Origin of the sequence: Shinella yambaruensis (genome assembly GCF_022899355.1) — a bacterium.
Lineage (GTDB): Bacteria > Pseudomonadota > Alphaproteobacteria > Rhizobiales > Rhizobiaceae > Shinella > Shinella yambaruensis.
The window spans coordinates 56,671-168,345 of sequence record NZ_JALJCK010000010.1 but is presented as its reverse complement, the minus strand read 5'-3'; the positions used below and the strand labels follow the sequence as shown (position 1 = coordinate 168,345).

Sequence of the window (111,675 nt, the reverse complement as noted above, 5' to 3'; positions counted from 1 at the left end):
CAGGAGGTCCGGTTTGCGGGCGATCGCCCGGGCCAGCAGCGCGCGCTGGAACTCGCCGCCCGAAAGGTGCTGCACCTCGGCGCGGGCGAGATGGCGGATGCCGGTCGCGTCCAGCGCGGCGTCGATCTCCGCGCCCTTCAGCGGCGAGGTCAGCGTCATCAGCCGGTCGATGGTCAGCGGCATGGTCCAGTCGACCGACAGCTTCTGCGGCACGTAGCCGACCTTGAGGCCGGCCTTGCGCTCCACCCTGCCCTCGTCGGCCTTGAGCACGCCGATCGCCGTCTTGGCGGTCGTCGACTTGCCGGAACCGTTGGGGCCGATCAGCGTGACGATCTCGCCCGGCGCGATGGAGAATTCCACGCCGCGCACGAGCCAGCGGCCCTGTCGGCGAACGCCGACGCCCGCAAGCGAGACGAGCGGCTGGACGGTCTTGGTCGGGGTCTGCAGCATCATTTTTCCAAAAGCCTGTTGCGTCAGGGTATGGCACACGTTATAGCATAACGCAATTGATGTAATAACATTACATTGCCATTCAAGACGGAGATCCCCATGCAAAAGGCCGTTCGCGCCCTCCTCCTCACCACCGCGCTCCTTTCCGCCGACACCATCGCCGCGCGGGCCGAAACGCCGGACGTGGTCGTGTCGATCAAGCCGATCCATTCGCTCGTCGCTGCGATCATGCAGGGCGTCGGCGAGCCGGCCTTGATCGTCGAGGGCGGCGCCTCGCCGCACACCTATGCGCTGAAGCCGTCCAATGCCGCGGCGCTGCAGGATGCCGACGTCGTCTTCTGGGTGGGCCACGGCCTGGAAGCCTTCCTCGAAAAGCCGCTGGAAGCGCTCGGCGACAAGGCGACCGTCGTGGAGCTGGAGGACGCGCCCGGCCTCGAAAAGCTGCCCTTCCGCGAAGGCGGCCCGTTCGAGGCGCATGCGCATGAGGGCGAGGACGGCCATGATCACGCCCACGGCGAGGAAGGCCACGACCACGACAAGGAGGCCGAAGGCGACCATGCGGGCCATGCCGGCGAAGCCGGGCATGAAGGGCACGAACACGGCGCCTTCGACATGCATCTGTGGCTGAGCCCCGACAATGCCCGCGCCATCGCCGCTGAAGCCACCCGCGTCCTGTCGGAAAAGGATCCGGACAATGCCGACGCCTACAAGGCGAACCTCGCAGCCCTGACGGAAAAGCTCGGCACGCTCGACAAGGAGATCGCCGCGACCATCGCCCCCGTGAAGGACAAGCCCTTCATCGTCTTCCATGACGCCTACCAGTATTTCGAGCACCATTACGGCGTGAACACCGCCGGCTCCATCACCGTCAGCCCGGAAACCATGCCCGGCGCCGCACGCCTCACGGAAATCCGCGAGAAGGTGAAGACGCTCGGCGCGACCTGCGTCTTCGCCGAGCCGCAGTTCGAGCCCAAGCTGGTGAACGTCGTCATCGAGGGCACCGAAGCGAAATCCGGCACGCTCGACCCGGAAGCCGCGACGCTGGAGCCCGGCGCGGACCTTTATTTCACCCTGATGCGAAGCATCGCGACGTCGCTGCGCGATTGCCTCGGACAGGCAAGCTGAGCGGGCGATCACCTGTGGAGGAAACCATCGCCACACCCCCTTCTCCCCCGCGGGGAGAAGGTGCCGGCAGGCGGATGAGGGGGTGGCGAAGACACAAACGATCTCCATCCGAGCCCCGCTAACCGATCCGGAGCCTGCCCTCGGGCTCGCCTTTGGCGAGACCCGTGGGGGCCACCTTCTCCCCGCAGGGGGAAGGGCAAGCAGCAACGTCGAACTCCACAGGCGACCGCCCTGCCCCGGCCGGAGCGAGACGACGAAGAACCAGGCGGGAGCATCCCGCCTTTTTCAGCCTCACGAATGTAATGGTATAACATTAAAGGCAATCACATCATGGACAACCGCCTTCCCGTCACCGTGCTCTCCGGCTTCCTCGGCGCCGGCAAGACGACGCTGCTCAATCATGTGCTGAACAACCGCAGCGGCCTGCGCGTCGCCGTCATCGTCAACGACATGAGCGAGGTCAACATCGACGCCGCCCTCATCCGCGATGGCGGGGCGGACCTTTCGCGCACCGACGAACAGCTCGTGGAAATGACGAACGGCTGCATCTGCTGCACGCTGCGCGACGACCTCCTCGCCGAGGTCCGCCGGCTGGCGGAGATGAACCGATTCGACTACCTGCTGATCGAATCGAGCGGCATTTCCGAGCCGCTGCCCGTCGCCACCACCTTCGATTTCCGCGACGAGAACGGCCGGAGCCTTTCGGATGTCGCCCGGCTGGACACGATGGTGACCGTCGTCGACGCCGCCAACCTGCTGAAGGACTACGCGTCCGAGGACTTTCTCGCCGACCGCGGCGAGACGGTCGGCGAAGGCGATACGCGCACGCTGGTGGAGCTGCTCGTTGAGCAGATCGAGTTTTCCGATGTCGTCGTCATCAACAAGACCGGTGCGGCGAGCCCCGACGACCTGCGCGCCGCGCGCCAGATCGTCGGCAGCCTTAACAGCTCCGCCCGCATCATCGAAACGGATTTCGGCCGCGTCGACCTCACCGACATCCTCGGCACCGGCCGCTTCGATTTCGAGAAGGCGAGCGAGCACCCGCTCTGGTTCAAGGAACTGCACGGCTTCAGCGACCATGTGCCGGAGACCGAGGAATACGGCATCCGCGCCTTCGTCTACCGCGCGAGGAGGCCGTTCCATCCGGCCCGGTTCAAGGCCTTCCTCGACGAGAGCTGGCCCGGCGTCATCCGCGCCAAGGGCTTCTTCTGGCTCGCCACCCGGCCGCACCATGTCGGCGAACTGAGCCAGGCGGGCGCGCTGGTCAGGAGCGGCCGGCTCGGCCTGTGGTGGGCCGCCGTGCCGCGCCCGCATTGGCCACAAGACCCGGCGGCGGTCGAGGCCATCGCCCGCGTATCGGATCCCGTCTGGGGCGACCGGCGGCAGGAGCTCGTCTTCATCGGCGCGGACCCGATGGATGAAGCCGCGCTCCGCCGCCGGCTCGACACCTGTCTCGTCGAGGCGGACGCTTTCGAGCCGGCGCGCTGGACGAACCTGCCGGATCCCTTCCCGCTCTGGGTTCGCCAGGCGGGGTGAGAGGATGAGGAGGCCGCCCGGCCTTGCCGCCGGGCGAGCGATCCCGTCAGTCGAGTTCGGCGGACTTCTTCCAGAGGTTGATGTCCGCGCCCTGGCTGTAGGTGTCGATCGCCGCCAGCTCCTCCGCGGTAAAGTCCGGCTTCTCCAGCGCCTTGACGCAATCGACGATCTGCGCGGAGCGGCTGGCGCCGATCAGCGCGGAGGTGATGCGCCCGCCGCGCAGCACCCAGGCGATCGCCATCTGCGCCAGCGTCTGGCCGCGCCGCTCGGCGATCTCGTTCAGCTTGCGGATGTTGTCGATGATCTCGGGACGGATGAAATCCGTCTTGAGGAAGTGGTTCAGCGCCGCGCGGCTGTCGCCCGGAATGCCACTGAGATATTTCGCCGTCAGCATGCCCTGCGCCAGCGGCGAGAAGACGATGGAGCCGATGCCGAGCTCGTCCAGCGTATCGACGAGACCGTCCGTCTCGATCCAGCGGTTGAGCATGGAATAGCTCGGCTGGTGGATGATGCAGGGCGTGCCGAGGTCCTTCAGGATCGCCGCGGCCTCGCGGGTGCGCTGCGAATTGTAGGAGGAGATGCCGACATAGAGCGCGCGGCCGGAGCGCACGATATGGTCGAGCGCGCCGCAGGTCTCCTCCAGCGGCGTCTCCGGGTCGAAGCGGTGGGAATAGAAGATGTCGACATAGTCGAGGCCCATGCGCTTCAGGCTCTGGTCGCAGGAGGCGATCAGGTACTTGCGGCTGCCCCACTCGCCATAGGGACCCGGCCACATGTCGTAGCCGGCCTTCGACGAGATGATCAGCTCGTCGCGCAGATGGGCGAAATCCGTGCGCAGGATCTCGCCGAAGGCGGTTTCGGCCGTGCCGGGCGGCGGGCCGTAATTGTTGGCGAGGTCGAAATGGGTGATGCCGAGGTCGAAGGCCGTGCGGCACATGTCGACCTTGCGGTCATGCGGCGTGTCGTCGCCGAAATTGTGCCACAGCCCGAGCGAGATCGCCGGCAGCTTCAGGCCGGACCGTCCCAGCCGGTTATAGGTCATCGTGTCGTAACGGTTGTCCGCAGGCTGCCAGGCCATGATAAATTCCTTCGTTCTTTATGGGCGAGTCTCAATACCGCTCTCGCGCGCATCGCGACAAGAGGCATTCGCCCCTCGCCCCGCAAGCGGGGAGAGAGGACTTGCCCCACGAGCGGGTATTGCTCGGGGAAACCGGCGCGGCACATCCCCTTCTCCCCGCTTGCGGGGAGAAGGGGATCGGCAGGCCGGATGAGGGGCAGGCCGCAGGCGGTATCATCGCAAAAGCGCCCGCGCCTCCTCGATGCCCAGCGCCGCGGGCTGCGTGCAGGTCGTCACGATGTCGATCGCCCTGCCCTCCTCGGCCGAGCGTAGGATCGCGGTCAGGACGTCGATCGTGTGCAGCGACCGGTCGAGCGAGCAGCGATAGTCGCGGCCGGTCGTCACCGCCTCCATCATGTCGGCAAGGCCGATGCCGCGGTAGTTCGCCTGCAGGCCCCAGTCGAACTCATAGTTCTGCGCCGTCAGCGGATGGTCCCAGACCTCCACCGCCCTCGGCTCGCGATCCGTGCCGGCGACCTCCACCGCGCCGCCGAAGAAATTCGGGTCGGGCACGAAGACGGCGCCCTCGGTGCCATAGAGCTCCATGTTCTGGTGGCGGTGCGCCCAGACATCCCAGCTCGCCATCAGCGCGACCTGCGCGCCGCTGGCAAAGTCGAGGATGGCGTGGATGTTCGTCGCGACGGCCACCGGCACCCTCTCGCCGAGGCGCGGGCCGTTGCCGATGGTGCGCTCCTCATGTGCCCGGTTGGCGAGCGCCACGACGCGCCGCACCGGCCCGACGAGGTTGACGAGGTTGTTGACGTAATACGGCCCCATGTCGAGGATCGGCCCGCCGCCCGGCGCGAAGAAGAAGTCCGGGTTGGGATGCCAGCTCTCCATGCCCGGCCCCAGCACATGCGCGGTGCCGGACATGATCTTCCCGACCGTGCCGCTGTCGATGAGATGGCGCACGAACTGGTGCGCGCCGCCGAGATAGGTATCCGGCGCCGAACCGACCTTCAGCCCGCGCGCATCGGCGATGCGGCGCAGGTCCTCGCCCTGCTCCAGCGTCAGCACGAAGGGTTTTTCCGAATAGACGTGTTTCCCCGCCTCCAGCGCCCTTTTCGAGACCGGGTAGTGCGCCTCCGGCACCGTCAGGTTGACGACGACGTCGACGGCGGGATTGGCGAGCAGCGCGTCGATCTCCTGCGCTTCCACGTCGAACTCCTCCGAACGCGCCCTGGACGCGGCCGGGTTGATGTCGGCGCAGGCGACCAGCTTCAGGTTCCTGAAGGTCGGGATCAGCCTGAAATAGGCGCTCGATATGTTGCCGCAGCCGATGATGCCGACTCCGTATTCCTTGCTCATGATGGTCAGTCCTCAGAATGCCTTGATGGTCGCGATCGACCGCGTGGCGAGCCGCGCGATGTCCCTGGGATTGTCATGCTCGACGATGAAGTGCTGGACAGGCGAGCCGGCAAGCGCCTTGGCGAGATCGCCCCACGGCACCACGCCGTGGCCGACATCCGCCCAGCCGTCCTCCTCCGCGTTCTCGCCCTTCGGCGCGATGTCCTTGACGTGCACGGCGGTGATGCGGTCGCCGTATTTCCGGATCCAGGCGAAGGGATCGGCGCCGCCGCGGATGATCCAGGCGATATCCGCCTCCCAGGCAAGGTCCGGCCCGCCGGCAAAGAGATGGTCGAGCGGCACGGTGCCGTCGGGCAGCGCGAAGAACTCGAAGTCGTGGTTATGCCAGCCGAAGGTAAGGCCCGCCTTGCGGATCGGTTCGCCGGCCTTCTGCAGGCGCGCGCCGAGGGCGCGCCAGCCGGCGGCGTCCGCCGGGCGGTCCTCCGGCAGGAGATAGGGGCAGTAGACCGCCGCGATGCCGAGCGTGCGGCAGATGGCGAGCACCCGCTCCGGCTCCGCCTCCAGCATGTCGAGGCTGAAATGGGCGGTGGGCATGGTGAGGCCGTTGGTGTCGAGGTCGGCCTTCACCTGCTGGATCGCGGCATCGTCGAGCGAGGCATAAAGGGCGCCATAGCCCTCGACCTGCTTGTAGCCGGCATCTGCGAGAATCCGGAAAACCTCGGCAAACGGTTGGAAATTGCGGGCGCTGTAGAGCTGGAAGCTGACTGTCTGCATGAAAATTTCCTCGGGTTACTCGGATTGCGTCTGGCAGGAATGAAGATCGAGCCAATGGATTTTCGGAACCGCGCCGCGTTCGGCCGGGGTGAAGATCACCGTTTTCCGTTCGCCGGCCGTGAGGTCGAAGGCATTGTCCGACCAACGGCCGGCGACATCGGCCTCGAGCATGACATGGAGCGCAAGACCGCTGGCGCTGGCTGTGACGGCGACGGCGCCGTCCTCGCGCGGCGAAACGTCGAGGGTGAGGCCGGACGGTTCGAGTTCCAGCGCCTTGTAGGTGCCGTGCACATGGTGCCCCTCGCCGCGCATGCCGTTGGACGCCTCGAAGGACCAGAAGAGCAGCGTGTCCTCCGGCAGGTCGGCGGAAAGGACGGAGAACAGCATCTCCGCCCTGTCCGGCCCGCATCGGCCTTCGGCGCTGCGGTAGGGCCGGCGCTCGCCGGAAAGCGAGACGAGCCAGGTGTCGAGCTTCACCGCCACCGCCTCCGCCGTGTCGTTGACGACGGAAAAGCCGATGGTCTCGCCATCTCGCGAGGGGATCGCCGCCACGGCGACGGGCTGGAAGAAGCGGCGCGCCATGTAATGCATGGCCTTCCAGCTGCCGCCATGGTCGAGGCTCGACCAGGAGGCGACCGGCCAGGTGTCGTTGAGCTGCCAGTAGAGGGTGCCCATGCAATGGGGTTTCAGCGAGCGCCAGTAGTCGACGGCGGTGCGGATGGCGAGGCCCTGCTGGATCTGGCTGAGATAGACGAAGCTCTCGAAATCCTTCGGGAAGCGGAAATAGCGGAACATGGTGCCGGCGATGCGCTCGTTGCCGCCGGCATTCTTCTGGTGGCTCTCCATCACCGGCGAAGCGATGTTCATGTCCTTCGGCGCGGCAAAGGACCTCATGACGGGCATGGAGGTGTAGGACTGGAAGCCGAATTCGGAGCAGAAGCGCGGGCGGACGGTGCGGTAGTCGTCGAACGACTTGTTCTCGTGCCAGACGGACCAGTAGTGCATGTCGCCGGAGCCATCGGCATGCCAGGCATCGCCGAAATCGAGAGTGCCGGAGGCCGGGCTCGACGGCCACCAGACCGCGCCGGGCGCCGCCTTCCTCATCGCCAGCTCGATGGTGCGGTTGAGCCGGTCATAGGAGACGAGATAGCGGTCGCGGTTCTCGCGGCTCGCCTCGAACCAGGTCAGCGCGCCGACCAGTTCATTGTCGCCGCACCAGAGCACGATGGAGGGATGCGAGGCGAGCCGCTTGACCTGGTAATCGACTTCGGCGGCGACATTGTCGAGGAAATCGACGGTGGAGGGATAGAGATTGCAGGCGAACATGAAGTCCTGCCAGACCATCAGGCCGAGTTCGTCGCAGAAATCATAGAACCAGTCCGGCTCGTAGAAACCGCCGCCCCAGACGCGGATCATGTTCATGTTGGCTTCACTGGCCGATTGCAGGAGGTCGCGCACGCCGGCCGGCGTGATCCGGGAGGGCAGCGCGTCGGCGGGGATCCAGTTCGCGCCGCGGCAGAAAATCTCGCGGCCGTTGACCTTCAGGGCGAAGCGGCTTCCGGCCTCGTCCCCGTCGGTGGCCAGCTCGACCTGACGCAGGCCGATGCGTCGCACCACCGTCTCGCCGGGCGTCTCGACGCGGACGGCATAGATCGCCTGCTCGCCATGGCCCGCCGGCCACCAGAGGGCCGGCCTCTCGATGCGGAACATGTGGGTGAGCTGCGTCTCCCCGGCATTGACGCCGATATCGAGCCGGACCCGCTCCTCGCCGAGCGAAAAATGCACGGGCAGGATGCCGGGCGCTTCGGCATGGAAGGTGGCGGTGACGTAGAGATCGACCGCGCCGTCGGCATGGTGGAACTGCCGGGTCGTCACGTGCTCGATGCGGGCGACCTCCAGCCGGCGCAGGAAAATCGCGCCGTAGATGCCGAGCGGGGCGATCGCGATGTTCCAGTCCCAGCCGAAATGGCACTGGGGTTTGCGCAGCATGTTGCCGTTGGGGATCGGCGAATTGCCGGGGTGCCAGGGGATGAAGAAGGGCTGCGCCGCCTGCCGCGCGGCACCGGCGGCGATGCTGGAATGGATCAACACCCGCAAGACGTTCTCGCCGGCTTTCAGCGCCTCGGTGACGTCCGGCCGGTAGCGGCGGAAGCAATTGTCGGCATCGAGCACCAGCACGCCGTTGACATAGACGGAGGCGACGGTGTCGATGCTGCCTATGTCGAGATACCAGTCGCCCTCCAGCATTTCCGGCGTGACGTCGAAGGTCCGCTCGATCGCCCAGTCCTCCTGCGCCACCCATTGCACATCCCGTTCGTTGCGGCCGGCATAGGGATCGGGGATGAGGCCGGCGGAAAGAAGCGCGCTGTGCACGTCGCCGGGCACGGGCATCGGCGCGGTGTGGCCGGCGCCAGCGCCGGTGAGCGTCCAGGTTCCGGAAAGGTCGATCGCGGTGGTTTCGGTTTGTTGGATCATTCGCCTATCCCTGAAGCATGAATGCGGGGAAACACCCCCTTTGCCCTGCCGGGCATCTCCCCCTTGAGGGAAAGGCAATTGCAAATGAGGCAAGCCGGCGCTGAAATCCCCTTCTCCCCCGCGGGGAGAAGGTGGCCCGAAGGGCCGGATGAGGGGGTGGCTCGAACGGATCACTCACGCCTTCGACCTCCCCCTCATCCGCCTGCCGGCCCCTTCTCCCCGCGGGGGAGAAGGGGATGGAGTAGCCGTTTCCCTCCATAAGCGGTCGCCCTGCTTTCAAGAAAGGAAATTGGCAGGAGGGGAGAACATGACTTGGACTGCAACGCCTGCGATGGGCAAAACATTGCCCCATCCGATCTCCCCCCTTGAGGGGGAGATGGCCGGCAGGCCAGAGGGGGGTGGTCACGAATTCCAGCATGCTAGATCCGCTCCTCGGTCTCCGCATCGAACAGCGAGGCCAGCCCCATGTCGAAGGAAAGTTTTACCGCCGTGCCCGGTGCGAAGCGCCGCGCGCCGCCGACACGGACGGAAAGCGTATGGCCCGCATGTTTCAGCCAGAGCAGGTTGTCGGCGCCCATCGGTTCCTCGATATCGACGGTGGCCTGGTGGGTTTCGGCACCCTCCCCGTTGACCGACACATGCTCCGGCCGCACGCCGAGCACGACCTTGCGGCCGGGCCGGAGCGTCTCGGCCGCATCGTAGCCGTCGAGCGCGAAATCGACGCCGTTCGTCGTGAAAACCGGCCTGCCGTCCCGCCCGGCGATCTCGCCGCGCAGAAAATTCATCGACGGCGAGCCGATGAAGCCGGCGACGAACATGTTCCGCGGCGCGTTGTAGATCGTGTTCGGATCGGCAAGCTGCTGGATCACGCCGCTCTTCATGATGGCGATGCGGTCGGCGAGCGTCAGCGCCTCGATCTGGTCGTGGGTGACATAGATCATCGTGTTCCTCAGCGACTGGTGCAGCCGCTTGATCTCCACCCGCAGCTCCGAGCGCAATTTCGCATCGAGGTTGGACAGCGGCTCGTCGAAGAGGAAGACGTCGACGTCGCGCACCAGCGCCCTGCCGATCGCCACGCGCTGGCGCTGGCCGCCGGAAAGCTCGGAGGGCTTGCGCTTGAGCAGCGGGCCGATCTGCAGGATCTCGGTGGCGCGGGCGATGCGCTTGTCGATCTCCGGCCGCGGCATTTTCGCCACCTGCAGGCCGAAGGAGAGGTTCTTCTCCACCGTCATCTGCGGATAGAGCGCGTAGGACTGGAACACCATGCCGATGCCGCGGTCCTTCGGCTCTTCCCAGGTGACGTTCCTGTTCTTGATGAAGATCTGCCCGCCCGTCGGCTCCAGAAGGCCGGCGATGCAGTTGAGCAGCGTCGACTTCCCGCAGCCGGACGAGCCGAGGAGGACGAGAAACTCGCCGTCGCCGATGTCGAGGTTGAGGTTCTCCAGCACGTTGACCGCGCCGAAGCTGAGCGAAAGGTCCTTGATCGATACGGAATTCTGCATGGCTTACCCCTTCACGGCGCCGGCGGCGATGCCGCGGACGAAGAGGCGCCCGGACACGAAATAGACGATGAGCGGGACCGCGCCGGTGAGCAGCGTCGCGGCCATGTTGACATTGTACTCCTTCACCCCCTGGACGGAGTTGACGATGTTGTTGAGCTGCACGGTCATCGGATAGACCTCCGGCCGGGTGAAGACGACGCCGAACAGGAAGTCGTTCCAGATTCCGGTGATCTGCAGGATCATCGCGACGACGAAGATCGGCAGCGACATGGGCAGCATGATGCGCAAATAAATCTGCCAGAAGCCCGCCCCGTCGATGCGCGCCGCCTTGAACAGCTCCTCCGGCAGGGCGGAGAAATAGTTGCGGAAGAGCAGCGTCAGGATCGGCATGCCGAAGATCGTGTGCACGATGACGAGGCCGGTCAGCGTGCCGTAGATGCCCATTTCGCGCAGCACGATGACGATCGGGTAGATCATCACCTGATAGGGAATGAAGGCGCCGACGATGAGGATGGTGAAGAAGATGTCCGCGCCCCTGAACTTCCAGTTGGCCAGCGCATAGCCGTTGACCGAGGCGACGAGGATGGAGATCAGCGTCGAAGGCACGGTGATGCGCACGGAATTCCAGAAGCCGCGCGACAGGCCGTCGCAGTTGAGGCCCGTGCAGGCGCTGGCCCAGGCCTTCGCCCAGGGTTCGAAGGTGATTTCCAGCGGCGGCGAGAAGATGTTGCCGAGGCGGATTTCCGGCATGCCCTTCAGCGAGGTGACGATCATCACGTAGAGCGGCAGCAGGTAATAGAGCGCCGCCACGAGCAGCGTGCCGTAGAGCATGATGTTGCGGCCGGAAAGCGCGCGGCGGGGTTTGGCGCCCCAGGGTTCGGCCCCGGCCCTGGCGGTGGCAGCGGGGGCGGGAAGAGTAACGCTGTCAGACACGCTTGCGCCCTCCGAATTCGAGATAGGCCCAGGGGATGATGATGATGGCGACCGTGACGAGCATCATGGTGGAGGCGGCGAAACCCTGGCCGAGGTTCTGCGCCTGGAACATGTAGTCGTAGACATATTTCGCCGGCACTTCCGAGGCGATGCCCGGCCCGCCGCTCGTCTGCGCCACCACGAGGTCGTAGACCTTGACGATGCCGCTGGCGATGATGACGAGCGTGGTGATGAAGACGGGGCGCATCATCGGGATGACGATGAAGAGATAGGTCTTCCACATCGGGATGCCGTCGACGCGCGCGGCCTTCCAGATGTCCTCGTCGATGCCGCGCAGGCCCGCCAGCAGCAGGCACATGACGAGCCCGGTGCCCTGCCAGAGGCCGGCGATCAGGACGCCGTAGATGACGATGTCGGCATTGTAGAGCGGGTCGAAGGTGAAACTCGTCCAGCCGAGCGCGCGCACGACGGACTGCACGCCGAATTCCGGGTTCAGGATCCACTGCCAGACGAGGCCGGTGACGATGAAGGACAGCGCGAAAGGATAGAGGAAGATCGTGCGGAAGGTGTTTTCGAAGCGGATCTTCTGGTCCATCAGCGCCGCCAGCACGAAGCCCACCACCAGGCTGAAGACCAGTGTCAGCGCGCCGTAGATGGCGAGATTCTGGATCGAGACGATCCAGCGCGGCGCGTCCCACAGGCGCTCGTACTGGTCGAAGCCGACGAAGTTCGCCCGCGGCAGCAGCTTCGAATTGGTGAACGAATAGACGACGGTCCAGATCGTGCCGCCGAGAAAGATGACGACGGCGGTGAGCATCATGGGAATGGAGGCAATCTTGGAACTGAGATTGCGCAGCAGTCTACGGGGACGACCGGTGTGTGCCTGGCCCGTCATGGGTCACTTCCTCCTTGGTCTCGATCAGGGGCAGCGCCCGTGGGGCGCCGCCTGGCCGGCGGCGGACCGCCGGCCGATGCCTTCCCGGCAATTCCGCATGCAAGGCCGCCGCGCAGCCTTGCTGGAACTGCCCGCCTGATCAGTCCGCCGACGCGATGATGGCGGCGAAACGCTTCTGCGCGTCTTCCGGCGTCATCGAGGGATTGGCGAAGAATTCGGAGAAGAGATCCTCCTTCTGCTTCTGGCTGTCGGCCGAAAGCAGCTGGTCGGTGCCCTCGATCACATTGCCCTTGGCGAGGATGTCGAGCCCCTTCTTCATGCAGTCGTTCGCCGCGGCGAGGTCCACGTCGCCGCGCACGGGAAGCGAGCCCTTCTTGAGGTTGAAGGCGACCTGGGTGGCCGGCGCGAGCAGCGTGGAGGCCAGCACCTCCTGCGCCTTGGATTTCTCCTCGTCCGCCAGAACCGGGAAATAGAAGGCGTCGCCGCCCGTCGAGATGACCTCGTTCACGCCGAGGCCTGGAAGGCAGGTATAGTCCTTGCCCGCGACCTTGCCGGCGAGCGCGAACTCGCCCTGCGCCCAGTCGCCCATGATCTGGCCGCCGGCCTTGCCGGTGATCACCATGTTGGTCGCCTGGTTCCAGTCCTGCACGTTGGTGCCCCTGGACATGCGCCGCGCATCCTCGGCCGCCTTGAAGACCCTGGCCATGTCGGGGCCGGCCGCGACGTCGGCATCCTTGTCCTTGAATACCTTGTTGAACGTGTCCTTGCCGGCGATGGCCACCATCAGCACGTCGAAGGCGCCGGCCGCCTGCCAGGCCTGCCCGCCGACGGCGAGCGGCACGATGCCGGCCTTCTCCAGCGCCGGCGCGGCGGCGACGAACTCGTCCCAGTTCTTCGGCACGGGCACGCCCGCCGTTTCGAACGCGGCGTTCGACAGCCACAGCCATTGCCAGGAATGGATGTTGACCGGCGCGCAATAGATCTTGCCGTCGACCGTGCAGCTGTCGAGCAGGCTGGCCGGCTTGATGATCTCCTTCCAGTTCTCGCGCGTCGCCACGTCGGTGAGATCGCGCAGCAGGCCGGCCTCGACCAGCTCCTCCGCCTGGCGTCCATGGTTGAACTGCGTGGCGCCCATCGGGTCGCCGCCGGTCAGCCGGCTGACCATGATCGGACGGGCCGTGCTGCCGGCGCCGGCGATCGCGCCGTCGATCCACTTGTTGCCCGTGGCGTCGAACGCCTTTGCGAACTCGGCAACCGCCGCGGCCTCCCCGCCGGACGTCCACCAATGGGTCACCTCCAGGTCCGTCGCATAGGCGGCGGCGGACGGCAGGACCACGGTTGCCGCCAGCATGGCAGCCATAAAGCGCATTTTCATGAGTCTCCTCCCTCACTGAAACGTTGCAGTAAAACGTAACCCAATCGATTTAATCACGCAACCGGGTCCGGGCCAGAAATCCCGTTTTCCCCAGTACCGGGAGTTTTTGAGGAGGGAATACGCCCCATTGCGCAACGCGGAAAACCTCTCGGCTCTCTCAATAATAGTTTGTTATTATTGGACTAATTATTGGATCCGTTACGACCGTGGAGACCATGAGCCGGCGGCGGAACGCCTGGCGCTTTCGCAACGCAGCAGGCATTCCAGCGCCAGTGCAAAGGCGAGTCCGTGCATTTTTCACTCGACAAACGACCTGCATCGTTACAGTTTTGGAGCGAAGCCCATGAAGGAGTGGCGGCTCTGGTTAAAATATGTATAACCGACCGCTAATGCGAAGAGGTGGCAGGCAGGGGATGGACAAGACGATGAGCGAAGGCCCGGCGGCGGCGCTTCCGCATCCGAGCGAGCGGCCGACGCTGAAGACGATCGCCTTCATGACCGGCCTCGGCATTACCACGGTTTCGCGGGCGCTCAAGGATGCGCCGGACATCAGCGCCGAGACGAAGGAGCGCGTGCGCCTCGTCGCGCGCCAGATCGGCTACCAGCCGAACCGCGCGGGCGTGCGTCTTCGCACCGGCAAGACCAATGTCATCAGCCTGATCCTCAGCCTCGAGGAGGAGATCATGGGCCTGACGAGCCCCATGGTCGTCGGCATTTCGGAAGTCCTCGCCACGACGCAGTACCATCTCGTGGTGACGCCCTACCGCACGCAGGGCAACGCGCTGGACCCGGTGCGCTACGTGCTGGAGACGGGGGCGGCCGACGGCGTGATCATCTCGCGCACCGAGCCGAAGGACCCGCGCGTCGCGCTGATGATGGAACGCAACTTTCCCTTCGCCACGCACGGGCGCACGGAAATGGGCCTCACCCATCCCTATCACGATTTCGACAACGAGCGCTTCGCCTATGAGGCGGTGCGGAAGCTGGTGGAGCGCGGCCGCAGGCGGCTCATCCTGCTGCAGCCGCCGCCCTATCTCACCTTCTACCTGCACATGCGGGCGGGGTTCGAAAAGGGCATCCGCGATTTCGGCGCGATGGCCCTGCCCTTCAACCAGGTGAATCTCGACAACGGCCTCGTCGACATCCGCAGAGCCGCCGAGACCCTGTTCAGCGCGCCGGACGGGCCGGACGGCATCGTCTCGGGCAGCGGCGGCGGCGCGGTGGCGCTGATCGCCGCGCTGGAGGCGAAGGGCCGCAAGCTCGGCCACGACATCGACATGGTGTCGAAGGAGCCGCACATGTTCCTGCAATGGCTGCGGCCGGAGGTCGTGACCATGCGCGAGGACATCCGCCTAGCCGGCCGGGAACTCGCCAAAGCCGTCATCGGCCGCATCGAGGGAACGGCGGCCGCGGAGCTGCAAACGCTGAGCTACCCGATCCCGACGGACGACGCGTAGGCTCGCCCCTCACCTGCCTGCCGGCATCCTCTCCCCGCAGGCGGGGCGAGGAAGGCTGGGCGAACCGATTTCCTCCCTTCAGCAGAATGAAGGAAAACGGTTCGGCACCCTCTTCTCCCCGCCTGCGGGGAGAAGGTCCCGGCAGGGGGATGAGGGGCAGATCCATGACATCGAAAGCAAACGGCCCGGTCTTGGACCGGGCCGTCTGTTGTCGTCAGGCGTTGAGGCCGGAGCCCCACGGGCCATGATGGCTGTCGGCGCCGTCGACGCGGTCGAAGCCGTGGGCGCCGAAGAAGTCGCGCTGGGCCTGGATGACGTTGGCCGTGCCGCGGGCGCGGCGGTAGCTGTCGAAATAGCCGAGCGCCGAGGCGAGCGCCGGGACCGGCAGGCCATGCAGCGCGGCCGCGGCGACGACGCGGCGCAGCGCGCCGTCGGTTTCCTTGACCATGGCGGCAAAGGCCGGGGTGACGATGAGGTTCGCCGCATCCGGCGCCTTGGTGAAGGCGCTCGTGATCTCGTCGAGGAACTGCGAGCGGATGATGCAGCCGGCGCGCCAGATCTTGGCGATGGTCGGCATCGGCAGGTTCCAGCCATACTCCTTCGAGGCGGCGGACATCACCGCGAAGCCTTGCGCATAGGCGCCGATCTTGCCGGCGAGCAGCGCGCTTTCGAGGTCCTTGATGAAGGCAGCCTTGTCGGTGACCTCAAGCGCCGGCACATCCGGCAGGCCGAGGATCTTTTCGGCGGCTTCGCGCTCCGTCTTGAACGAGGAGATCGAGCGGGCGGCGACGGCGGCCTCGATGCCGGTCGCCGGCACGCCCATGTTCTGCGCCTCGATGGCGGACCATTTTCCCGTGCCCTTCTGGCCGGCCTTGTCGAGGATCATGTCGACGATCGGGTTACCGCTGATCGGGTCCCTGGCGGCAAGCACCTTCTCGGTGATCTCGATGAGGTAGGATTCCAGGCGACCCTTGTTCCATTCGCCGAAGACGGCGCCGATCTCGGCGGCGCTCATCTTCAGGCCGTCGCGCAGGATGCCGTAGATCTCGGCGATCATCTGCATGTCGGCATATTCGATGCCGTTGTGGATGGTCTTGACGAAGTGGCCGGCGCCGTTCTCGCCGAGCCAGGCGACGCAGGGCTCGTCCTTGTACTTGGCGGCGATCGAGGTCAGCACCTTCTCGACGCGCTTCCACGAATCCTCCGTGCCGCCGACCATGATGGAGGGGCCGTGACGCGCGCCTTCCTCACCGCCGGAAACGCCCATGCCGATGAAGGTGAGGCCGCTGTCCTTCAGCGCATCGAAGCGGCGCATCGTGTCGCGGAAGTTCGCGTTGCCGGCATCGATCATGATGTCGTTCCGTTCGAGATAGGGGCGCAGCAGATCCATCTGCTGGTCGACCGCGGCGCCGGCCTGGATCATGATGATGATCGGCCGCGGCGGGCGGATGGCGGCGACGAACTCTTCGATCGTCTCGCAGGGCACGATCTGGCCCTGGAGCGCGCCGGCCTCCTCGTAGAACTCCTTCGTGCGCGCCACCGTGCGATTGAAGACCGCGATCTTGTTGCCTTTTTCGGCAATGTTGAGCGCAAGGTTGGACCCCATCACGCCGAGACCGATGAGACCGATTTCCGCCTGTGCCACGTTCATACCTCCGTAGGATGGCGCGGCGTGGGATGCTTCCGGACCCATGCCGGAAACGCCGCGCAGAAAGAGAGTGAGGAGCTCCGCTCCAGCGGTGGTGTTTTGGCATTCAAATCGATTTACGACAAGGGATTGTTTGGCTTCGGCGGGATTTTCACTGCCACTTGCATGGTTTCTATGACCCCATATCGGCGCGCCGTCAGCGCTGCGGCTTGTCGTCGCCATCATCGAGGACGCGCCAGGCGGCGCCCTCGACATCGTCATACTGCCCGCTCTTCAAAGACCAGAGGAAGGCGGCGAGCCCGAGCCCGCCGAGGAAGAGCGCGATGGGGATGAGGAAGATCAGCGTGTTCATGCCGCGCGCACCAGGGAAGCAAGCGGGCGGGCCTCGTCCGCCGCCCGCACGGCGAAGGCCGGTATCTGCCCGCGCAGGCGCAGCGAGTTCACCACGACGATGATCGACGACGTCGACATGGCGATGGCGGCGATCAGCGGCGTCGCGTGGCCGAGGATGGCGATCGGCACGGCGATGACATTGTAGCCGATGGCGAGCGCGAAATTCTGCCGGATGAGGCGGCCGGCACGGCAGGCGGTCTCGTGCGCGAAGGGCACGGCCTCCAGGCTCTCGTGCAGGAAGACGAAGTCCGCCGCCTGCCGGCCGACATCCGCCGCCGTCGCCGGGGCGATGGAGACGTGGGCGGCGGCGAGCGCGGGGGCATCGTTGATGCCGTCGCCGACCATCAGCACGCGGTGGCCGGCGGCCGCCCGTTCGGCGACCGCTTCCGTCTTTTCCCGGGGCGACAGCGCCGCGCGCCAGCGGGGAATGCCGAGCAGGCCGGCAATGCGGGCGACGGCCGGAGCACGGTCGCCGGAGAGGATCGCCATCGCGATATGCGCGCGCTTCAGCGTGGCGACGGCCTCCCCTGCGCCGGTCCGCAGGGCATCCTCGAAACGGAAGGTTTCCAGCACCTTGCCATTGCGCGAGAGCACGACCTCGGAAAGCCCGTGTTCCTCCCCGCCGGCCGCGGCGCCGCCGCCGGCGAAGGCGCGGTTGCCGAGGCGATAGAGGCCCTGGGGCGTCTCGGCCTGAAGGCCGCCGCCGGCCACTTCCGTCACGCTTTCGACAAGCGGCATCGGCCCCGGCCAGGCGCCCGCCAGCGCCATTGACAGCGGATGGCGCGAATGGGCGGCGAGCGCCGCGGCAAGCGCGAGATGGGTGCGGTTGGGCCTTTCCCGGTCGACGAGGCGCGGCTTGCCGAGCGTCAGGGTACCGGTCTTGTCGAAGACCGCGGTGTCGATTTCGGCAAGGCGCTCCATGGCCGAGCCGTCCTTGACCATCACGCCGCCGGCAAACAGGCGCCCCGCGGCCACCACCTGCACCACCGGCACCGCAAGGCCGAGCGCGCAGGGGCAGGTGATGATCAGCACCGCGATGGCGACGAGCATGGCATGCTTCCAGTCGCCGTCGTAAAAACCCCAGCCGAGGAAGGAGGCGAGCGCCAGCAGGTGCACGGCCGGCGAATAGATCTGCGCGGCGCGGTCGGCGATGCGGCGATAGCGGGCCCTTCCCCCTTCGGCGGCCTCCATGAGGCCGATGACCTCCGACAGGAACGAATCACGCGCCGTGGCGACGGCCTCGACGGTGAGCGAACCGGTGAGGTTCATCGCGCCCGCTTCCAGCCGCGTGCCCGGCCCGGCGGCGAAGGGATCGCTCTCGCCGTTGACGATCGAGCGGTCGATGTCGCTTGCGCCCGAAAGCACGCGGCAATCGACCGGGATGCGCTCGCCGGCGGCGATGGAAAGGTGTTCGCCGACGGCGATCTCCTCGACGGGCCGGTAGTCGCGGCTGCCGTCCGGCCGGATGACCATCGCCCCGCGCGGCGAAAGGCGGGCAAGGCCGGTGATGGCCGAGCGGGCGCGGTCGCGCATGACGTGGTCGAGCGTGCGGCCGATGAGCAGGAAGAAGAGCAGGCTCACCGTGGCGTCGAACCAGGCGTGCTCGGCGCTGTGCAGCGTCTCCCAGAGCGAGACGACATAGGAGAGCGTGATGGCGAGCGCGATGGGCACGTCCATGTTGGTGCGGCCGTGGCGCAGCGCATTCCAGGCCGACTGGTAGAAGAAGCGCCCGGCATAGATCAGCGTCGGGCCGGCGATCAGCGCGGAGATCCAGTGGAAGAGGTCGCGCGTCGCGGCCTCGGCACCCGACCAGACGGAGACCGAGAGCAGCATGATGTTCGTCGCCGCGAAGCCCGAGACGGCGACGGCGCGGATCAGCTGGTTGCGCAGCCGGTCGTCGCCTTCCGCCGCCAGCGAGAAGAGATGCGTGTCATAGCCCGTGGCGCGGATGGCGGCGGCGATCTCCTGCGGATCGGTGCGCCGGCCCGCGACCTCCTCCTTCCAGACCACCGAAACGCGGCGGGTGGAGAGGTTGACGCGCGCGCGCTCCACGGCCGGCAGCGCGTTCAGCGCGCCCTCGACGGTGGTGATGCAGGTGCCGCAATAGACGCCCGGCACGCTGAGGTCGCTCTGACGCAGGCCCTCGCCGACCGGGCGGCTCGCCAGCATCAGCTCCTCCGAGGAGGGCAGCGCCGCGCGCTGCGCCTCGACGGCGCCTTCCGTGCCGGGTGCGCAGCAGCTCATTTCGACCCTCCCGCAACGACGGTGCGCACGGTCTGGTGGAAGACCTTCTCGCCGTCCCGCTTCGTGCTGATATCGACGACCCACTGGCCGGCCGGCACCGCCTGCTCGGCCACGAATAGCCCCTCGCCCGCCGGTTCGAGTGCGACCGTGAAATCCTTGCGCTCGTCGACGGGCCGCTTGAAGACCGCCGAGACGTCGTCGGCGACAAGGGGAGCGCCCCTCGCATCGGTGACGCGGTAGGCGATGCGGCCTTCCGTCACGGTGAGGTCGCCCTCGATGCCGCTGGCCGCGAGCGCCCGCGCCTCCGCCACCTTGCCGTTGAACTGCTGGCTGGCAACATAGGTGTTGGGCACGACGAGGCCGCTCCAGCTGTTCGAGGCATTCCAGGCCATGATCAGGTTGACCGTGATGATCGTGCCGAAGAACAGCACCATGACGCCCGCCATGTGCCAGCCGGTGAAGACGAATCCCTGTTCCTTGCGTTCCATGGCCATCACTTTGCTCCCGGCGTGTTGAAATTGGCGGAATAGACGTCGCGCTCGTGGCCCTGCCGGTCTTCCGCGATAATCTGGAAGCCTTCGGCAGCTTCTGCAAGCCGATCCTTCGGCAGGGTGACGAAAACACGCAGCGCCGTCACCTTGTCCGGATCGGCCGGCACGTCGACGCTGCGGCCGTCGGCGCTGTCATGGCCGGCGATCTTCATCGTCGCGCCGGGCATGCCCTCGATCGACACGGTGATGACGCGCGGCTCTGGGATCATGTTGAGCAGCTTCACCGCATAGCCGTTGCGGACCGAGCCGTCCGATTCGACGACGAACTGCGGATTGCGGTCGTGGATGACGTTGAGGTCCAGCCGGTCGCGCGAAAGCAGCGCGAAGAGCAGCGCCAGGCCCGCCAGCGACCAGACGCCGAAATAGAGCAGCGTGCGCGGGCGGAAGATGATGCGCCAGTCGAAGTGCCTAATCTTGCCGTCGAAGGCGCCATCGACACCGCGCACGCGCTTCGGATCCACCGGCACGGTGCCGCCGGCGGTGGCGAGCGCCATGTTGGCCGAATAGTCCGACAGCGTGGCATAGGCGATGAGGCCGCGCTCCTTGCCGATCTTGTCCATCACGTTGTCGCAGGCATCGATGCACAGCGCGCAGGTGATGCATTCGAGCTGCTGGCCGTCGCGGATGTCGATGCCCATGGGACAGACGACGACGCAGGCATTGCAGTCGACGCAGTCGCCGACGCTCTCGCCGGCGGCGATCGCCTTCTTGGCATGGCGGGTGCGCGGCTCGCCGCGCCAGTCGTTGTAGGTGACGACCAGCGAGCTCTCGTCGAGCATCGCCGCCTGGATACGCGGCCAGGGGCACATATAGGTGCAGACCTGCTCGCGCATCAGCCCGCCGAAGATGTAGGTGGTCGCGGTCAGGATGGCGACGGTGATATAGGCGACCGGCGGCGCCTTGAGCGTCGCGAAGTTGACGAGCAGCGTCGGCGCATCGGCGAAGTAGAAGATCCAGGCGCCGCCCGTCGCCACCGCGATCACCAGCCAGACGGCGTGCTTGCTGACGCGCTTCCAGACCTTGGCCAGCGTCCACGGCCCTGCATCGAGCTTCATGCGCGCATTGCGGTCACCCTCGATCGCCCGTTCGACGACGAGGAAGAGATCGACCCAGACGGTCTGCGGACAGGCATAGCCGCACCAGGCGCGCCCGACGGCCGAGGTGACGAGGAACAGCCCGAAGCCCGCCATGACGAGCAGCCCGGCGACGAAGAAGAATTCCTGCGGCCAGATCTCGATGAAGAAGAAATAGAAGCGGCGGCCGGCAAGATCGATGAGCACGGCCTGGTCCGGCGCATGCGGCCCACGGTCCCAGCGGATCCACGGCGTCAGGTAGTAGATGCCGAGCGTGATCAGCATCACCAGCCACTTGAACTGCCGGAAGCGGCCCTCCGCCCGTTTGGGGAAGATCTTCTTGCGCTTTTCATAGAGCGGCTTGCGAACCTTCGCCGAGTTGACGGGTTCCGCCTCATGGCGCTCGATGGAATTGTAGATCGTCGTGGTATTCTGCTGCATGTCGTCGGCCGCACCTGTCGTTGTGCCGGCACAATGACGCCAACGACGGCCTCCATCGTTGATCTACGTCAAGTTTCGGAGACGGCAGGGCGTGGCGGGTTGCCGCACGGAGAGGACACGATGACGGAGACCATCCTGGCCAAGCGCTACGGCGACTACCGCGAATATGCCGCGCCCGGCGCGCTCTCGGCCGTCATCCGCTGCAGCTGGATGCATCGTGCGCCGGAGGGCCCGCCCGCCGCACGCATCGCCGTCGTGCCGGATGGCTGCGTCGACCTGCTGTGGACGGAAGCCGGTTTCCTCATTGCCGGACCGGACCGCACGGCCGCCTTTCCAAGGCTCCGGCCGGGCGAGACGATCCTCGGGCTGCGCCTGCGCCCCGGCATCGCGCGCCACCTGCTGCGCTGCGACCTCGACGCGCTGACCGGCAAGGTCGTGCCTCTCGCCGATATCCGCGCGCACGGGCTGACCACCCACCACGACCGCCTGCTTGCGGCCTCGGGCCCGCGGCAAAGGCTGCGGCTTCTTCAGGCGCTTTTCGCAGCCGGGATGGGAGAGCTTCCTGCCTCGCGGCCCGATGCCACGGCTCTGCATGCGCTCGCCGCAAGCCGGCCGCCGGACGCCATCGCCGCCGAGATCGGCGTGACGGCGCGCACGCTGCGGCGCATCAGCATCGCCGAGTTCGGCTACGGGCCGAAGACGCTGGCCCGCATTCTCCGGCTGCAGGACCTGCTCGGCCGGATCGCAAGGCCCGGCACTTCGCTTGCCGGCCTTGCCGCCGATGCCGGCTTTGCCGACCAGGCGCACATGAACCGGGAGGTGCTGGCGCTGACCAGTCTGACGCCCGGCGAGATCCGGCGGCAGATGCGCGGCTGACTGTCCGTTTTGTTCAAGACTTCGGTGCGGGACCGCGTATCGTGGCACCGAATGGAGAAAGCCGATGACCACGCTGCCCGCCCGTATCATCCACCGCACCATCCGGCGCGACTGGCGCGCCGTCCACGCCTTTGCCGCCCGGCCGGAAAACATGCCGCTCTGGGCCTCGGGCCTTGCCAGCGGGCTGACGCGCGACGGAGAGGACTGGATCGCCGATGGCGGGCCGATCGGCAATGTGCGCGTACGCTTCGCCCCGCCCAACGATTTCGGCGTCATCGACCACCGGGTGACGCTGCCGGACGGGCGGGTGGTGGACAATGCGCTGCGCGTCGCACCGAACGGCGATGGCGCGGAGGTGATGTTCCTGTTGCTGCGGCAACCGGACATGGACGATGAAGCCTTCGAGCGGGATGCGGCGCATATAGCGCAGGACCTTGAGACGCTGGCGAGACTGATGGAAGAAAAGGACGTGCAGGAATGAGCACCAGGGGCGCGGATCGCAAGATCGACTATATCGAGTTCAACGTCGCGGACATCGCGGCGAGCAAGGCCTTCTACGGCGGCGCCTTCGGCTGGACCTTCACCGACTACGGCCCGCAATACTGCGAGTTCCAGGACGGCCGCCTCACCGGCGGCTTCACGACGCTCGCCCCGGTCAACGCCAAAGGCGGCCCGCTCGTCATCCTCTTTGCCGATGCGCTGGAAGAGGTTCTGGAGCGGGTGACGGCGGCCGGCGGGACGATCGTCAAGCCGATCTTCGACTTTCCCGGCGGCCGGCGCTTCCAGTTCACGGACCCCGACGGCTACGAACTGGCGGTCTGGTCCGACCGCTGATGTGCCTGCCGTAACGTCAATGTGAACGGCCGAGCGCCTTTTACCGAACGAATTCAGGCTTTTTCAATAAGACGCTCCTAGTCAGGGTCCGCGATCAAAAAGGCACGCGGACTCTCTCCATGTACAAAATCCTCGGAAAGGCATTGGCGGTCGGCGCCCTCTCGACCCTGGCATCCCTCGCCATCAGCTTCGCCTTTGTGCCCCTCATGGGCGGCGAGGTGGCGGGCGCCGGGCTCGTCATGACGATCGCCTGCCCGATCGCCATCTCCATTCCCGTCTCGGCCCTGCATTTCTACCAGGCGGACCGGCTGCGCGCCGCCAATGCCGCCCTTGCCCGCGCGAAGGATGAACTTGCCGAGGCCTATGCCCGCCTCAAGCACCAGGCACAGCGCGACGCGCTGACGGGCGTGCTCAACCGCGCGACCTTCATGGCCGAACTCCACGCCCGCGGCCACGGCGGCCGTTCCGGCGGCCTGCTTTTCCTCGACCTCGATCACTTCAAGTCCGTCAACGACCGTTTCGGCCATGCCGCAGGCGACGACGCGCTGCGCCTCGTCGGGACGGTGCTGCGCGACCTTGCGGGCAAGAACGACCTTGTCGGCCGGCTCGGCGGCGAGGAATTCGCCGTCTTCCTCCACGAGGCTTCGCCGGCGCACATGCTCGACCATTCCCAGACGATCCGCGAGGCGGTGGAGGCGATCGACCTGCACGCGCCGTCGGGCGTGCGGATCGCGCTCGGCATCAGCATCGGCGTCTTCCATTGCGCGCCGCGCTTCGATCCCGTCGAGGCGCTCGCCGCCGCCGACCGCAACCTCTACCGGGCGAAATCGATGGGCCGGAACACGGTCGTCGCCTGAGCGCCGCGCCGCCAGCCGGATTGCCAAAAAAGAAAAGGCCGCGGTTTCCGCGGCCTTCGTCGTTTGAGAGAACCGGCGCCTACTCGCCGCCGCCCAGCGAATGCACGAAGACGGCAAGCTGCTTGACGGCCGGATCGCCGAGGCGGGGAAGCCAGGCGGGCATGACGCCGTGCTTCGGCGAACGGACCTGCTGGGCGATGGCGGCCTCGCCCTCGCCCTTCAGCCAGATGGCGTCGGCAAGGTTCGGGGCGCCCATCTCGCGGTTGCCCCTGGCGTCATCGCCATGGCAGGCGGCGCAGTTGTCGGCAAAGATCTGCTTGCCGGGCTCGACGAGGCCGGCATCCGACGGCGTGCCCGTCAGGCTGACGACATAGGCCGCGACCTGCTTGATCTCCTCCGGTTGGAGGATATCGCCATAGGCCGGCATGTCCGAGATGCGGGTCTCGTCGTCGCCGGCATGGCGGATGCCGTGGGCGATCGTGTGGTAGATGTCGTCCACCGTGCCGCCCCAGACCCAGTCGTCATCGTTGAGGTTGGGGAAGCCCGCCGCGCCGGCCGCGCCCGAACCGTGGCACTGGGCGCAGTTGACCTTGAAGGCCGAGGCGCCGCCGGCGATCGCGAACTGCGAGAGCTGCGGGTCGGCCATGATCTCCTGCAGGGAGGATTTGGCGATGCGGTCGACGAAGCCGGCCTGCGCCTGCTTGGCCTCGGCAAGCTCGACGGCGACATTGGCGCGGCTCGACCAGCCGAGCATGCCGGTCGTCGCATCGGAGATCAGCGGCCAGGCCGGAAAGGCGATCGTATAGCCGATCGCCCAGACGATCGTGGCATAGAACGTCCAGACCCACCAGCGCGGCATCGGGTTGTTCAGTTCGCGGATGCCGTCCCATTCGTGGCCGGTGGTTTCGACGCCCGAGATTTCGTCAATATGCTTCTCGGCCATGATCAGTCCTCCTTGAGAGGGATTTCAGCGGCCCGTTCGGCGGCCTTGCGGGCGCCGGGGCGAAGGGTGAAGACGACGACGGCGAGGAAGAACAGCGTCATGGCGAGCAGTCCCCAGCTGTCGGCGAAGTGCCGCATGGCGGTATAGGTTTCCATGGGCGTCCTCCTCAGCGGTAACCGGCGGCGTCGTCATAGGTGGAGAAGTCCACCAGCGTGCCGAGCATCTGCAGATAGGCGACGAGCGCGTCCATTTCGGTGAGCCTTGCCGGGTCGCCGTCGAAATCGCCGAGCTTGGCCTTCGGGTAGCGGGCCTCGATGCCGGACGTATCGGCATTGGGGTCGGCCTGCGCCTTGAGGTCGGCCTCGGCGTTTTCGAGCATCTCGTCCGTATAGGGCACGCCGACCGCGCGGTTGGCCGACAGGTGCATCGCGACGTTCTTCACCTCCAGCCGCGTGTCCTTGAGGAAGGAATAGCTCGGCATCACCGATTCCGGCACGACCGAGCGCGGCTCGATCAGGTGCTGGACGTGCCATTCGTTCGAGTAGCGGTCACCCACGCGGGCAAGGTCCGGGCCGGTGCGCTTGGAGCCCCACTGGAACGGATGGTCGTACATCGATTCCGCCGCCAGCGAATAATGCCCGTAGCGCTCCACCTCGTCGCGGAACGGCCGGATCATCTGGCTATGACAGGTGTAGCAGCCTTCGCGGATGTAGATGTCGCGGCCGGCGAGCTCCAGCGGCGAATAAGGCCGCATGCCCTCCACCTTCTCGATGGTGTTTTCCAGGTAGAACAGCGGGGCGATCTCGACGATGCCGCCGATGGTGACCACGAAGAGCGAGCCGACGAGCAGAAGCGTCGCGTTGCGCTCGAGGATCGCGTGTTTGTCAAGAATGGACATCGGGTCCCTCCTATTCGGCCGGCTGCAGCTTCGGCGCGGCGCCCGGGATCGGGGCCTCGTCACGCTGGTAGCCGAGGATTGTCATGGTCACGTTGTAGGCCATGATGAGCGCCCCAAGGAGGAACAGCCCACCGCCGGCGGCACGCAGCACGTAGTACGGGAACATGGCGGCGATCGTTTCGGCGAACGAATAGACCAGGAAGCCCTGCTCGTCGTATTCGCGCCACATCAGGCCCTGCTGGATGCCGGCGACCCACATGACGGCGGCGTAGACGACGATGCCGAGGGTGGCGAGCCAGAAATGCCAGTTGACCATGCGGATCGAATAGAGCCGCTCGCGCTTCCACAGCTTCGGGACGAGGAAGTAGATCGCGCCGAAGGTGATGAGGCCGTTCCAGCCGAGCGCGCCCGAATGCACGTGGCCGATGGTCCAGTCCGTATAGTGGCTGAGCGAGTTGACCGACTTGATCGACATCATCGGGCCTTCGAAGGTCGCCATGCCGTAGAAGGCGACGGCCATGACCATCATGCGCACGATCGGATCGGTGCGGATCTTGTCCCAGGCGCCCGAGAGCGTCATCAGGCCGTTGATCATGCCGCCCCACGAGGGCATCCAGAGCATGATCGAGAAGACCATGCCGAGCGTCTGCGCCCAGTCGGGCAGCGCCGTATAGTGCAGGTGGTGCGGGCCGGCCCAGATATACATGAAGATCAGGGCCCAGAAGTGGATGATCGACAGGCGGTAGGAATAGACCGGACGGTTCACCTGCTTCGGGATGAAGTAGTACATCATGCCGAGGAAGCCGGCCGTCAGGAAGAAGCCCACGGCGTTGTGGCCGTACCACCACTGCGTCAGCGCATCCTGCACGCCGGAGAAGGCCGAATAGCTCTTCACGCCGAGGAACGAGACCGGGACGGCCAGGTTGTTGACGACGTGCAGCATGGCGATCGTCACGATGAACGACAGGAAGAACCAGTTCGCCACGTAGATGTGCGGCTCCTTGCGCGTCATGATCGTGCCGAGGAAGGCGATCAGATAGGCGACCCAGACGATGGTGAGCCAGATATCGACATACCATTCCGGCTCGGCATATTCCCGGCTCTGCGTGATGCCGAGCAGGTAACCGGTGGCGGCCATGACGATGAAGAGCTGGTAGCCCCAGAACACGAACCAGCCGAGATTGCCGCCGAAGAGCCGGGCGCGCGAGGTGCGCTGCACGACGTAGAAGGACGTCGCGATCAGCGCGTTGCCGCCGAAGGCGAAGATCACGGCCGAGGTGTGCAGCGGGCGTGTCCGGCCGAAATTCAGGAAGGGCTCGATATTGAGGTCGGGGAAGGCCAGCTGGAGCGCCACGACGACGCCGACCAGGAAGCCGACGACGCCCCAGAACACCGTCGCGATGACACCGTACTTGACGACCTCGTCGAAATACCCCTCGTCATCCTGCGATGATTTGGTCGCGACGGCCGGCGCGAAGGAGATGCGCCGGACCATGAAGAGCGTGCTGGCAAGCAGCACGAAGAAGAGGACCCACATATGGGCCTCGAAGAGCCTGTCCTGGGCAAACGCCGCGCCGAGCAGCGCGATGAACGCCCCCACGGCCAGGACGATCGTTTCCGTTACAAATTTCATCGTTGGCATCCCCCAACTCGTCGATTTCCCGCAACGGCCGGTTCCCTCGCGGAATCGGCCCTTGCGCTCGACTGAGCCTTCGCAGATGCGGCCGGAAGCATCCTTGACATGGATCAAGGCGAAGACCGGATGCGAGCGGCATCAAGGGACAGGTTGACGCAGCCGCGCGTCGAAACGCAGCGGCACTCCCGAAACGAGGGAACTGACATGACGGACTATACAGGGATCGCCCGGCTGCTTTCCGATCGCCCGACGGACGCCGTTTCGCTGGACTGGTTGAAGAAGGCTCACAACGCACAGCTGACGCTTTGCGAGGCGCTGGAGGACATCGCCGACAGCCTGCCGGCAAACGTCAACCGGCAGAAATGCATGTATGCGGCCAAGACGCTGATTCCGCTGGTCAACGGCATCCATCGCTACGAGGAGGAGACCGTCTTCCCCTTGCTGGAGCGCATCGCCTCCGGCGACCGGGAACTCATCGATTCCATCGCCCGGCTGAAATTCGAGCATGTCGAGGACGAGTGCTTTGCGGAGGAGCTGACCGACACGCTGACCCGGCTCGGCAGCGGCGACGGCACGGTGAACGCGGAAGCCGCGGGCTACATGCTCCGCGGCTTCTTCGAATCGATCCGGCGCCACATCGCCTTCGAACAGCAGTTCATGCTGCGCGGCACCGGCCTCACCTCCTGAAGGATCAGGCGGCGAGCGGTCCCTGGGACCGTGCCGTCTCCTGAAGGACGAGGATGGCGCCGAGCACGTTGCCGGCCGCCGACATGCAAGGCGTCATGCGGCAACGCGTGACCACCTCGCCCCGGCGCGGGGAAACATAGTCGTACTCCACCACGTCCCCGGCAAAGCAGTGGTCGAGATTGCGCTTCACGCGGCTCTCGAAACGCTGCACGCCGATGAACTCCACGATGTGCCGGCCGACGAGGTCGATGGGCTTTTCGCTGAAACGCTCGGCATTGAGCGGATTGGAATAGAGGTAGCGGTAGTCCGTCGTGATCACGGCGACGCGGTCGGGAAGGCTGTCGAGGATCGCCTCGTTGAGCAGCCCGTCCTCCGCCACGCGCGGCGCGACGGCGGGACGCGTGACCTCCGGCATGCCCATGCGGAACGGCACGACGGCCTCTTCCGTCCCGAAGTAACGATCCATCAGCAGCTTGAAATGATGGGCCTGCCGGAGCACGCAGGTCTTGTCGTCCGCCTCCTCCCGCAGGAGATCCACCACGAACTGGAACTGGGAACGGAGTTCGGAAGCGTCGCTCGCCTCCTTTTGCAGCACGGCGGCAAGCGCCGGCTCGATTTCCTTGTCCAGCATCGAAACGAGCCTGTCGTTCCCCGTCCTCACGGCATGCTGGAGTTGTGAATACTTAAACCAGAACAACTCTACAAGAGCTTTCAATTCATGCTCCCCGAATTGCTGAAATGTACAGCAATTGCACCACTACATTATTTAAACTGTCCAAAGCCCGATAGAATTTGACCGTTACCTTCCCAAATATGCCGCCAAAAGCGCTTACATTAGCAAAATGGTAACAGCGAACGGGAGGATGTCAAACCCCAAATTCGATAAAATTCGCGTAAATCGGGAAGCTGAACGTATTCAGGTTTCGCAAGGCAAGAAAGAATAGTAAGCAATCAAGTAATAAGGCCGCGCTTGATATTCCAGCGGTCGTGATACCACAGCCATTGGCCCGGATATTCGCGCACCCACTGTTCGACCTTGTCGTTCAGTATCTGCGCGGTCGCATCGACATCGACGGCGCCGTTCTCCTTGCGGGGAATGTCCATTGCCGGTTCCAGTTCCAGGCGATAACGGTTGCCCGGCAGGCGGATGCAGCGCGCGGGATAGACCTCGCAATCGAACTGGCGCACCAGCTTGGCAAGCAACGGGTTGGTCTGCACCTTCCGGCCGAAGAACGTCGTATGCAGCCCCTTGTTGAACTTCTGGTCGACCAGCACGCCGACCGCGCCGCCCGCCTCCAGCTTGCGGGCAAGCGTGAAGGACGAGCCGGCATGGGAGGGCACAAGATGCCCCATGCGTTCACGGCGGAATTCGAAGACCCTTTCCGCGACATAGGGGTTGTTCGGCGGCCGGAAGAGCACCGTCACGTCCAGCCCGAAGGCGGCGCCGGCGACCGGCAGGAGCTCGAAATTGCCGGTATGCGCGGTGAAGACGATGAAGGGCCGCGGATTGTCGCGCAGGTCCACGAAGAGCGGAATGCCGGAGACCTCGATGCGGCCGGGCGCCGTGCGCGCGGGATCGAAGTCGAACAGACGGTCGAGAAAGACATATTCGGCCGCAAGCCGGCCCATATTGCCCCAGGCATCGAGCGCGATCGCCGCGATCTCCGCCTCGGTCTTTTCCGGAAAGGCGTTCCTGAGGTTGGTGAGCGTCAGCGTGTGGCGGCGTGTCTTCGGGCCGATCCAGCGCGCCACGCGATCGGCGAAGTTGATCGCACCGTCCGCCGGCAGGAGCTTCAGAAGGCTGAGCAGGCCGAAGACGCATTGCGCCACCAGCCACTGCTTGAACTTCCTCAGCGCCAGAACCAGGCGTGTGACGATCATCCGCACGGCATCAATCCAGCTTCAGGACGATCTTGCCGAAGATCTGGCGCGATTCCATGCGCTCCAGGGCCGTCGCGATGCCGTCGAAGGTCACTTCGGTATCGATGACCGGATGGACGATGCCGCGCGCCATCTTCTGCATGGCATTCGCCATGTTCTCCATGCGGCAGCCGAAGGAGCCGAAGAGCTTCAATTGCTGCTGGAACAGCATCATCAGGTTCATGTCGGTGGAAACGCCGGAGGTGGAGCCACAGGTGACGAGCCGCCCGCCGCGCTTCATGCAGAGCATGGAGCCCGCCCAGGTGTCCTTGCCGACATGTTCGAAGACGACGTCGACGCCCTTCTTCCTGGTCAGCTTGCGCACGACGCCCTCGAAGCGGTCCTCGCGGTAGTTGATGACATGGTCGGCGCCGAGCGCCTTGGCCTTCTCGATCTTGTCGCTCGAGCCGACGGTGGTGATGACGGTGCAGCCGATCTTCTTGGCAAGCTGGATCGCCGCCGTGCCGATGCCGGAGCCGCCGGCATGGACGAGGATCGTCTCGCCGGATTCGAGTTTCGCATTGTCGAACAGCATGTGCTCGACCGTGCCGAAGGTGACGGGGGCGAGCGCCGCACCGACCGCATCGACGCCGGGCGGAGCCGGCACGAGCAGGCGGGCGGGAAGGTTGACCTTCTCCTGCGCGAAACCATCCAGATGGAAGCCGTGCACGCCGCCGACATGTTCGCAGAGGTTGTCGCGGCCTTCGCGGCAGGGCTTGCAGAGGCCGCAGGTGCGCGCGCCGTAGATCGAGACGAGCTGGCCGGGCAGCACGTTGGCAACGCCGGGACCGATCGTCTCGACGACGCCGGCCGCCTCCGCGCCGATGACGAGCGGCATCTTGCGCTTGGCAAAGGCCATGCCGCGCCAGCCCCAGACATCGATATGGTTGAGGGCGACGGCCTTGACGCGCAGCGTCACCTCGCCGGGGCCGGGCGCCTCCGGCTCCGGGATGTCGGTGAGTTCGAGCTTGCGGTCATCGAGAAGCTGGAGGGCGCGCATGGCAAAATTCCTATCAGGCGGGTTCGGCCGTCATGACGAGGCTGGCGTTCTGGCCGCCGAAGCCGAAGGAGTTGGAGAGAACCGCGGAAACGCGCGCATCGCGCTTCACGTTCGGCACGACGTCGAGCACGATGGCCGGGTCGGGGTTCGCGTAGTTGATCGTCGGCGGCAGGGTGCCGGTCAGCATGGTCTGGATGGAGAACACGGCCTCGACGGCGCCGGCCGCCGTCAGCGTATGGCCGATCATCGACTTGTTGGAGGAGACCGGGATATTCGCCAGCGTGTCGCCGAAGACCGTCGACATGGAAAGATATTCCATCTTGTCGTTTTCCGGCGTCGAGGTGCCGTGGGCGTTGATATAGCCGATGCCGCTCTCGTCGATGCCGGCATCTTCGAGCGCCGCGCGGATCGTCGCGATGGCGGGGCCGCCATCCGGCGAGGAACGGGTGCGGTGGAAATGATCGGCCTTCTCGCCGCAGCCCTTGAGGATGCCGAGCACCTTCGCACCGCGGGCGACGGCGGATTCGAGCGATTCCAGCACCAGCGTCGCCGCGCCTTCGGCGATGACGAAGCCGTCGCGATCCTTGCTGAACGGCTTGGAGGCCCTGGTCGGCGGGTCGTTCTGCGTCGAGAGCGCGGAGAGCAGCGCGAAGCGGATCAGCGCCTCCGCCGTCACCGAGCCGTCGGTACCGATGGTGAGCGCGCGGTCGGTGCGGCCCTGGCGGATCGCCTCGACGCCGAGCTGGATGGCCGTCGCGCCGGAAGCGCAGGCGGTCGACAGCGTGACGGGCAGCCCGCGGGTGCCGAAACGGTCGGCGAGGCGTTCGGAGATCGCGCCGAAGGCCCAGGCCTCGTGCAGGGCGGGTTCGGCCTTTTCACGCAGCACGGCAAGGAAGCGGTCATAGGCATCGCCCGGACGCTGGGACGGCGGGGCGCGGTCGGCAAGCGCGAAGCGGTCGCGCCAGTCCGGCTCGATCGGCGGGGCGGCAAGGAAGAGCGGACCGCCGAAATCGCCGGAAAGGCCGGCTTGCGCCAGCGCCTCGTCCGCCGTCTCGCGGGCATAGGCATAGGAGCGCTCGACCGGGTTCTCGACGGGCAGCTCGATGAAATCGACCGTGCCGGAAATGCGGGTGTTCAGCCCGTCGACCGGAAAGCGCGTGATGCCGTGGATGCCCGACACGCCGCCGACGAGCGCGGTCCAGTTGTCCTTGAGGCCCTGCCCCAGCGAGGTGATGACGCCCATGCCCGTGACGGCGACGATCGGGCGACCGAGATGATCCCTGTAAGCGGCTTTCGTCATGGCCGGCTCCTACTTCTCTGCGGAAAGGATTGCGACGCCTTCGCCGCGGCCATGGCCGACCGTCGTGACCACGGCGCTTTTCGCCGCTGCGGTCATCGCGGCCTCGGCCGCGGCATCGAACGGAGCGACCTTGACGCCCGCGCCGAGCGTCAGGGCGGCGATGGCAAGGCCGAGCGGGAACTGCGCTTCCAGCGCCTGGCCGGTGACCGCGCTGAAGCCGCGCACCGGGCTGCCGGCAAAACGCGTATCGAGCCAGGCCTTCTCGCGCGCCGTCGGGCCGTGCTGGCCGGACGCGCCGGAGAAGACCACGGTCCCGGCACCGGCCGCAGCGCCCTCGGCCAGCCGCTCGAGGCGGGCTTCCAGCCGCCCCTCGTCCCGCGGGCCGCGGTCGCCGCCGATGGCGTCGATGGTCGCATAGATGCGCGCGCCCCGCGCCTCGGCATGGGCGCGCGATTCCAGCACGAGGAAGGCCGCGGCCGTGCCGGTGACGATGCCGCCGCCGGCCTTCTCGTCGCGCGACCAGAGCGGCGTCCAGCCGCCCGTCGCATGCGCGCCGATCGCTTCGTAAAGCAGGATGACATCCTGTCGCTCGGCCACCAGCGCGCTGCCGACGAGCGTGTGTGTCGACTGGCCGGAGCGGATGCGGTGAAAGGCCGTCTCGATGGCGGAAATGCCGGCCGCCTCCTCGCCCATGAAGGTACGGGAGGAGCCCGTGACCTTGTGGACGATGGAGATGTTGCCGGCAAGCAGGTTGGAAAGCTGGGCGAGGAAGAGCGTGGGCCGCAGCTCGGTGGTCAGCTTCTCGTTGAGCAGGCGCTCGCGGTCATTCCGCTTCAGGCCCTCGTCGACGATCAGCGAATCGACAGCGATATCGCGCTCGCCGCCGCCGGCCGCCACGATCATGTCCATCGTGCCGCAGGCGTCCGCATCATCCTTGAAGCCGGCATCGTCGAGCGCAAGGCCCGCGGTGAACACGCCGAGGCGCTGCCAGTTCTCCATCTGGCGCTGGTCGCCGCGCTTGGGGATCTGCTGGTTCCAGTCGATCTCCGGCATCGGGTGCACCGGATAGGGCGCGAAGCGCTCCGTCTCGATCTTCAGCGCCGGCGCGCCCGCGCCGCCAAGGATCTCCACATGCGCCGCCGCGCCGACACCCTGACAGGTGACGATGCCGACGCCGGTGATCACCACATCGTTGTTCGCCTTCGCCATGCTCACTTTCCTTCCGCAGACGCGTCGAGCGCCTCGAACAACCCCACCTCGCCCGCGCGCGCCCGCACGATATCGGCAAGCGGCACTTCGGCAAACGGCATGGTGCGCAGCTTCAGCTGCGCATCGCAGACCTTCTTGCCGGAAGACGAGATCTTCGCCTTGGTGACGGCATAGCCCGACCCGTCATGCTCCAGCACCGCCTCGATGTCGAGCACGGCATCCGGCTCGACGAAGCTGCGCATCTTGGCGCCGTCGACGCTCATCAGGAAGGGCATGGCGGCAAAATCCGTCGCGGCGAGCACGAGGAAGCCGGAGGCCTGCGCCATGGTCTCTATGAGCAGCACGCCCGGGACGAGCGGCATGCCGGGAAAATGGCCTTCGAAAACAGGGCTTTTCGCGGGCACGACCGAGCGGGCCTTCAGCACGCGGCGCGCACCGTCGACGGCCTCCACGCGATCGATCATCTGGAAATATTCGAGCAGCATCGGGATACCTCCGGCAGGTTCCGGAAATCGAAAGGCCTGCCGGAAACGGCAGGCCGTGCGCCACAAGCACCGGGATCGTCATGAGCGCGGCCGCAAGGGCGGCCGACGCCGTTGCCTCAGGCCTTGGCGGCCCGCAGGTCGTCGATCTTGGCGCAAAGGTTCTTCAGGACGAAGTATTCTTCCGTCGCGACCTTGCCCTCGTTGACGTCCTGCGTCCACTGTTCCAGCGGGATCTTGATGCCGAATTCCTTGTCGATCGCGAAGACGATGTCGAGGAAGTCGAGGCTGTCGATGCCGAGATCGTCGATCGTGTGGCTGTCGGGCGTGATCGTCTCGCGGTCGATCTCGCTCGTCTCAGCAATGATGTCGGCAACCTTGTCGAATGTAGCAGTCACGCCCATACCTCATGAATCTATAGTCGGGCGATCCTATATGGAAATAAGACGCAATTGCCAATGGGTTTGATGAGGGCCCTGCGCAGTCGGCGATGCTGTGTTGCGCAAACAGCATGGCCGTGGGCCGCCGGTCAGACCGCGATGGAATGCCGCCCGCGCCCGCTCGCAAGATGCGCATCGAAGACCGCGGCGACGGTGCGCGCAAAGGGCCGCCCCGCCGCGGTCAGGACGAACCGGTCGCCCTCGATGCGGGCGAGCCCGTCGCGGTCCGCCGCGACGAACCCGATCGCCTCCGAACGGATGACGCCGGAGAAGGCCGGATGGCGCGCGGCGAGCGCGGCGAAGGAAAAGCCGAAATCGCACATGATCTTCTCGATCACGAAGGCGCGGGCGCGGTCCTCCTCGGTCAGCGCATAACCGCGGACGGCGGCAAGACCGCCCTCCTCCACCCGGCGCAGGTATTCGCCCGTCGCCGGCATGTTCTGGATATAGCCTTCGGGAAGCTGGCCGATGGAGGAGGCGCCGAGCCCGACCAGCGCATCCGCCTGGTCGTCGGTATAGCCCTGGAAATTGCGGCGCAGCGTGCCCTGCCGCGCCGCCACGGCGAGCCGGTCGGCGGGAAGCGCGAAATGATCGATGCCGATGGCCTCGTAGCCGGCCGAAACCAGCATGTCGGCCGCCAGCGCCATCTGCTCGAACCGCGCGACGACACCCGGCAGCGCGGCCTCGTCGATCATCGTCTGGTGCTTCTTCATCCACGGCACATGGGCATAGCCGAAAAGCGCGATGCGGTCGGGCGCAAGCGAGAGGACGGCTAGGACCGTCTCGGCCAGCGTCTCCAGCGTCTGGTGGGGCAGCCCGTAGAGGATGTCGCAATTGACCGAACGCACGCCCCGCGCCCGCGCGGCCTCCACCACGCCGCGGGTCTGCTCGAAGGTCTGGATGCGGTTGATCGCTTTCTGGACCTTGGGATCGAAATCCTGGATGCCGAGGCTGGCGCGCGTCATGCCGATATCGGCCAGTGCATCGTGCCGGGCCTCGTCCAGATCGTTCGGATCCATCTCCACGGAGATTTCCGCATCCGCCGCAAAGGAGAAATTCGTCTCCAGACAGGCCTTCAGCGCCCGCATGTCCTCCGGTCGCAGGAGGGTCGGCGAACCGCCGCCGAAATGCAGCGCCGTGACGGGCACCGCCCGCGACACCCGCGTGCCGATCGCGGCGATCTCCGCATGCAGGCCCTTGAGATAGGCCTCGACGGGCTCGTAGCGCAGCGTCTGCTTGGTGTGACAGGCGCAGAACCAGCACAGCCGGTCGCAATAGGGAACATGGGCATAGAGCGAAAGGCGATTCTCCGCCGCAAGACGCCCGAGCCACTGCGCATAGACCTCCGGCCCGATACTTTCGTTGAAATGCGGCGCGGTCGGATAGCTTGTATAGCGTGGAACCGGCGACGAAAGGCGTTCGACGAGGGCGTGCTGCATGGTCATCTCCTTGCTCACACGGGAAATAAACCCGAAACGGTCGCCACCATTTGATTTTGATCAAGTGAAAGCCGGAATGAGTGCGCTAGGATTTGACAATAGTCAGGAAGCGCTATTTTGCCGCGAGGCGGCACGCTTTATGTTCACGACCGCGTGCGGTAGCACGGCAGTATTGCGCCGCGGAGCCGCCGGGCGAAAGGAAAAGCCGACATGGAAATTCGCCGCCAAGATATCCATAACTCCGACATTCCTCTCGTGTGCCGCGCCTGCGAGGCACGCCATGGCGGCGTGTGCGGCGCGCTGACCTCCGAGCAGCTTTCCGAACTCAACAAGCACTCCGTCCGCCACCGGCTGGAAAGCGGCGCCGAAGTCATCGGCCAGGGCGAGACGGTGGTGAACTATTCCAACATCATGCGCGGCGTCGTGAAGCTGACCAAGGTGATGGCGGACGGCCGCCAGCAGATCGTCGGCCTGCAATTCGCCCCCGATTTCCTCGGCCGTCCCTTCCTGGAGGAAAGCGCCATCACCGCGGAGGCGGCAACCGAAAGCGAAGTGTGCAACTTCCCGCGCGCCGTTCTCGACCGGCTGGTCAAGAGGACACCGGAACTGGAGCACAAGCTGCACCGGCAGGCCCTGAAGGAACTGGACGAGGCGCGCGACTGGATGCTGACGCTCGGCCGCAAGACAGCGCAGGAGAAGGTGGCGAGCTTCCTCTACCTGATCGCCACCCATATAGACCCGGAGAGCGTCGACAGGTCGGCCTTCGAATTGCCGCTCTCGCGCGCCGACATCGCCGACTTCCTCGGGCTGACGATTGAGACCGTCAGCCGGCAGTTCACCAAGCTGCGCAAGGAAAACGTCATCCGCATCGAGAACAACCGCCACGTCACCGTTCCCGACATGGAGCGGCTGATGCGCTATGCCGGCAACGACTGAGCGGACGTCTCAGCGCGTGATGACGATGCGCGTGTTGGACAGCCCGTTGCGGTTGGCCAGCTGGAAGAAGGTCGCCGCATTGTCCGGGTGCAGGCGCACGCAGCCGTGCGAGGCCGGACGGCCGAGGCGCTTCGTCTCATAGGTCGCATGCACGGCATATCCTCCCTTGAAGAAGATCGCATAGGGCATCGGGGCATTGTTGTACTTGCGCGAGCGATGGTTGCGCGAGGCCCATTTCGCCGACCAGGCGCCCGTCGGCGTGCCATAGCCCTTGCGGCCGGTCGAGACGGGCCAGCGATATTTCACCGCGCCGTTCTGAGTAACGACCATGGTCTGCGAAGAAAGGCTGATCCGGGCGGTCAGATTGGCCGACAGAGCGGTCTGGGTCTGGAACAACACAAGAAGGAACGCGACAGCGGTCGCAAAGAAGATACGCATGACTTCCCCTCTTTCGTTTGCGCATGGCTTTGATGCCAGTCTCGCATCGAGACAGAATATAGACGTTTCAGCCTTCCACAATATTGACGGAGCCACGAAAAGAAAACGAAGTTAAGATGTAAAATTCTATTGAATGCCGCGCGGCGCGCTCACAACAAAGCGGCAAGAAGCGCCGCCAGCAATACAGCGGCAGCAAGAGCAGCACAGGCGGCCGAGAAGATCCGCAGGGACAGATCGATATCCGCCACCGTCGCGACGGTGCGCCCGCTGGCGTTCATCATCGGCTCGTCGACGCGCGCGCCGCCATAGATGCGCGGGCCGGCAAGGCCGATGCCGAGCGCGCCGGCCATGGCCGCTTCCGGCCAGCCGGAATTGGGCGAGCGGTGGAGGCCCGCATCGCGCAGCGCCGTGCCGATCGCATGGCGCGCCGCCGCCCTGCCCTTCACCACCCACGCCCCGGCGGCCAGGAAGAGGATGGAGAGGCGTGCGGCGGGCCAGTTGGCGAGGTCGTCCAGCCGGGCCGAGGCCCAGCCGAAATCGAGATATTTCGCGTTTTTGTGGCCGATCATCGAATCGGCCGTGTTCAGCATCTTGTAGGCGAACAGGCCCGGCAGGCCGAAAAGCGCATACCAGAGCGCCGGCGCCACCACGCCGTCGGAAAAATTCTCCGCCAGGCTCTCGATGCCGGCGCGGCAGATGGCCGGCTCGTCGAGCGTTGCCGGATCGCGGCCGACGATCATCGACACGGCCTGCCGCCCGCCCGCAAGGCCGCCGCGCTTCAGGCCGCTGGAGACGGCACGCACATGATCGTAAAGGCTCTTCTGCGCCAGGAAGATCGCGACGACAGCGATCTCGACGAGGGCGCCGACGATGCCGAGCGGCGCGAGCAGCCGGTGCATGAAGAAGCCGAGGAAGGCGCTGGCAGCGAGCAGCACGGCAATGCCGGCGGCGCCGTTGAAGCGCTTCGTATCGGCCGAGAGGCGCTTGCCGTTGAAGAGCTTGTCCATCAGCCCGATCGCCCGGCCGAACAGCACGACCGGATGCGGCACGCGCCGCCAGAGCCTGTCCGGATCGCCGACAAGGCGGTCAAGCAGCAGGGCCAGGAAAAGGAGGAGAAGCGTTTCGCTCATCGCCCGGCCGTCACCTCCGCCAGCGCCGCCGCCAGCCGGGCATCCGAGGTCGCATCCGGCGCAAGGCCGAAGCGCAGCCAGCGCGCGTTGTAGTCGAAGGGACGAACGAGGATGTGGCGGCGGCAGAGCCCTTCGTGGATGGCGGGCGCATCCGCACGGTCGACCAACGCGAAAAGGCCGGCGCCGCCGACGATATCGAGTCCGGCGCCGGCAAGGACGGATTCGAGCGCCGCCTTGCGCGCGTCGATCGACCGGCGGATTGCAGTGGTGTCGGCGGTCATCAGGCCGGTGGCGATGGTCAGCGCCGGGCCGGACACAGCCCAGGGGCCGAGCCCGTCCTCGACCCGGTCGACGACCGGCGCCTCGCCGATCACGAAACCGAGGCGCAGGCCGGCAAGGCCGAAGAACTTGCCGAAGGACCGGAAGACGAGAAGGCCCGGCATGTTATCGCCGGCGAGCGGCGCGATGGTGGCTTCGGGGCGCATGTCGCCGAAGGCCTCGTCGACGACGAGAAGGCCGCCGCTGCCGGCAACGCGCCGGTGAAGGTCGAGCAGCGCCTCACGCGAGAACAGCCGGCCGTCCGGATTGTTCGGATTGACGACGACCACCAGGTCATGGGCATCGCTCACGGCATTAAGGCCTGCGATGCGATCCACCGCCACGCCGGCATTTTCCAGCACGCGGGCATATTCGCCATAGGTCGGCGAGACGACGGCGGCGCGCCGGCCGGCGGCGACGAAACGCGGCAGGAGCTGGATGACGGACTGCGTGCCGGGAACGGGCAAGGGCAGCGCGCCCGATGTGCCATAATAGCCGGCGGCGGCGGCGCGGGCGGCATCCTGGCGGTGGCGGTCCGGCAGGCGGTGCCAGGCGGCGACATCCACTTCGGGCAACGCCGCGGGATTGGGGTTGATGCCGGTGGAAAGGTCCAGCCAGTCCTCCGGCCGGCCGCCGAAGCGCTGGGAGGCGGCGGCGATACCGCCGCCGTGAACGATGCGCGGCGCGGTCATGCCGCCTCCGGCGCAAGGTCGATGAGATGCATGTAGGAGCCGCTGACGGTTCCGCGGCGAAGGCCCGCCTCGCCGAGGTCCTCGCCGATCGCGTCCGTGACGGCAAACAGGCGCTCCGCGGCGCCCTCGCTGGCGACGGTCGAATAGTGGAACTCGTGGGCGGTCATCGGCGCCGAAAAGCCCGCGCCGGCAAGCGGCGTCACGCGGCGGTAGCCGAGATGGCGGCGGCGCGCGGCAAAGCTGGTGACGAGCGGCAGGAGGCCGAGCATGCCGTAGCGGGATCCATCCGCCGCAACCAGAGCCTCCCCCAGAGTCATGTAGCCCCCGCATTCGCCATAGATGCGCGCCCCCCGGCGCGCTGCCTCCTGCATGCCTAGACGGAAGGCAGCGGCATTGGCAAGAGCGGCCCCGTGCAGTTCCGGGTAGCCGCCGGGCAGATAGACGGCATCCGCATCGGCCGCGGGCGCCTCGTCGGCGAGCGGCGAGAAGAAGGAAAGGTCCGCCCCCGCCATGCGCCATCCCATCAGGAGATGCTCGTAGGTGAAGGCGAAGGCGACGTCGCGGGCGATCGCGATGCGCTGGCCGAGCGGCGGCAGGCGCGGCACGGCGCCCTCCGCCCGCGCCCCTCCCCGTCGCGTGGCGACGGCGACCAGACGGTCCAGATCGCAGCACCGCGTCACCACGCCGGCGGCATGGGCGATGAAGGTCTCCAGCATGCCATGCTCGCCGGCCTGCACGAGGCCGAGATGCCGTTCCGGCAGGGCAAGCAGCGGATCGCTCCGCAACACGCCGAAGATCGCGATGCCGCTCGCCTCCAGCGCCCCGCGCAGCATGGCCTCGTGCCGGGCACTGCCGACCTTGTTGAGGATGACGCCGGCGACGTGGACATCGCCGCGATGGTCCCGGTAGCCCTTCACCAGCGCGGCGACGGATTGGGACATGCGGCTGCAATCGACGACGAGCACGACGGGCAGGCCGAGCAACGCCGCAAGGTCGGCCGGCGCGCCGGTGCCGTCGGCGGCAGCGTCGAAAAGGCCCATCATCGCCTCGACCAGCAGGAAATCCCCCGCGCCGGCCTGCCGCGCGGCATTGGCGCGGATGAGCTCCGGACGCATCGCCCAGGGATCGTAGTTGAGGCAGGCCTTGCGGCTGGCGGCGGCGTGGAACGCGGGATCGATGTAGTCCGGCCCGGCCTTGCCGGAGACGAGGCTAAGACCGGCATCGGCGAAGGCGCGCGCCAGGCCCAGCGTCACCGTCGTCTTGCCGGAGCCGGACGCGGGCGCGGCGATGAGCAGTCCGCTCATGCCGGGTCCTTCAACTTGCGCGAGCCGAACGGATCGGGCGCCAGCGCGCGGCCCTCCGTCAGCGCGCCGAGCCAGTCGAGCGAGGCGCGCAGGCGCACGACCTCGCCGACGACGACGATGGCCGGCGGTTCGAGGCCGGCGGCCGTGACATCCGCCTCCGCGCGCGCCAGCGTCGTTTCCAGCACCTGCTGCTCGGCGGTCGCGGCATTGCAGACGAAGGCGACGGGCTCCTCCGGCGCGCGGCCGCCGGCGATGAGGTTGGCGGCGATCTGGCCGATATGCTTCATCGCCATGTACATGACGATGACGGGCGAGCCCTTGGCGATGCCCTCCCAGTTGATGCGGTCGGGCACGAGGCCGGAGGAATCATGGCCGGTGAGGAAGGTGACGGCGTGGTTGACCTCGCGATGCGTCACCGGGATGCCGGCATAGGCAAGCCCGCCGATGCCGGCCGTGATGCCCGGCACGATGCGGAAGGGAATGCCGTGCTCGATGAGGGTCAGCGCCTCCTCGCCGCCGCGGCCGAAGACGAAGGGATCGCCCCCCTTCAGCCGCAGCACGCGGTTGCCGGCGCGCGCCAGCTCGACGAGCCGCAGCGAAATGTCCCGCTGCTTGTGCGAGGGCTTGCCGCCGCGCTTGCCGGCGAATTCCAGCACCGCATCCGGGCCGGCAAGCGACAGGCACTCGGCATTGACCAGCGCGTCATGCACGATGACATCCGCCTGCTGGAGCGCGTGGGCGGCGTGCAGCGTCAGGAGACCGGGATCGCCCGGGCCTGCGCCAACAAGCCAGACGCTGCCCCTTTCCATGGGCGGGAGGGCGGCGAACAGGCTGTGCATCAGGCAGGCTCCCGGCTTGAATCGGAAAACGAAGGCGCGGAATCGATGCCGCAGGAAAACGCCGCAAGCGGCTGGAAAGACTCAGCGATCGCCGCCGTGGCATGGGCCGACTTCGTCTTTTCCACGATGAGCCTGCCGCCGCTGCCCGCCTGCGCCAGCGCCGCCGCCTCTGCGACGCCGTGGCAGCCGGTGATGGCGAAGACGCGGTCGGAAGGATTGGCAAGGCGGGGCGTCTCGGCTTCGAGCCGGGCGGCCGGAAAAGTCACCAGCGGCACGGAGAAATGCCGGGCGACGGCATGCATGGCCGGCTCTTCCGCGCGTGCATCCAGCGTCGCGACGAAGGCAATGCCCTCGGGGGCCGGGATGACGGAGAGGGCGAGATCGAGCAGTTCCGCCGGCGGCGTGCCGCGTTCGCAGCCGAGGCCGAGGACGAGCAGACGTCGTCCGGTGTCAGGGGATGGGGCCTTGGCGCGCATGGCGGTCTCTCGCAAAATTCCACGCGAAAGGGCCCGGCCTTGCCGTCCACCGACGGTTCCGGATGAAGCCCCTCTGGGTCGGCCGCACCGGACACCGCTCGGCCCGCCCCGCGGGCACCGTCGCTGGGTTTCTTAGTACCGGAGGGCGTGGGGCCGGTCAAACCGGATTGCGGCATCGCCCGCGCCGGATGCGCCATGCCTCAGGCCGAGACGAGATTGGCCAGCACGATCTCCCGCCAAAGGCGCGTCGGCGACACCCAGGCGTCCGGCGCATTGTAGTTGCCGGAAAAGATGACGCAGGCGATATCCGCCTCCGGCATCAGCCAGAGCCGCTGGCCGCCATTGCCGAAGCCGGCCATCCACGGCCGCTCCCCGCCGAAGGCCGGCACCGGCGCCGCGCCGAGAAACCAGAAATGGCCGTAGTCGAGCCCGTCTCCGGTCGAGACGGCCGGTGCCAGCGAGGCGTCGAGCCAGGCCTTCGAGACGACCTGCCGCCCGCCGGCACGCCCGCCCTCCAGCACGAGGCGGCCGATGTGCAGGAGGTCCGGCGCGGAAAGGCGAAGGCCGGAGGCCGGCGAGGCGACGCCATCCGCCCCACTCAGCCACTCGAACCGCGAAATGCCGAGCGGTTGAAACAGCGCCTCGCGGGCGAAATCCTCGATCCGCCGGCCGGTGCCCCGCTCGATGACCGCCCCGACCAGCGCGGTCGCCCCGCCGCAATAGACCCAGTGCGTGCCGGGCGCGTGCAGCACCGGCTGCTCCAGGACGAAGCGATAGCGATCCGTTGCATTCTCCATGGCGATCTCGCTGTTCAGCGGGTCGGCATAGGAGCGGTCTTCGTCCCAGTCGAGCCCGAGCGTCATGGTCAGCGCATGGCCGATCGTCAGGCCGGCGCGCGCCGGATCGGCGGCAAGATCCGGATAGTCGGGAAACTGCGCCAGAAGCGGCGCCTGCGGCGGCGGAACGAGGCCCCGGTCGAGCGCGATGCCGTAGAGCAGGCCGACCACGCTCTTCGTCACCGACCGGAGGTCGTGCAGCGTCAAGGCGTCGAAGGCGACCGTGCCGAGCGGCATGCCCCAGCTTTCGTCGGGCGCCTCACGATAGTGCTCCAGCACCAGCTTGCCGTGCCGGCTGACCAGCACCGCATGCACATCGCGGATGAGGCCCGCTTCGATGCCGGCGAGCAGCTTGCGCTCCAGCGCGGGATCGAACCCCAGCTCCGCGGCCGCCGCCCGTTCCCATTCGCCTTCCGTTTGCTGATCTGCGCGCATCGCGGCCTCCCCTCATGGCGCCGCCGGGACATCGGCGGCCAGCCTGTTTGACCCGTCCTGCCCGGCCGACGCAAGCACCTTCATGCGCGCAAGGCCGCCGGGCTTTGCTTTTGCCGCGCAGTCTGACAGAAGGGCTGGCAATCCTCTCCTCGCATTCCCCGAGTCCCGCCGTGGCCGATATCGCCCTTCATATCCTGCTCTTCCTGTTCCTCGCCGCCTTCCTTGCCGGTTTCATCGATTCCATCGCCGGCGGCGGCGGCATGATCACCATCCCCGCCATGCTGATCGCCGGCATCCCGCCGCTCGAAACGCTCGGCACGAACAAGCTTCAGGCCCTGTTCGGCTCCGGCTCGGCGACGCTGGCCTATGCGCGCGCCGGCCATGTCCGGCTTCGCGAACAGATGCCGATGGCCGTGCTCTCGGCGCTGGGGTCGGCCTTCGGCGCCTTGCTCGCCACCGTGGTGCCGGGCGACCTGTTGAAGGCGATCCTGCCCTTCCTGCTCGTGGCCATCGCCGTGTTTTTCGGGCTGAAGCCGAATATCGGCGATGTCGACAAGCACCGCCGCATGGGCGTCTTCCTCTTCACCGCCACCATCGTGCCGCTGATCGGTTTCTACGACGGCGTGTTCGGCCCGGGCACCGGCTCGTTTTTCATGCTGGCCTTCGTGACGCTGGCTGGCTTCGGCGTGCTGAAGGCGACGGCGCACACCAAGCTCCTCAACTTCGGCTCGAATGTCGGCGCCTTCGCCGTCTTCCTCGCCTATGGCGTCGTCCTGTGGAAGGTCGGCCTCGTCATGGGCATCGGCCAGTTCCTCGGCGCACAGGCGGGCTCGCGCGTCGCGATGAAGAACGGTGCCAGGATCATCAAGCCGCTCCTCGTCATCACCTCGATCGCGCTCGCCATCCGCCTGATGGCCGATCCGGGCCATCCGCTGCGCGTCTGGCTGGGGTGGTGATTACGGATTTCAGCCCGCCTGTCATGACCTGAGGGCACGACGTCGAAAGGACCCCTCACCTGCCTGCCGGCATCCTCTCCCCGCAGGCGGGGCGAGGAGCGACGGGCGCGCCGTTTTCCTCCTTCTCCCCGCCTGCGGGGAGAAGGTCCCGGCAGGGGGATGAGGGGCGACGCTTCCCTCGCGATCAGTATTCCACGCCCTGCTGCGCCTTGATGCCCGAGCGGAACGGGTGCTTCAGCAGTTCCATTTCGGTCGCGAGGTCGGCGATCTCGATCAGTTCGTCCTTGGCGTTGCGGCCCGTCAGGACGACATGCGTCATGTAGGGCTTTTCCGTCTTCAGGAACTCGATCACCTCATTGACGTCGATATAGTCGTAGCGCAGCGCAATGTTGATCTCGTCGAGCAGCACCATCGAATTGCGCTCGTCGCGGATCAGCTCCTTCGCCTTCTCCCACGCCTTCTCAGCCATCGCGACATCGCGCGCGCGGTCCTGCGTTTCCCAGGTGAAGCCCTCGCCCAGCGTGAAGAACTGGCAGAGATCGGAGAAATGCGCCTCGATGAGATCACGCTCGCCCGTCACCATGGCCCCCTTGATGAACTGCACGACGGCGCAGGGCTTCCCGTGCGCGATATGGCGGAAGATCATGCCGAAGCCGGCGGTCGACTTGCCCTTGCCCTTGCCGGTATGGACGATGACGAGGCCCTTCTCGTCCGTCTTGGTCGCCATGATCTTCTCGCGCGCCTGCTTCTTCTTCGCCATCTTCTCCGAATGGCGGGCGAGCTCGGCTTCGTTCATGCCGGCGGTTTCGTCGTGGTTTTCGCTCATGTCAGCCTTCCCGTTTCGGCAGGTCGTCCTCGCAATGCAGCCAGGAAACCCGCTCGTTCCAAAACCCGTGCTGGGTGACATCGACCCCGCTCGCATCGTCCAGCGAGGCGACGTAGAGATCGATGATGCCCGGCCGCTTGTCCGTTTCGTAGCTCATCGGCGAGCCGCAATTGCCACAAAAGCCGCGCCGCACACCCGGCGAGGACGCGTAGTGGCGCAGCGTATCGCCTTGAAACGCAAGGTTCTCCGTCGCCACGCAGAAGAATGTCGTCACCGGCGAGGACGTGGCACGGCGGCAGCTTTCGCAATGGCAATGGCCGGTGCTGACGATGTCGCCGGAAAACGAAAATGTCAGGGAACGGCAAAGGCAGCGGCCGGCAAGCTGCATCACGAAGCCCTCCTCTTTCCGAGCATGTCCAGCTCGAAGCGCGCGGAGTTCGAGCGCGGCGTCCAGAGCTGCCGGTCGATCGCCTCGGCGAACCGCGCCGCCATTTCGGCAAGCGCCGCCGGGTTCTTCTCCATCAGGAAGTCGCGCACCCGCTCGTCGAGCACATAGGCCTGGTAGGCGGCCTCGAAATGGTGGTCCTTCACCGCGCCGGTCGTGGCGGCGAAGGCGAACATGAAATCGACCGTCGCGGCGATCTCGAAGGCGCCCTTGTAGCCATGGCGCATGACGCCGTCGATCCATTTGGGATTGACGACGCGGGCGCGCACGACGCGGCCGATCTCGTCCTCCAGCGTGCGCACGACCGGCTTTTCCGGCCGCGACAGGTCGTTGTGATAGACGACCGGCTGCTTGCCGGAAAGGTGCTCCGCCGCCGCGGCCATGCCGCCCTCGAACTGATAGTATTCGTCGCTGTCGAGCAGGTCGTGCTCGCGGCTGTCCTGGTTCTGCACGACGGCCTCCAGGCTCTTCATGCGCGCCTCCAGCCGCTCGCGCATCGGCACGCCGTCGCTCGTCCCGTCATAGGCATGCGCGCCCCAGGCAAGCCAGGCCTCGGCAAGGTCGCCGCGCTCCGTCCACAGCCCCTCGTCCATCATCGTCTGCAGTCCGGCGCCGTAGCCGCCGGACTTCGCGCCGAAGATGCGGAAGCCGGCCTGCTTCAGCGCCTCGTCCTCGGACGCGCCCTTGGCTGCCAGCGCCGCCGCTTCCGCCCGCATGCGGGCAGCGATCGGGTTGTCGGCATCGTCCTCGTCCAGCGCGCCGACGGCGCGCACGGCCCGGTCGAACAGCGCGATCTGCTCCGGGAAGGCATCGCGGAAGAAGCCGGAAATGCGCAGCGTCACGTCGACGCGCGGATGGCGCAGCACGGCCGGCGGGATGATCTCGAAGCCCGTGACGCGGCGCGAGGCCATGTCCCAGGTCGGCTTGACGCCGATCAGCGCCATGGCCTGCGCGATGTCGTCGCCGCCGGTGCGCATGTTGGAGGTGCCCCAGGCGGTGATACCGAAGGAGGTCGGCCATTCGCCATGGTCCTGCGCATAGCGGGTGACGATGAGTTCGGCGGACTTGCGGCCGAGCTCCCAGGCGGCCGGGGTCGGCACCGCGCGGCTGTCGACGGAGTAGAAGTTGCGGCCCGTCGGCAGCACGTCCGGCCGCCCGCGCGTCGGTGCTCCGGAAGGGCCTGGCTCGATGAAGCGCCCGTCGAGGCCGCGCATCAGCGCGGCGATCTCGGCCGGGCCGCAGGCGGCGATGGCGGGGCGGATGGTGGCCTCGATCACATCGAGCACGGCGCGGGTGGCGTGCCAGTTTTCCGGGCAGGCGGTCGCGCGCTCCACCAGTTTGGCGGCCAGCAATTCGATGCGCTCGACCGTGTCGCCCTTGCTGCGCCAGGGGGTGTCGGATTGCGTGGCGAGGATGGTGGGGCGCGGGCCGGTCCAGGGATCGGAGGGGATGCAGTCGAGCGGGTCGAAGGCGTATGAAGCGCTACCCCCCTCTGCCCTGCCGGGCATCTCCCCCTCAAGGGGGGAGATCGGCTGGGAGCCTGTTTCCGTTTTCCCCGCTATTTCAAAGCCAACCGCCTCGGCGGCAGATGGAACAGGGTGCGTGCCCCCATCGATCTCCCCCCTTGAGGGGGAGATGGCCGGCAGGCCAGAGGGGGGTGCGGCCTCCGCAAAAACATCCGCCGCGATCGCCCGCTGCAGGCTCGCCTCGCCGCTCTCGCCGAGGCCGCGGGGCACGCGGGCGAGCGCCAGCGTCAGGTCGGTCAGAAGCCGCCCCTCGGGCGAGACGCCGAAGACGTGCAGGCCGTCGCGGATCTGCATTTCCTTGAGGTCGCAGAGATAGGCGTCGAGCTTCTGCAACGCCGCCTCCTCGCCGTCCGAGCGGGCGATGCCGGCATCGCGGTCGAGGCCGATGTCGCGCACGAGGTCGAGGATCTGCTTCGTCAGCAGCTTGATGCGCCGCGGATCGCCGCCGGAGGCGTCGTAATATTCGTCGACCAGCGCTTCGAGGTCCTTCAGCGGGCCGTAGGTCTCCGCGCGGGTCAAGGGCGGCGTCAGGTGATCGATGATGACGGCGGCGGAACGGCGCTTGGCCTGCGTGCCCTCGCCCGGATCGTTGACGATGAAGGGGTAGAGATGCGGCACCGGACCGAGCACGGCTTCCGGATAGCAGGCCTCCGACAGCGCCAGCGCCTTGCCCGGCAGCCATTCGAGATTGCCGTGCTTGCCCATGTGCACGATGGCATGCGCGCCAAAGTGCCGGCGCAGGAAGGCATAGAAGGCGAGATAACCGTGCGGCGGCACGAGGTCCGGCGAATGATAGGTATCCTTCGGGTCGATATTGTAGCCGCGCGCCGGCTGGATGCCGACCAGCGTCTCGCCGAAACGGGCGAGCGGCAGGGCGAAGACGTCGCCGATGACGAAGGGATCGTCCTCCGGCGCGCCCCAGCGGGCAGTCATCTCCGCCTGAATCCGTTTCGGAAGGGAGGCGAAGAAAGCCTTGTAATGGTTGAGGGAAAGCGTTTCGCGGATTTCGCGCCCGTCGCCCGCCGCATTGGTCGGGCCGGCCATCAGGTGGGCGATCAGCGCGTCGCCGTCGGCCGGCAGGCCTTCGACCGCGTAGCCTTCCGCCGCCATGGCGCGCAGCACCTCCATCGTGCCGGCGGGCGTATCGAGGCCGACGCCGTTTCCGAGCCGCCCGTCGCGGTTCGGATAGTTCGCCATGACGAGGGCGATGCGGCGTTCCGCCGGCGCCGCACGCCGCAGCCGCGCCCAGCCGGCGGCCAGCCGGGCGGAAAAGCGGATACGATCCTCGACCGGATCGAGGCTGACGATGTTGGTCTCGACGCGCTCGTCGTAGCGCGCGGCCGCCTTGAAGGACACGGCGCGGGCGAGCACGCGGCCGTCCACCTCCGGCAGCGAGACGTTCATGCCGAGGTCGCGCGCCGTCAGCCCCTGGCCGGAGGCCTCCCAGGCCTTGCGCGAGGAGCCGGAGAAGACGACCTGCAGGACCGGCGCACCGGTCTCGTCGAGCACGGTCGGCTTGCGGCCGGCGCCGGGGGCGGACACGGCAAAGCTGGTGGCGTTCAGCACCACTTCCGGCCGGGCCGTGGCGAAGGCGGCCCGCACCGTCTCGATGGAGACGGGCTCCTTGAGGCTGGAGACGAAGAGCGGCAGGGCGCGGACACCTTCGGCCGCCAATGCCTCGATCAGCATTTCGACGGGGCGTGTCTCGCCGCTCTGGACATAGGCGCGGTAGAAGCAGATGGCGGCGGTGGGGGGAGCGCGTTCCTCCGAGGCAGGAGGCGCAACACCCCCCTCTGGCCTGCCGGCCATCTCCCCCTCAAGGGGAGAGATTGGCAGGAGGCCGGGCCGTGCCCCCTCGACACCGTCCAGGGTTGCAGCGTCGCCAGATGGGAAGGAAACCGCGGCCCCATCGATCTCCCCCCCGGAGGGGGAGATGGCCGGCAGGCCAGAGGGGGGGAGCGCCGCCAGCGCCTGCCACGCCTCGATATCGATCACGCCCCGCCCCGGCCACCAGATTCCGGCCTTTTCCAGCGGCGTGGCCGGCTCCGGCTTGGTGCCGCCGAAGACCAGGGCGTCGGCATAGGCGAGGAAGCGGTCCGCATTTTCGGCGCCGCCCTCGTTGAGATAGGCCCAGAGGGTCTGGCGGTCGGTGTCGTCGATGCGGTTGAAGGGCGCGAGGCCCTCGTCCGGCCGGTCGTCGCCGGGCAGCGCCACGAGCCTGATGCCGTTGGCAACGGCGGTCGCCAGCAGCGCTTCCAGCACGTAGCGGAAATAGCTGGCGCCGCCGAGGGCACGGATGACGATGAGTTTGGCGTGGCGGGCGGTGCGCTCGATATAGGTATCCACCGACATCGGATGGGAGAGCGTGGCGAGGCTGGCGAGCCGCAGCCGCGTTTGCGTATCGCGCGCGCGATGGGCGGCGGCGATGGCGGCAAGCTCCGTGTCGGCGGCGGAAAGGAAGAGGATGTCGCCCGGCGTCTGGCCAAGGTCGATCGCCTCGCTGCCGTCAGCGATGGTTCCCTTCTGCGCTAGGAGGAGGTGCATGCGGCGCCTCCGCTTTGCCGGCAGGGCAATTGCATATGGATGGAAAACGTTGCCACACCCCCTTCTCTCCGCCGGGGAGAAGGTGCCGGCAGGCGTATGAGGGGGATGTTGGAGGCGCAAACGATCCGTCCGAGCCACCCTCTCATCAGGCCCGGAGCCTGTCCTCGGGCTCGCCTTTGGCGAGACCCGTGGGGGCCACCTTCTCCCCGGCGGGGAAAAGGGGAGAGCGGCAACGTCGAACGCCATATGCGATTGCCCCGCCCTTGCCGGCGTGCCGTGCCGGTGGATCCTCGGGTCGAGCCCGAGGATGACGACAGGAGGAAGGGGCAATGGACAAGAGCCGCGGTTGTCCCTGCCGCGCCGATCGATAGGCTCTGCGGCCTCTCCTCCCCTCCGTCATCCTCGGGCTCGACCTGAGGATCCACCGGCACGGCACGCCCAAAAAGGCGAAACCGTACCTGAAACGCCGAAGGAAGGGACTGCCGCACGCTCATGCCGAAACTCACACCGCCGCGGCGATGGCCGCGCGCACGGCGGCTTCGTCCATGTCGTGCAGGCCGATGACGACGAGGCGGGTGCCGCGGGTCTCGCCCGGGGCCCAGGCGCGCTCGAAATAGTGGTCGATGCGGCTGCCGACGGCCTGGACGAGCAGGCGCAGCGGCTTGCCGGGCACGTCGGCGAAGCCCTTGAGGCGCAGCACGTCGTGTTCGGCGATCACGCCCTTGAGGCGCTCGATGAAGGCGGCCGGCTCGGCGATGGCGGGCAGCTCGACGACGAAGCTGTCGAATTCGTCGTGGTCGTGCTCCTCGCCGTTCTCGTGCTCCAGCTCGTGGTGCGACTTGCGGTTGGCGATGTCGTCCTCCGTGCCAACGCCGAGGCCGAGCAGCACGGCGGCGGCGACCTCGCCGTTCTTCGCCTCGATCATCGAGGGCTTGCGGGCGGTGCGGGAGGCGACCTCATCACGCACCGACTTCAGGCCCTCGGCATCGATCAGGTCGATCTTGTTGAGCACGATGAGGTCGGCGGCGGTGAGCTGGTCCTCGAAAAGCTCTTCCAGCGGGCTCTCGTGGTCGAGGTTCTCGTCTTCGACGCGCAGCGCATCCACCTTGTCGTGGTCGTCGGCAAAGCGGCCGGCGGCGACGGCGGCGCTGTCGACCACGGTGATGACGCCGTCGACCGTCACCTGCGTCTTGATCTCGGGCCAGTTGAAGGCCGCGACGAGCGGCTGCGGCAGGGCAAGGCCCGAGGTCTCGATGACGATGTGGTCCGGACGGTTCTCCCGCTCCAGCAGCTTCGTCATGGTGGGGATGAAATCGTCGGCGACGGTGCAGCAGATGCAGCCGTTGGTGAGCTCGATGATGTCGTCCTCGCTGCAGGCCTCCGCGCCGCAGCCCTTCAAGACGTCGCCGTCGACACCGAGATCGCCGAACTCGTTGATGATGAGCGCGATGCGTTTTCCCCCCGCATTCTGCAGGAGGTTGCGGATCATCGTCGTCTTGCCCGCGCCGAGGAAGCCGGTGATGACGGTGGCGGGGATCTTCTGTTGCAGCATGGCTCAACCCTTCATTTTCAGCGGCAGTCCGGCCGCGACAAAATAGACTTCAGGCACGAGGGCGGCAACCTTCTGGTGCAGCCGCCCGGCATGGTCGCGGAATTCGCGCGCCATGCGATTGTCAGGCACGATGCCGAGACCGACCTCGTTGGAGACGAGGACGATGCGGCCCGGCGCCTGCCGGATGGCCTCCAGGAGGCTGGAGGATTCGGCGGCGATGTCCCGCTCTTCCAGCATCAGGTTCGTCACCCACAGCGTCAGGCAGTCGACGAGCACGGCCCGGTCGGCCCGCGCCACGTCCCTTATGCGCGCGGCGAGCGCCAGCGGCTCCTCATGCGTCTGCCAGCCGTCGCCGCGATCCTCCCGGTGCCGCGCGATGCGCGCGCGCATCTCGTCGTCGAAGGCGCGGCCGGTGGCGATATAATGACGCGAGAGGCCGGTCTCGGCGACCAGCCTCTCGGCAAAAGCGGATTTTCCGGAACGCGCACCGCCCAGAACCAGGACGGCTCCGGGCGATGTCGATGTCATGTCAGGCAGCCTTGGCGATCTTCTCGTTGGCAAAGCCGAGCGAGAGGCCGAGCACGATCCAGAAGAACAGGGTCGTGGCCAGGGCGGCGACGGCGAACTCCGCGCCGAGCACGGCCGGAACGTTGCTGGAGATGTCGCCCGGCTGCGGCGCGCCATAGACCTGCGGCGCCGCGATCAGCACGATGCCGATGACCTTGGCGACGATGTTCTGCTTGAGGAACAACAGGTAGAGGCCGGCCGCCGAAAGGATGACGGTCGCGATCCACCAGACCTGGCGGTCGCCGAGATCGGCGGCGGGGAAGCCCGGAAGCTCCGGCGGCAGGCCGATGGCCGGCAGCATGTGCACGGCAAGCCACCCCGCCGCGCCCCAGAGCGCCCCGTTCGCCACCGTGATCGGATGGCCGGAAACGAGGCTGAAGCCGGCGAGCAGCAGGCCGAAGCCGGCGCCGGTGACGAGGTTGGCGAGCAGCGTGCCGGAGAACCGGCTCATGCCGAACATGATGCCGCCCTCCTCGTGATCCTCGCCCTCATGGGCATAGGCGACGGAAACCGGCGAAAGCGCCGAGGCGACGTCCAGGATGACGGCGCCGAGCGAGGAATGGTCCTGCGTCTGTGCGGCGCCCTCCGTACCGGTGCCGGGCGTGGTGCCTTCCGCGGCGGGCGCGGCTTCGTCGCCGCCCTCGAATTCCTCGGCATGCAGGATGAGCGGAACGACACGGGCCTCCTGGGCGGCCGTCATCAGCACGCCGGAGAACAGCCCGGCCACCAGGGCGGCCAGGAGATAACGAACGATCATGTCGAAAACTCCTTAGTGGCAGGGAAAGCCGTAGGAGTGACGCGTATCGTGGGCCGTGTCATGCAGCACGGCGGAATTCGCAAGGCCCGCGCCGAACACCAGGAAGGCGCCGAGCAGGAGAGCGAAAACGCCGGCGACGAGACGGTCGTTGGCGGAAAGGGTAACAGAAGACGTAGTCGAAACAGCCATGACAACCTCCGTGCAGGCGGCGGGGAAACCTCCCCAGGTCGGACGAAATGTCCTTCGCATTGGCTGGCAGGTCTCCTGGCTCGCAGCGTCCGGCGTTGAAAAACGCCTGCGGGTCGCCCTCGCCTTCCCAGGCTCCGGCATCGCGAAAGGGCGGACGATTCGTAGAGAAAGAGGCGTCCAACCCCTGCTGATCGCGATGCCACCCAGTGGCTTTTCCGGCTGGTCGTCACGGCGCGGGGCGAAGGCACCATTGCCCCGTTCCGCGCAGATCCTCCCGTCCGGATGGGCGTCCCTCGCCACTCTACAGTCGCGGGGTCGGCCATGATTGCAGCGCCCTGGTTGGGTCCGCCGCGTCACATTCCCATTTACTCCCCGATCCGTTTCCGGATCCGGGAACCATCCAATATCCCGGATGATTATGCTTCCGCCCCTGGGAAGTCAATCGACCGGCAGCGTCATCACCTGTGCTGAAACCGCCGTCCGGCCGTCGCGATCTCAATAGCCGGGGATGATCACCACGCCGCCGCCGCCATTGTAGTAGCCGTCGTCGCGATGGTAGCGCTCGTAATAGCCGTCGACCGGGCCTTCGAGCACGTCATAGTCCTGCTGGTAGCGGCGTTGGCGATTCTGCCGGGCCTCGGCATATTGCGCGGCCTGCCGGAGGGCGCGGTACTGCTGGCGGGAGAGGTAACCGTCGGCGCGGTAGCCGGACGCCCCCTGCCAGGCGGCGATCGCGGCGCGGGTGCGCGAACCGAAGACGCCATCGACGCCATAGGTGTTGAAGCCGAGCATGCTCAGCCAGCGCTGCGCCTGCACGCGGGTCGAACGATCCATATAGGCCTCGCGGCGGTCGACGACCGGCTGCTCGGCCTTCCGCTCGGTTTCAGCGGTGGCCGTTTCGCTTTCCTGCTTCGGCTTGGCCGCCTGCCGGGCCGTGTCTGCCAGCGCCGCAAGGCGCTCGCGCGCATCGGCGACGAAACGGCCGTCCGGATATGCATCGAGATAGGCGCGGAAGGCCTTTTCCGAACCGTCGAGCACGGCCTTCTGGAAGGTCTCCTCCTCGCGTTTCGCCGCATCGTCGGCGCGCTCGACGGCAAGGCCGCGGTTCTTCGTGTCCGCGTCCTGCGCTTCGTTTTCGCGGGCGGCGGTGTCGTTCGCCTGCGCAGCCCGTTCGGCGGCGGCCGCTTCCTCGGCGCGTTTTTCGGCTTCCTCGGCAAGGCGGGCCGCCTCGGCGGCCTTGGCCTCGGCGTCGGCAGCGGCCTTCGCGGCTTCCGCCTTCAGCCGTTCCACCTCCGCGGCCTTTTCCTCCGCAAGCTTGCGGGCAGCGGCGGCCTCCTCTTCGATCCGCGCCTTCTCGGCCGCGGCAGCCTTTTCCGCTTCGACGCGCCGGGCCTCGGCCTCGCGCCGGGCAGCGGCTTCCTCCTCCGCACGCGCCTTTTCCGCGGCGGCGGCCTCTTCGGCCTTCTGCCGCTCGGCCTCGGCCTTCAGGCGGGCGGCTTCCTCCGCTCTGGCCTTCTCGGCCGCGGCCGCGGCCTCCGCCTTCAGCCGCTCGGCCTCGGCGGCCTGCGCCTCGGCGAGCTTGCGGGCGGCCGCTTCCTTCTCTTCCGCTTCCGCCTTCAGGCGCGCGGCCTCTTCGGCGCGGGCCTTTTCCGCCGCGGCGGCTTCCGCGCGCGCCTTCTCCTCGGCCGCAGCCTTTTCCTCGGCAAGCTTGCGCGCCGCGGCAGCCTCTTCCGCCTTCTTCGCGTCGGCTTCCGCCTTCAGGCGCGCCGCCTCGGCCTTGGCTTTCTCGGCTTCCGCCGCTTTCTGCGCATCCTCTTCGGCCTTCAGGCGCGCGGCTTCCGCCTCGGCCTTCGCCTTTTCGGCCTCAGCCACTTTTCGCGCCTCTTCCTCGGCCTTCACACGCGCCGCTTCCGCATCCGCCTTGGCTTTCTCGGCCTCCGCGGTCTTGCGGGCCTCCTCTTCGGCCTTGGCCTTTTCCGCAGCGGCCTGTTCCTCCGCCTTCGCCTTTTCGGCGGCGGCGGCCTCCTCAGCCTTGGCCTTGGCATCCGCCTCGGCCTCATCGGAGGCGCCAGTCGCCGGCTTCGCCTTGGCGGCGGCCTGCAGTTCGGCGATGCGCAGGCGCGCCATGGAGGCGAAGGTGCCGTTCGGATATTGCTTCAGGTAGCCTTCATACTGCGCGACATCGCTGCCGGCGGAGACCTTCTGCCAGAGCGAGAACTCCTCCTCCCAGCGTTTGCCGGCGCTGCCGGCCTCCTTGCCGGTCGCAGCCTGGGCAAAGGCGACCGCCGGCTGGCCGGCGAGCGACAGCCCGACGATGCCGGCGATGCCGAGCCGCACCAGAACGGAGCGTGCGAGAGGTCCAGAACCCATATATCCCACCCTTTCGGATCGCGCGAAGGCGCCAGCGCCCGGCGATCCCGGGCGGATTTCCGTCACTCCTCGCACCGAATTCTGGCGCAACTTTGGTGCGGCAGGCCGGCAGCGGAAGAACCCGATGGCTGAACGTTTCAGAAGGCCGGTTTAATCAGCCCGGGCTAAAAGGCCGTCGAGCCAGCGCGGGTCGAGAACCGCCTCCAGCTCCGCCGCCACGCCGTCGAGCGCCGCATCGACGCTCGCCCGGTAATCGAAGCCGCCGCCCTCGATGCCGAAATCGGCAAGCAGCCCGGCGCGGTAGGCGTCGCTCGACAGAAGACCGTGCAGATAGGTGCCCATCACCCGCCCGTCGGGCGAGATCGCGCCGTCCGGCCGGCCGTCGATGCTGACGGGGGGACGCAGCGTGTCCGGCCCGGTGGTGCGGCCGAGATGGATCTCATAGCCTTCGAGCGGCACGTCATATTGCAGGGAGCGGGCCGTGCTGTTGCGCACGGTCTTTTCCGGCGCCATCTCGGTCTCGACCGCCAGCAGGCCGAGCCCCTCGACCTCCCTCTCGCTGCCCTCGATGCCGAGCGGGTCGGTGACGCGGCTGCCGAGCATCTGGTAGCCGCCGCAGATGCCGATGACCCGGCCGCCGCGGCGGCGGTGCAGGGCAAGGTCGCGGTCCCAGCCGGCGGCACGGAATTCGTGGAGATCCGCGATGGTGGACTTGGAGCCCGGCAGGACGACAAGGCCGGCATCGGCCGGAAGCCGCTCGCCCGGCCGCACGAAGACAAGGTCCACCTCCGGCTCGGCCTTGAGCGGATCGAGGTCGTCGAAATTGGCGATGCGCGAGAGGACCGGCACGGCGACCTTCAGCGCCCTGCCGCCGCCCCTGGCGAGCCGCTCCAGCACCACCGAATCCTCAGCCGGCAGGCGCGCCGCCTCTCTCAGCCAGGGCACGACGCCGAAACAGCGCCAGCCGGTGAAGCGGGCGATCTCGGCAAGGCCGCTGTCGAACAGCGTCACATCGCCCCGGAACTTGTTGATGAGATAGCCGGCGACCATGCGCCGGTCCTCTTCCGGCAGGATGGCGTGGGTACCGACCAGCGAGGCGATGACGCCGCCGCGGTCGATGTCGCCGACGAGCACGACCGGCACGCCGGCGCGCGTGGCAAAACCCATATTGGCGATGTCCCCGGCCCGGAGGTTGATTTCCGCCGGCGAGCCCGCGCCCTCGACGACGACGAGATCGGCGCCGTCCGCGATCGTCTCGAAGCTTTCCATGACGGCGCCCATCAGCTTCGGCTTCAGCGCCTGGTAGTCGCGCCCCTTCGCCTGGCCGAACACCCTGCCCTGCACGATGATCTGGCTGCCGACGTCCGATTGCGGCTTCAGGAGCACCGGGTTCATGTGCACGGAGGACGGCACGCGGGCCGCCAGCGACTGCAGCCACTGGGCCCGGCCGATCTCGCCACCGTCGGCCGAGACGGCGGCATTGTTCGACATGTTCTGCGGCTTGAAGGGCCGCACCTTCAGCCCGCGATTGGCGGCAATGCGGCAGAGCCCCGCCACCAATACCGTTTTTCCGACATCCGAGCCGGTGCCCTGGAGCATGATCGTTCTGGTCATGCGGCCCTCGTAGCATTCCCGTTCGTCACCGAAAAGCCCTGACTTACCGCAATCTTGCCGCAATCTTCGCCCGGCCGGCGCCGCTTTTTCCCGGAAGGTCGCCATGCGCCGGGAGCATGGCTGTCATGCTGTCCTTTTTGCGACATATCGCGCCGTGAACGACCATGGCTTTCCGTCCGGAGAACGCCTATATCAACGCCATCACACAGCCGAGGCGCGTGGCTTCGGGTTTCAAGGACAAAGACAATGCTGTTCATCTTCAGCAAGCCGAACTTCGTACAGATCGCCTGGAACGGCGAAGCCCCCCAGAGCCAGTCCCGCGTGCGCAACGTCGTCATGGACGCGCCGCTCGGCCCGCTCGGCTTCATCCGCACGCGCAACGTCGGCTGATCCTTCGAGCGCGACGTCAGGTCCCGCTCGCATCCAGCGCCGTCTCTCTCCGGGAGGCGGCGTTTTTTATTGGCTTTCGCAGCCCTGAAACGGCGAAAGCCGTGCATCCCTTCCGGTGATGCACGGCTTGCCAAAATACGCATGGCGGCGTCCGACAAGAACGCGTCGGAGCCCAGGCACCCCGGTACGCAATACCTTTCCGGAGCAGGCGGCGGTGTCCCCCGCCGTGAAAGAACCAATAGCGGCACATCCTTACCGGACCGTTATCGGAAGCTTAAGCAAAGGTGAATCACGAACTTTTTTGAAAATTTTTGCGATAATTGATCGAAGGCCCGAAGCGGCGCATTCGGGACAGGATTTGTCCGCTTTCAGCGACCATCGCACCCGCCCTCACGAATTGCACCCTGATCATTTGCCCTGATGCGAGCAAACGCCCATTTTTTCCACCGCAAGGTTGCTGGAATTTCAGCCTTTCGACCCTCCGGGACAGCCCGGCGGCCATGGCCTGGCCGCACAGGAGGTTGATTTCTCTATGAGAACCCGTAGGCTGCCCTTGTGACGCACGAAGATAGGTCGCCGGTGACAGGGTTCCGCCGGCAAACCAGAAAAAGGCTCGGCGTCGCTGCAGCAGGGGGATTGGCTCGCCTCACCTGGCATCGGATCCCCGTGGCTGTCGCAAAACTTTCGGGCAGTCGGGACAACGCAGTAGCCTGCGCTGCCTTCCGGGTTGATCGCTGCATCCAAGACTGGGAGGTCTTAATCCATGAAGAAGCTCCTTGCTTCAACCATCCTTGCTGCCGGCCTTTACGGCTTTGCCGGTTCTGCCCAGGCGGCAGACTGCGGCGAGGTCTCGATCGCCGAGATGAACTGGGCCTCGGCGGGCGTTGCCGCGCATGTCGACAAGCTCATCCTCGAAAACGGCTATGGCTGCACCGTCACGCTGGTGACCGGCGACACGATGCCGACCTTCACCTCCATGAACGAGAAGGGCGAGCCGGACGTCGCGCCCGAAATGTGGGTCAACGCCGTGCGCACGCCGCTCGACGCGGCGATCGCCGAAGGCCGCCTGATCCAGCTCGCGCCGCTGCTTTCGGAAGGCGGCGTCGAGGGCTGGTGGATCCCGAAATTCCTCGCCGACGCGCATCCCGACATCAAGACCGTGCAGGACGCGCTGAAGCATCCGGAACTCTTCCCCGCGCCGGAAGACTCCTCCAAGGGCGCCGTGCACAATTGCCCCTCGGGCTGGAACTGCCAGGTCTCGACGGACAATCTCTACCGCGCGCTGGATGCGGACAAGGACGGCTTCACGCTCGTCGACACGGGCTCGGCGGCGGGTCTCGACGGCTCGATCGCCAACGCCTTCGAGAAGAAGAGCGGCTGGCTCGGCTACTACTGGGCGCCCACCGCCATTCTCGGCAAGTACGAGATGACGAAGCTCTCCTTCGGCGTCGAACACGACAAGGCCGACTGGGACGCCTGCACCGCCGTGCCGGACTGCCCCAACCCCAAGGTCAACTCCTATCCGACCTCCGACGTGTTCACCGTCGTGACCAAGGCCTTCTCCGAAAAGGCCGGCGTTGCCATGGACTACATGAAGACGCGCCAGTGGGACAACGGCACGGTCGGCAAGGTGCTTGCCTGGATGGACGAGAACCAGGGCACGAACGAGGACGCCGCCAAGCATTTCCTCGAAACCTATCCGGACATGTGGACCAAGTGGGTCGCTCCGGATATCGCGGAAAAGGTCAAGGCCGCGCTCTGACGACGGCCTGCCGGCAGCCCTTTGCGGCTGCCGGCTTTCCGGCGACCTGAACGAGGGTGCAGGCAAACCGCCCGACGCCCGCTCAAGAAACTGCAGAGGTCGCAAACAGCACAGTATCAGGCAGCCGTTCGTGAGAAGACGGACTGCAAGCCGGGAACCAGAACAAGAATATCCCTGTGCGCGCCGTCCCGTTCGCAAGGCAAGAAAACGCTCTTGCAGAACGGGACAATAACTTCCGGTAGAAGAGGGGAAGAGGATGGCAGGCCTATGCGAACTGTTGCCAGGCTTTCTTTGCAAGTTTCCAGCCTTCAGTGACGCGAGTATCCGCGGCGCAAGAAAAGTCATCGACGACGGCTTCAAGAGCCTCGTCAGGAGCTATGTCAACATCATCGATGCGATGGTCCAGCCATTGCAGTGGTTTCTGAACTATCTGGAGCGGCTGTTCGTCAGCTCGCCCTGGCCGATCATCCTGATCGCGATGCTGGCCATCGTCTATTTCGGCAGCCGCAACATCAAGATCACCATCGGCACCGCCGCCTCCATGTGCGCCATCGGGCTATTGGGCCTGTGGAACGACACGATGGTGACGCTCGCCATGGTGACGGTCTGTACGCTGATCGCCGTCATCGTCGGCATCCCGATCGGCATTCTCATGGCCCGCTCCGACCGGGTGCAGGCCTTCGTCAACCCGATCCTCGACGTGATGCAGACGATGCCGAGCTTCGTCTACCTCATCCCCGTCGTCATGATCTTCGGCATCGGCAAGGTGCCGGGCCTCATCGCGGTCGTCATCTATGCCGTGCCGCCGATGATCCGCCTCACCAATCTCGGCATCCGCCTCGTCGACAAGGAGGTGCTGGAAGCGGCCGACGCCTTCGGCTCCTCCGGCTGGCAGAAGCTGAGGAACGTGCAGATGCCGCTCGCCCTGCCCACCATCATGGCCGGCATCAACCAGACCATCATGATGTCGCTCGCCATGGTCGTGGTCGCCTCGATGGTCGGCGTCGGGGGGCTCGGCAAGAACGTGCTCCAGGCCATCAACAACCAGTTCTTCACGGTCGGGTTCCTCAACGGGTTCGCGCTCGTGGCCATCGCCATCATCTTTGACCGTACAAGCCAGGCCTATGGCAAGCGGCTGCAGAAGCATTCGGAGGTAATTCATGGTTAGTCATGCAATCGAGGTCCGCAATCTCTACAAGATCTTCGGACCCCGCGGCGGCGACTATGTCGATGCGGTCAAGAACGGCCTCGGCAAGGCCGAGCTGAACCAGAAATACGGCCATGTGCTGGGCTTGCGCGACATCAACATCTCCATGCCCGCCGGCGGCATCATGGTGGTGATGGGCCTGTCCGGCTCGGGAAAATCGACGCTGATCCGCCACATCAACCGGCTGATCGACCCCACCGCCGGCGAGGTGCTCTACGACGGCGTCGACGTCTGCCGGATGAGCGAGAACGACCTGCGCGAATTCCGCCGCCACAAGACGGCGATGGTGTTCCAGAAATTCGCGCTGCTGCCGCACCGCACGGTCCTGGAAAACACCGTCTACGGCCTTGAGATCCAGGGCGTGGCGCAGGCGGAGCGCGAGAAGCGCGCCAAGCAGTGGATCGCCCGCGTCGGCCTTGCCGGCTTCGAGAACCACTATCCGAACCAGCTTTCGGGCGGCATGCAGCAGCGCGTGGGCCTTGCCCGGGCGCTGACCAACGATGCCGACATCCTCTTGATGGACGAAGCCTATTCGGCGCTCGACCCCTTGATCCGCGTCGACATGCAGACCGTGCTGCTCGACCTGCAGAAGGAGCTGAAGAAGACCGTCGTCTTCATCACCCACGATCTCGACGAGGCGCTGCGCCTCGGCGACAAGATCGCGATCCTGCGCGACGGCATGGTCGTGCAGCAGGGCACCGGCCAGGAGATCGTGCTGAATCCGGCGGACGAATACATCACGGCCTTCGTCAAGGAGGTGAACCGCGGCCGCGTCGTCAACGTCGAGACGATCATGGCGCCGCTCTCGGGCAATCCCGAGGGCATGCCGATCGCCAAGGGCACGGTGCTCGAAATGGCCGCCCGCGCCATGACGGCGGCCAACCAGACGCTCGCCCATGTCGTCGACGAGGCGGGCCGGCCGATCGGCGCGATCAGCCTCAGCGCCATCATCTCCAGCATGGTGACGCCGACCAGCCACGAAGCGAAGGCGGCCTGAACGTCCACAGACGAACAAAGAGGGCGCCCCGGGGCGCCCTCTCCTCGTTTGGGAATGGGCCTGCTCCCTCTCCTCTCCTCACCCTCTTCTCTTCTCTTCTCTCCTATCCTCTCCTCACCCCTTTCCCTCTCCTCCGTCACCCTCGGGCCTGACCCGAGGGTCCACACGGCACTCGCGGCTGTGGATGGTCGGGTCAAGCCCGACCATGACGGAGGAAAGGTCGCTGCCTTCCTCGAACGTACCGCCAATCCATCATTGCAATCACATAAAGAAATCTTTATATGATGTGATAAACAGAAGGATATGCCGATGACCGCGACGAACCCGCTTGCCCAGCTTCTTGCCGAAAAGCCCTTCCTGCTCGCCGACGGCGCGACCGGGACCTCGCTCTTCGCCATGGGCCTCGAAGCCGGGGAAGCGCCGGAACTGTGGAACGAGGCGAAGCCCGAGAACATCACGAAGCTGCACCAGGACTTCGTCGATGCCGGGGCGGACATCATCCTCACCAACACGTTCGGCGGTACGCGCCATCGTCTGAAGCTGCACCATGCGCAGGACCGCGTCTTCGACCTCAACAGGAAGGCCGCCGAGATCGCCCGCGCGGTCGCCGACAAGGCGCCGCGCACGGTGATCGTCGCCGGCTCCGTCGGCCCGACGGGCGAACTGCTCGTGCCGCTCGGCGCGATGACCTATGACGATGCCGTCGCCGCCTTCGCCGAGCAGATCGAGGGCCTGAAGGCCGGCGGCGCGGACGTCGCCTGGATCGAGACCATGTCCTCGCCGGAGGAGATCCGCGCCGCCGCGGAAGCCGCCACCAAGGTCGGCCTGCCCTTCGTCTATACCGGCTCGTTCGACACGGCCGGCAAGACGATGATGGGCCTGCATCCGCGGGACATCCAAGGCGTTGCCGGCGATATCGGCGCAGGTCCCCTCGCCGTCGGCGCCAATTGCGGCGTCGGCGCCTCCGATATCCTCTCCTCGCTGCTCGACATGACCGGCGCCGACCCGTCCGCGACCGTCGTCGTCAAGGGCAATTGCGGCATCCCGGAATATCGCGGCGCGGAAATCTACTATTCCGGCACGCCGCCGCTGATGGCCGAATATGCCCGCCTCGCCCGCGATGCCGGCGCGCGCATCATCGGCGGCTGCTGCGGCACGTCCTGCGAGCACCTTGCCGCCATGCGCGTGGCGCTCGACGCGCACGAGCCGCGCGAACGCCCGACGCTCGCCGCGATCATCGAGACGATCGGCCCGCTGCGCAACAAGACCGCAGACGAAAGCGCCGCCGCGCCCGCTCGCGAACGCAGCCGCCGCCGCGGCTGAGGCCAGCCGCCGGCACGAAGGATCATCAGCCGCCCCGGCCACGCCGCGGGCGGCTTTCCTTTGCCCTGACCTCTGGAAGCAGATAGGCGCCGGCATTACCCGCAAGGTAATCGATCTGCCGCGGAGCGCGCCGTAGGTTTCTCCCATACCGCCACGCACAGGAGAGACCCATGACCACCTACGCCCTCGCCCATCTTCGCAATGTCGCCTTCGGGGCGGAGATCATCGCCTATCTCGAGGCGATCGACGCCACCATGGCCCCCTTCGGCGGCCGGTTCGTGCTGCACGGCGACGGCAACAAGCGCGTGCTGGAGGGCAGCTTCTCCGGCGACGTCGTCATGCTGTCCTTCCCGAGCCGCAGCGCCGCCGAGGCCTGGTACGCTTCGCCCGCCTACCAGGCGATCCTGCCGCTGCGCACCCGCAACGCGGACGGCGACGTGCTGCTGATCGACGGCGTCGACGACGACCACAAGGCGACCGACATCCTGCAGAAGGGCTAGCGCGCTTCCTCCGCGAGAAATTCCCGCCAGGCCGACAGCCCCGCCTCCATGTTGCGCCGGCCGAAGCCGACGCGGAAACGATCCTGCGGCACGGGCAGGAGGTCGGAGACATAGAGGCTGGAGGGCAGCAGCAGCACGCCCTTCTCCTCCACCAGCCGCCGGCAATGCGCCTCGACGCCGTCAGCGCCGCGATAGCGCGGGAAGGCGACGCAGCCGCCGTCCGGCTCGGCCCATTCGTAGAGATCCGGATAATCGGCGAAGAAGGCGCCGAGCCTTGCCATGTTCTCCGCGCAGAGCGCGCGGTTGCGGGCGAAGATCGTTTCGCGCGCCTTGATCGCAATGCCGGCCAGCACCTCGGAGGGGCGCGCATTGCAGATGGAGAGGTAGTGCTTCATCTTCTCCATGCGCGCCAGCAAGGCATGGTCCTTGCTGGCGATCCAGCCGATGCGCAGGCCCGGCAGGCCGTAGGCCTTGGACATCACATTGAGCGAAATGCCCTTGTCGAACAGGTCGGCCGCCTGCGGCAGGCGTTTTGCGGCGTCGATCTCCAGCCCGCGATAGACCTCGTCGGAAAAGAGATGGATGCCGCGCCCGGCGCAAAGATCGACCAGCCCACGGAAGATCGCCTGGTCGGCGATGGTGCCCGTCGGATTGTTGGGGAAATTGACGGCGATGAGTTTTGTTTCGGGACGCAGCGCGGCGCGCACGTCGTCGAGGTCGAGCTGCCAGCGGTTTTCCGGCCGGAGCGCGATGCCCGTGACATGGCCGGCGGCGGTGACCGGCATCGTCTCCATCGACTGGTAGTTCGGCACGGTGACGATGGCGTGGTCGCCGGGCGCAAGCAGCGCCAGCATGGCGCAGTAGAGCCCCTCCTCCGCGCCGGCGAAGGTCAGGATGTCGGCGCCCGACAGCGTGTCATAGGTCGTCGCGATGGTCTCGCGCAGCTCGGGCGCGCCCCAGGTCTCGGTATAGCCGAGCGCGACGTGCTCCCAGGCCTCGCGATCCTCAGGCCCGGCCAGCGCCAGCAGGTCCGACATGGTCATCGTCTCGGCATCGCTTGCCGTCATGTGATGGCGCGCCTTGAACTCCCAGCGCGAGAAATGGGTTTCGAGGCGGAAATCCGGCAGCGTGGTCACGGGGTCCTGTCCTTCTGGCTCTGGCGCCGGGCATCGGCGAGATAATTGTAGATCGAGGCGCGCGAGGCGCCGATGAGGCCGGCGAGATGGTCGACGGCATTGCGGGTCTGGAACAGGCCGCGCCCGTCGAGCGCGGCGACGAGCGCCACCCGGTCGCCCTTCTTCAGCGCCGTCAGCGCCAGCCCGCGGGTGCGCAGCCAGTCGTGCAGCGCCGTGTTGATCTCCTCGCGCCAGTCGCCGGCGAAAAGCGAGGCCGGGCGGGCGGCCGCCGCGCCGGCAAAGGCCGAAAGCAGCTTTGCCGCGGCATCGAAATGCGACACGTCCATGTTGATGCAGAAGAGGCCGAGCGCCTGGCCGAAATCGTCCTTCAGCACCGCCGTCACCGATTTCAGGCGCCGCCCGTCCTCGCCGGTCTTCTCGTAGGGGCCGTAGATGCCGCCCTCGCCGGCCTCCTCCAGCGCCTCCTCGACGAGCGATTCCATGCCTGCCTTGCGGCCGGAAAAGGCGTTCCAGATACCGGCGATCAATCCCGTTTCGAGATCGTGCAGCACGACCTCGGCATGGGGATAGAGCAGGGTCGAGATGGCCGCGGCCGTCGCGGTGTGCTGGCGAAGCAGCAGGTCGGCGTTTGATGAGTCGTACATGCGGACAAACAATCCAAAGATAGATAATTTGTCAATATTGGATTTTTAGTCCAAACATTCGGTCACAGGCTGGCGACCCGCTTTGTCCCTGTCTATCCAGAGCAATTTCAGCAAAAGTCCACAGCGGTTTTGCGTCCGGAATTGCGTTAGAAATGAGAATCAGAGCGATTCTTGGGGGACGATCATGAGTGCCGATCTTGCAGCCTTTCCCGACCGGGAGACCGTGGCCGACAAGCTGGCCGCCCTCGGCGAGGCCGACCAGGCCTATCTGCGCCTTCTGATGGAAAATCCCAAGCAGGACGAGAACCTGCTCGAAGGCCTCGACCTCTATCTCAACCGCGCCGCCGGCGCCCGTTTCCTCAATTCCCTGAAGCTGGAAAGGCTCGGCGAATGGCTGGGCGAGACGGCGCCCGCGCGCCTGCAGATGCGGCTGACCGAGGCCGCCCGATCCAGCCAGCATGCCGCCTATGTCGCCTTCCGCACCGGCCTTACCCGCTCGGGCGGCCTCGAACGGGCCTATCCGAAGGCCTGATCCGCCGGCACCGCCAGCGGCCCGAAGGATTTGCGGATCATGTCGGCCATGCCGTCGATGGTCGGCCCGCTGCGCCGGGGATTGCGCTTCAGCACGACGCGCGAGGCATCGATCGGCGGAAAGCCGTCCGCAGCGGTCAGTTCGCGCGTGCCGGGCGGAATGTTGCTGCGCGATAGCGGCGCGACGGTGAGCCCGCTCATGACCGCCGAGCGCAGGCCCCCGCTGGTGTCGCAGGTATAGGCGATGCGGAAGGGGATCGCGTGCCGCTCCAGCGAGCGCAGGGCAAAGTCCCGGCACCAGCTCGAGCGCCAGTAGACGGCGATCGGCATGGGGCGCTCCAGGTGCCGGTTGTGCGCCACGGAGGTGACCCAGACCGTCGGGTCGATCGCCAGCAGCTCGCCGGTAACCCCGTCGCACCAGTCGAAGATGATGGCAAGGTCCAGTTCGTCGGCCTCCAGCGCCGCTAGCTGCTGGGCGGTGTAGCCGCACAGCACCGTCACCTCGGTATCCGGATGGACTTCCGCGAAGGCCGCCAGCGCATTGGGCAGGACCGTCTGGTTGTATTCCTCCGGAATGCCGACGCGCACCGGCCCGTCCAGCGGCACCGTGCGCATCGCCGCCGTGGTCTCGTCGACGAGCCCCACGATGCGCCGCGCATAGGGCAGCAGCCGCTGGCCCTCCCGCGTCAGGGCGACGCCGCGCGGACCGCGCTCGAAGAGCGTCGCGCCCACCGATTCCTCCAGCTTGCGCACCTGCATGCTGATCGCCGACTGCGTTCGCCCGAGCCTGTCGGCAGCATGCGTGACATTGCCGGCCTGGGCGACGGCGACGAAGATGCGGAGCAGGTCACTTTCGAGAGGTGGATACATTGGCGCCATCGCTTTTTCTGATACCTGCCATAATCGCTATTCGTTTGTGAAATGTCTACGGTTTTGCTTGGCTTGCCCTGCAAGGGAAGGCAAGGCCATGGGAATCATCGGAAAACTCTTGGAACAATGGATGCGGTTTCGCCGCAGGCAGGCGGAGTGGGAGGCCTTGCGGCTGCTCGTTGCGCGGCGGGATATACGGCTGCTGCGCGATGTGGGGCTGACCTTGGTCGAAGGCAGCGAGCGCGGCTATGCCCACCTGCCGCAGGTCAGGGAGCGCCGCTGGACGGCGCCCCTCATCCGGCTGCCGCCGCCTTCTCCCCGCAGACGGGGCGAAGACGATGCCGCGCCCGCTTCCGCAAGCAACATTCACAATACGAAGGAAAAGCCCGCCGCGTAGGTCGTTTCTTCGGCTTGCGGCATGGTGGTTTCGCATGGCGGGGCGTTCCCTCTACGGCCTGTCGGCCATCTCCCCTTGAGGGCAAGGCAATCGCCTATGGAATGCAATCGTCGCCGCAACCCCTTCTCCCCCAGGGGGAGAAGGTGCCGGCAGGCGGATGAGGGGGAGACCGAAGGCGTAAATGATTGCAATATCGCACCTGCCTCACCCCCTCATCCGACCCTTCGGGCCACCTTCTCCCCCTGGGGGAGAAGGGGTTGCGGCATCGTCCTGCCCCTATGCGCGAATCCCTTGTCCTCAAGGGGAGATGGCCGGTGGGGCAGAGGGAGTACCGATTGCCTCTGCCCGCAAGGACAAAGTCCGGCGGGCCTGAGGCAAGGCGGCCTATTCCGCCTTCTCGCCGGAAAGGCCGCCGGCGAGCTGGACGAGCTTCAGGAACTCCGCGCGATAACCGAACGGGTCGTTGCCCTTCGCCGCTTCCGCAAGGCCGAGGATCGAGCCGTAGGCATAGTCCTGCAAGGCGCTCACGCCCTTCAGCTTCTGCCCGAAGGCGGCGACGGCGACGGAGAAGCGCACATCCGGCGCGGCGGCGTTCACGTCGGCGACGGCATTGGCATCGGTCACCGGCAGGGTGGCGAGTTCGCTCGTGTCGCCATCCGGCTTCTTCCAGCGCATCTTGAGGAAGGCGAGCTCGCCGCTCTCGGCCACGGGCGCCGCTGCCGCGTTCTCCTTGCCGTAGCGCAGGGGATCGTTCAGCACGGCGGGGCTGCCCTTCGGCGTCACCTCGTAGATCGCCGTCACCCGGTGGCCGGAGCCGATGTCGCCCGCATCCACCTTGTCGTTGTTGAAATCCTCGCGGTTGAGCACGCGGGTCTCGTAGCCGATCAGGCGGTATTCGGCGATGCGCTCGGGGTTGAACTCGATCTGGAACTTGACGTCCTTGGCGATGGGGAAGAGCGAGGCGCCCGCCTCCTCCACCAGCGTCTTCTGCGCCTCGGCCAGCGTGTCGATATAGGCGGCCGTGCCGTTGCCGTTCTGCGCCAGCGTCTGCATCATGCCGTCATTATAATTGCCGCGGCCGAAGCCGAGCACGGAGAGGAAGATGCCGCTCTTGCGCCGTTCCTCGATGATGCGCTTCAGGTCGTCGTCGCTTGCAGGACCGACGTTGAAATCGCCGTCCGTCGCCAGCATGACGCGGTTGACGCCATCCGTCTTGAAGGCTTTCTCGGCCAGCCGGTAGGCCGTCTCGATGCCCTCCGCGCCCGCCGTCGAACCGCCCGGCTGCAGCGTGTCGATGGCGTCGAGGATCTTCTGCCGGTCCTTCGCCGCGGTCGGCTCCAGCACCACGCCGGCATTGCCGGCATAGGTGACGATGGAGACGGTGTCCGTGTCCTTCAGCTTGCCGACCAGCAGGCGGAAGGCGCCCTTCAGGAGCGGCAGCTTGTCCGGCTCGTTCATCGAGCCTGAGACGTCGATGAGGAAGACGAGGTTGGCGGCAGGCTGCGCCGTCGCCGCCGTATCGAACCCCTTGATGCCGATATGCAGCAGTTCGGTATCCTTGTTCCACGGCGTCGGCAGGACGGTAACGGTGGCGTTGAACGGCTTTTCCGCCGTCTCCGGCCCCTTCCAGTCATAGGGGAAGTAGTTGACCAGTTCCTCCACCCGAACAGCCTCCCGGTCCGGCAGGCTGCCGCCGAGCAGGGCGCGACGCACATAGGAATAGGACGCCGTATCGACATCGGCGGAGAAGGTCGAGACCGGATCGGTGGCGACGCTCTTGACCGGGTTGGGATCGGCCGAGGCGAAACGCTCGCGGTCCTCCGCGGGCACGGGCATCGCGATGGCGTCCGCCGTCGCGGAGGGCTGCGTGATGGCGCGGCTGAGCGACTGCGTGGCGACCGCCTCGCCCAACGCAAAGGAATCCGGCGCGGCCGCGAGGGCCTCCTCTTCCCGGCCTTCGGCAAGCGGAACAGGCTCGGCAGCCAGCATGTCGGTCGGCTGCGCGGCCTCCGCTTTCGCCTCCGCCCCGGTCACCTGCCCTGCGCTGCCGTCCCGGGCCTCGCCGCTTTGTAGGGCCGCGGAAAGCTCGCCGGCGTTCGGCGTGGTCTTCTTGGCTTCCTGCTGGCGGGCGCGCAGATCCTGGCCGCCGGACGTTTCGGCGACCTCCGTCGTCACGGTGAGCGGCACGGTGCCGTTGTTCACCAGTTCATAGGTCACGAGGCCGGCGACGGGCACGACGAGCAGCGTGGCAAGGGCCGAGCCGGCGAGAAGTCTGCGGTTCATGATGGGGCTCCATATCCGGTTGAAGATGGAGCTTTGACGCCCGCCTGCGGACGATCCTTGGGGGCTAGCCGCATTTTTTTCCGCGCCGTCGAACGCCTCCATGGCGGCGGCGAGCGCACGGGCACGGGACGCGGGGTCGGCGGCAGGGGCCCTGTCGCGGGCGAGTTTTTCGAGGTCGAGATCACTCATCGTCTGTCCTTCCGTCACGCGGCCGCATCGCGCAAGAGCACCTTCAGGCGCTTGCGGGCCTCGTGCACATGCCAGGAAATCGTCGTTTCGGCGCAGCCGAGCACATCGGCCGCGGCCGCATGGCTGAGGCCTTCGCCGTAGATCAGCAGCACGGCGTCGCGCTGCTTGTCGGGCAACTGGCGCACCGCCTGCCAGAGTTCTTCGTTGCCGTCCTCCGCGGGGGCGCCGTCGAGCACCGCCTGTTCGCGCAGATAAGCGGCGTCGCGCCATTCGGCCCGGCGGCGCTTGCGCAGCTGGTCGCGCGCGGCGTTCAGCGTCACCGTATAGAGCCAGGTACCGAAGCGGCTCGCGCCCTTGAAGCCGCGGATGGCGCTTGCAAGGCGTATGCAGACCTCCTGCGCCACGTCCTCGGCATCCTGCCGGTCGCCGCACCACCGCCAGGCGACGGCATGGATGAAATCATAGCGGCTCTCGACAAGCGTGGCGAAAGCCTGCCTGTCGCCCGATGCCGCCTTTTCGACGAGTTCTGTTTCCACGGGTCCATCCCGATTGCTGTGCACTATCCTTTCAGACGTGCGTCGGGCGACGATCCTTGGGTGCCCTTCCGAAAAAATTTCTCACCAGGGCAGATTTTTCACGACGGCGATGATGGTGCCCATCACGGCATTGCGGTCGTGACGCCGGATTTCCAGGGCGTAGAGGCTGGAAATGCTGCCATCGAGGAAAAGCGCGTTGCGGCTGTGCAGCCGGTCGCGGAAGAGCGTCGCGAAGTCGTGGAACCGGACCGGATCGTTCGAGATGACGAAGGCGATCCGCCCGTCGGGAAGGCTGCCGACCCCATTGCGGATCTGCAGGCTCGTGCCGTCGGCAAGGAACCGCGGATGGATCTTGCCGTCGATGACCAGCATCGGCCCGGACTGCGTCGCCTCGCGCGGCGAAAGCCCCGTCCTGGCGAAGGCCTCCGTCTCCATCACGCCGGCCCTTCCCTCGCCAACCCAGAACACGCCGTTCGGCTTGAGGAAGAAATTGCCGAACGCATCGCCCCGGTTGAGCGCGCCCGTCTCCCGCCCCCCTTCCACCAGCAGGCCGACCGGACCGTAATCGGGGTGATACATGCCGCCGTTCATGGCGAAGGTCATGTGCTGCCCGTTGCGCAGGAGGTGGGTGTTGAGCTGGTCATAGCGCGCGCCGCGGCTGGCGAGCGTCGCCGCACCGAAGAGCCGGATCGTCTCCTGCGCGGGGTCGAAAGTGCAGACGGTGTAGCGGCCGGAAAGATGCTCGATCTCGGCGCATTTCGGCGGTTCGGCCATGGCAACGCTCCGCAAGGTCAGCGCGGCGAGAAGGAAGGAGAGGAACAGAAGGGCGCGCATGCCCCTGGCTCCGCCGGCAATGCGGCGAATTTAGCAGCAGGCCCGACAAAAGATCAAAGCGACAGCGCCGCCATGTGGAAGCGAAGCTGGGCCTCGTCGTAACGATAGGCCGCCCCCACGGGACAGGCCGCGCGGGAAAGGCAGCCGGCGACCATGCAGCCGCCCTGCCCCACCGGCATGCGCAGATGCGCCCGGCAGGCGGGCACGTCGAACATGTCGAGACGGACGGCACCGGCGGGACAGGCCGTCAGGCACGGCTTGTCGCGACAGTGCGCACAGGGGTGCGGCGCGGCACGCAGAGGCGCATCCGCGATCGGCATCGAAAAGCCGAGCGCGCCGCGATAGCCGTGCCAGAGGCCGTAGACGGGATGGATGAGGATGCCGAGCGGCGAGGCCTTCAGGCCTTCCGCCCGCATCGCCCAGCGCTGGAACGGCTGCCAGGGCGGATCGGAGGGAAACCAGGCGGTCGCGCCGGCCGCCGCAGCGACGGCCTGGACGACCTCTTTCGACCAGGCGTCGAGCGGGTCAGGGCCGCCGCGATCCGCCCGCTCGGCCCGCCAGCGCGAAAAGGCCGGCCAGATCGAGCTGCCGATATTGCCGACGAGCGCGACGCTGGCCGCAGGGCGGCCATCCGCAAGGTCCGGTGCCGCCTCGTCCCCGGCGAAGTTCACGGTGCCGCGCAAAAAAAGACCGTGCGGCTTTAGAGCCGCACGGATCGTATCGAGATCGGGGCGACGCCCCCTCACCGGGTCACGTCCCCCTTGAGTTCATAGTGGGGACGCCAGACTTCCTTCTGGATCATGTCCGCCACCCGCGTTGCTCCGCCTTGCTCCCTGGCGCGATCGGGACCCTTTCAGGTGAAGGCGTCCGGCATCGAGTCCTTGCGGCTCTTGACGTAGGCGAGCAGCGCCTCGTCGATCGCCGGGTCGAGATAGGGCGCCTCGTAGCTCTCCAGCCAGGTGCGGCAGAGCGCGTTGGCGCGGTCCTCGATGCGCTTCTGGCCTTCGATCTCCCACTGCTCGAACGAGTTGTTGTCGGCGAGCGGCGAGCGGTAGAAGGCGGTCTGGAAGTTGGCCTGGGTATGGGCGCAGCCGAGATAGTGGCTGCCCGGGCCGACCTCGCGGATCGCATCGAGCGCCTGCGCATTCTCCGAAAGGTCGATGCCCTCGGCGAACTTCTGCTGCATGCCGAGCTGGTCCTGGTCGATCATGAACTTTTCGTAGGAGGCGACGAGGCCGCCTTCCAGCCAGCCGGCCGCATGCAGCACGAAGTTCGTGCCGGCAAGCAGCGTCATGTTCAGCGTGTTGGCCGATTCGTGAGCGGCCTGCGCATCCGGGATCTTCGAGCCGCAGAGCGAACCGCCGGTCCGGAACGGAATGCCGAGACGGCGGGCAAGCTGCGCCGCGCCGTAGGAAACGAGCGAAGGCTCGGGCGAGCCGAAGGTCGGCGCGCCCGACTGCATGGAGATCGAGGCGGCGAAGGTGCCGAACAATACCGGCGCGCCCTTGCGGATGAGCTGGGTGAAGGAAGCGCCGGCGAGAACCTCGGCCAGGATCTGCGTCAGCGTGCCGGCCACCGTCACCGGGCTCATCGCGCCCGACAGGATGAACGGCGAGACGACGCAGGCCTGGTTATGCCGCGCATAGACCTTCAGCGCGCCCACCATGGTCTCGTCGAAGACCATCGGCGAGTTGGCGTTGATGAGGTTCATCATGACCGTGTTGTTTTCGACGAACTCGTCGCCGAAGACGATCTTGGCCATGGCGATCGAGTCTTCCGCGCGTTCCGGCGCGGTGACCGAGCCCATGAACGGCTTGTCGGAATATTTGATGTGGCTGTAGACCATGTCCAGGTGGCGCTTGTTCACCGGAACGTCCACCGGCTCGCAGACCGTGCCGCCGGAAGAATGCATGGACGGCGCCATATAGGCGAGCTTCACGAAATTGCGGAAATCCTCGATCGTCGCATAGCGGCGGTTGCCTTCGAGGTCGCGCACGAAGGGCGGGCCGTAGACCGGCACGAAGACGGTGGCCTTGCCGCCGATATGCACGCTGCGCTCGGGATTGCGGGCATGCCAGGTGAAGCTGGACGGCGCGGTCTTCAGGAGCTTGCGGCAAAGGCCCTTCGGAAAGTGCACGCGCTCGCCCTTGACGTCGGCGCCGGCTTCCTTCCAGAGCTGGAGCGCTTCCGGATCCTCGCGGAACTCGATGCCGATCTCCTCCAGCACCCGGTCGGCATTCGCCTCGATGAGCTGCAGGCCTTCCTCGTCGAGGACCTCGTATTCCTTGATCTTGCGGGTGATGTAGGGCAGCGAGGGGCCCGGACCGCCTCCCGTGCGCGATGCGCGCCGCGCGGCCGCACCGCGCCCCTCACGCGACCGGCGTCCGCCGCCTTCACCGGCGCCCTCGCTTGCCACCTGCTGAATGTCCTCGCTCATGATCCGTCTTTCCTTGTTCTTCCGGCGCTGGAGAAGCGCCTCTCGTCCTATGCTAGCAAGCCGCCGGGGCGGGACGGTTCTCAAAGCGCCAAGCGGTGGCGCACGCTGGATATCGGCACCGTGGCGACTATAGCCGGATTGCGACGGCGATCGTAGCGCCATCCCTCGGTTTGCACTGTCAATTCACGGCTTTACGCGTTATGGATGACAGAAGCGTCCGGCGGGTCGCTTTTCACCATATGCGACGTCGCTTTCGAAATCAGGTCCGCGCAAGAGGAAGGATATTTCTTGTACGACGAGCCTGCCGCCCGCAGCGCCACTGGAGACGAGGAAACAACATGTCCGACGACGAAATCATTCTCGCCGATCTCTCCGACGAAGAGCTCGTGCAGCAGATGCACGACGACCTCTACGACGGCCTGAAGGAGGAAATCGAGGAAGGAACCAACATCCTGCTCGAGCGTGGCTGGGCACCTTACGACGTCCTCACCCAGGCGCTCGTCGAAGGCATGCGCATCGTCGGCGTCGATTTCCGCGACGGCATCCTCTTCGTTCCGGAAGTTCTGCTCTCGGCCAATGCGATGAAGGCCGGCATGGCGATCCTGCGCCCGCTGCTCGCCGCCACCGGCGCGCCGAAGCAGGGCAAGATGGTCATCGGCACCGTCAAGGGCGACATCCACGACATCGGCAAGAACCTCGTCGGCATGATGATGGAAGGCGCCGGCTTCGACGTCATCGACCTCGGCATCAACAACCCGGTCGAGAACTATCTCGAAGCCATCGAGCGCGAGCAGCCGGACATTCTCGGCATGTCGGCGCTGCTGACAACCACCATGCCCTATATGAAGGTCGTCATCGACACGATGAAGGAAAAGGGCCTGCGCGACGATTACGTCGTTCTTGTCGGCGGCGCGCCGCTGAACGAGGAATTCGGCAAGGCCGTCGGCGCCGACGCCTACTGCCGCGATGCGGCCGTGGCCGTGGAAACCGCCAAGGAATTCATGAAGCGCAAGCACAACATGCTTGCCGGCTGATCGTGAATTCGACGGCGCCGGTCTTGAATCGGCGCCGTCCGCTGACGACCTTTAGTTTGCGGCGTTGTCGATGTCCTGGCCGGCGGCCTGCGTCGCATCCACGGCATTGGCCGTATCCCGCCCCATGCCGCGAATGGTGTTGCCGCAGGCGCTGAGCGCCAGGAGCGCGGCGAGAACGATGGTCATACGGGTCAGGTTCGTCCCAGTCATGATTGGAGTCCCTTTTCATGGATGTGGTTGACGCAGAACTTCGGGATGGAAGTCCCACCGGTGAACGCATGAACGCGGAAAAAGTTCGCGTCATCGCCTGCGGCGCCATCGCCCGCGAGGTCCTCGCAATCCGCGAGGCGAACGGTCTTTCCCATATCGACCTTCTCTGTCTTCCCGCCATCTGGCACGCCCATCCGGAAAAGATCACCCCCGGCGTGGAGCAGGCGATCGCCGAAGCGCGCGCCGAGGGGTTTTCGCGCATCTTCGTCGGCTATGCGGATTGCGGCACGGGCGGCCTGCTCGACCGGCTCTGCGAGCGCGAGGGCGTCGAGCGCATCGCCGGCCCGCACTGTTACTCCTTCTTCGCCGGCAACGAGGCCTTTGCGGCCAAGGACGACGACGTCACCTCCTTCTTCCTCACCGATTTCCTCGCCCGCCAGTTCCGCGCCTTCGTCATCGAGCCGCTCGGCCTCGATCGTTATCCGCAGCTGAAGGACATGTATTTCGGCAATTACGAGAAGCTCGTCTATCTCTCGCAGGTCGAGGACGAAGGCTTGCAGCAGAAGGCGAAGGAGGCGGCGGACTATCTCGGCCTCACCTACGAATATCGCTTCACCGGCTACGGCGACCTGACGGGCGAGCTTTTGCGCGCGCGGTAAGGAACGGTTAGCCAATCCGGCCGGATCCCGCCTTCCCTTAAGACGGCGATAAACTCCGCGCGCGACAGTGTCGGCCGAAATTGCCCCTCACCCTAACCCTCTCCCCGCAAGCGGGGAGAGGGAACGTGCCCGACGAACCGGTCATGATTGAGGAAACCGACGCGGCATTTCCTTCTCCCCGCTTGCGGGGAGAAGGTGGCGGCAGCCGGATGAGGGGCGGACGCAAATGCATAGGCTCCTCGATGACGGCACCGACCATCGCCATTCTGATCCAGCCCGGCCCCAACCCGGAAATCGTCGTCAACGCCCTCAAGGCCGCTTTCCCGAGCCTCGTCGTCATCGAGGAACAGCCCGAATCGAAGAAGCTGTTCATCCAGCGGCGGGCGAAGAAGCTCGGCTGGGTGCAGGCGCTCGGCCAGCTTGCGACCATGGTCGTCTCGAAATACGGCAAGCGCTTCACCACGAAACGCGCTCAGGAAATCATCGAGGAGTTCGGCGTAAACCCCTCGCCCGATTCGCAAATCCGCCGCATCGCGGTGCCCTCGGCCAACAGCCCCGAACTTCTGGGGGCGCTCGGAAAAATCCGGCCGGCGGCGCTGCTCCTCGTCAGCTGCCGCATGATGAAGGCCGAAACGCTTGCCGCGATCCCCTGCCCCGTCCTCAACTTCCACGCCGGCATCAACCCGCAATATCGCGGCCTGCAGGGCGGCTACTGGGCGCGCATCGCGCGCGACGAGGAGAATTTCGGCGCCACCGTGCATCTTGTCGATCCCGGCGTCGACACCGGCGACGTGCTCTACCAGCAGCGCGTCAAACCTTCCAAACGCGACACGATGCACACCTATCCGCTGCTCCAGACGGCGGCCTCGACCGGTATCATCGTCGAGGCGATGCGCGATGCGGCGGCCGGCAATCTCAAGCCATTGAAAATAGCGGCGCCCTCGCGGCAATGGTATCATCCGCCGATCTGGACCTGGCTCTGGAACGGCGTGACCCGCGGCATCTGGTAAAACCTTCTGTATAGTCGAATCCCGCGTCGTTTTTGAGCATGGGGCAGTCGTGGCGGGTGAAGCCCGCGACGCGGCAAGATCGCATTGTCAGCGCGAGGAGAATTTTCGACATGGCAGACCGCATCATCGTCTACTGGCGCGACATCCCCGCCCAGGTCATCATCAAGAAGGGCCGCACGAGCGCCAAGCGGGAACTGTCGCTGCGCTTCACCGAGGCGATCGACATGTGCGCCATGCGCACCGGCGCGGCCGAAACGGACGACTACCTCGCCGAATGGCGCAAGGCCGATCCCGTTCCGGTCTCCGACGACCTGGAGGCGGAAGCCGACAGGGCCGCGGCCGAGCTGGAAGCCGCCTATGACCGCGAGCGGCTCGTCGCCCTCGTCAAGGCCGGAGGCCGCGACAATGGCTGACGCCGTCCAGAAACCGGGCAATGCCGCCCCCGCCAAGAAGGCCGCCACCGGCGCCTTCACCCCGGCCGGCGTCTCGCCGAGCCGCCGGGCCCGGCACAAATACACCGTCCGCCTGTGGGCCGTGCGCCATTCCCGCTTCTTCGAGTGGTTCTACCACCGCTTCGCCCAGGGCTTCCTGCTGCTGCACCCCGTCTGGAAGCTTCTCGGCTACCAGCGCGTCGAGCGGCCGATCACCTTCGTCGAGCGCCATGTGAAGGGTTTTCTCTTCGACTGTCGCATGTGCGGCCAGTGCGCGCTGTCGTCCACGGGCATGTCCTGCCCGATGAACTGTCCCAAGCAGCTTCGCAACGGTCCCTGCGGCGGCGTTCGCGCCAACGGCAATTGCGAAGTGGAGCCGGACATGCCCTGCGTCTGGGTCCAGGCCTGGAAGGGATCGCAGAACATGGCGAAGGGGGATGCCATCATGAACGTGCAGAAACCGGTGAACCAGTCGCTGCGCGAAACCTCCTCCTGGCTGCGCGTGACGGCCGAGGCTGCCGCGGCCAGGGAAGCCGCCGCTGCCGGAAAGGACGCCTGATCCATGGCGCATATCGATGAAAACCCGCTCGGCCCGCACCTGCCGCTCGATCCCCTGCCCGGCCATTCCTCGCTCGGCCGGCTGGAGCGCGTGCTGCGCCGCGGCGAATTCGCCGTCACGACGGAACTCAACCCGCCCGACAGCGCCAATCCGGAAGACGTCTACGAGCGCGCCGCGGTCTTCGACGGCTGGGTGGATGGCATCAACGCGGTCGATGCGTCGGGCGCCAACTGCCACATGTCCTCCGTCGGCATCTGCGCGCTGCTCACCCGCATGGGCTATGCGCCGATCATGCAGATCGCCTGCCGCGACAAGAACCGCATCGCCATCCAGGGCGACGTGCTCGGCGGCGCGGCCATGGGCGTATGCAACATCATGTGCCTGACCGGCGACGGCGTGCAGGCCGGCGACCAGCCCGGCGCGAAGCCGGTCTTCGACCTCGACTGCATGTCGCTGCTCGAGACCGTGCGCATCATGCGCGACAATTCGAAGTTCCTCTCCGGCCGCAAGCTGACGACGCCGCCGAAGGTCTTCCTCGGCGCGGCGATCAACCCCTTCGCCCCGCCCTACGACTTCCGCCCCTATCGTCTCGCCAAGAAGATCGAGGCCGGCGCGCAGTTCGTGCAGAGCCAGTATTGCTTCGACGTGCCGATGTTCCGCGAATACATGAAGAAGGTGCGCGACCTCGGCCTCAACGAGAAATGCTACATCCTCGTCGGCGTCGGCCCGATGGCCTCGGCCAAGACGGCGAAGTGGATCCGCTCCAACGTGCCGGGCATCCACATTCCCGATTCCGTCATCGCGCGGCTCGAGGGCGCCCAGGACCAGAAGAAGGAAGGCAAGCAGCTCTGCATCGACATCATCAACGAGGTGAAGGAGATCGAGGGCGTTTCCGGCATTCACGTCATGGCCTACCGGCAGGAGGAATATGTCGCGGAGATCGTGCATGATTCCGGCGTGCTGAAGGGCCGCCAGCCCTGGAAGCGCGAGCCGAACCCGGTCGACCAGCTCGTCGCCGAACGCATCGAAAGGACCCGCCAGGGCGTCGAACAGAACCAGCAGCAGATGGCCGAAACCGCCGCCCATCATCCCCATTGACCGGAAGACGAACGCCTATGTTGGAGATATCCCCCTCATCCGCCTGCCGGCACCTTCTCCCCCTGGGGGAGAAGGGGGAAACCGAGGCGTCTCCACTCCCCTTCTCCCCCTCGGGGAGAAGGTGGCCCGAAGGGCCGGATGAGGGGGCTTCCTCTCCGCCCGCCGCCAGCATTGCAACACCGGAAATCGCGCGCTAGACCAGACCCAGCGCCCCGCCCCAGAGGACCCTATATGACACGCACCATCGTCGCCTCGGCCACCCGCGAAATCATCATCGGTTTCGACCAGCCCTTCTGCGTCATCGGCGAACGCATCAACCCGACCGGCCGCAAGAAGCTGGCCGCGGAAATGCAGGCCGGCAATTTCGAGACCGTCATCAAGGACGCGCTGGAACAGGTCACCGCCGGCGCCACCATGCTCGACATCAATGCGGGCGTGACCTCGGTCAACCCGAACGAGACGGAGCCGGGCCTTCTGGTGCAGACGCTGGAGATCGTCCAGGGCCTCGTCGATATCCCGCTCGCCATCGACTCGTCGGTCACGGCCGCCATCGAGGCCGGCCTGAAGGTCGCCAAGGGCCGCCCGCTGGTCAACTCCGTCACCGGCGAGGAGGAGAAGCTCGAAGCCATCCTGCCGCTCGTCAAGAAGTACGACGTGCCGGTCGTCGCGATCTCCAACGACGAGACCGGCATCTCGATGGACCCGGACGTGCGCTTCGCCGTCGCCAAGAAGATCGTCGAGCGCGCCATGGACCACGGCATCAAGCCGCACGACATCGTCGTCGACCCGCTCGTCATGCCGATCGGGGCGCTGGGCGATGCCGGCCGCCAGGTCTTCCAGCTGCTCTATCGCCTGCGCAACGAGCTGAAGGTCAACACGACCTGCGGCCTTTCCAACATTTCCTTCGGCCTGCCGCACCGCCACGGCATCAATGCCGGCTTCATCCCCATGGTCATCGGCGCCGGCATGACCTCGGCCATCATGAACCCCTGCCGCCCGCAGGAAATGGAGGCCGTGCGCGCCGCGAACGTACTCAACGGCACGGATGCCAACTGCACCAACTGGATCATGACCTACCGCGACCACAAGCCCGCCGAAGGCGGCGCCGTCACGGCCGCATCCGCAGCACCGGCAGCCGGCGGCGGTCGCCGCGGCGGCCGCGCAGCCCGCGCCGGCGCCGGCGCGGCACGAGAATAACGTGGCCGGGCGCCAGCTTCGTCGCGACGCCTTCAGCCTCTGGCTGGAGGCGCCTCTCGTGATCGCCATGCGCTGCCACGAGATGCAGGTGGCGGCGCTGACGGGATCGACGCAGAACACCGCCGAGATGACCCGGATGGTCACCGAAAAGATGGCTGCCACGGCGGAAAGCGTCGTGGCAGCCAATTTTGCTGTTGCCAAGGCCATGATGACGGCGGCCTCGCCCGAAGCCACGGCCCGCGCCGTCTCCGAAGCCGCGCTGAAACCCTATGGCAAGCGCGTGCGCCGCAATGTGCGACGTCTCTCGGCCAAGAAGGGCTGAGATGCGCCGCTTGACGCCCAAGAGAAAGTACGACCGATGCGCATCGAAGGTGAGAACGAGACCAACATGACGGAAGCTTCGGCAAAGGAACCGTTCGTCCTCTTCATGCCCTCGGGCAAGCGCGGCCGCTTCCCGGTCGGCACGCCGGTCCTGGAAGCCGCGCGCAAGCTGGGCGTCTATGTCGAGAGCGTCTGCGGCGGACGCGCGACCTGCGGGCGCTGTCAGATCGAGGTGCAGGAAGGCAATTTCGCCAAGCACAAGATCGTCTCCTCGCTCGACCACATCTCGGGAAAGGGCCCGAAGGAGGAGCGCTACGAGAAGATCCGCGGCCTGCCGGAAGGCCGCCGCCTCTCCTGTTCCGCCCTCATCCTCGGCGACCTCGTCGTCGACGTGCCGCAGGACACCGTCATCAACGCGCAGGTCGTGCGCAAGGCGGCGAGCGACCGCGTCATCGAACGCAACGCCGCCATCCAGCTCTGCTATGTCGAGGTGGACGAGCCGGACATGCACAAGCCGCTCGGCGACCTCGACCGCCTGAAGGTGATGCTGGAGAAGGACTGGGGCTGGAAGGACCTGCTCATCGCCCCGCACCTCATCCCGCAGGTGCAGTCGATCCTGCGCAAGGGCAACTGGGGCGTCACCGCCGCCATCCACCGCGACATGGATTCATCACGCCCCTTCATCGTCGCCCTCTATCCGGGCCTCAAGAACGAGGCCTACGGCATTGCCTGCGACATCGGCTCGACGACGATCGCCATGCATCTCGTCTCGCTGCTGTCGGGCCGTATCGTCGCCTCTTCCGGCACGTCCAACCCGCAGATCCGCTTCGGCGAAGACCTGATGAGCCGCGTCTCCTACGTCATGATGAACCCGGACGGCCGGGAAGCCATGACGAAGGCGGTGCGCGAGGCCGTCAACGGCCTGATCGGCAAGGTCTGCACCGAAGGCGAGGTCGACCGGCACGATATCCTCGACATGGTGTTTGTCGCCAACCCCATCATGCACCACCTCTTCCTCGGCATCGACCCGACGGAGCTCGGCCAGGCGCCCTTCGCGCTCGCCGTGTCGGGCGCGCTGCAATACTGGGCGCATGAACTCGACATCGAGGTGAACCGCGGCGCCCGGCTCTACACCCTGCCCTGCATCGCCGGCCATGTCGGCGCGGATGCCGCTGGCGCGACCCTCGCCGAAGGCCCCTACCGGCAGGATCGCATGATGCTGCTCGTCGATGTCGGCACCAATGCGGAGATCGTGCTCGGCAACAGGAACCGTGTCGTCGCCGCCTCCTCGCCCACGGGGCCTGCCTTCGAAGGCGCGGAAATCTCCTCCGGCCAGCGCGCCGCCCCGGGCGCGATCGAGCGCGTGCGCATCGATCCCGTGACGCTGGAGCCGCGCTTCCGCGTCATCGGCGTCGACAAGTGGTCGGACGAGGACGGTTTCGCCGAGGCCGCCGCCAGCGTCGGCGTCACCGGCATCTGCGGCTCGGCGATCATCGAGGTCGTCGCGGAAATGTATCTCTCCGGCATCATCTCCGAGGACGGCGTGGTCGATGGCGCGATGGCGGAGAGGAGCCCGCGCATCCTTCAGAACGGCCGTACCTTCTCCTATCTCCTGCACGACGGCGAACCGCGCATCACCGTGACGCAGAACGACATCCGCGCCATCCAGCTCGCCAAATCCGCGCTCTATGCCGGCATCAAGCTGCTCATGGAAAAGCAGGGCATCGACCATGTCGACACGATCCGCTTCGCCGGCGCCTTCGGTTCCTTCATCGATCCGAAATACGCCATGGTGCTCGGCCTCATCCCGGACTGCGACCTCGACGAGGTGAAGGCCGTCGGCAATGCCGCCGGCACGGGCGCGCTCATGGCCCTCCTCAACCGCGACCACCGCCGCGAGATCGAGCGCACCGTGGCCCGTATCGAGAAGATCGAGACGGCGCTGGAGCCCAGCTTCCAGCAGCTCTTCGTCAACGCCATGGCACTGCCCAACAAGGTGGACCCCTTCCCGGAGCTTGCCAAGGTGGTGACCCTGCCGGAGCGCAAGGTGCTGGCCGACGACGGCGGCGGCGAAGGTGGCGGGCGACGCAGGCGGCGGAGCAGGGAATAGCGGCGGCCTCCGGGCTCGGAGTTTCCCCCCTCTGCCCTGCCGGGCATCTCCCCCACGAGGGGGGAGATTGGATGGAGCAGCGTTTCGCCCATCTTGAGCGATGCGATTTAAGCAAGGTGCCCGACTCCTGCCGATCTCCCCCCTTGTGGGGGAGATGCCCGGCAGGGCAGAGGGGGGTATCAGCCGCCCCTGTCTCAGCAGGCGACCTGCAGCATGTCCATCGGTCGGCGCTCGATGCGGGCGAAGGCGGCGCGGATATAGTCCGCCACGGCGAGCGCCGGCGTCTCGGCCTCCTCGTTGACGACGAGGCCGATCAGGTAGTGGCCGAGATCCGGCAGACCGTCCTTCTCGCCGAGCGCCACCATGTCGTCCCCCACCAGGAAGCGCGCGAGCGGCGCGACCGCGAGGTCCGCCCGGATCGCGGCGCGCTGGCCCATGTGATGGGCACAGAAATAGGCAACGCGGAAATCGCGGCCCGAACGGCTCAGCTCCTCCAGCGCCCGCGCCCGCCAGATGCAGCCCTCCTCCCAGACCGATACCGGCAGCGGGTTCTTCAGATGCGCATTGCCGCAGTTCTTGCCGGCCCAGACGAGCTGTTCCTTGAGCAGGACCTCGCCGGGAACGGGGATCGTGCCGTCGGTGGCATTGAAGATGGCAAGGTCGAGCCGCCGCTCGGCGACGGCGCGGCGCAGGTTGCCGCTCGTCTCGATCGACACGTTGACGGCGATCGACGGATAGGTCTCGGCAAAGCGGCGCAGCACTTCCGGCAGGATGAGCTCGCCGACGTCGTCCGGCGCGCCGAGCCGCACCACGCCGTTCATTTCCGGCATCATGAAGCGCGACACCGCCTCGTTGCTGAGCGCGATCAGCCGGCGCGCATAGGAGAGCAGCACCTCGCCATGATGCGTCAGCACCACGGAGCGCGCATCGCGGCGGAACAGCGTGCAGCCGAGCAGTTCCTCCAGTTTCTTGATCTGCATGGAGACGGCGGACGGCGTGCGGTGCACCGTCTCGGCGGCCGTGGTGAAGTTGCCGGTCTCGGCAATCGCCACGAAGGTTTTCAGGATGTCGAGTTCCAGCAAGGGGAGCGTCTGGCGCATCAGCAGGTTCATGCCTACCTCCATGGATCAGAAAATCTGAAGCAAACTGTCACTTCATTTCGTTTGATTGAAAACCGAGATGGGCGGATAGTCAACCTCACAAGCCAACGAGTGAAAGGAAAAACGCCATGGATACGCAGAAATCATACGCGAACGGCGCCGATCTCGCCGTTACGGTTCGTGGAAACGGATTTTACTACGCAATACGGCGCTTCGTGGGCGACGCGATCGAAGCCCGCCGCCGGCGCAATGCGGCCCGCCACACGGCCGAGGAACTGGCGCAGCTGCCGCCCTATCTCAAGGACGACATCAACTGGCCGGTCGTTGCCAACCATGAGGAACGCTGATCAATCCAATCAAATATATTCGTTTGATTGATGCATGAGGTTGCGACATAGTCACGATCAAGGTCGCGACCTTTCGAAACCTCCCAAGCTCGAAAGGACCCTGAAATGGCAATAGCATTGGAACATCGTCCGGTACGGCGTGCATCTGGCACCCGTCACGCCGGCAGCCTGTCCCGTCCCGTCCGGGATGCCTTCGAACGGATCGTCTCCGCCTGGCGGCGCTATCGCACCGAGCGCGAGCTGGAAGGCCTGTCCTTCGACCAGCGCAAGGACATCGGCTTCCGTTCGTGGGACAAGACCACACGATGACGGACGACTGTAGCGGCAACCCGCCAAAGGAAGACGACGCCGAACACCGCCGGAGTTGACGTCAAACGTCCCTCCGGCGGTTTTTTTCATGGCCGCAGGATCGGCACCTTTGGCGCCACCGTTTCCGGCAGGATGCCCGTCACCCGCGGATCGTCGAAGACCTCCACCTGGCGCTTCACCGGCGTGAAGCCGGAGCGGATATAGAATGACAGGGCCTGCGGCGCGTCGAGCGTGCAGGTATGCACCCAGAAGCGGCGGACCGGCGGATGTCCCTCCCGCGACCAGGCCCGCGCGATCGCCCGGTTCATCAGCCAGCGCCCCGTTCCATTGCCGATGATCGCCGGCGTCAGGCCGAAGAAGGCGAGCTCGCAGACGCCCGCCTCGCGAAAATCCAGCTCCAGCAGCCCCTCGCCCCGCCCGTCCTTCATCACGGCATAGACCTCGACATCCGGGTGATGGAGGATTTCGGCGAGATCGGCCTCGGCCATGGCAAGGCGCGAGGCCCAGAGCCATTCGGCACCGATGCGGCCGTAGAGGTCGCGATACCAGGCGATCTCCGGCCGGGCGATGCGCTCGAGCGTGATGCCGGCCTGTTCGGGATCGGCGCGCTCGGGCGGCGGTGCCCGCATTTCAAGGCAGGTCACCACGGCGGCGAGCTTGCCCGCCGGCACATCCGAATATCCATCTGGCAGCATCGACATCACCCTGCAAAAATCCTGCTTCCTATGTCGCGAGGCGGGCCTGGTTGTCAAACGGAACGACGCGGTTCCCGTGTATCGGGGCAAGCTGTCGCAATCGGACGATGCCGGCGGCAGGGTCGCAAATGTGCAAGTGCGAAGGCATGGACACAATTCCGCCGGAAGGCACTGGCATTTCAGCGATACGCAGCGGGATTCAGTCGTAACCATCCCTTTCGGTGTCGCAAAAATACTAGCGCGCCTGCCGGACAGCCTGCAACGATTGCGACATCGCGCCTCCAGCATGGACACTCCGATGAACAAGCCAAACGTCAAGAAGCGCTCTCTCGTCTTCTTCCTGGTGCCCAACTTCTCCATGCTGCCCTTCTCGGCGGCGATCGAGACCCTGCGCATCGCCAACCGCATGCTCGGCTACGAGGCCTATACCTGGCGTCTCGCCTCGACGGACGGCCAGCAGGTGCTCTCCTCCAGCGGCATCGGCATCGAGGTGAACTCCTCGCTCGCCGACGAGCGCAAATATCTCGGCGGCGAGAACCGCCCCTCCATGGTGCTGGTCTGTTCCGGCATCTATGTCGAGGACTTCTCCAACAAGTCGGTCAATGCCTGGCTGCGCGAGGTCTACAACCGCGGCATCGCCGTTGGCTCGCTGTGCACCGGTGCCCATGTGCTCGCCCAGGCGGGCCTGCTCACCGGCAAGCGCTGCGCGATCCACTGGGAGAACCTGCCGGGCTTCGCCGAAGCCTTCCCGCAGGCCGACGTCTATGCCGACCTCTACGAGATCGACAGCAACATCTATACCTGTGCCGGCGGCACCGCATCGCTCGACATGATGCTGAACCTGATCGACCAGGATTTCGGCGAGAACCTCGTCAACCGCGTCTGCGAACAGGCGCTGACCGACCGCGTGCGCGGGCCGCACGACCGCCAGCGCCTGCCGCTGCGCGCCCGCCTCGGCGTGCAGAACGCCAAGGTGCTGTCGATCATCGAACTGATGGAGAGCAACCTCTCCGAGCCGCTGTCGCTGCTGGAGATCGCCAACAGCGCGGACCTCTCGCGCCGGCAGATCGAGCGGCTGTTCCGCCAGGAGATGGGCCGCTCGCCCGCCCGCTACTATCTCGAGATCCGGCTCGACCGGGCGCGCCACCTGCTCGTGCAATCCTCGATGCCGGTGGTGGAAGTGGCGGTCGCCTGCGGCTTCGTCTCCGCGTCGCACTTCTCCAAGTGTTACCGCGAACTCTACAACCGCTCGCCCCAGCAGGAGCGCGCCGAGCGCAAGCTGACGCTGTCGGCCATCGCCCGCTGACCGATTAGAGCAGTTCCAGCAAAAGTGCGAAGCGGTTTTGCGTCCGGAACTGCGGCGAAACAAAAGGATAGAGCTTTTTCGCGATCCGGAGAAAAGCGGAAACGCTCCAGGCCCCGCCGCGGCGGGGCTCAGCTTGCCAGCGCGCTCATCAGCGACAGTTCGGAGAAGACCCGGTTCCGGCCGGCATGCTTGGCCATGTAGAGGAACTGGTCGGCGGCGTTCAGGTAGTTGTCGAAGGTTTCCCGGCCGGAAATCGCCGCAAGGCCGGCGGAGACAGTGATCGTCAGGGGCTCGCCGTCCGCATTGATCGGCTGTGCCGCCAGTTCCAGGCGCAGCCGCTCGCAATAGTCCAGCGCCCCTTCCAGTTCCAGGCCGTGGAAGATGATGCCGAACTCCTCCCCGCCGAGCCGCGCCAGGAGGTGGCGGTCGCCGACCCGGTGCTTGAGCCGGCGCGAGACGGCCTTCAGCACGATGTCGCCGACCTCGTGGCCATAGGTGTCGTTGAGGCGCTTGAAATGGTCGATGTCGAGGATGGCGATCGACATGGGTTCGCCCCGGCGCAGCGCCTGGTCGACGAGCCGCGGCCCCGCCTCGAAGAAGTAGCGGCGGTTGTAGATGTCGGTGAGATAGTCCCGCGCGGCGATGCGGTGCAGCGACTGCACGCGCTTCTGGATTGCCGCGACGTGGAAGATGCGGCTGTTGAACTCTTCGACGAGGAACGGCTTCTGGATGTATTCATCGCCGCCGGCGCGCAGGAAGCGGGCGGCCACCATGCGGTCTTCCGAGGTCGACAGGCCGACGACGCGTACGGCATCGTCGCCATGGCGCTGGCGGATCTCGTTCAGGAGGTCGAAGCCGTCCATGTCGGCAAGCGCGAGATCGCAGACCACCATGTCGATGCCGCCATGCGAATCAAGCGCATCGAGCGCCGCCGCCCCGCTTTCGACCGCGATGATCTGAAAGCGTTGCTTGGCGATCAGGTTCACCTGCCGCTGCAGGCTCTCCGGGTCGGAATCGACGACGAGCACCTGCGTCTTGCCGCTCGTCAGAATGCGGTCGACGGCCAGCACCAGCTGCTGGATCGCCGACGGATTGTCCTTGACGACATAGTCCAGCACGTTCTTCGCGAGGATTTGGTCCCGGGTCGCATCGCTGAAGGAGCCGGTGAAGACCAGCGGCGCAATGCCCTTCGAAATCACATAGTCGAGCGCTTCGCAGTTCGGCGCGTCGGGCAGGTTGAGATCGAGCACGGCCAGCACGAATTCCGGCGCATCGCCCTGGAAGATCGCCCGGACCGCGGCCATGCTGGAACAATGGGTGACGCAAAGGCCGAGCTCCCGCTCGAGCCGGTACTTGAGCGCGGTGGAGAACATGCGCGAGTCCTCCACGAGCAGCACCCGCTGGCCGGAATGGCGCAAGAATGCAGGCCCTCGCTGCGGATTTGTATCCACTCCCACGTCGTCCAGTACCCTGATGATGTTCCGGTCTGGAACGCATTACAAACCACCGGTTTTACCAACTGGTTAATCCGGGAAGAAATATCTCACGCTACGTAAGGGACATATCCGGGTGAATCACGAAAATCCTGTGGAGAATCAGGCCGTCAGGCGCCGCTGGGTCGTCTTGATCTGGGTCAGCGTGTCGAGGTTCTGATTAACGCGGCAGTAGAATTCCTCGTCGATGAACGGGCGCATGATGAAATCGTTGCCTCCGGCCTTGAGGAAGCGGGCGGAAAGCAGGCGATCGGTGGAGGACGACACGCCGATGATGCGCAGCTGATGCGACCCGACCGTGCCGCGAATGCGCCGCGTCAACTCGAAACCGTCGATATCCGGCATGTTGTAGTCGGTGATCATCAGGCCGATATCGGGGTTTGCCTTCAGGAGGGCGAGCGCCGCCGAGCCGCTTTCCGCCGCGCTGACGCGGAAGTTGTAGCGCTTGAGGCGCGTCGTCAGCAGCGCCCGGGCCGTCGCGCTGTCGTCGACGATCAGGACGTGGTGGTTGTGGTTGGTGAGGAAGCGGCAGACCGATTCGGCCAGCATGTCGACCGCGAAGATATTGTCCTTCAGGATGTAGTCGACGATCTCCTTGGACAGCAGCTGGTCGCGCGTCTTCTGCTGGAACGTGCCGGTGAAGACGATCGTCGGAATGCTGAGGTCGACCAGATAGTTCAGCGCCTCGCCGTTCTCGGCGCCCGGCAGATTGATGTTCGAGATCGCCAGCGTGATCTTCTCGCTGGACTTGTCATAGGCCAGTTCGATTTCCTCGAAGCTGCGGCAAATCTCCACGTCGATGTCGAAAAGCTCCTTCAGGCGCTTGGAGATCATGGATGTGAAGACATTCGAGTCCTCGGCAATAAGGATGCGGTGATGCGAGAGAGACGCGCCGGAATACTGCATCCCGGAAATGCCGACAAATGCCATGGATATGCCTTCGTAATAACGATGTTCCCCAGGTTAAGACGTAGCCGCAACCCTTTGCGAAAGCGTTAAATTTAGAGGGCATGAAAAAGCGGTGGGCGAAACTCTTCCCCCGGGCGCGAGGCAGTCACGCAAAGAAAAGCGGCGCGGTTGATCTTCCGCGCCGCTGGAAATATCCGCCTCGAAGCTTACTTGACCGAAGCCGAGCCGCCTTGGATCTCGACATTCTCGCCGCCGTTCAGCGCGATCCGGTCACCGTTCGGCAGGGTGAGGAAGCAGCCGGACGGGCAGATCGTCTCCGTCGCGCCGGGCTCGAGCGCAACCTCCATGCGGCTGCCGCCCTCCACGATGACGAGCACCTGGGTGTCGCCGTCCTTGTTGGTCACCGAGGCCGCCATGGCCGGAGCGGACATCGCGGCCGACACCAGCAGCATCATGATCATTCGCTTCATCTCTGCCCGGCGCCTCGGCGCCGCCCCTGTTCACAAGCCCTTGCGGAACACTATCGTTCCGCGCCGGGATTTGCATGTGTTTTATGGGGAAACGGCTGAATGGAGCGTGAATGCGGCGTTCATGTGCCGCAAATCGGGCACGGCGGTCAGGTCTTGGGCCCGTCCTCCGCCGGCTTGCGGCGCCGGCCCGCCGTCGGCCGGCGATTCTCCCGGGTCGCCTGGTCGAGCAGCCTGGTGATGAGATCGGCCCCTTCCGGCGAGATCTTGATCGGCACTTCCGCCGCCGCCGGCGCGCCGATGGCGATGCCTTCGGCCCGGAACCGTTCGAGGGCGGCGGCCCGCAGATCGGACTTCACGCCCGTGCCGTTGAGGATATCCGCAAGAAAGGCCCGGATCTCGAAATCCAGTGTCGCCGAGGAGAATGCCTGGAAGACCACCGTGGGCTCGGGATTGCGCAGCAGCCCCTGCTGCCCGCGCACGACCTCGGTGAGGATCTCCTGGACCCTGCGCGGATCATTGCTGGCATGCACGCTGATCGCCATGTCGATGCGGCCGAGCTTGTTGCGATGCGTCCAGTTGCCGACCTGCCCGTTGATCAGCACCGAGTTCGGCACGATCACCGTCTGGCGCTGGAAGGTCTCGATCTCGGTGGCGCGCACGGAGATGCGGCGCACGAAGCCCTCGGTCGTGCCGGCCACCACCCAGTCCCCCACCTTGAACGGCCGCTCGGCGAGCAGGATGAGGCCCGAGACGAAGTTCGAGACGATGTTCTGCAGGCCGAAACCGATACCGAGCGAGAGGGCACCGGCAACGAGCGCGAGGCTGGACAGGTTGATGCCCGCCGCCGATATGCCGACCAGCCCGGCCAGCGCCACGCCGGCATAGCCGACGGCGGTGCGGACGGAATTGCGCACGCCGGCATCGACCTGGCTGCGCGCCAGGACATTGCCGTCCACCCATTTCTGGAACCAGCGCGTGATGAGGAGGCCGGCGACGAAGAGCAGGATGCCCGCGAAGATGCCGATCAGCGAGATGGTGATGCTGCCGATGCGGATTTCCGTGAAGATGCGGTAGGCCCAGGATTCGATGTCGGCGACCTGGAAGCCCCATTGCAGCAGGACCAGCGGCACGAAGAAGACGAAGATCAGCAGATAGATGCTGAGCCCGGCGGCGAGCCCCACCTGATCGAGCGTCACCTGGCCCAGGCCGAAGCGTTCCTCCAGCCGCTTGCCGACCGCCGTTTCGGCAAAGGCATTGGGCGCCGAGACGGCGCGGCCGGAGAGGAAGCCGATATACATGGTCACCACGATCGCGCCCGTGACGACGATCTGCGTGGCGATGAAGCGGGCCATGCCGACATAGCCGAGCAGCGAGGCGAAGATGAGCCCGAGGCCGGTCAGAATCAGGAGGACGAAGATCGACCGCGGCCAGGGCCGCCCCTGCGCGTCGGGCGTTTCCCCCTGGTGCAGCACCGGCTTGATGAAGGCGGTGACGACGAGCAGCGCGCCGATGATGATCGAGGCGAAGAAGCTTTTCACCACCGTCAGCACGACCGGGGAGCCCAGTACCTCGCTGATCGTGCCGAGGAAATAGTCGGCGCCGTTGACGATGGCCATGCTGAAGATCAAGAGCCACAGAAGCTGCGCGCCGCGATCGGACACGCGAACCAGCCGCCAATGTCCGTCACCGGGCGACAGAACCGCATTGGCAAGCTGCGCCACGAAGAAGATTGCAACCATCACGCCCAGCGCGACCGAGGCGATCGGCGCGATGTCGGAGCGCAGCACGTTGAACGTATCGAGGAAGAAATAGCTGGTGCCGGCAAAGGCGCCCACGGCGATGCTCGGCAGGATCGTCGACCAGAAGGCGACGGAAAGCCGCGTGATATAGTGCGGCTTCTGCTGCTGCACGGCACGCGTGATGACGGGGGAAAACAGCCGGTAGCCGCCGGAGAGCAGCACGAGCGCGGCCACCAGCGACAGCGCGACGGCGCCCAGAAGCTGCATGCGCTTGAACTTCCAGACGAACTGCAGCCAGGCCGTCGCCGTGCGGCCGAGCGTCGCCGTCTCGTTCGTGAGCGCACCGGAGGCCTCCGTGAAAAGCGCCGTGTTGATGTCGGTACGCTTGAGGATGGCATCGGTGAACAACCGCCGGCGGATTTCCGTGATGCGGTTCGAAAGCTTCGTCGCCTCGATGGAAAGGTTTTCCGCCTCCCCGGTCAGCGCGTTGATTTCGTTGCGCTCTGCGGCAAGCTTCTTGCGCTCCTCCACCACGACGGCGGCTTCGGCCGGCGCGCCCTCGGCGGGCGGGTCGCCGAGTTCGGTCTGGCGCGCCTTGATCGCCTCCAGCCGCGGCCGCGTCGCGACCGAGATGGCCAGGATCGTCCGGTTCAGCGCTTCGGCCTCGATCTTCAGCTCCACGAGCCGCGCGTCGTCATCCTTGTACCGCTCCACCCGCTCGCGAATCGCGTTGAGCTGCCCGCTGGCGCGGTCGAGGTCGCTGCTCGCCTGCTCGATCTGCGTCGCGTCGATGGCGGGCGCGGCCGCGGTCTGCGCCCGGGCGGGCGCGGCCGCAAGCAGGAGAACCGCAAGAAGGACGGAGAGAAGGCGGAAGGTCGGCAACAGGCCATCCTCGTTGAACGGAAACAGACGACGCAGCACAGGCATGCGGTTGCGCACCCTTCTAGCCGCGAATGCGGCCATTTTAAACCGGCATGCCCGCGGAACTAGAAGCCGGCGCCCGGCTCGGCGAGGTAAGCCTCCTCCTCCCGGGTCGAGACGCGGCCGAGAAAGGCGTTGCGATGGGGAAAGCGGCCATACTCGGCGATGACGTCCCGGTGGCGAACGGCATAGTCGAGATACATCTCGTCGCCATGCGCCTCGAAGAGCTCGACGGAAAGATCCTGGTCCGCAAGCGCCTCGGAATGTTCGAACGGCATGTAAAAGAAATGCCGCCGGTCATAGGAAACGGCCTTGTCGGCGCCGACCTCCAGCGCAAGACGCGCCTCGCGCCGGGCGATCCAGTCGGTGGCGAAGGCCAGCGGCGAGGCGCGGTACATGTTGCGGGGAAACTGGTCGAGCACGATGATGGCGGCAAGCTGGGCCTCCGGGCTTGCCCGCCACGGCGCCGTCACCGCCTGCGAGAGCGCGAAATGCGTCTCGGCGAAGGTTTCGCGCACATGCGCGTCGAGCGCCGGCGTCGATTGCCACCAGTCCTTGGCCGTCAGCGTCTCGCACCAGAAGCCGACGACCTCCTGCGGTGTCCTGATCCTGCTCTCGCTCATGCCATCCGTCTCCATTCGTCTTGGCGGCAATATGGCGGTGTACGACCGGGTTGCAAGGGGCGGCGTTAGCAAAGCGTTTCCCCTTTTCGTGAGCGCCGCCTTTACCCGGCGGGCGCTAGGCTGCCCGAACGCGATGAAAACGGGACAAACGATGCTGAAATTCACCGGGCTCTCCACGTCCGCCTACCGGAAGACGGGTTTCGACCTGCTCCTCGGACTGGAGGGCTCGACCCGGCGCGCCTATCTCGACACGTCGGCCGATCCGGCACCGACGATCGGCATCGGCTTCAACCTGCGCTACAATCTCGAACCCGTGCTGAAGGCGATCGCCGGCAGCGGCTGGAGCGCGGCGCTGCAGGCCAGGCTGAAGGCCGTCATCGACCAGAGCTATTCCAAAGGCGAGACCGCCCTGCTCAACAGCCGGCTCGACACGGTCATGGCCGACTGGAACGCGACGCGCGATCCCGGCGTGCCGAAGACCTTCGCCTTCTCCTCGAATGCCGAGATCCAGGCGGCGCTGACCGCGCTCTCGCCGCGCTACGAGGCGGCGATCGACACATGGCTCGCCGGCATCCCAAACTCCACCGAGCGCGCCGTGCTGTTCAGCATGGCCTACAACGCGCCCTCTTTGCTCGGGCCGAAGCTGAAGGCCGCGATCCTTGCCGGCGACCGGGCGGAGGCCTGGTACGAGATCCGCTACAATTCCAACGGCGGCGGCCATGCCGGCATCGCCAACCGGCGTTACGTCGAGGCCGAGCAATTCAAGCTCTTCGCGAGGGAAGGCACGGCGACGACGGCAGAAGCGCTCGATGCCGGCCGCATGTATGCCGCCCATCGGGATAAGATCCTCTCCTATGAAAGCCGCTTCGACGCCGATGCCGCCGGCCGCATCAAAGGGTTTTCCGGCATCGATTCGATCTTCGGGGAATATGCCCCCGCCATTGCCCGGCTGAAGGCGGCCCACGGCATCGGCAAGGGCATGGCGCTGGAGGAGCTGCAGGTCGCCTCCGCGTCCCTCCGCAATCTCTCGGGCGACGGCACGGCGCATGATTCGACCGCCAACGACGCCGATCTCCTCGTCGGGTCCTCGCACGCCAATACGCTTTCCGGCGGCCGCGGCCATGACGCGCTTCTGGGCCTTGCCGGCAACGACAGGCTCCAAGGCGGCGCAGGCAACGACTGGCTGAACGGCGGGGCGGGTGCCGACCGGCTGACGGGCGGGGCCGGCGCCGACACCTTCGTTTTCCGCAGCGCCGCCGAAATCGGCCTTGCGGCGCGCGACCGCATCACGGATTTCGAATCCGGCCGCGACCGCATCGACCTTTCCGCCATCGATGCCAACGGCCCCGAGGCCGGCCACAGCTTCACCCTTCTTGCGCGGGGAAAGGCCTTCACGGGCGATGCCGGCGAATTGCGCTGGTACACGACGACGGCAAACGGCAAGGCCGTCACCGTCGTGGAAGTCGACATCGACGGCGACAAGGCCGCCGATTTCCGCCTCGACCTCGACGGCAAGCTGGCGCTCGGCAAAGGCGACTTCCTGCTCTAGTTTCGCCGGAATCGCTGCCGGCCACCCGCCCTCCTCCGTCAAACGCCGCATCGCGACCGCCCCGCAAACCCCCGGCGCGGCGGGCGGCGCATTGTCGCGGACCAATGGATACAAGGGCACATATCGGCATGGCCAGCCTGTTCCCCAGGGAACAGCGCGATGCGGACGGTTCAATAGAACAGCGGTTCACCCCGCCGATTGCATGGATCCCCGGCCGCCGGCGGCATGACCATAACGCCCAACCTGCACAGTTCATTCGATGACGAACGAAATTCTGACCATGGGTCTGTTGCTGTGCGCAGGGCACTGGCTGGCCGACTATCCCCTGCAATCGGACTTCCTGGTGAAGGCGAAGGTCGAGGGGCCGCTGCGGGCCTATCACCTTGTCGCCCATGCCGGCATCCACGGCGCCGTGGTGCTGCTGGTGACGGGAAACGCCCTGCTCGGCCTTGCCGAATGGGTCCTGCATGTCCTGATCGACGAAGCGAAGATCCGGGGAAAGATCAGCTTCGCACAGGACCAGGCCCTCCACCTCCTGTGCAAGCTCGGCTGGCTGGTCGCAAGCGTCGCGCTGACGACACCGTGACGTTCCCGCGCCTTCAGGCCTGCTTCTTCAGGCCCGCGTCGCGGACGATCTCGGCGATCGTGGCGAACTGTGCCGAAAGCGGGTTGCTCTTGCGCCAGACCATGCCGATCGTCCGCGTCGGCCGGGGTTCGGCCAGCGCCGATATGCAGACAGATGCGGACCGGGTTTCCGTATCCACCGCCATCTGCGGAATGAGCGTCACGCCGATGCCCGCCCCGACCATCTGCACCAGCGTCGAGAGCGAGCTTCCCTCCATCAGGTCGCGCACAGACGCGGCCCCGATATTGCAGACCGAAAGAGCCTGGTCGCGGAAGCAGTGGCCCTCCTCCAGCAGCAGCAGGCGCATTTCATGCAGCCTGTCGGAACTCGGCACCGGCTTTCCGGCGTCCTCCAGAGGCCGCACCAGCACGAACTCCTCGTCGAAGAGCGCGATCTCCTTGAGGGCCGGCTCCGAAATCGGCAGCGCGACGATGGCGGCGTCGAGCTTTGCCTCCGTCAGGTCCTCGATCAGCCGCTGCGTGATCGCCTCGCGCGGCCGCGGATCGATGCCGGGATAGAACCGCGCCAATGCCTTGATGATGTCCGGCAGGAGATAGGGCGCGACCGTCGGGATGACGCCGAGGCGGAGGCGGCCGGCGATCGGCCCGTGCGCCGCCCGCCCGAGATCCTCCAGCTCGTCGACCGAGCGCAGGATCGCCCGCGTCCGCTCGGCGAACTCCTCGCCAAGCCCCGTCAGCCGGATGCGCCGCCCGCCCCGCTCGACGAGCGGCACGCCCACCAGGTCCTCCAGCTCGCGGATCTGCACGGAGAGCGCCGGCTGGGAAATCGCGCAGCTCTCCGCCGCCCGGCCGAAATGGCCGATGCGGGCAAGCGCCTCGAAATAGCGCAGATGTTTCATGGTCAGGCCATTCATAACCTGAGCATATCGGAGCCTTTAGTTTTTACAATTGGAGTTTATGACTGGCCTTTGCTACGCCTTGGCAACCCGGAAGACGCTTCACCGCGGCGCCGACCCAAGAGGCGCGCCTGCAAGTTCCCTTCCGGTGTCCTGTCGAATCAAGAAAATCCGTTGGAGGACCAAATGGATACGAAGACGACGACGACCGGCAAGTGTCCGGTCATGCACGGCGGCGCCACCGCCCTCAACAATTCCGTCATGGAATGGTGGCCCAACGCGCTCAACCTCGACATCCTGCACCAGCACGACACGAAGACCAATCCGCTGGACAAGGGCTTCAACTACCGCGAAGAACTCAAGACACTGGACGTGGAGGCGCTGAAGGCCGACCTGCGCGCCCTGATGACGGACAGCCAGGACTGGTGGCCGGCCGACTGGGGCAGCTATGTCGGCATGATGGCACGCGTCACCTGGCATGCCGCCGGCTCCTATCGCGCCGCGGACGGCCGCGGCGGCGCCAATACGGGCAACCAGCGCTTTGCCCCGCTCAATTCCTGGCCGGACAACGTCAACACCGACAAGGGCCGCCGCCTGCTCTGGCCGATCAAGAAGAAATACGGCAACAAGATCTCCTGGGCCGACCTGATCGCGCTTGCCGGCACCATCGCCTATGACGTCGCAGGCCTGAAGACCTTCGGCTTCGCCTTCGGCCGCGAAGACATCTGGGCGCCGGAAAAGGACGTCTACTGGGGTGACGAAAAGCAGTGGCTCGCCCCGAGCGACGGCCGCTATGGCGACGTCTCCAGGCCGGAAACGCTGGAAAACCCGCTCGCCGCCGTGCAGATGGGCCTCATCTACGTCAATCCGGAAGGCGTCAACGGCAAGTCCGACCCGCTGGCGACGGCCGCGCAGATGCGCGAGACCTTCGCCCGCATGGGCATGGACGACGAGGAAACCGTCGCGCTGACGGCCGGCGGCCACACGATCGGCAAGTCGCACGGCAATGGCAGCGCGGGCGATCTCAGCCCGGACCCGGAAGCCGCCGGCCCGGAATTCCAGGGTCTTGGCTGGATGAACACGAAGGGCCGCGGCATCGGCCGCAACACGGTCGTCTCGGGCATCGAAGGCGCGTGGACCTCCGAGCCGACGAAGTGGGACAACGGCTTCTTCGAGATGCTGTTCAAACATGAATGGACGCTGACCCACAGCCCGGCCGGCGCATCCCAGTGGGCGCCGATCGTCATTGCCGAGGAAGACAAGCCGGTCGACGTGGAGGATCCCTCGATCCGCACCATCCCGATGATGACCGACGCGGACATGGCACTCAAGGTGGACCCGATCTACCGCGAGATCTCGCTGCGCTTCAAGAACGACTTCGCCGCGTTCTCCGATGCCTTCGCCCGCGCCTGGTTCAAGCTGACCCATCGCGACATGGGCCCGAAGTCGCGTTACTTCGGCCCGGACGTTCCGGCGGAAGACCTCGTCTGGCAGGATCCGATCCCGGCCGGCCGCACGGACTATGACGTCGCCGCCGTCAAGGCGAAGATCGCCGCCTCCGGCCTGTCGGCCGCGGACCTCGTCGCCACCGCCTGGGACAGCGCCCGCACCTTCCGCGGTTCCGACTTCCGTGGCGGCGCGAACGGCGCGCGCATCCGCCTTGCCCCGCAGAAGGACTGGGAAGGCAACGAGCCGGCGCGTCTCGGCCGGGTGCTTGCCGCCCTGGAGCCGATCGCGGCCGCCTCGGGCGCAAGCCTTGCCGACGTCATCGTGCTCGCCGGCAACTGGGGTGTCGAGCAGGCGGCGAAGGCCGCGGGCTTCGACGTCATGGTCCCCTTCGCACCGGGCCGCGGCGATGCGACGGCCGAGCAGACCGATGTGGACGGCTTCGCCCCGCTGGAACCGCTGGCCGACGGTTTCCGCAACTGGCAGAAGAAGGACTATGTGGTGAGCCCGGAAGAGCTGCTGCTCGACCGCGCCCAGCTCATGGGCCTGACGGCACCGGAAATGACGGCGCTCGTCGGCGGCCTGCGCGTGATCGGCACCAACCATGCCGGCACCGCCCATGGCGTCTTCACCGACCGCGTCGGCGCGCTGACGACGGACTTCTTCGTCACGCTCACGGACATGGCCTATTCGTGGATCCCGACGGGCAACAACCTCTACGAGATCCGCGACCGCAAGACGGGCGCTGCCAAGTACACGGCGACGCGCGTCGACCTCGTCTTCGGCTCGAACTCGATCCTGCGCGCCTATGCGGAGGTCTATGCCCAGGACGACAGCAAGGAAAAGTTCGTCAAGGACTTCGTCGCCGCCTGGGTCAAGGTCATGAACGCCGATCGTTTCGATCTGGCCGCCTGACCGGCGGGCCATCCCGCCGGCCGGGATGCCACACGCACACCTTCCCCCGCCTGGGCGGGGGAAGGCTTCAGCAGGAATGCAAGGCCGCAAGGCCTGAGCAGTTCCGGCAAAAAGGCGAAAAAGCCGAAACGCCCTACGACGGATTTGCCGGGCTCTTCGGCTGCGCGTCCCCCGATTTCGGCTTGCGGCCCTCCGGCGCCTTTCCGGCGCGCTCGCGCGCATGCGCCTCCGGGCCGGCAACGATCACGCCGGGCTTCTTCTCGTCCCGGCGCCTGTCTTCCTTCGACTTCGAAACCTGAGACTTCTTGTCCATGGCAGCCTGTTCTCCATTGAAAGATGAGAGACGAACGATTCTGCCGGACGCTGGTTCCCTGAGTTTCTTCGCTAGAGCCGCCAGGCGGACGTGATCGTCACGGACATGGTATCACCCGGCATCGGCCTTTCGCGGCTGAAGGCCCGGAGGATTTGGCCGTCGGCCAGGTCCAGCGTCACGCTGTAGCGCTCCCCCTCATAGAGCGATGAGCGCACACGCGCAGCGGCCCCTTCGCCGCCCAGCCTGACATCCTCCGGCCGGACCAGGACGTCGGCCAGAACCCCGCCGTCAGGCGCGGCTGCGCCCAGCAGCGCGCGGATCGCGCCCCAGTCGAGTTTCCGCAGCATTGCGGCGGGCACGGCAAGCGAGAGGATGGCGCCCCGCCCGATCAGGCTGCCGACAAGCCGCCCCTCGGGGCACGCATAAATCTCCTGCGGCGGCGCGACCTGCAGCAGCTCGCCCCGGGACATGACCGCGATGTCGGTGGCGAGCGCCATGGCCTCGCTCTGGTCATGCGTGACATAGATCATCGTCGCGCCGGAGCGGATATGGAACTCGCGAAACGTCTCCTCCATCTCCTGGCGCAGGTGCCGGTCGAGATTGGCGAGCGGCTCGTCGAGCAGCACGACATCCGGCTGGGTAACGAGGCAGCGCGCGAGCGCGACACGCTGGCGCTGGCCGCCGGAGAGGTCCGCGGGGCGACGGTCGGCGAGATCGGCAAGGCGCACCGTATCGAGTGCCTCGACGATCCGGCGGCGATAGACCTCTTTCGAAACGCCGCGCACCTTCAGCGGATAGCCGACATTGTCGGCCACGCTCATATGCGGCCACAACGCATAGGACTGGAACACCATCGCCATGTTGCGCCGTTCGGGCGGCAGCGACTGGGCGGGATCGGCCAGGAGCCGCTCGCCGAGGAAGATCGCCCCGTCGCTCGGCGCCTCGAAGCCGGCGATCATCCGCAGCACGGTCGTCTTGCCGCAGCCGGACGGGCCGAGCAGCGCAAGGAAGCCGCCCTCTCGCACGTCGAGCGAAACGCGGCTTACCGCCGGCTGGCCGGTGCCGAAGTCCTTGCTGACATTGTTGAGGATCAGCTTCGCCACGGCACCGCCCCCTTCGGCAGGTGCTTCGCCATCGCCTCGAGCAGCAGCATCATGGCGACGACCATGAGGACCACGAGCACGGAAAGCGCGGAGGCAAGATCGGAGCCGCCGCTGTCGTCGAGATTGTAGATCACGACGCCGAGCGTCTGCGTGCCCGCAGACCAGAGCAGCGCGGAAACCGTCAGCTCGTTGCAGGCGATGAGGAACACGAGAATGACCGAAGCGCCCGCGGCGGGCGCGACGAGCGGTACCAGGATATCCTTGAGTCGCGTGAAGAAGCCGGCGCCGGCAAGGCGCGCCGCCTCCTCCAGCGCCGGATCGAGCTGGCGATAGGCGCTGACGACGGGCTTCAGGCTGACCGCGAAGAAGCTCGCGAAATAGGCGACGAGGATGATCCAGATCGTGCCGTAGAGCGTCACGTTGAAGACCGGCAGCGGGGCCGCGAAGACGAGGATGAACGCCACGGCGACGACGATGCCGGGGAGCGCATAGGGGATCTCGATCAGGCTCGCCACCATGCGCGATGCCGCATCCCGCCGGCGCGTCAGCATATAGCCCGCAAGCACCGACAGGACGAGCAGGCCGATGGCGGTGACGGCGGCGAGGAACAGGGAGTTGGCGAAGGCGGTCCGGGTGATCGCCTGCCGCAGCAGCACCTCCTCGAAGGCGTGGAAGGACAGGGTCTTAACTGTCAGCGGCACGCCATAGGCCGGCACCAGCGCACCCGCGAGCAGCGCGAGGAAGGGCGCGACCAGCATGAAGAAGAGAAGGATCGCCAGCACGGGCAGGAAGACGAACCGCCACCGGCCGACGGGAAGGCATGCCGCCGCGCCGGACTGGCCGAGAATGCGGTAGTCACGGCCGCCGAGCGCGCGCTCCTGCACGGCAAGCCCCGCCACCGAGATCAGCGCGATGACGCCGGAGAGCAGCGCGACCTCGCCGAAGGTGCGATCCGTGAAGGCCGCGAACTTGGTGAAGACGAGGGTCGAAAGGGTGTAGATCGACGCCGGAATGCCGAGGATCGCCGGGATGCCGAAATTGCCGATGCAGGAGACGAAGGCGATGGCGGCGCCCGCGATCATGCCCGGCAGGGCGAGCGGCAGGACGATGTCCCGGAACGTGCGCAGGGCCGAGGCGCCGGAAAGGCGCGCCGCCTCCATCCCGTCGCGGGGCACGTTCATCAGCCCCGCCCTGAGGGCGAGATAGACGAGCGGCGCATGCTGCACGCCGTAGAGCAGCGCGACCCCCCCGACCGAATAGAGCGGCTGCGGCGAGCCGAGGGGCGGCGCGATATGCAGCGCCTTCAGGAGCGGGCTCGAAGGGCCGGACATCTGCACCCAGGCCAGCGCCGTCACCTGCGGCGGGATCATCATCGGCAGCACGAAGAGAAAGCCCAGCGCCCCCCGGGCCCGGCATGTCGGTCAAGGTCAGCAGGAAGGCGAAGAGCGAACCGATCGCCAGCGAGATGAGAGTGCCGATGATGGCGGTGACGAGCGTGAAATAGGTCGCCGACCAGAGCGCGCGATCGGTGAGCACCGCGAAAGCGCCGCCATCGGCAAACGCGGCGATGCCGGTCGCCGCCAGCCGCATGAGGGGCAGCACGCTGAGAAGGACGACCACGCTTGCGATAAGCGGAAACAGCCAGATGGGCTGGCTGCTTCCCGGACGAACATATCCATGCATGAAGGTGGCGGCGTGCCTCAGTTCGAGCCGAAATAGCCGGAGAACGTCTTCAGGTCCGCGTCGGTGTTCTTCAGCGCCTCAGCCGCATCGAGCGGCAGCACGCGGATCGTCTCGCGCGCCGGGAAACCGTCCGGCATGGCGATGCCGTTGCGGGCCGGGATGTAGCCGAGCTTGACGAAGCCTTCCTGGCCCTCGACCGAAAGCACGTAGTCGACGAATTTCTTGGCCGCCTCGGCATTCTTCGAGGATGCAAGGATGCCGACAGGCTCGGTGACGGCGGAAACGCCTTCGGCCGGGAAGACGAACGCGACCGGCGCGCCCTTCGCCTTTTCGCGGATCGGCATGTAGTCGACGATCATCCCATAGGCCTTCTCGCCCGAGGCGACGGCCTTCAGCACCGCGCCGTTGCCGCCCGCCGCCGTGGCGCCGTTTTCGGCGAGCGCCTTGTAGTAGTCCCAACCGAGGCCATCGACGGAGGCCAGCGTCTGGGCGTGGATGAGGGCGGCGCCCGAGGTCAGCGGGCTCGGCATGGTGGCAAGGCCCTTGGCCTCCGGCTTTGCAAGGTCCTGCCAGCGCACCGGCTTCATCGCCGCCGCGGTATTATAGACGATGCCGGTGGTGATCAGCTTGGTCGAATAGTAGTGGCCGTCCTTGTCGTAGAGGCTCGCATCGTAGCTGCCGGCTTCCGGCGAGAGATAGGCGAGCAGCTTGCCGTCCTGCTTCAGGCGCTCGAGCGTGACGGTGTCGGCGATCAGCAGCACGTCGGCAACCGGATTGCCGGCCGCGATCTCTGCCTGGAGCTTGGCCATGATCTTCGGCGTGCCGTCGCGCACCCAGTCCACCTTGATGTCGGGATGGGCGGCCATGAAGCCGTCGACGGTCGCCTGCGCGTCCTCGTTCGGCTGGCTGGTATAGAGCACGAGATTTGCGGCAGAAGCCGGCAGGGCAACGAAGCTGGCGGCGAGGAGAGCGGCGGCGGAGACAAGGGTTTTCATGGGAGCATCCTTCCGGGAACGTCATCGCTCCCTACGCCCGTCGCTTGACACCCATGTGACAGCCTTTGCAGTGCCCCGCCAGGCCCGCGCCGCGATCGGGTGCCGGTCGTGAAACCCGCATCGAACCGAAAGTCCCCTGTTGACTGACGCCGGCAGCTCTGGACGAAAGCCATTCGATCCCGCTTTAACGGCGTGACGCGAAATTTTCTCCCGGACCGTAACGCACCGATCGGAAAACGATGCCAATCCATGAACTTGCGGCGCTCGGCGCCGCGACCTGCTGGGCCCTGACCGGATTGATCTCGGCCGGCCCCGCGGGCCATCTCGGCGCACCGGCCTTCAACCGGGCACGCCAGGTCTTCGTCACCGGTCTGCTGGCGCTCTACGTCCTGTTCACCGGCGTCTGGCGGGAGCTGGACATGGCGAGCGCCGGGCCGCTGCTCTTGTCCGGGCTGATCGGCATCTTCCTCGGCGACACGCTGCTCTTCGAAACGCTCAACCGTCTCGGCCCGCGCCGCTCCGGCATCCTCTTCGCCCTGAACGCGCCGATTGCCGCCCTGCTCGGATGGCTGGTGCTGGGCGAGACCCTGTCGAGCCTCGCGGTGGCAGGCATCCTGCTGACGGCCTTCGGCGTGCTGCTGGCCATCGTCTTCGGCAAGCGCCGGGCGCAGATGCACCAATGGGAGGCGATCAAGGGGCCGCTTTCGGTCGGCGTGCTGCTGGGCATCGGCGCGGCGACGGGCCAGGCCATCGGCTCCATCCTCGCCCGGCCGGTCATGGCGACCAGCATCGATCCCTTCCTCGCCTCGCTGCTGCGCGTCGGCACCGCCGCCTTCTGCCTCAGCATTCTGCTCCAGCTGCCGATCCCCTCCGTGAAGCCGAGGGGGCCGCTGACGCTGAAGGTCGCGGCAATGACGGCGCTGACCGGCATCCTCGCGCTCGCCATCGGCATGACATTGCTGCTGTTCGCCCTTTCCGGCGGAAAGGTCGGCATCGTCTCGACGCTCTCCGCCACCTCGCCGGTGATGATCCTGCCCATGCTCTGGCTGAGGACCGGCGAGCGGCCTGCCGGCGGCGCCTGGGCCGGCGCGGCCCTCGTCGTCATCGGCATGGGGCTGATCTTCATGTGAAACGCGCGGAACGCACGGCGGAGGCGTCCCGCGGGCACATCACAAGCCGGCTCAGCGGCCGTCCTTCGCCTTGAGGCCGGCGGCCGCGATAAGCTCCGTGAGCGTCCGCCGCAGCATCTCATAGGGCGCGGTGGTCTCGATGGCCTTGTGATACAGGATCCCCGCATCGAAGCTCCAGATTTCGCGCGTCGTCTCCACCTGGCGAATGCCGATATCGCGGAAGCTCCCGAACAGCGGCGCAGCGAGGCAGGCGAGAAAATCGCCGCTGCGCACCAGTTCGACGACCGCCATGAGAGAACTCGATTCGACCGCGATCCGCGGCGGGCCTATTCCCAGCGACTTCAGGAAGGCGCTCAGGCGCTCGATGGCGTCCGTATCGGCCTGGTAGAGGACCCATTGGAACCGGGACAGATTGTTGAGGTCGAGGGGCGAGCGCTCGAAGATCGGATGGGCATCCCGCGCGAAGATCCCGCTCTGGATGGTGATGAGCGGCCGAAAACCGATATGGTCCGGAAGCGCCGACAGGTCATGCGGGCTGGCCGAGACCACGAGGTCGAGCTCGCCGGCGAAGAGCTTGGGGTGAATGACGGTGTTGACCCCGACATCGAGGGTCGTGCGGACATCGGGGAAGCGCTGGTGCAGCCGCGTCAACGCCTTGGGCAGCAGCGTACCGCCCCAGAACGGCCCGCCGCCGATCCTCAGGTGCCCCCGGTGCCCGCTGCGCATCGCTTCCAGCTCGGACGAGGCAAAGCGGCATTCCGTATCGATCATCTGCGCATAACGCAGCAGCGTCTGCCCATAGATAGTGAGGGTGACGCCGCGCGTGTGCCTGTCGAACAGCGTTATCCCGCACTCCTCCTCGAGCCGCCGGATGTTCCGCGTCAAGGCCGGCTGGCTAAGTCCCATCTTCTCGGCAGCGGCCGTCACATTGCCCTCCCTCGCAACGGTCAGGAACGATCGCAGCAAGCCGATATTGCGCAGCAGGTCCATAACTCCTCCGTATGGCTTTCGAGCATTTAAGTATTATACGGCATGGCAAAGCTTCACTAGTGTCTGCCACACGAGGCAAGGCGATGCGGGGCGACATGGCGGAGAACCCGGAAGCGAAACGAAGCTGCTGCAGCCTGCCGCGCCGCGAAGGCGCCGGCAATGCACCGGCGCGAAACGGCGAGGCCCTGCCGGCGACGGCACCGGCGCCGGCGGACGTCGCCTGGTTCGACGCGGGCATCGCGACCGTCGGCACCGACAGGCCCGTCATCGATACGGACGGAGAGGGTCCGGCGCGCCAGGTGGCGGTGCGGGCGTATGGCCTGGACAGGCATGCCGTCACGAATGCGCGCTTCGCCCGTTTCGTGGCGGACACCGGCCATGTCACGGATGCGGAGCGTTTCGGCTGGAGCTTCGTCTTCAAGGACTTTGTCGCACCGGGAACCGCGACCAGCCAGCCGGTCGGCCTGCCCTGGTGGCATCGGGTCGACGGCGCGACATGGCGCCTGCCGGGCGGCCCCGGCGGTCCGCTCCGTGCGGACGACCGGCACCCGGTCGTCCACGTCTCCTGGAACGACGCACAGGCCTTTGCCCGCTGGGCTGGCGGCCGGCTGCCCTCCGAAGCCGAGTGGGAGCACGCCGCAAAGGCCGGCCGGGCGGAGATGCGGTATCCATGGGGGGACGATGAGCCCAGCGACCGGGCCATCCACTGCAACATCTGGCAGGGTCGTTTCCCGTACATCAATTCGCTTGCCGACGGCTATGGCGGCACGGCGCCGGTGGACGCGTTCGAACCGAACCCCGCGGGCCTCTTCAACATGTGCGGCAATGTCTGGGAATGGTGTGCCGACGCGTTTCACGTCCAGCCCCTCACACAGGCCGCGAAGGCACGCAACGCGCTCGCAGGCCGGAATGCCGAGCGCCTTCTCAAGGGGGGCTCCTATCTCTGCCACATCGGCTACTGCTACCGCTATCGCATCGCCGCCCGCATGGGGCACAGCGCCGACACGTCGACGGGCCATATCGGCTTCCGCCTCGCCTACGACCGGCCCTGACATTCCTGCGCAGGTCGCCCGGGGCTCGTTCGCTGCCTGACGGCCTTTCCCTGTGCCTTCAGCGAGCGCGCGCCTCCTCTGCGCACCAGATCGTCCCGGAACAGCGTCCGCAGGTCGCGGAACGAGCGATAGCCGAGAACGCCCGCGAGGCGGGAGACGGTCGTCGCCGACACGCCGGCCCGCCGCGCGATCGACGAACATGTCCCGAAGGCCATGATATCCGGATGCTGCAGGGCGAAGTCCACAAGCAGGGCCAGTTGCCGCGGAAAGGCGGAACCGCTCGCCATGGCGAGGGCATGCAGTTCGCCCCAGGTCCGGGGAGGTTTGTGGCCAGGGTTCATGATCCGCTCCTTGGCTGGTGAAAACGGAGAAATGGACATCAGGGCCGGCCCGGCATCCCGCGTGCCGGCCATGCGGCGCGGATCCGCGAGCGGACGCGAAATCCCCTGCCCTAGAGACGCCGCCCGCTTTGCGGGTCGAAAAGGTGGATGCGGCCCGGGTCGGGTGACAGCCGCACCATGTGCCCGGCCCGCACATCCAGGCGGTCGCGCGCGACGCAGGTGACCTCCTGCCCCGCGAGCCTTACGACGAGATAGGTTTCGGCCCCGGTCGGCTCCACCACGCAGACCTCCGCGGCAACGCCGTCTTCGCCAATGCCGATATGTTCGGGCCGGACGCCGTAGACCGCCCGCCGGCCAACCAGTTCCGGAGCCGGCGCGGCAAGCGGCAGCCGGACGTCGCCGGCGAGGAACCCGTCGTCGCGGATCTCTCCCGTCAGAAAATTCATTGCCGGCGAACCGATGAAGCCGGCGACGAACATGTTGACGGGACTGTCGTAAAGCGCCAGCGGCGCACCGACCTGCTCGACGACGCCGTCGCGCATGACGACGATCTTGTCGGCCATCGTCATCGCCTCCACCTGATCATGCGTCACATAGACGGTGGTCGTTCCGAGGCGCTGGTGCAGGCTCTTGATCTCCGCCCGCATGGAAACGCGCAGCTTCGCGTCGAGATTGGAAAGCGGCTCGTCGAACAGGAACACCTTGGGGTCGCGAACGATCGCCCGCCCCATCGCCACGCGCTGGCGCTGGCCGCCGGAAAGCTGGCGCGGATAGCGCTGCAGAAGCGTGTCGAGGTTGAGGATACGCGCCGCCCGCTCCACCTTGCCCTGGATTTCGCGCTTGTCCGTGTTCTTGAGCTTCAGCGCGAAGCCCATGTTCTCCGCCACGGTCATATGGGGATAGAGCGCGTAGTTCTGGAAGACCATCGCAATGTCGCGGTCCTTGGGGGGCAGCTCGTTCACGACGGTCTCGGCGATCCGTATCGTGCCGCCGCTGATCTCCTCAAGGCCTGCAAGCATGCGCAGGAGGGTCGACTTGCCGCAGCCCGACGGACCGACAAGCGTGACGAACTCCCCGTCGTCGATCTGGATGGAAACGCCGTGCAGGGCCTTGAGCGTGCCGTAGGACTTCTGGACGTTGTGAATTTCGACCGAGGCCATCGTCGTGACTCTCCTTGACAGTCTGAAAGGGAAGCCGGTCCCAACCGGGGACCGGCCCGATGGCGGCGGCAGATCAGCCGGCGGCAAGGCTCGGGTGCTGCCCGCGCTCGACATAGATGCCGACCGTCACGTCCCACGGGATGACGCCCACCCGGGCAGCCCAGGCCTGCCACCGGGCCGCAAGGTCGGCGACGATATCGGGATTGTCCGCCGCAAGGTCGACGAGCTCCGTGCGGTCGGCCGCAAGGTCGTAGAGCTCCCAGCCGTTCGGCTCCTCGCGCACGAGCTTCCAGCGCCCGACCCGGATCGCGGCATTGCCCGTATGCTCCCAGTAAAGCGGTGCTTCAAGCAGCGACCCGCCGCGCAGGAGCGGCAGCAGGCTCCGCCCCTCCAGCGGCGCGACCGCGCGGCCGAGCGCCGGCGGCGGATAGCTGGCGCCGGTCACGTCCAGGATCGTCGGCGCGATGTCGACGAGCTGCGTCGGCGCATCGAGGATCGCCCCGTCCGCAAACCCGCCAGCCGGCCAGTGTACGATCAGCGGCGTCGCGATCCCGCCTTCGTGCACCCAGCGCTTGTAGAAGCGGAACGGCGTGTTGGAGAGGTTCGCCCAGGCGCGGCCATAGCTCGAATAGGTGTCTTCGGCGCCCGGAACGATGTCCGGCGTGTTGCCCACGCGCATCGGCCTGCCGTCACGCGTCGCCCGCGGCAGGATGTCGGCCCGCTGCATGAAGGTCTCGACATCGAACTGGGGCAGGTCCTCCGGCGAGGCGCCGTTGTCGGAAAGGAAGACGAACAGCGTGTTCTCGAACGTGCCGCTCGCCTTGAGCGCCTCGACGATCCGGCCGATGCCGCGATCCATGCCTTCGATCTGGGCCGCATAGGCCTGCATGCGCTTGGCCTGCCACGCCTTGTGTTCCTCGGCCGTCCAGGCCGGCTGCGTCGGATCGCGCTCGCTGAGCGTGGTGTCGGCCGGCAGGATGCCTTCCGCGACGAGGCGCTCCATGCGCTTTTCGCGCAGCGCATCCCAGCCCTCGTCGAAGCGGCCCTCGTAGCGGGCGATGTCCTCGTCGGGCGCATGCAGCGGCCAATGCGGCGCGGTGAAGGCGGCGTAGAGGAAGAAGGGATTGCCGGCGGCCGCCTGCTCCGCGATGAAATCGGCACCATGGGCGGCGATGGCGTCCGTGTAGAAGAAGCCGGGATCCAGCGCTTCCGCCGAGGCGTCGCTCTCCCCGCGCGTCAGCGTGCCGGGGGCGTAGAAGCTGCCGCAGCCGGTCAGCGTGCCGAAGAAGCTGTCGAAGCCGCGGCGTGTCGGCCAGGTGTCGTTCGGCGTGTGCATGTCGGTCGCCAGATGCCACTTGCCCGACAGGCATGTCGCATAACCGGCCGCCTTCAGCATTTCCGCCAGCGTCGCGCAACGACCGTTGAGGTTGCCGGGATATCCGCGCGGCAGGTCATTGTTCGTGAGGACGCCGATCCCCGTCTGGTGCGGGTGAAGGCCGGTCATCAGCGAGGCGCGCGAGGGGCTGCAGCGCGCGGTGTTGTAGAACTGCGAAAAACGAGCGCCGTTGCGCGCAAGGCCATCCAGATGCGGCGTGGATATTTCTCCGCCATAGCAGCCGAGATCGGAAAAACCCATGTCATCGGCAAGGACAAGGACGATATTGGGACGCTTGGTCATCGATGCTCTCTCAGTTGGTTGCGCCACCGATCGCTCGGGTGGCGGATTCCGGAGCATTTCCGGTGAACCGGAGTTCACCGGAAATGCTCCGGATTCTTGTTTTTCCGCATTATCCGACGCCGAAGCGGCTTCGCTTCGGCTGGAAATGCTCCGGGCACGGCAGGATCGTTCCGCCGGCCCGGGGGCCGGCAGTCGCAGGTGTTCGAAATCTCCGTTCCGGAACCGTCCTGTTCACGCAGCCCGCCGCACCACGGCGGCATGCGTGACGGGATCAGCCCTCGCTACTTCGCAAAACCGCTTGCCTTGGCGATGTCCGCGAGCTTTGCCTGCAGGCCGTCGAGCGCCGCGGCAACCTCCACCTCGCCCGAGCCGATCTGGCCGATGACCGGCTCGACGGCCTCGAGCATCTGGGCGGCAAAGACGTATCGGATCGAGCCGCGGGCCAGGGGCGCGGAATCGCGCGCCGCTTCCATGATCGGCCGGAGCGCGCCGGCACCCGAGACGTCGATGTCCTTGCGCGTCGGAATGCCGCCCGCGCCGGCAAAGACCTCCTGCTGCTTCTTTTCCAGCATCCAGACGATGAACTCGGCGGCCGCGCGCTGGCGTTCCGGCGCCTGGCCTGCCGGCACGCAGAGGGACCACACGCCGCTTGCCGGAACCGGCTGGTCGAGCGACCCCGCCGGCACGACCGCATAGCCGCATTTTCCGACGACGGAGGAGCGGGACTCGTCCTCCAGCTGCGGCATGCCGGCCGCCACGAAATGTCCCTGCAGGGCCTGGCCGCTCTGCATGAGCGCGATGCAATCCGCCTGCCCGACCGTCTGCGGCCGGGACGGCCCCAGCTCCAGAAGGCGGCGGAAGGTCGTCGCCGCGGCCTTTGCCGCCTCGCTGTTTATCGCCGGCACGAGCGAGCCGCCGTCGACGGTGAACCAGTCCGCGCCGAAGCCGTAGAGCACATGCATGAACTCGTAGCTGACCGACTGGCCGCCCGTCGTCGGCTGGCCGCGCGTGACATAGCCGTATCGGACCTCCCCGGCCTCTACCGCCTTCTTCCCGTTCTCGATCGCCTCGTCCCAGGTGCGCGGCACCTGCAGGCCCAGCTTGTCGTAGATGTCCTTGCGGTAGACGAAGAGATCGACATTGCCGTTGATCGGCAGGCCCATCACCTGCCCGCCGGCCACGCCCAGCCTTTGCTGCCTGTCCCACAGCGGCAGGTTGTCGTAGGTCAGGATGTTCGGATCGAGCGCATAGCCTTCGATGATCTCGTCGATCGGCTTGATCCAGCCGTTGTCGTAGAACTGGCCGGTCCACGGCTCGTCGAGCTGGAAGATGTCGAAGGCGGCGTTCTTGCTCTGGATCGCGTTGGTCATCTGGGTGCGCATGCCGCCATAGGGGAACGGCCGAAAGGTGATCTTCACGCCCTTTTCCGCCTCATAGGCCGCAGCCGCCTTCTGATAGGCCGGCAGCCAGGGCGTCGTGCCGGTCAGCACGATCAGCTCCCTGACCTCGGCGGCGGCCGCCCCCCATGCCGGAAGGCCTGCCACGCCCGCCGCGCCCGCGGCGGCGATCCCCTTGAGAACCTGGCGCCGGGATAGGGGCAGGCGCGCGGTTTCGGTTTGCTTGATCATCTGTTCCTCCCTGAGATCAATCGGTGCATTTACTTGACGGAGCCGCGCGTCATGCCGGCAATGATGCGCTTGCTGGCGAGCACGCTCGCAATCATGATCGGCACCACGGCAAGGCTGCCGACGGCCGAGAGCTGGCCCCAGCGGACCTCGTAGGGCTGCACCAGCGATGCGATGCCCACGGAGAGCGGCGAGGTCGTGCCGCCGGACGTCATCGTCAGCCCCATGAGAAACTCGTTCCACGTCATGATGGCCGTGAAGAGCGAGCTGGTGATCAGGCTCGGCGTGACGAGCGGCAGCATGATCGTCCAGAAGGATCGCGCCTCGCTCGCGCCGTCGATGGAGGCCGCCTCCTGCAGCGCGGGCGGGATCTCGTCGAAGCCGATCTTCATGAGCAGCGTGGCGAACGGCAGGTTGAGGATCGTGTTGAGGATGATGAGGCCGGCGAGCGATCCCAGGAGGCCCGTCTGGATCAGCGTCACGTAGAAACCCGGCACGAGTGCCATCGGCGGCAGCATCGGGACCACGGCGCAGGAGGCGCCGACCGTGGCGGTCAGCCACCACGGCAGCCGCAGCTTGGAAAGGCCGTAGGCCGCAAGCGTCGAGGCGATGCCGCACAGGACGACCGTTCCCGCCACGATGACGAGGCTGTTGGCAAGCTGCGCGCGGAAGGGCTGGTCGTCCGCCAGGATGGCGGTCACGTTGTCCAGCGTCAGGTCCAGCTCCCAGAACATGGAGATGATCGCCCGGTCCGACTGGAAGGAAAGCACGATCATCCATACGATGGGGGCGATGAAGAGCAGCAGCAGCAGCGCCAGGACGGCATCGCAGGTGAGGTCGGCGAGATCCTTGCGCCGGCGCAGCCGCGCGTCGGCAAGGGTCCCTGTCTTGATGGCATGGCTGCCGGCGGTCATGCTTCCACCTCACGCGTTGCAGAAAAGGGCCGGATGGCGCGCAGGTGCCTGACGAGCATGCCCGCGCCGATGGCGAGCGACATCAGCGCCACGAGCAGAACGCTGAAGGCGGAGCCGTAGCCGTAGTTCAACTGGTCGAAGAAGACGTCGCGGATATGCAGCGAGACCAGCGTCGTGGCGCCGTTCGGGCCGCCTGCCGTCAGGAGATACATCTCGTCGAACGCCTTCACGCCCATGATCGCCCGGATGAAGACCGTTCCGATGATCGCCGGCATGAGCATGGGGATCTTGATGTAGCGGATCACCTGCCACTCGTTGGCGCCGTCGCAGCGCGCCGCCTCGATGGCCTCTTCGTCGACCGCGCAGAGCGCCGTGTAGAGCATGAGGAAGGCGACCGGCGTCCAGTGCCAGACGTCGACGATGATGATGGCGACGATCGCGCCGGCCTCCGTGCCGAGCCAGTCCTGGGTCGGCAGCCGCACGGTATCGAGCAGCTTGTTGAGCACGCCGATGTTCGGGCTGAGGATCAGGAGCCAGATGAGGCTCACCACGACGGGCGCCACGATTGCCGGCCACAATAGGACGACCTGCGAGATGCGGTTGAGCCGCCTGCTGCGCTGGACGAGCAGCGCCAGCACCAGGCCGAGGACGACGGACAGGACGACGGTCGCGACCACGAAGAGAGCCGTGACCGCCAGCGAGTACATGGCCAGCTCGTTGGCGAGGATCTCGCGAAAATTGTCGAACCCGGCCGGCTGCCAGACGAACTCCCCCGCCTCGATGCGCAGATGGGAGAAAGCCATGAGCACGACCTGCGCCCAGGAATAGCCGCCAACCCCGACGATCAGGACGAGAAAGGGGAGCGTGGTGGTCTTCGCGAAGACGCTGGACCGCCGCCAGAATGTCAACGCCATGTCGTCAGATACCCCTGCCGCGCTCGGGCGATCCCGTCGCCGCGCGTTCCGGGCAATCTCCCGCCCATGGCAGGCTTACGCCGCCGTCCGGACATTTCATCTCCTCCCAGATTATGTTCCACCTGATCCTTGCGCCATCTCAGCCATAAACTGAAATGCTTTCTTCTTTAAAATCCATAACCAAGGCGCATGGCGACGACAGGGCATCGCCGACCGCGAACCGCGCGGCACCGCGATCCGGACGGAACTTCGCAGGCCGCTTTGCGGTTACCTTCAGAAGCCTGATTGCGTTTGCGGGAGAGATGTCATGAATCGTATTGTTTCGGCCGTTCTGGCCTGCTGTGTCCCGATGCTGTTTCCCACGGGGACGAGCGCCAACGAGGAGCGGTTTCTGGACAGCCTCGCGGGCGACTATGCCGGACAGGGCCAGGTCCGCCTGCGCACGGACAGAAAGCCGATCACCGTCAGTTGCACATTCGCCTCGACCACGTCGGGCGATTCATTGTCGCTGAAGGGGCGGTGCCGCGGACTGGTCGTCGTGTCGAGGGCCGTCGGCGTCGATCTCAAGGTTTCCGGCGGAACCTACCGCGGATCCTACATCGGAGCCGGTTCCGGACCGGCGTCGCTTTCCGGCCGGCGCAAGGGCGAGGCGCTCAATCTCACCATCGGCTGGGCAAAGAAGGTGAACGGCGATCGCCGCGCCAACCTCTCCGTGGCGAAGGCCGGAAATGACGGCCTGACGCTCACGACGACGGACCGCGACCCCTCGTCGGGCAAGATGGTGACGACAAGCCGGATCACGCTTCAGCGCCGGTAAGCGCAGAAAAGGGCCATCGGCCGGCCGGCATGGACCGGCTGGCGACTGGTTCTAGTCCTCGGGGCCGTAGCCCGGCATCCTGTAGATCGTATCGGACCGTTGCTGAATGTCCGGCACGAAGACCCTCGCCATCCATTCCTCGTCCTTGACGTCCTCGATCGCCACCGACACGAGGTCTTCGCCGCACCCCAGCGATGCCGTTACGGCCTGGGTGAGCGCTTCGGCAAGCGCCCTCTTCTGCTCCTCGCTACGCCCTTCGATCATCTTGAGGATCACATGCGGCATCCTCGCCTCCCCGCTGAAACCTGCCGGCCGTCTTTGGAAACCTTCACGGCCATTGCTTTGCCCACTCCTTCAACTCCGCCCTCGCCTTTTCCGGCCATTCCGTCACCGGGGCGGGAAACACCGCGATCCGTTCGCCATG

107 protein-coding genes, 1 pseudogene and 1 riboswitch (2 of these 109 cut by a window edge) are annotated in these 111,675 nt (G+C 66.4%); of the genes and pseudogenes, 36 read left to right on the top strand and 72 right to left on the bottom strand.

From position 1 onward, the window contains the following. Positions 1-450 carry the 5' end (the start) of an ATP-binding cassette domain-containing protein gene (locus tag MUU56_RS22820; RefSeq protein ID WP_317633303.1) on the bottom strand. Its footprint begins 480 nt before the window's first position, so only the first 450 of its 930 coding nucleotides appear in the window; it begins with the start codon at positions 448-450; its stop codon lies beyond the left edge, outside the window. Between the two features lie 99 nt (positions 451-549). On the opposite strand from MUU56_RS22820, the gene znuA reads away from it, so the two are divergent. Together znuA and zigA are read left to right on the top strand one after the other, a co-directional pair. After that, positions 550-1,575 carry a zinc ABC transporter substrate-binding protein ZnuA gene (gene znuA / locus MUU56_RS22815; RefSeq protein WP_244769562.1) on the top strand — a complete coding sequence of 342 codons (1,026 nt, stop codon included), beginning with the start codon at positions 550-552 and terminating at the stop codon, positions 1,573-1,575. A gap of 330 nt (positions 1,576-1,905) precedes the next feature. Further along, entirely contained in the window at positions 1,906-3,111 is a 1,206-nt protein-coding gene (gene zigA, locus MUU56_RS22810) for a zinc metallochaperone GTPase ZigA (RefSeq protein WP_244769561.1), read from the top strand. A 46-nt stretch (positions 3,112-3,157) separates the two neighbouring features. Here the strand turns inward: zigA and mgrA are convergent, their stop codons facing one another. From mgrA to MUU56_RS22770, 8 genes are all read right to left on the bottom strand, one after another. Beyond that, the gene (mgrA, locus tag MUU56_RS22805; protein ID WP_244769560.1) at positions 3,158-4,189 is read right to left on the bottom strand and encodes an L-glyceraldehyde 3-phosphate reductase; all 1,032 of its coding nucleotides are present in this window, start codon (positions 4,187-4,189) and stop codon (positions 3,158-3,160) included. A gap of 213 nt (positions 4,190-4,402) precedes the next feature. Further along, positions 4,403-5,536 (bottom strand): Gfo/Idh/MocA family protein, encoded by a 1,134-nt coding sequence (locus MUU56_RS22800; RefSeq protein ID WP_244769559.1) that lies wholly within the window; start codon positions 5,534-5,536, stop codon positions 4,403-4,405. Positions 5,537-5,548: 12 nt separating this feature from the next. Beyond that, complete coding sequence (locus MUU56_RS22795) at positions 5,549-6,310, bottom strand: sugar phosphate isomerase/epimerase family protein (RefSeq protein WP_244769558.1); 762 nt, start codon at positions 6,308-6,310, stop codon at positions 5,549-5,551. A gap of 15 nt (positions 6,311-6,325) precedes the next feature. After that, positions 6,326-8,785, bottom strand: a complete 2,460-nt coding sequence (locus MUU56_RS22790) for a beta-mannosidase (RefSeq protein WP_317633304.1) — start codon at positions 8,783-8,785, stop codon at positions 6,326-6,328. Positions 8,786-9,204: 419 nt separating this feature from the next. Beyond that, positions 9,205-10,287 (bottom strand): ABC transporter ATP-binding protein, encoded by a 1,083-nt coding sequence (locus MUU56_RS22785; protein ID WP_244769557.1) that lies wholly within the window; start codon positions 10,285-10,287, stop codon positions 9,205-9,207. A gap of 3 nt (positions 10,288-10,290) precedes the next feature. Beyond that, positions 10,291-11,220, bottom strand: coding sequence for a carbohydrate ABC transporter permease (locus tag MUU56_RS22780; protein ID WP_244769556.1), 930 nt, complete (start codon positions 11,218-11,220; stop codon positions 10,291-10,293). Then, on the bottom strand, positions 11,213-12,115 hold the full coding sequence (locus MUU56_RS22775; protein WP_244769555.1) for a carbohydrate ABC transporter permease: 903 nt from the start codon (positions 12,113-12,115) through the stop codon (positions 11,213-11,215). Before MUU56_RS22775 ends, MUU56_RS22780 begins: the two co-directional genes overlap by 8 nt. A gap of 139 nt (positions 12,116-12,254) precedes the next feature. Beyond that, positions 12,255-13,490, bottom strand: coding sequence for an ABC transporter substrate-binding protein (locus tag MUU56_RS22770; RefSeq protein WP_244769554.1), 1,236 nt, complete (start codon positions 13,488-13,490; stop codon positions 12,255-12,257). 413 nt (positions 13,491-13,903) lie between these two features. On the opposite strand from MUU56_RS22770, the gene MUU56_RS22765 reads away from it, so the two are divergent. After that, entirely contained in the window at positions 13,904-14,947 is a 1,044-nt protein-coding gene (locus MUU56_RS22765) for a LacI family transcriptional regulator (RefSeq protein WP_244769553.1), read from the top strand. A gap of 214 nt (positions 14,948-15,161) precedes the next feature. Here the strand turns inward: MUU56_RS22765 and gndA are convergent, their stop codons facing one another. From gndA to ccoG, 5 genes are all read right to left on the bottom strand, one after another. Next, positions 15,162-16,592 (bottom strand): NADP-dependent phosphogluconate dehydrogenase, encoded by a 1,431-nt coding sequence (gene gndA / locus MUU56_RS22760; RefSeq protein WP_244769552.1) that lies wholly within the window; start codon positions 16,590-16,592, stop codon positions 15,162-15,164. A 199-nt stretch (positions 16,593-16,791) separates the two neighbouring features. Further along, positions 16,792-16,947: a cbb3-type cytochrome oxidase assembly protein CcoS gene (gene ccoS / locus MUU56_RS22755; RefSeq protein ID WP_064330319.1), complete on the bottom strand. Its 156-nt coding sequence runs from the start codon at positions 16,945-16,947 to the stop codon at positions 16,792-16,794. Next, positions 16,944-19,232: a cation-translocating P-type ATPase gene (locus MUU56_RS22750; RefSeq protein WP_244769551.1), complete on the bottom strand. Its 2,289-nt coding sequence runs from the start codon at positions 19,230-19,232 to the stop codon at positions 16,944-16,946. Before MUU56_RS22750 ends, ccoS begins: the two co-directional genes overlap by 4 nt. Then, complete coding sequence (locus MUU56_RS22745; protein ID WP_244769550.1) at positions 19,229-19,726, bottom strand: FixH family protein; 498 nt, start codon at positions 19,724-19,726, stop codon at positions 19,229-19,231. Before MUU56_RS22745 ends, MUU56_RS22750 begins: the two co-directional genes overlap by 4 nt. Next, the gene (ccoG, locus tag MUU56_RS22740) at positions 19,726-21,297 is read right to left on the bottom strand and encodes a cytochrome c oxidase accessory protein CcoG (RefSeq protein ID WP_244769549.1); all 1,572 of its coding nucleotides are present in this window, start codon (positions 21,295-21,297) and stop codon (positions 19,726-19,728) included. Before ccoG ends, MUU56_RS22745 begins: the two co-directional genes overlap by 1 nt. 120 nt (positions 21,298-21,417) lie before the next feature. On the opposite strand from ccoG, the gene MUU56_RS22735 reads away from it, so the two are divergent. From MUU56_RS22735 to MUU56_RS22720, 4 genes are all read left to right on the top strand, one after another. Continuing rightward, positions 21,418-22,173 (top strand): helix-turn-helix domain-containing protein, encoded by a 756-nt coding sequence (locus MUU56_RS22735; RefSeq protein WP_244769548.1) that lies wholly within the window; start codon positions 21,418-21,420, stop codon positions 22,171-22,173. Positions 22,174-22,237: 64 nt separating this feature from the next. Then, the gene (locus MUU56_RS22730; protein ID WP_244769547.1) at positions 22,238-22,654 is read left to right on the top strand and encodes an SRPBCC family protein; all 417 of its coding nucleotides are present in this window, start codon (positions 22,238-22,240) and stop codon (positions 22,652-22,654) included. After that, positions 22,651-23,007 (top strand): VOC family protein, encoded by a 357-nt coding sequence (locus MUU56_RS22725; protein ID WP_244769546.1) that lies wholly within the window; start codon positions 22,651-22,653, stop codon positions 23,005-23,007. Before MUU56_RS22730 ends, MUU56_RS22725 begins: the two co-directional genes overlap by 4 nt. A gap of 119 nt (positions 23,008-23,126) precedes the next feature. Next, on the top strand, positions 23,127-23,864 hold the full coding sequence (locus MUU56_RS22720; protein WP_244769545.1) for a GGDEF domain-containing protein: 738 nt from the start codon (positions 23,127-23,129) through the stop codon (positions 23,862-23,864). Between the two features lie 79 nt (positions 23,865-23,943). Here MUU56_RS22720 and ccoP read toward each other — a convergent pair whose 3' ends face one another. Genes ccoP through ccoN form a run of 4 tightly spaced genes read right to left on the bottom strand, consistent with a single transcriptional unit; the run spans position 23,944 to position 27,338 of the window. Next, positions 23,944-24,807 carry a cytochrome-c oxidase, cbb3-type subunit III gene (ccoP, locus tag MUU56_RS22715; protein ID WP_244769544.1) on the bottom strand — a complete coding sequence of 288 codons (864 nt, stop codon included), beginning with the start codon at positions 24,805-24,807 and terminating at the stop codon, positions 23,944-23,946. 2 nt (positions 24,808-24,809) lie between these two features. After that, complete coding sequence (locus tag MUU56_RS22710) at positions 24,810-24,962, bottom strand: CcoQ/FixQ family Cbb3-type cytochrome c oxidase assembly chaperone (RefSeq protein WP_064330326.1); 153 nt, start codon at positions 24,960-24,962, stop codon at positions 24,810-24,812. An 11-nt stretch (positions 24,963-24,973) separates the two neighbouring features. Further along, positions 24,974-25,705 (bottom strand): cytochrome-c oxidase, cbb3-type subunit II, encoded by a 732-nt coding sequence (ccoO, locus tag MUU56_RS22705; RefSeq protein ID WP_244769543.1) that lies wholly within the window; start codon positions 25,703-25,705, stop codon positions 24,974-24,976. A 10-nt stretch (positions 25,706-25,715) separates the two neighbouring features. After that, a complete protein-coding gene (ccoN, locus tag MUU56_RS22700) occupies positions 25,716-27,338 on the bottom strand; it encodes a cytochrome-c oxidase, cbb3-type subunit I (RefSeq protein WP_244769542.1) in 1,623 nt (540 codons plus the stop codon). Between the two features lie 207 nt (positions 27,339-27,545). On the opposite strand from ccoN, the gene MUU56_RS22695 reads away from it, so the two are divergent. Beyond that, positions 27,546-28,028, top strand: a complete 483-nt coding sequence (locus tag MUU56_RS22695; RefSeq protein WP_244769541.1) for a hemerythrin domain-containing protein — start codon at positions 27,546-27,548, stop codon at positions 28,026-28,028. A gap of 4 nt (positions 28,029-28,032) precedes the next feature. On the opposite strand, the gene MUU56_RS22690 is transcribed toward MUU56_RS22695, so the two are convergent. The 8 genes from MUU56_RS22690 to hemN all read right to left on the bottom strand — a co-directional run bounded on the left by MUU56_RS22690 (position 28,033) and on the right by hemN (position 35,818). Next, positions 28,033-28,659, bottom strand: coding sequence for a PAS domain-containing protein (locus MUU56_RS22690; RefSeq protein WP_244769540.1), 627 nt, complete (start codon positions 28,657-28,659; stop codon positions 28,033-28,035). A 320-nt stretch (positions 28,660-28,979) separates the two neighbouring features. Next, the gene (locus tag MUU56_RS22685) at positions 28,980-29,909 is read right to left on the bottom strand and encodes a lipid A biosynthesis lauroyl acyltransferase (RefSeq protein WP_244769539.1); all 930 of its coding nucleotides are present in this window, start codon (positions 29,907-29,909) and stop codon (positions 28,980-28,982) included. Between the two features lie 10 nt (positions 29,910-29,919). Continuing rightward, positions 29,920-30,948 (bottom strand): zinc-binding dehydrogenase, encoded by a 1,029-nt coding sequence (locus tag MUU56_RS22680; RefSeq protein WP_244769538.1) that lies wholly within the window; start codon positions 30,946-30,948, stop codon positions 29,920-29,922. Positions 30,949-30,961: 13 nt separating this feature from the next. Next, positions 30,962-32,248: a beta-ketoacyl-ACP synthase gene (locus tag MUU56_RS22675; RefSeq protein ID WP_244769537.1), complete on the bottom strand. Its 1,287-nt coding sequence runs from the start codon at positions 32,246-32,248 to the stop codon at positions 30,962-30,964. A gap of 9 nt (positions 32,249-32,257) precedes the next feature. Beyond that, the gene (locus MUU56_RS22670; protein ID WP_244769536.1) at positions 32,258-33,457 is read right to left on the bottom strand and encodes a beta-ketoacyl-ACP synthase; all 1,200 of its coding nucleotides are present in this window, start codon (positions 33,455-33,457) and stop codon (positions 32,258-32,260) included. 2 nt (positions 33,458-33,459) lie between these two features. After that, on the bottom strand, positions 33,460-33,942 hold the full coding sequence (locus tag MUU56_RS22665) for a 3-hydroxyacyl-ACP dehydratase FabZ family protein (RefSeq protein WP_133033010.1): 483 nt from the start codon (positions 33,940-33,942) through the stop codon (positions 33,460-33,462). Positions 33,943-34,058: 116 nt separating this feature from the next. Then, a complete protein-coding gene (locus tag MUU56_RS22660) occupies positions 34,059-34,343 on the bottom strand; it encodes an acyl carrier protein (RefSeq protein ID WP_133033009.1) in 285 nt (94 codons plus the stop codon). Positions 34,344-34,468: 125 nt separating this feature from the next. Continuing rightward, a complete protein-coding gene (hemN, locus tag MUU56_RS22655) occupies positions 34,469-35,818 on the bottom strand; it encodes an oxygen-independent coproporphyrinogen III oxidase (RefSeq protein ID WP_244769535.1) in 1,350 nt (449 codons plus the stop codon). 210 nt (positions 35,819-36,028) lie between these two features. On the opposite strand from hemN, the gene MUU56_RS22650 reads away from it, so the two are divergent. Then, entirely contained in the window at positions 36,029-36,754 is a 726-nt protein-coding gene (locus tag MUU56_RS22650) for a Crp/Fnr family transcriptional regulator (protein ID WP_244769534.1), read from the top strand. Positions 36,755-36,763: 9 nt separating this feature from the next. Here MUU56_RS22650 and MUU56_RS22645 read toward each other — a convergent pair whose 3' ends face one another. The 7 genes from MUU56_RS22645 to MUU56_RS22615 form a co-directional block, all read right to left on the bottom strand. Then, positions 36,764-37,192: a L,D-transpeptidase gene (locus MUU56_RS22645; RefSeq protein WP_244769533.1), complete on the bottom strand. Its 429-nt coding sequence runs from the start codon at positions 37,190-37,192 to the stop codon at positions 36,764-36,766. 149 nt (positions 37,193-37,341) lie between these two features. Then, positions 37,342-38,322, bottom strand: coding sequence for an adenosylcobinamide-phosphate synthase CbiB (gene cbiB, locus MUU56_RS22640; RefSeq protein WP_244769532.1), 981 nt, complete (start codon positions 38,320-38,322; stop codon positions 37,342-37,344). After that, a complete protein-coding gene (gene cobD / locus MUU56_RS22635) occupies positions 38,319-39,332 on the bottom strand; it encodes a threonine-phosphate decarboxylase CobD (RefSeq protein WP_244769531.1) in 1,014 nt (337 codons plus the stop codon). Before cobD ends, cbiB begins: the two co-directional genes overlap by 4 nt. Beyond that, positions 39,329-40,636, bottom strand: a complete 1,308-nt coding sequence (locus MUU56_RS22630; protein ID WP_244769530.1) for a cobyrinic acid a,c-diamide synthase CobB — start codon at positions 40,634-40,636, stop codon at positions 39,329-39,331. The genes cobD and MUU56_RS22630 overlap by 4 nt, the downstream gene beginning before the upstream one ends. Further along, entirely contained in the window at positions 40,633-41,475 is an 843-nt protein-coding gene (gene cobA, locus MUU56_RS22625; RefSeq protein WP_244769529.1) for a uroporphyrinogen-III C-methyltransferase, read from the bottom strand. Before cobA ends, MUU56_RS22630 begins: the two co-directional genes overlap by 4 nt. Then, complete coding sequence (locus tag MUU56_RS22620; RefSeq protein WP_244769528.1) at positions 41,475-41,951, bottom strand: cobalamin biosynthesis protein; 477 nt, start codon at positions 41,949-41,951, stop codon at positions 41,475-41,477. Before MUU56_RS22620 ends, cobA begins: the two co-directional genes overlap by 1 nt. A gap of 200 nt (positions 41,952-42,151) precedes the next feature. Further along, entirely contained in the window at positions 42,152-43,222 is a 1,071-nt protein-coding gene (locus MUU56_RS22615; protein WP_244769527.1) for a serine hydrolase domain-containing protein, read from the bottom strand. A 170-nt stretch (positions 43,223-43,392) separates the two neighbouring features. Between MUU56_RS22615 and MUU56_RS22610 the strand changes: the two genes are divergently transcribed. Continuing rightward, positions 43,393-44,178: a TSUP family transporter gene (locus MUU56_RS22610; protein WP_244769526.1), complete on the top strand. Its 786-nt coding sequence runs from the start codon at positions 43,393-43,395 to the stop codon at positions 44,176-44,178. 184 nt (positions 44,179-44,362) lie between these two features. Here MUU56_RS22610 and cobO read toward each other — a convergent pair whose 3' ends face one another. The 9 genes from cobO to MUU56_RS22565 form a co-directional block, all read right to left on the bottom strand. Then, a complete protein-coding gene (cobO, locus tag MUU56_RS22605; protein WP_244769525.1) occupies positions 44,363-45,004 on the bottom strand; it encodes a cob(I)yrinic acid a,c-diamide adenosyltransferase in 642 nt (213 codons plus the stop codon). Position 45,005: 1 nt separating this feature from the next. Continuing rightward, positions 45,006-45,392: a GFA family protein gene (locus MUU56_RS22600; RefSeq protein ID WP_244769675.1), complete on the bottom strand. Its 387-nt coding sequence runs from the start codon at positions 45,390-45,392 to the stop codon at positions 45,006-45,008. Beyond that, a complete protein-coding gene (cobN, locus tag MUU56_RS22595; RefSeq protein WP_244769524.1) occupies positions 45,392-49,519 on the bottom strand; it encodes a cobaltochelatase subunit CobN in 4,128 nt (1,375 codons plus the stop codon). Before cobN ends, MUU56_RS22600 begins: the two co-directional genes overlap by 1 nt. Positions 49,520-50,021: 502 nt before the next feature. Further along, complete coding sequence (cobW, locus tag MUU56_RS22590) at positions 50,022-51,071, bottom strand: cobalamin biosynthesis protein CobW (RefSeq protein WP_244769523.1); 1,050 nt, start codon at positions 51,069-51,071, stop codon at positions 50,022-50,024. A 3-nt stretch (positions 51,072-51,074) separates the two neighbouring features. After that, positions 51,075-51,599, bottom strand: coding sequence for a bifunctional adenosylcobinamide kinase/adenosylcobinamide-phosphate guanylyltransferase (gene cobU / locus MUU56_RS22585; RefSeq protein WP_244769522.1), 525 nt, complete (start codon positions 51,597-51,599; stop codon positions 51,075-51,077). A gap of 1 nt (position 51,600) precedes the next feature. Next, positions 51,601-52,395: a CbtA family protein gene (locus MUU56_RS22580; protein WP_244769521.1), complete on the bottom strand. Its 795-nt coding sequence runs from the start codon at positions 52,393-52,395 to the stop codon at positions 51,601-51,603. Positions 52,396-52,407: 12 nt separating this feature from the next. Then, positions 52,408-52,584 (bottom strand): CbtB domain-containing protein, encoded by a 177-nt coding sequence (locus MUU56_RS22575; RefSeq protein ID WP_050743285.1) that lies wholly within the window; start codon positions 52,582-52,584, stop codon positions 52,408-52,410. A 48-nt stretch (positions 52,585-52,632) separates the two neighbouring features. Continuing rightward, positions 52,633-53,000: riboswitch (cobalamin riboswitch) on the bottom strand. Positions 53,001-53,079: 79 nt separating this feature from the next. Further along, positions 53,080-54,954: a peptidoglycan-binding domain-containing protein gene (locus MUU56_RS22570; protein ID WP_244769520.1), complete on the bottom strand. Its 1,875-nt coding sequence runs from the start codon at positions 54,952-54,954 to the stop codon at positions 53,080-53,082. A gap of 150 nt (positions 54,955-55,104) precedes the next feature. Continuing rightward, a complete protein-coding gene (locus tag MUU56_RS22565) occupies positions 55,105-56,568 on the bottom strand; it encodes a cobyric acid synthase (RefSeq protein WP_244769519.1) in 1,464 nt (487 codons plus the stop codon). Between the two features lie 246 nt (positions 56,569-56,814). Between MUU56_RS22565 and MUU56_RS22560 the strand changes: the two genes are divergently transcribed. From MUU56_RS22560 to MUU56_RS22535, 6 genes are all read left to right on the top strand, one after another. After that, complete coding sequence (locus tag MUU56_RS22560; RefSeq protein ID WP_023517380.1) at positions 56,815-56,958, top strand: hypothetical protein; 144 nt, start codon at positions 56,815-56,817, stop codon at positions 56,956-56,958. A gap of 763 nt (positions 56,959-57,721) precedes the next feature. Continuing rightward, a complete protein-coding gene (locus MUU56_RS22555; RefSeq protein WP_244769518.1) occupies positions 57,722-58,720 on the top strand; it encodes an ABC transporter substrate-binding protein in 999 nt (332 codons plus the stop codon). A gap of 256 nt (positions 58,721-58,976) precedes the next feature. After that, positions 58,977-59,888: an ABC transporter permease gene (locus MUU56_RS22550; protein WP_244769517.1), complete on the top strand. Its 912-nt coding sequence runs from the start codon at positions 58,977-58,979 to the stop codon at positions 59,886-59,888. Beyond that, a complete protein-coding gene (locus MUU56_RS22545; protein ID WP_244769516.1) occupies positions 59,881-60,924 on the top strand; it encodes a quaternary amine ABC transporter ATP-binding protein in 1,044 nt (347 codons plus the stop codon). The genes MUU56_RS22550 and MUU56_RS22545 overlap by 8 nt, the downstream gene beginning before the upstream one ends. Before the next feature lie 309 nt (positions 60,925-61,233). After that, the gene (gene bmt, locus MUU56_RS22540; protein ID WP_244769515.1) at positions 61,234-62,247 is read left to right on the top strand and encodes a betaine--homocysteine S-methyltransferase; all 1,014 of its coding nucleotides are present in this window, start codon (positions 61,234-61,236) and stop codon (positions 62,245-62,247) included. A 170-nt stretch (positions 62,248-62,417) separates the two neighbouring features. Beyond that, positions 62,418-62,747, top strand: a complete 330-nt coding sequence (locus tag MUU56_RS22535) for a DUF1330 domain-containing protein (protein ID WP_064330356.1) — start codon at positions 62,418-62,420, stop codon at positions 62,745-62,747. Here the strand turns inward: MUU56_RS22535 and MUU56_RS22530 are convergent. Both MUU56_RS22530 and MUU56_RS22525 read right to left on the bottom strand, forming a co-directional pair. Then, positions 62,744-63,883 carry an aminotransferase class I/II-fold pyridoxal phosphate-dependent enzyme gene (locus MUU56_RS22530; protein ID WP_244769514.1) on the bottom strand — a complete coding sequence of 380 codons (1,140 nt, stop codon included), beginning with the start codon at positions 63,881-63,883 and terminating at the stop codon, positions 62,744-62,746. The two genes, MUU56_RS22535 and MUU56_RS22530, sit on opposite strands and share 4 nt — an antisense overlap. Then, positions 63,880-64,527, bottom strand: coding sequence for a helix-turn-helix transcriptional regulator (locus MUU56_RS22525; RefSeq protein WP_244769513.1), 648 nt, complete (start codon positions 64,525-64,527; stop codon positions 63,880-63,882). Before MUU56_RS22525 ends, MUU56_RS22530 begins: the two co-directional genes overlap by 4 nt. A gap of 184 nt (positions 64,528-64,711) precedes the next feature. On the opposite strand from MUU56_RS22525, the gene MUU56_RS22520 reads away from it, so the two are divergent. Beyond that, the gene (locus tag MUU56_RS22520; protein ID WP_244769512.1) at positions 64,712-65,059 is read left to right on the top strand and encodes a hypothetical protein; all 348 of its coding nucleotides are present in this window, start codon (positions 64,712-64,714) and stop codon (positions 65,057-65,059) included. Here the strand turns inward: MUU56_RS22520 and MUU56_RS22515 are convergent. Next, positions 65,044-65,928 (bottom strand): LysR family transcriptional regulator, encoded by an 885-nt coding sequence (locus tag MUU56_RS22515; RefSeq protein ID WP_244769511.1) that lies wholly within the window; start codon positions 65,926-65,928, stop codon positions 65,044-65,046. The genes MUU56_RS22520 and MUU56_RS22515 overlap by 16 nt on opposite strands. A 97-nt stretch (positions 65,929-66,025) precedes the next feature. Between MUU56_RS22515 and MUU56_RS22510 the strand changes: the two genes are divergently transcribed. Next, on the top strand, positions 66,026-66,325 hold the full coding sequence (locus MUU56_RS22510; RefSeq protein ID WP_244769510.1) for a hypothetical protein: 300 nt from the start codon (positions 66,026-66,028) through the stop codon (positions 66,323-66,325). 384 nt (positions 66,326-66,709) lie between these two features. Here MUU56_RS22510 and MUU56_RS22505 read toward each other — a convergent pair whose 3' ends face one another. From MUU56_RS22505 to MUU56_RS22485, 5 genes are all read right to left on the bottom strand, one after another. Then, positions 66,710-68,797, bottom strand: a complete 2,088-nt coding sequence (locus MUU56_RS22505) for a VWA domain-containing protein (RefSeq protein ID WP_244769509.1) — start codon at positions 68,795-68,797, stop codon at positions 66,710-66,712. A gap of 14 nt (positions 68,798-68,811) precedes the next feature. After that, entirely contained in the window at positions 68,812-69,333 is a 522-nt protein-coding gene (locus MUU56_RS22500; RefSeq protein ID WP_244769508.1) for an RNA polymerase sigma factor, read from the bottom strand. A gap of 81 nt (positions 69,334-69,414) precedes the next feature. After that, positions 69,415-70,167, bottom strand: coding sequence for a phosphodiester glycosidase family protein (locus MUU56_RS22495; RefSeq protein WP_244769507.1), 753 nt, complete (start codon positions 70,165-70,167; stop codon positions 69,415-69,417). A gap of 53 nt (positions 70,168-70,220) precedes the next feature. After that, positions 70,221-70,913: a 4Fe-4S dicluster domain-containing protein gene (locus MUU56_RS22490; RefSeq protein ID WP_244769506.1), complete on the bottom strand. Its 693-nt coding sequence runs from the start codon at positions 70,911-70,913 to the stop codon at positions 70,221-70,223. Between the two features lie 107 nt (positions 70,914-71,020). Then, entirely contained in the window at positions 71,021-72,604 is a 1,584-nt protein-coding gene (locus MUU56_RS22485) for a trimethylamine methyltransferase family protein (protein ID WP_244769505.1), read from the bottom strand. Positions 72,605-72,942: 338 nt separating this feature from the next. Here MUU56_RS22485 and MUU56_RS22480 point away from each other — a divergent pair, with 338 nt between their 5' ends. Continuing rightward, positions 72,943-73,638, top strand: coding sequence for a corrinoid protein (locus tag MUU56_RS22480; protein ID WP_064330367.1), 696 nt, complete (start codon positions 72,943-72,945; stop codon positions 73,636-73,638). Between the two features lie 51 nt (positions 73,639-73,689). Here MUU56_RS22480 and MUU56_RS22475 read toward each other — a convergent pair whose 3' ends face one another. Further along, the gene (locus tag MUU56_RS22475; protein ID WP_244769674.1) at positions 73,690-73,824 is read right to left on the bottom strand and encodes an entericidin domain-containing protein; all 135 of its coding nucleotides are present in this window, start codon (positions 73,822-73,824) and stop codon (positions 73,690-73,692) included. A 92-nt stretch (positions 73,825-73,916) separates the two neighbouring features. Between MUU56_RS22475 and MUU56_RS22470 the strand changes: the two genes are divergently transcribed. The 8 genes from MUU56_RS22470 (at position 73,917) to MUU56_RS22435 (ending at position 81,233) form a co-directional block, all read left to right on the top strand. After that, positions 73,917-74,507, top strand: coding sequence for a DUF1638 domain-containing protein (locus tag MUU56_RS22470; protein WP_244769504.1), 591 nt, complete (start codon positions 73,917-73,919; stop codon positions 74,505-74,507). 242 nt (positions 74,508-74,749) lie between these two features. Next, positions 74,750-75,517 (top strand): formyl transferase, encoded by a 768-nt coding sequence (locus MUU56_RS22465; RefSeq protein WP_244769503.1) that lies wholly within the window; start codon positions 74,750-74,752, stop codon positions 75,515-75,517. A gap of 110 nt (positions 75,518-75,627) precedes the next feature. Then, complete coding sequence (locus tag MUU56_RS22460) at positions 75,628-75,930, top strand: virulence factor (RefSeq protein WP_064330369.1); 303 nt, start codon at positions 75,628-75,630, stop codon at positions 75,928-75,930. Beyond that, the gene (locus MUU56_RS22455) at positions 75,923-76,507 is read left to right on the top strand and encodes a methylenetetrahydrofolate reductase C-terminal domain-containing protein (protein ID WP_244769502.1); all 585 of its coding nucleotides are present in this window, start codon (positions 75,923-75,925) and stop codon (positions 76,505-76,507) included. Before MUU56_RS22460 ends, MUU56_RS22455 begins: the two co-directional genes overlap by 8 nt. Positions 76,508-76,510: 3 nt before the next feature. Further along, a complete protein-coding gene (locus tag MUU56_RS22450) occupies positions 76,511-77,605 on the top strand; it encodes a methylenetetrahydrofolate reductase (protein WP_244769501.1) in 1,095 nt (364 codons plus the stop codon). Between the two features lie 231 nt (positions 77,606-77,836). Then, a complete protein-coding gene (locus MUU56_RS22445) occupies positions 77,837-78,802 on the top strand; it encodes a methyltetrahydrofolate cobalamin methyltransferase (RefSeq protein WP_244769500.1) in 966 nt (321 codons plus the stop codon). Position 78,803: 1 nt separating this feature from the next. Next, positions 78,804-79,124: a hypothetical protein gene (locus tag MUU56_RS22440; RefSeq protein WP_244769499.1), complete on the top strand. Its 321-nt coding sequence runs from the start codon at positions 78,804-78,806 to the stop codon at positions 79,122-79,124. A 36-nt stretch (positions 79,125-79,160) separates the two neighbouring features. Then, positions 79,161-81,233 carry an ASKHA domain-containing protein gene (locus MUU56_RS22435; protein WP_244769498.1) on the top strand — a complete coding sequence of 691 codons (2,073 nt, stop codon included), beginning with the start codon at positions 79,161-79,163 and terminating at the stop codon, positions 81,231-81,233. 194 nt (positions 81,234-81,427) lie between these two features. Here MUU56_RS22435 and MUU56_RS22430 read toward each other — a convergent pair whose 3' ends face one another. Beyond that, complete coding sequence (locus MUU56_RS22430; protein WP_244769497.1) at positions 81,428-82,345, bottom strand: LysR family transcriptional regulator; 918 nt, start codon at positions 82,343-82,345, stop codon at positions 81,428-81,430. A gap of 116 nt (positions 82,346-82,461) precedes the next feature. Between MUU56_RS22430 and MUU56_RS22425 the strand changes: the two genes are divergently transcribed. Further along, positions 82,462-82,680, top strand: coding sequence for a hypothetical protein (locus MUU56_RS22425; RefSeq protein WP_244769496.1), 219 nt, complete (start codon positions 82,462-82,464; stop codon positions 82,678-82,680). A 105-nt stretch (positions 82,681-82,785) separates the two neighbouring features. Next, complete coding sequence (locus tag MUU56_RS22420) at positions 82,786-82,989, top strand: hypothetical protein (RefSeq protein WP_244769495.1); 204 nt, start codon at positions 82,786-82,788, stop codon at positions 82,987-82,989. A gap of 86 nt (positions 82,990-83,075) precedes the next feature. On the opposite strand, the gene MUU56_RS22415 is transcribed toward MUU56_RS22420, so the two are convergent. Then, positions 83,076-83,684: a GNAT family N-acetyltransferase gene (locus tag MUU56_RS22415; protein WP_398431503.1), complete on the bottom strand. Its 609-nt coding sequence runs from the start codon at positions 83,682-83,684 to the stop codon at positions 83,076-83,078. A gap of 298 nt (positions 83,685-83,982) precedes the next feature. On the opposite strand from MUU56_RS22415, the gene MUU56_RS22410 reads away from it, so the two are divergent. After that, on the top strand, positions 83,983-84,990 hold the full coding sequence (locus MUU56_RS22410) for a GlxA family transcriptional regulator (protein ID WP_244769493.1): 1,008 nt from the start codon (positions 83,983-83,985) through the stop codon (positions 84,988-84,990). Between the two features lie 128 nt (positions 84,991-85,118). Here the strand turns inward: MUU56_RS22410 and MUU56_RS22405 are convergent, their stop codons facing one another. The 5 genes from MUU56_RS22405 to MUU56_RS22385 form a co-directional block, all read right to left on the bottom strand. Then, positions 85,119-86,408 carry a GGDEF domain-containing response regulator gene (locus MUU56_RS22405; protein ID WP_244769492.1) on the bottom strand — a complete coding sequence of 430 codons (1,290 nt, stop codon included), beginning with the start codon at positions 86,406-86,408 and terminating at the stop codon, positions 85,119-85,121. Positions 86,409-86,585: 177 nt separating this feature from the next. After that, positions 86,586-87,413 (bottom strand): response regulator, encoded by an 828-nt coding sequence (locus MUU56_RS22400; RefSeq protein ID WP_244769491.1) that lies wholly within the window; start codon positions 87,411-87,413, stop codon positions 86,586-86,588. A gap of 185 nt (positions 87,414-87,598) precedes the next feature. Further along, entirely contained in the window at positions 87,599-87,862 is a 264-nt protein-coding gene (locus tag MUU56_RS22395) for a hypothetical protein (protein WP_244769490.1), read from the bottom strand. A 146-nt stretch (positions 87,863-88,008) separates the two neighbouring features. After that, positions 88,009-90,528 (bottom strand): mechanosensitive ion channel domain-containing protein, encoded by a 2,520-nt coding sequence (locus MUU56_RS22390; protein ID WP_244769489.1) that lies wholly within the window; start codon positions 90,526-90,528, stop codon positions 88,009-88,011. Positions 90,529-90,587: 59 nt separating this feature from the next. Further along, positions 90,588-91,145 carry a DUF924 family protein gene (locus tag MUU56_RS22385; RefSeq protein ID WP_244769488.1) on the bottom strand — a complete coding sequence of 186 codons (558 nt, stop codon included), beginning with the start codon at positions 91,143-91,145 and terminating at the stop codon, positions 90,588-90,590. A gap of 151 nt (positions 91,146-91,296) precedes the next feature. Here MUU56_RS22385 and MUU56_RS32730 point away from each other — a divergent pair, with 151 nt between their 5' ends. Next, the gene (locus MUU56_RS32730; protein ID WP_280531143.1) at positions 91,297-92,694 is read left to right on the top strand and encodes a M10 family metallopeptidase C-terminal domain-containing protein; all 1,398 of its coding nucleotides are present in this window, start codon (positions 91,297-91,299) and stop codon (positions 92,692-92,694) included. Between the two features lie 259 nt (positions 92,695-92,953). Continuing rightward, on the top strand, positions 92,954-93,280 hold the full coding sequence (locus tag MUU56_RS22375; RefSeq protein WP_244769487.1) for a DUF3307 domain-containing protein: 327 nt from the start codon (positions 92,954-92,956) through the stop codon (positions 93,278-93,280). Positions 93,281-93,293: 13 nt separating this feature from the next. On the opposite strand, the gene MUU56_RS22370 is transcribed toward MUU56_RS22375, so the two are convergent. Further along, positions 93,294-94,193, bottom strand: a complete 900-nt coding sequence (locus MUU56_RS22370) for a hydrogen peroxide-inducible genes activator (RefSeq protein WP_244769486.1) — start codon at positions 94,191-94,193, stop codon at positions 93,294-93,296. Positions 94,194-94,361: 168 nt separating this feature from the next. On the opposite strand from MUU56_RS22370, the gene katG reads away from it, so the two are divergent. Beyond that, a complete protein-coding gene (gene katG, locus MUU56_RS22365) occupies positions 94,362-96,536 on the top strand; it encodes a catalase/peroxidase HPI (protein WP_244769485.1) in 2,175 nt (724 codons plus the stop codon). A gap of 133 nt (positions 96,537-96,669) precedes the next feature. Here the strand turns inward: katG and MUU56_RS22360 are convergent, their stop codons facing one another. The 4 genes and pseudogenes from MUU56_RS22360 to MUU56_RS22345 form a co-directional block, all read right to left on the bottom strand. Beyond that, positions 96,670-96,849 carry a hypothetical protein gene (locus MUU56_RS22360; protein WP_244769484.1) on the bottom strand — a complete coding sequence of 60 codons (180 nt, stop codon included), beginning with the start codon at positions 96,847-96,849 and terminating at the stop codon, positions 96,670-96,672. A gap of 71 nt (positions 96,850-96,920) precedes the next feature. Further along, entirely contained in the window at positions 96,921-97,952 is a 1,032-nt protein-coding gene (locus MUU56_RS22355; RefSeq protein WP_244769483.1) for an ABC transporter ATP-binding protein, read from the bottom strand. After that, positions 97,940-99,635: pseudogene (locus tag MUU56_RS22350) on the bottom strand (ABC transporter permease). The gene MUU56_RS22355 and the pseudogene MUU56_RS22350 overlap by 13 nt, the downstream one beginning before the upstream one ends. A gap of 17 nt (positions 99,636-99,652) precedes the next feature. Further along, complete coding sequence (locus MUU56_RS22345) at positions 99,653-100,630, bottom strand: ABC transporter substrate-binding protein (RefSeq protein WP_244769482.1); 978 nt, start codon at positions 100,628-100,630, stop codon at positions 99,653-99,655. A 239-nt stretch (positions 100,631-100,869) separates the two neighbouring features. Between MUU56_RS22345 and MUU56_RS22340 the strand changes: the two genes are divergently transcribed. Next, positions 100,870-101,760, top strand: a complete 891-nt coding sequence (locus tag MUU56_RS22340; RefSeq protein ID WP_244769481.1) for a DMT family transporter — start codon at positions 100,870-100,872, stop codon at positions 101,758-101,760. A gap of 51 nt (positions 101,761-101,811) precedes the next feature. On the opposite strand, the gene MUU56_RS22335 is transcribed toward MUU56_RS22340, so the two are convergent. Then, entirely contained in the window at positions 101,812-102,750 is a 939-nt protein-coding gene (locus tag MUU56_RS22335; protein ID WP_244769480.1) for a LysR family transcriptional regulator, read from the bottom strand. A gap of 59 nt (positions 102,751-102,809) precedes the next feature. Between MUU56_RS22335 and MUU56_RS22330 the strand changes: the two genes are divergently transcribed. Next, the gene (locus tag MUU56_RS22330) at positions 102,810-103,802 is read left to right on the top strand and encodes a formylglycine-generating enzyme family protein (protein WP_244769479.1); all 993 of its coding nucleotides are present in this window, start codon (positions 102,810-102,812) and stop codon (positions 103,800-103,802) included. Here the strand turns inward: MUU56_RS22330 and MUU56_RS22325 are convergent. The 6 genes from MUU56_RS22325 to MUU56_RS22300 all read right to left on the bottom strand — a co-directional run bounded on the left by MUU56_RS22325 (position 103,787) and on the right by MUU56_RS22300 (position 110,434). Beyond that, positions 103,787-104,215, bottom strand: a complete 429-nt coding sequence (locus MUU56_RS22325) for a MurR/RpiR family transcriptional regulator (RefSeq protein ID WP_244769478.1) — start codon at positions 104,213-104,215, stop codon at positions 103,787-103,789. The two genes, MUU56_RS22330 and MUU56_RS22325, sit on opposite strands and share 16 nt — an antisense overlap. 38 nt (positions 104,216-104,253) lie before the next feature. Next, positions 104,254-105,303 carry an ABC transporter ATP-binding protein gene (locus MUU56_RS22320; RefSeq protein WP_244769477.1) on the bottom strand — a complete coding sequence of 350 codons (1,050 nt, stop codon included), beginning with the start codon at positions 105,301-105,303 and terminating at the stop codon, positions 104,254-104,256. 73 nt (positions 105,304-105,376) lie between these two features. After that, positions 105,377-106,981, bottom strand: coding sequence for an arylsulfatase (locus MUU56_RS22315; RefSeq protein WP_244769476.1), 1,605 nt, complete (start codon positions 106,979-106,981; stop codon positions 105,377-105,379). Positions 106,982-107,262: 281 nt separating this feature from the next. Further along, the gene (locus MUU56_RS22310; RefSeq protein WP_244769475.1) at positions 107,263-108,609 is read right to left on the bottom strand and encodes an ABC transporter substrate-binding protein; all 1,347 of its coding nucleotides are present in this window, start codon (positions 108,607-108,609) and stop codon (positions 107,263-107,265) included. A gap of 29 nt (positions 108,610-108,638) precedes the next feature. Continuing rightward, positions 108,639-109,520: a carbohydrate ABC transporter permease gene (locus MUU56_RS22305; RefSeq protein ID WP_244769474.1), complete on the bottom strand. Its 882-nt coding sequence runs from the start codon at positions 109,518-109,520 to the stop codon at positions 108,639-108,641. Further along, positions 109,517-110,434 (bottom strand): carbohydrate ABC transporter permease, encoded by a 918-nt coding sequence (locus MUU56_RS22300; protein WP_244769473.1) that lies wholly within the window; start codon positions 110,432-110,434, stop codon positions 109,517-109,519. Before MUU56_RS22300 ends, MUU56_RS22305 begins: the two co-directional genes overlap by 4 nt. A 307-nt stretch (positions 110,435-110,741) precedes the next feature. Between MUU56_RS22300 and MUU56_RS22295 the strand changes: the two genes are divergently transcribed. Further along, positions 110,742-111,251, top strand: a complete 510-nt coding sequence (locus tag MUU56_RS22295; protein WP_244769472.1) for a hypothetical protein — start codon at positions 110,742-110,744, stop codon at positions 111,249-111,251. Positions 111,252-111,302: 51 nt separating this feature from the next. Here the strand turns inward: MUU56_RS22295 and MUU56_RS22290 are convergent, their stop codons facing one another. Further along, complete coding sequence (locus MUU56_RS22290; protein ID WP_244769471.1) at positions 111,303-111,536, bottom strand: tautomerase family protein; 234 nt, start codon at positions 111,534-111,536, stop codon at positions 111,303-111,305. A gap of 43 nt (positions 111,537-111,579) precedes the next feature. Next, a protein-coding gene (locus MUU56_RS22285; RefSeq protein WP_244769470.1) for a hypothetical protein crosses the window boundary here: on the bottom strand, positions 111,580-111,675 show its final stretch. Its footprint extends 729 nt past the window's final position; the window shows 96 of its 825 coding nt (coding positions 730-825); the start codon falls outside the window, past its right edge; the stop codon is at positions 111,580-111,582.

Coding starts and splice junctions, on each gene's coding strand:
- cobW (WP_244769523.1), bottom strand. CDS start 51,071: ATGCTGCAACAGAAGATCCCCGCCACCGTCATCACCGGCTTCCTCGGC.
- MUU56_RS22575 (WP_050743285.1), bottom strand. CDS start 52,584: ATGGCTGTTTCGACTACGTCTTCTGTTACCCTTTCCGCCAACGACCGT.
- MUU56_RS22745 (WP_244769550.1), bottom strand. CDS start 19,726: ATGGCCATGGAACGCAAGGAACAGGGATTCGTCTTCACCGGCTGGCAC.
- MUU56_RS22390 (WP_244769489.1), bottom strand. CDS start 90,528: ATGCCTGTGCTGCGTCGTCTGTTTCCGTTCAACGAGGATGGCCTGTTG.
- MUU56_RS22725 (WP_244769546.1), top strand. CDS start 22,651: ATGAGCACCAGGGGCGCGGATCGCAAGATCGACTATATCGAGTTCAAC.
- MUU56_RS22425 (WP_244769496.1), top strand. CDS start 82,462: ATGGATACGCAGAAATCATACGCGAACGGCGCCGATCTCGCCGTTACG.
- ccoP (WP_244769544.1), bottom strand. CDS start 24,807: ATGGCCGAGAAGCATATTGACGAAATCTCGGGCGTCGAAACCACCGGC.
- MUU56_RS22630 (WP_244769530.1), bottom strand. CDS start 40,636: ATGAGCGGACTGCTCATCGCCGCGCCCGCGTCCGGCTCCGGCAAGACG.
- MUU56_RS22315 (WP_244769476.1), bottom strand. CDS start 106,981: ATGACCAAGCGTCCCAATATCGTCCTTGTCCTTGCCGATGACATGGGT.
- MUU56_RS22665 (WP_133033010.1), bottom strand. CDS start 33,942: ATGCTGCTCGAATATTTCCAGATGATCGATCGCGTGGAGGCCGTCGAC.
- MUU56_RS22505 (WP_244769509.1), bottom strand. CDS start 68,797: ATGAGTGATCTCGACCTCGAAAAACTCGCCCGCGACAGGGCCCCTGCC.
- MUU56_RS22775 (WP_244769555.1), bottom strand. CDS start 12,115: ATGACGGGCCAGGCACACACCGGTCGTCCCCGTAGACTGCTGCGCAAT.
- MUU56_RS22370 (WP_244769486.1), bottom strand. CDS start 94,193: ATGAATGGCCTGACCATGAAACATCTGCGCTATTTCGAGGCGCTTGCC.
- znuA (WP_244769562.1), top strand. CDS start 550: ATGCAAAAGGCCGTTCGCGCCCTCCTCCTCACCACCGCGCTCCTTTCC.
- MUU56_RS22515 (WP_244769511.1), bottom strand. CDS start 65,928: ATGTATCCACCTCTCGAAAGTGACCTGCTCCGCATCTTCGTCGCCGTC.
- MUU56_RS22730 (WP_244769547.1), top strand. CDS start 22,238: ATGACCACGCTGCCCGCCCGTATCATCCACCGCACCATCCGGCGCGAC.
- MUU56_RS22600 (WP_244769675.1), bottom strand. CDS start 45,392: ATGCAGCTTGCCGGCCGCTGCCTTTGCCGTTCCCTGACATTTTCGTTT.
- MUU56_RS22510 (WP_244769510.1), top strand. CDS start 66,026: ATGGGAATCATCGGAAAACTCTTGGAACAATGGATGCGGTTTCGCCGC.
- MUU56_RS22385 (WP_244769488.1), bottom strand. CDS start 91,145: ATGAGCGAGAGCAGGATCAGGACACCGCAGGAGGTCGTCGGCTTCTGG.
- MUU56_RS22325 (WP_244769478.1), bottom strand. CDS start 104,215: ATGGCCGGCACGCGGGATGCCGGGCCGGCCCTGATGTCCATTTCTCCG.
- MUU56_RS22735 (WP_244769548.1), top strand. CDS start 21,418: ATGACGGAGACCATCCTGGCCAAGCGCTACGGCGACTACCGCGAATAT.
- MUU56_RS22795 (WP_244769558.1), bottom strand. CDS start 6,310: ATGCAGACAGTCAGCTTCCAGCTCTACAGCGCCCGCAATTTCCAACCG.
- MUU56_RS22360 (WP_244769484.1), bottom strand. CDS start 96,849: ATGGACAAGAAGTCTCAGGTTTCGAAGTCGAAGGAAGACAGGCGCCGG.
- MUU56_RS22470 (WP_244769504.1), top strand. CDS start 73,917: ATGAACGCGGAAAAAGTTCGCGTCATCGCCTGCGGCGCCATCGCCCGC.
- MUU56_RS22400 (WP_244769491.1), bottom strand. CDS start 87,413: ATGGCATTTGTCGGCATTTCCGGGATGCAGTATTCCGGCGCGTCTCTC.
- MUU56_RS22555 (WP_244769518.1), top strand. CDS start 57,722: ATGAAGAAGCTCCTTGCTTCAACCATCCTTGCTGCCGGCCTTTACGGC.
- MUU56_RS22335 (WP_244769480.1), bottom strand. CDS start 102,750: ATGGACCTGCTGCGCAATATCGGCTTGCTGCGATCGTTCCTGACCGTT.
- MUU56_RS22785 (WP_244769557.1), bottom strand. CDS start 10,287: ATGCAGAATTCCGTATCGATCAAGGACCTTTCGCTCAGCTTCGGCGCG.
- MUU56_RS22375 (WP_244769487.1), top strand. CDS start 92,954: ATGACGAACGAAATTCTGACCATGGGTCTGTTGCTGTGCGCAGGGCAC.
- MUU56_RS22660 (WP_133033009.1), bottom strand. CDS start 34,343: ATGGGCGTGACTGCTACATTCGACAAGGTTGCCGACATCATTGCTGAG.
- MUU56_RS22475 (WP_244769674.1), bottom strand. CDS start 73,824: ATGACCATCGTTCTCGCCGCGCTCCTGGCGCTCAGCGCCTGCGGCAAC.
- MUU56_RS22535 (WP_064330356.1), top strand. CDS start 62,418: ATGACCACCTACGCCCTCGCCCATCTTCGCAATGTCGCCTTCGGGGCG.
- MUU56_RS22620 (WP_244769528.1), bottom strand. CDS start 41,951: ATGCGCGCCAAGGCCCCATCCCCTGACACCGGACGACGTCTGCTCGTC.
- bmt (WP_244769515.1), top strand. CDS start 61,234: ATGACCGCGACGAACCCGCTTGCCCAGCTTCTTGCCGAAAAGCCCTTC.
- MUU56_RS22395 (WP_244769490.1), bottom strand. CDS start 87,862: ATGAAGCGAATGATCATGATGCTGCTGGTGTCGGCCGCGATGTCCGCT.
- MUU56_RS22560 (WP_023517380.1), top strand. CDS start 56,815: ATGCTGTTCATCTTCAGCAAGCCGAACTTCGTACAGATCGCCTGGAAC.
- MUU56_RS22495 (WP_244769507.1), bottom strand. CDS start 70,167: ATGCGCGCCCTTCTGTTCCTCTCCTTCCTTCTCGCCGCGCTGACCTTG.
- ccoG (WP_244769549.1), bottom strand. CDS start 21,297: ATGCAGCAGAATACCACGACGATCTACAATTCCATCGAGCGCCATGAG.
- MUU56_RS22570 (WP_244769520.1), bottom strand. CDS start 54,954: ATGGGTTCTGGACCTCTCGCACGCTCCGTTCTGGTGCGGCTCGGCATC.
- MUU56_RS22580 (WP_244769521.1), bottom strand. CDS start 52,395: ATGATCGTTCGTTATCTCCTGGCCGCCCTGGTGGCCGGGCTGTTCTCC.
- hemN (WP_244769535.1), bottom strand. CDS start 35,818: ATGCAGCACGCCCTCGTCGAACGCCTTTCGTCGCCGGTTCCACGCTAT.
- MUU56_RS22765 (WP_244769553.1), top strand. CDS start 13,904: ATGGACAAGACGATGAGCGAAGGCCCGGCGGCGGCGCTTCCGCATCCG.
- MUU56_RS22410 (WP_244769493.1), top strand. CDS start 83,983: ATGAACAAGCCAAACGTCAAGAAGCGCTCTCTCGTCTTCTTCCTGGTG.
- MUU56_RS22790 (WP_317633304.1), bottom strand. CDS start 8,785: ATGATCCAACAAACCGAAACCACCGCGATCGACCTTTCCGGAACCTGG.
- cobU (WP_244769522.1), bottom strand. CDS start 51,599: ATGACATCGACATCGCCCGGAGCCGTCCTGGTTCTGGGCGGTGCGCGT.
- MUU56_RS22615 (WP_244769527.1), bottom strand. CDS start 43,222: ATGCGCGCAGATCAGCAAACGGAAGGCGAATGGGAACGGGCGGCGGCC.
- MUU56_RS22685 (WP_244769539.1), bottom strand. CDS start 29,909: ATGATCGTCACACGCCTGGTTCTGGCGCTGAGGAAGTTCAAGCAGTGG.
- MUU56_RS22340 (WP_244769481.1), top strand. CDS start 100,870: ATGCCAATCCATGAACTTGCGGCGCTCGGCGCCGCGACCTGCTGGGCC.
- MUU56_RS22455 (WP_244769502.1), top strand. CDS start 75,923: ATGGCTGACGCCGTCCAGAAACCGGGCAATGCCGCCCCCGCCAAGAAG.
- MUU56_RS22460 (WP_064330369.1), top strand. CDS start 75,628: ATGGCAGACCGCATCATCGTCTACTGGCGCGACATCCCCGCCCAGGTC.
- MUU56_RS22465 (WP_244769503.1), top strand. CDS start 74,750: ATGACGGCACCGACCATCGCCATTCTGATCCAGCCCGGCCCCAACCCG.
- MUU56_RS22345 (WP_244769482.1), bottom strand. CDS start 100,630: ATGAAAACCCTTGTCTCCGCCGCCGCTCTCCTCGCCGCCAGCTTCGTT.
- cobA (WP_244769529.1), bottom strand. CDS start 41,475: ATGCACAGCCTGTTCGCCGCCCTCCCGCCCATGGAAAGGGGCAGCGTC.
- mgrA (WP_244769560.1), bottom strand. CDS start 4,189: ATGGCCTGGCAGCCTGCGGACAACCGTTACGACACGATGACCTATAAC.
- MUU56_RS22520 (WP_244769512.1), top strand. CDS start 64,712: ATGAGTGCCGATCTTGCAGCCTTTCCCGACCGGGAGACCGTGGCCGAC.
- MUU56_RS22435 (WP_244769498.1), top strand. CDS start 79,161: ATGCGCATCGAAGGTGAGAACGAGACCAACATGACGGAAGCTTCGGCA.
- MUU56_RS22525 (WP_244769513.1), bottom strand. CDS start 64,527: ATGTACGACTCATCAAACGCCGACCTGCTGCTTCGCCAGCACACCGCG.
- MUU56_RS22650 (WP_244769534.1), top strand. CDS start 36,029: ATGGAAATTCGCCGCCAAGATATCCATAACTCCGACATTCCTCTCGTG.
- MUU56_RS32730 (WP_280531143.1), top strand. CDS start 91,297: ATGCTGAAATTCACCGGGCTCTCCACGTCCGCCTACCGGAAGACGGGT.
- MUU56_RS22550 (WP_244769517.1), top strand. CDS start 58,977: ATGGCAGGCCTATGCGAACTGTTGCCAGGCTTTCTTTGCAAGTTTCCA.
- MUU56_RS22690 (WP_244769540.1), bottom strand. CDS start 28,659: ATGCTGGACAAGGAAATCGAGCCGGCGCTTGCCGCCGTGCTGCAAAAG.
- ccoO (WP_244769543.1), bottom strand. CDS start 25,705: ATGTCCATTCTTGACAAACACGCGATCCTCGAGCGCAACGCGACGCTT.
- katG (WP_244769485.1), top strand. CDS start 94,362: ATGGATACGAAGACGACGACGACCGGCAAGTGTCCGGTCATGCACGGC.
- MUU56_RS22295 (WP_244769472.1), top strand. CDS start 110,742: ATGAATCGTATTGTTTCGGCCGTTCTGGCCTGCTGTGTCCCGATGCTG.
- MUU56_RS22670 (WP_244769536.1), bottom strand. CDS start 33,457: ATGGCGAAGGCGAACAACGATGTGGTGATCACCGGCGTCGGCATCGTC.
- MUU56_RS22445 (WP_244769500.1), top strand. CDS start 77,837: ATGACACGCACCATCGTCGCCTCGGCCACCCGCGAAATCATCATCGGT.
- cbiB (WP_244769532.1), bottom strand. CDS start 38,322: ATGAGCGAAACGCTTCTCCTCCTTTTCCTGGCCCTGCTGCTTGACCGC.
- MUU56_RS22290 (WP_244769471.1), bottom strand. CDS start 111,536: ATGCCGCATGTGATCCTCAAGATGATCGAAGGGCGTAGCGAGGAGCAG.
- MUU56_RS22450 (WP_244769501.1), top strand. CDS start 76,511: ATGGCGCATATCGATGAAAACCCGCTCGGCCCGCACCTGCCGCTCGAT.
- ccoN (WP_244769542.1), bottom strand. CDS start 27,338: ATGAAATTTGTAACGGAAACGATCGTCCTGGCCGTGGGGGCGTTCATC.
- cobO (WP_244769525.1), bottom strand. CDS start 45,004: ATGAGCGAAAACCACGACGAAACCGCCGGCATGAACGAAGCCGAGCTC.
- MUU56_RS22695 (WP_244769541.1), top strand. CDS start 27,546: ATGACGGACTATACAGGGATCGCCCGGCTGCTTTCCGATCGCCCGACG.
- zigA (WP_244769561.1), top strand. CDS start 1,906: ATGGACAACCGCCTTCCCGTCACCGTGCTCTCCGGCTTCCTCGGCGCC.
- ccoS (WP_064330319.1), bottom strand. CDS start 16,947: ATGAACACGCTGATCTTCCTCATCCCCATCGCGCTCTTCCTCGGCGGG.
- MUU56_RS22675 (WP_244769537.1), bottom strand. CDS start 32,248: ATGACGAAAGCCGCTTACAGGGATCATCTCGGTCGCCCGATCGTCGCC.
- MUU56_RS22430 (WP_244769497.1), bottom strand. CDS start 82,345: ATGAACCTGCTGATGCGCCAGACGCTCCCCTTGCTGGAACTCGACATC.
- MUU56_RS22420 (WP_244769495.1), top strand. CDS start 82,786: ATGGCAATAGCATTGGAACATCGTCCGGTACGGCGTGCATCTGGCACC.
- MUU56_RS22770 (WP_244769554.1), bottom strand. CDS start 13,490: ATGAAAATGCGCTTTATGGCTGCCATGCTGGCGGCAACCGTGGTCCTG.
- MUU56_RS22800 (WP_244769559.1), bottom strand. CDS start 5,536: ATGAGCAAGGAATACGGAGTCGGCATCATCGGCTGCGGCAACATATCG.
- MUU56_RS22545 (WP_244769516.1), top strand. CDS start 59,881: ATGGTTAGTCATGCAATCGAGGTCCGCAATCTCTACAAGATCTTCGGA.
- MUU56_RS22485 (WP_244769505.1), bottom strand. CDS start 72,604: ATGAGCGAGGACATTCAGCAGGTGGCAAGCGAGGGCGCCGGTGAAGGC.
- MUU56_RS22710 (WP_064330326.1), bottom strand. CDS start 24,962: ATGGAAACCTATACCGCCATGCGGCACTTCGCCGACAGCTGGGGACTG.
- MUU56_RS22305 (WP_244769474.1), bottom strand. CDS start 109,520: ATGACCGCCGGCAGCCATGCCATCAAGACAGGGACCCTTGCCGACGCG.
- MUU56_RS22645 (WP_244769533.1), bottom strand. CDS start 37,192: ATGCGTATCTTCTTTGCGACCGCTGTCGCGTTCCTTCTTGTGTTGTTC.
- cobN (WP_244769524.1), bottom strand. CDS start 49,519: ATGCACCTCCTCCTAGCGCAGAAGGGAACCATCGCTGACGGCAGCGAG.
- cobD (WP_244769531.1), bottom strand. CDS start 39,332: ATGACCGCGCCGCGCATCGTTCACGGCGGCGGTATCGCCGCCGCCTCC.
- MUU56_RS22680 (WP_244769538.1), bottom strand. CDS start 30,948: ATGCGCGCCCTCCAGCTTCTCGATGACCGCAAGCTCGAACTCACCGAC.
- MUU56_RS22720 (WP_244769545.1), top strand. CDS start 23,127: ATGTACAAAATCCTCGGAAAGGCATTGGCGGTCGGCGCCCTCTCGACC.
- MUU56_RS22480 (WP_064330367.1), top strand. CDS start 72,943: ATGTCCGACGACGAAATCATTCTCGCCGATCTCTCCGACGAAGAGCTC.
- MUU56_RS22300 (WP_244769473.1), bottom strand. CDS start 110,434: ATGGCGTTGACATTCTGGCGGCGGTCCAGCGTCTTCGCGAAGACCACC.
- MUU56_RS22750 (WP_244769551.1), bottom strand. CDS start 19,232: ATGAGCTGCTGCGCACCCGGCACGGAAGGCGCCGTCGAGGCGCAGCGC.
- MUU56_RS22415 (WP_398431503.1), bottom strand. CDS start 83,684: ATGCTGCCAGATGGATATTCGGATGTGCCGGCGGGCAAGCTCGCCGCC.
- MUU56_RS22310 (WP_244769475.1), bottom strand. CDS start 108,609: ATGATCAAGCAAACCGAAACCGCGCGCCTGCCCCTATCCCGGCGCCAG.
- MUU56_RS22565 (WP_244769519.1), bottom strand. CDS start 56,568: ATGACCAGAACGATCATGCTCCAGGGCACCGGCTCGGATGTCGGAAAA.
- MUU56_RS22320 (WP_244769477.1), bottom strand. CDS start 105,303: ATGGCCTCGGTCGAAATTCACAACGTCCAGAAGTCCTACGGCACGCTC.